Source organism: Moritella sp. PE36 (assembly GCF_000170855.1).
Classification (GTDB): domain Bacteria; phylum Pseudomonadota; class Gammaproteobacteria; order Enterobacterales; family Moritellaceae; genus Moritella.
Window position 1 is genome coordinate 1 of record NZ_ABCQ01000018.1, and the last position, 82,593, is coordinate 82,593.

Genomic DNA, 82,593 nt, shown 5'->3' on the forward strand with positions numbered 1-82,593 from the left:
CGAAAACAATGTCTCACCAGTGGTTAACAACCGAAAGGTGTATTTGGTGTTGCGGTTGGTGTATCAACATCATTTGTATTCTTATTTGTACTATTCGGTTCGCTATTAGATAAAGCAGGTGCTGGTAACTACTTCATAAAAGTTGCATTCTCGCTACTTGGTCACATGCGTGGCGGTCCTGCAAAAGCAGCGGTGGTTGCATCAGGTTTAAGTGGCTTAGTGTCTGGCTCATCCATTGCGAACGTGGTGACAACAGGCACATTCACGATCCCACTAATGAAACGCGTTGGCTTCTCCGCAACGAAAGCGGGCGCAATAGAAGTTGCAGCATCAACGAATGGTCAGTTAACACCACCAATTATGGGTGCAGCTGCATTCTTGATGGTTGAATACGTTGGTATCCCATACATCGAAGTAATTAAAGCCGCTATTTTACCTGCGCTTATTTCTTATATTGCCCTGATCTACATCGTGCATTTAGAAGCATGTAAAGCCGGTATGGAAGGTTTACCGCGCCGTCATAAGCCGACGATGGCAGAAAGCTTATTCTCGTTTATGACTGTTGCGATGATAATCCTCGTCTTAAGTCTTGCTGTTTACTACGGCATCGGCTGGACGAAAGATGTATTTGGCAGTAATGCAACTTGGGTGCTTGGAATTATTACCATTGCTATTTATATTGGCTTAGTAAAATACTCCACTAATTTCCCTGAACTGGTAATTGATGATCCAGATAGTCCATTGCTGATATTACCGGAACCGGGTCCAACAGCGAAAGCAGGTTTATACTTCCTCTTACCGATCGTGGTACTCGTATGGTGCTTAACCGTTGAACGTTTCTCACCTGGTCTGTCCGCGTTTTGGGCAACGATGTTTATGATTTTCATTGTGGTAACACAACGTCCATTACAAGCATACTTCAAACAAAATAAATCAGTATCAGGCGCGGTTAAAACAGGTTTTATCGAACTGTTTGACGGTATGATCACCGGTTCACGTAATATGATCGGTATCGGCGTGGCGACAGCGGCTGCAGGTATTGTTGTAGGTACCGTAACCTTAACGGGTATCGGTTTAGTGATGACCGAGTTTGTTGAGTTTATCTCCGGCGGTAATATCATGCTAATGTTAGTATTCACTGCGTTGATCAGCTTGATCTTAGGCATGGGTTTACCGACAACGGCTAACTACATCGTTGTATCAACCTTAATGGCACCTGTTATTGTTGAAATTGGTGCTCAAAATGGCTTGATTGTACCGTTAATTGCAGTGCATTTATTTGTGTTCTACTTTGGTATTCTCGCCGATGATACCCCCCCCGTAGGTCTTGCCGCCTTTGCCGCCGCAGCAATTGCGAAAGCAGATCCAATTAAAACGGGTATCCAAGGTTTTACTTACGATATTCGTACGGCTATCTTACCGTTCATGTTTATCTTTAATACGCAGTTATTATTAATTGGTGTGGACTCTTGGGGTCACTTATTACTGACTATCTTCTCTGCTACCACTGCGATGTTAGTCTTCGCAGCGGCAACCCAAGGATACTGGTTCACTAAATCAAAATGGTATGAAACGATCGGATTATTATTAATCACGTTCACACTGTTCCGTCCTGGTTTCTTTTGGGATATGGTTTATCCGCCAATTGAAGAGCTAGGCCCACAACATATCGAGCAAGTACTTGCTGAATTACCAAACGGTAGTCAAGTGCGTTTACGTGTTGAAGGTGAAACGTTAGACGGTGCATTCCAAACCAAGATTGTACAACTCCCTTTTTCTGAAGATGCGATCACAGGTGCAGATCGATTATTGAGTACTGGTTTAGAATTACGCTTTGAGGATGACAAAACTATCGTTGATATGATTGGTTTTGGTTCCCCAGCCGAAAAATCAGGCATTGATTTTGACTGGAATATCCTAATGGTAGAACGTCCATTAGACCGTCCAGCTAAAGAGTTCCTGTTTATTCCCGCGTTACTGTTACTTGCTGGTATCGCCGTTGGTCAACGCCGTCGTATTGCTCGTAATAAGTAATCATCCTCGGTAACGAAGCATATATGCAGTGTGCTTATCCACACTGCATATACCCAAACCACTTTAAATAAGTAACTCATTATGTATAAAACAATCTTACTACCCGTCGACCTTAACGAAGAAGGCTTTAGCCACGTGGCTGCCGAACACGCTTGCGCACTCGCAAAAATGTCTGGCGCAACAATTCATTTACTTAATGTGCTGCCGACCACGCAAATGCCTATGGTATCAGCACACTTCCCAACGTCGGTCTTACAACAAATTCGAACTTCCACTCAAACAGCCCTGCAACAATTTGCCAAAAAACACATTACAGACGACATACCAGTGCAATTACATCTAATGGAAGGCAAGCCGTCAAAAGAAATTATCAAAGCTGCAGATAAATACAAGGCTGATTTAATTGTAATGCCGAGTCATAAACGCGCTAAGTTGGAACTTGCATTTATTGGTTCAGTAGCAGCAAGAGTTGTGAGTTCAGCATCCATTAGTGTAATGGTTGTCAAACCACAATAAACATGTTTATGGGCAGTGTTATTAACTGCTCATAATTTTAAACGCACTATATTAAACTATCATTATTTTTCATTTAATCCATTCTATTCCTTTTACTTCCTGCCTTTTTTAGTTATTATTGCCAGATAATTCTTTGCTATTTCACTGAAAATGAAAAAGGATATTCATGTCAGTTTCTGTATTAATCTGTGATGATTCAAACCTAGCTCGTAAACAAATGGCTAAAACACTTCCCCCTTACTGGAATGTGGATGTTAGCTTTGCAGCAAACGGTGCCGAGGGTATTGATGTTATCAGAGCAGGTAAAGGTAGCATCGTATTTCTCGATCTAAATATGCCAGTGATGGATGGTTACCAAGTTTTAGAAATAATTCAAAAAGAGCAATTGAATGCACTTGTGATTGTCGTTTCTGGTGATATCCAAGCAGAGGCACTCCAACGAGTGACTGCATTAGGCGCTCTTGCATTTATCAAAAAACCGGTAACAAGTCAGCAAATCGAAACCATCCTGATTAATTACGGTATTATCGAAAAAGACGAATTAGCGCAAGCAGAAGCGCGATTAATTTCCCAACAAGCAGCAGAAAAAAGAAAGACAGATTTAATTCAATCCATTCCAGAAACATTGCCTACGTTAGGTAACGAGCTTGAATTATCGCCTGAATTTCGTGATGCATTGCAAGAAGTTGCTAATGTCGCAATGGGTCAAGCCGCTGACTTATTAGCCCGCCTATTAGACGTGTTTGTATTGTTACCTGTACCAAATGTAAACGTCTTTGAAGCCAGTGAATTAACAATGGCACTGTCCGCAGCATCAGAACAAGCAACAATTTCAACCGTATGCCAAGGCTTTATTTGCTCGGGTATTGCTGGTGAAGCCCTATTGTTATTCCATGATTCAAGTTTTGATGATATGGCAAAGCTAATGGGGATTTCAGAACAAGACTCCAACTTCCAAGAAAAAGAAATTCTCATGGATACAGCCAATATCCTCATTGGTGCGTTTTTACAAGGCTTTAGCCAACAACTGAATGTGAGCTTTAGTCAAGGCCACCCTTCTGTTCTTGGCCAGCACAGTACAGTACAAGAAATGATTAACGCGAATAACTTCCGTAAACAAAAAACGATTGCCATTGAAATTAACTATCAAATTGAACACCATGATGTGCAATGCGATCTGTTATTACTTTTTACTGAGAAGTCGCTGCCAAGTTTACTGAATAGTCTTTCTTACCTCATCGATTAACTGGTTGTCATTTGATGATTTACGTCACTATAAACAAATCAGATAACAACACAGTTACAAGGAATTGTTAACATGGATAATCAACAGTCATTGAATGAGTTTCATTGGATCATGGATATGGTGCAAACCATTGATGCGGGTCTTGTGGTTTTAGATAAAGATTTCAATGTCCAGCTTTGGAATGGCTTTATGAGTAACCACAGTGGATTGAGCTCAAGGACTGTCCAAAGCGCACCGCTGTTTTCTCATTTTCCTGAGTTACCTGAAGCATGGCTGCGCAGTAAAATTGAATCAGTGTTTTTACTAAAAAACAACGCCTTTACCAGTTGGGAACAACGTCCTTATATTTTCCGTTTTAATAACTACCGTCCAGTCACCGGCATTTCTGAATTTATGTATCAGAATATGACGATCATACCGTTAGCCTCTCTCACAGGCGAAGTAACGCACGTTAGTTTGATTATTTATGATGTAACCGATATTGCGATTAACCGTTTGCAACTTGATAAAGCTAATGCAGAATTAGCTCGTTTAAGCCAAACAGATGCGCTTACACAGCTGAATAACCGCCATCGCTGGAATAACCTCATTGATAGCGAATTTAAACGAGTTAAACGCTATGAGCAGATATCGACATTCATGATGCTAGATATCGATCACTTCAAAAATGTGAATGATACGTATGGCCACGTCGCGGGCGACAAGGTAATAGCAGAAGTATCAAGAGTGATCCGTGAGAATGTTCGAGAAACTGATTTTTCGGCACGATACGGTGGTGACGAATTTGCCATTTGTTTAACTAATACAACAGCACATAACGCGATAATCTTAGCAGACCGTCTTCGTCAAGCAATTGAGAATACTGTAATTACAGATGATGATAACAACATAAAAGTAACAATATCGATTGGCATGGCTGAATTCACTGAGAATACCGATACAGTCGATACTTGGACTAAAAATGCTGATTGTGCATTATATAAGGGTAAAGAAAATGGCCGTAACCAATACTCGATATTTAAGCCGCGTAGTTAAGTACAGTTTAAGGTAATCTATATAAACGAAAAAGGTATAGCGACGCTATACCTTTTTTATATTTATCATTTTTTCGTTTAAGCTAACTATTTTCAGCAGTTGGTTCTTCCTGAACACTTTCTGCCTGCTGAATAGTCTCTTCTTGCTGAGGAGCTTCAGTTTCTAACGCCATTTTTTCACGTTCCGCTTTAGAAATGTAACGTGGCTTATTAGAATGTGGGGCTAATTTAGCATTGGCTTTTTTAGCTTTTTTCTTTAATGTCGAAACAACTTTTTTCTTTCTGTTCATTATTTGATCTTACTACTTGTCTTCAGGTCGGTATTTTACTTGCATGCCTGCAAGGAAGTTACGTAATATTTGATCTTTACATTCACGGTAATGTTTGTGATCAGGTTTACGGAAAAATGCACTTAGTTCGTGTTTACCTAAACGGAATTCAGCAAGTTCTAATAATTCAAGAACGTCTTCATTCTTAAGATCTAAAGCAATTTTTAACTTACGTAAAATAATGTTGTTATTGATCGAGTGCTCAGGCTCAGGTTGTGGACCGTCTTTTTTACCGCGTTTCGCATTAATTAGACCATTCAAAAAAGTTGCCATCTGCGTATCACTACAACTCACATAGGCCGGGTCATCATCTTTTTTTAACCAATTGCTGATTTCGCCACGTGTAACATCAGCTTCAGCTTGTTTAAACAAGGCTATCATTTTGTCGTCACTGAAATTAAAAGTGTAGCGAATACGGCGTAAAATATCATTATTGGTCATTAATTAGTCCTAATAAGGCTAGCGTGATGTCGTTATGACTCACGATTTAAGTTATGGCGCACAGTATAGCAGATAACCCAGAGTTGATAACAGGCAATACTTACAATCTCAACACCCAAAGCAAGCAAGACCAGCACCCTAGACTAACGTCTCTGCATTTAGAAAAATTAATTCGTGATCTAGACGTTAATCATCCAGCAACCAGTATCTTATTTTATTATATACATCAGGATGATAAAGTAAGTCCATATGATTCATATCACGACCAATCCACTGATGGTGTTCAGGAAAGGTAAGGTGCAGTAAATCATCATTATGACGACCTAAGGCACTATCTACATTCACTAAACCATCACCAATTAAACCATCACCGACTACTGTTGATTGCTTACCTTTCACTGCAGCAACCGTATAACAATGCACCCCATTAGGTAATGCTAATGATCCACGATCGTCCACCGTATAACTAAAACGATCTTTACCCTGCCAGTCTTCATCGATAATCGACCCATAACGTAAGTCAGTAATACCTGCGCTACGAATTTGACCTAACTTAGCAAAAGGTAAACTATATGGATTGGAACCAAGTAAGACATCAATCAGGTTACCGCCTTTTTCAAGTGCCGAGCCATGATGCGGCGTACCTAAAAATACCATCTTATTAACTTGGTCTAACCAAGTATGCTGCGCCTCTTTACCATAATGAAATGCACTACGAGAGACGAGCCCCCCCATACTGTGAGCAAGAATAGACAATGACAAAGGTTGCGGTGATATCGTCACTAAATACTGTAATAGTGCAGCTAAATCACGGCCATTTTCTGAAATATGTCGACCGGTATTATAGTGTAAGTAAATCGGTTCATAACCAAGATCACGTGCTAATTCGATACCGTGATTATGTTCGTCAACTTGCCACTGTAAATCATTCATACATAACCCGTGCACCATTAGCAATATCTTGCCATCTGATGTTTCGATCAACTTACGTAATGCGACATCCGATAAAGCTTTACCGTCACGGCGTAATTGCATGATCACAGCAAGTGGGTTTTCACGTTCCAGTAAATAGTCACCTAATACACCATTAAGCATCGAAATGGCGACTTCACGTTTAAGAGATGATTCATGTTGGCCAAATGCCGAGCCAAATTGCGATAAAGAAAACTCAATTTTATCACCAACAAATGTAGTAACGTTACGAATATTACGGTATACAAAACCAGTCACACCACGTGTTGTTGTCGGTTGGTCTTTATCATTAAGACCTAAGCTCAAAATGGTATAATGCAGTGCTTCAACAATATCTGTTAAACCAGTCACTGCATCTACCGCAAGCTGGTTAACACCACGGATATCATTTGCACGATCGGAGTGAGAGCGTTTTATTTCTAGGATTTTTGATTTTCTGCGGGTGTTAAACATACAGCACCTTTTGTATTTAGCGTTAGCAACGAGTTAAAATCATGACTCTGTTGTAACGCTAAATACTTGAATGCACAATCTAGGTTTTGTTTACGTTCGCTTGGCGTTGCAATAAAAAGGTTGCGGAGGCTGACAATAAAATGCCAGGGATCACTTGCATATTAATACTTTGCCCGTTCACCAGCAGTGATAACAAGGCAACGACAGCGGGATTCATATAAATATATGCCATCACCCGTGTAGGTCCTAACGCAATAGTGGTTTTCTGATACAAATACACCGTCATCAGTGTGGCACCAATCACTAAATAGGCCATGTAAAATACTGATTCACCTTTGATAAGATGCCACTCTAGCGGTAGTCCTGATAACCAAAGTGCCAGCCCCATCCAAATACAGCCACCGAGTAAGGTACTAAATACCATGACAATCAGTTCGTCACCACGGTATAAGCGCTTCATCGAAATAGAATAACAGCACATAGAGACGCAACCTGCGATAAACAATAAGTCGCCATTGTTGAGTGAAAAATCCATTAGTCGAGACAAATCACCAGCAAAAATAACCCAGCAAGTACCCAGCGCACCAAGTAGATAAATCATTAGCTGCTTGGCTTTAATCTTATCTTTAAATACCAACACGCATAACAAGGCGGTTATAAACGGCACCAAGGTATACAAGGTACCAGTATTTAATGTCGTGGTTATTTTCAATGCTTCGAACTGAAAAATAAAGAACATTGAATAGAATAAACTGATCACCATCGAACGCGGTAAGGTTCGTAACACCTTATTACGCCATTTTTTGGTGAATAAAATAAACGGTAATAATAAACTCACCGCACCAGCGAAGCGCAACAAAGTTAAAGAAAATGGGTTTATTAGACCTGCAAGGTTTGCAGATGCTAAAAATGATCCTGCCACTAAGGTAGTCGCAAGTACCACAAGAAGGTGAAATTTGATGTTAGATTGTGCCAAGCCTAGGCCTTATTTGGGTATAAATGGTATTTTTCGGCAAGGTTAGCACGCAAAGAATTCTTGTAAAGGTTTTCTAGATTAAATAATCTTTTGTTTGATAAAAAATAATTTAACCTACCGCTATGACGACGAAGCTAACCAATTTGATGTGTCCTGCCATACTGATTCAGACATAGACCGCTTGAAAAAGCCAAAATGATCAATCGATCGCATACCGACCTGCTTAGGATCAACCACAATCATATCTGACGGTGCATTTTTAAAATGTTGTTGCAGTACTTTGACACAACTCGGTGGTGCAAATCGGTTGTCATCCGCCATGGCATAAAAGCGCATATTACCAGTATATCGGTGATAACCATCGTGCAATTCGTTGCCTTGCTCATCAGTATAGAAGGGTTTACGCCCAAAACGACTCCAATCCCTGATTACTTGCTTCGGTAAGTATTCTGCACCCAACACCCACTTTGGTAACCCTTTATTAACACTATAAAACAAAGGTAAAACACAATAAAAGAATAGCACTGATAATGGCTGGTCTTTACGCGCCCAATTTTTCCAATGAATTTGCTGTGCGGCAATATTTAGAAACGACTCATAACGATTATTATTTGGAGTAATACCAAGTAACTGACCACCAATAGAATGACCAACACCTGACATTTTCATTTCAGGATAATGACTTTGTGTCCAAGTTAACACCGCGTCCATATCAAGCTGTCCCCAATGTATCATACTGGCTGGTTTCGCGTTCACACTCGCTTGTTTACTATCGCCAATACCACGATAGTCATAGGTGATTATCGTGAAGCCTTGGGCACATAAAAACTCAGCATAAGGTTGATAATACTTACGTAATACCCCTGTCGCCCCATTTATAATAACAACACGGCCATTACTCTTATCCGGTTTGAACTCACTCGCGACAAGCTGGTAGCCATCAAGCGTACTAATTTCAATTGTGTTTATCATATTCTTAATCCATTAAGTAAATAAATTAACAAGTCAGTTATTTAACCATAGCCTCTCATCCTTTACATTCGCCCTAATGACAAACACGTGTTACCCACCATTGCGTTAGATTAATGCAAACTGACTATTACGTCCGCGATTAAATAAGTTACTATTTCAATCTGGTTTCACGTATCTCGGCAGTGTACAATGCCCGGCTTGTGTGATTTTATTGGAATAAATTATGTTTGTCGGTTTTGACTACGGTACTTCTAACTGTGCCGTTGGGTATGTTAACAATGCTAACCCGGAACTTGTTTCTCTTGGCCAGAACAGTTCTTACCTCGCATCAACATTATATGCTTCGCACCGTAATATGATCCCTAACTGGGTCGCGCGTCACTTACCTGATTCAGTAGCAAAACCAAATTATCTGCAATTACGCCGAGGTCCAATTCAAGCCGGCCATAACTTAATTAATGATGGTTATGAAGACCAACTTTTCTTTGGCCAAGAAGCCCTTGATACGTATCTAGAAGATCCCGAAGAAGGTTACTACATCAAGTCACCAAAATCATTCTTAGGGGCCACCAGCTTAAGCCCGATGCAACTAGCTCTGATGGAAGATGTAGTGACGGCAATGATCTGCAATATCAAAAATAAAGCAGAAGCACAATTAGATAAGCAAATAACCCAAGTTGTGATGGGTAAGCCGGTGAATTTCCAAGGCCTGAAAGGCGAAGAAAGTAACCAACAAGCGTTATCACTATTAACCACCGCGGCACAACGTGCTGGCTTTAAAGATATTGAATTTCTGTATGAACCACTGGCGGCAGGTTTTGATTATGAACAAAGCCTCACCACAGAGAAAACCGTACTTGTGGTCGATATCGGTGGTGGTACTACCGACTGTTCATTACTAAAAATGGGACCTGAAAATTACGGTCTTAGCGATCGTTTCCAGCATGTGTTAGGTTACTCTGGTGAACGTATTGGTGGTAATGATTTTGATATTCATTTTGCACAAAAATCATTAATGCCGCTCTTCGGCCTAGGCTCACATTTAACCAGTGGCCTACCGATGCCAGTAAAGCCGTTCTGGGATGCGGTTGCCATTAATGACATCGGTTGTCAGACTGATTTTTATAGCCAGCGCAGTCTTATTGGTCTAAACGATTTATATAAAAACGCAGAACAAAAACAGTTAATTTCTCGTTTACTCAATGTGCAGCAACAAAAGCAAACTTATCAGGTGGTCAACCTTGCCGAGCAGATGAAAAAGGAATTGTCACAAGATACCAGCACAATCGCAGATTTAGGCTTTGTCGAAAATGGCTTAACCTTAGCCTTATCCCGTCAAGCGCTAGAAATCGCCACTGCGCCACAACTAACCAAAATCAAAGCATTAATGGATGAAACAATCACTCAGGCTCAAACAACGCCTGATGTTATTTTTGTGACCGGTGGTACGGCGAAGTCGCCAATCATCTTCCAATATATTCAACAACACTATCCTCACTGTGAAATCATTATTGGTGATCACTTTGGTAGTGTAACGAAAGGTTTAACTCGTTGGGCAGAGAAGCTTTTTTCTTAATCAATGGTGCTTAATAAAGACTTAATAGCGGCATGAAACCAAATGCTAGATAAGTTTTCGATAGACAATAAAAAAGGGCTGTGTAATACAGCCCTTTTTAGTATCTACATTAATAAATTTTAGAAAGTGAAGCTTAAGCTCGCTGATGCGCCAACTTGATTATCACTACCGTAAGAACCCGCAACATCAAGGTTTAACGTGCCAAATGGGCTAATACCAATACCGGCTGTTAACGAGTCTTCCATAGTATCTTGCAGATCATGCTCAAAGCCTGCGCGTAATTGCGCCCAGTGCCATGCGTTCACTTCAACACCAACACGTACAAACTGGGTGTTATCCTCAAGTTCTACATAGCGAGTTTGTTCTGTTAAATCTACATCAACACCGAACGTAAAATATTCTGCTGAATACGCTAAACCTAATGTCGCTTGTGGATTCATTTCATAAGTTTTATTTGTTGTCGATTTTATTTCTTGTGCTAATACGTCTTTTACCGCCAATGCTGTACGGAAATTGTTTTTCATCCATACCGCACCTAAATCAAAGTTAAACGCAGTCACTTCTGTATCAGCATCTTCTAGTTCAAGATCAAAATCTTCGATTTCAGTCATGTCTGAATAAGTCTGTAATATTTGATATTTTGGCGTTACACCAAATGAAAACGACTCGCCGTAAATAGTATACCGTTTTGCTAATGCAATACCGAATTCAGTGTAGCCAAAACCAGTGACTTCAACGGTTGATTTTTCATAACGCTCTGTTGTGTCAACAGAAGTATATACATTAACATTAGAAATAGCCTCCACATAACCACGGCCATATATGCTAACAGATACATTATTACTTGGAATAGCAATTGCGAACGCAACACCTGCAGTAACATTAACTGGGGCATTGCCATTAAGCTCATCTAGATAATTATTAATATCTTGCTCTAAACCAGCTGAATTCGAACCACTATTTTCATAATCTTCAATCGTATCCTGCAAGTCCATGATCGTTTCTAAAGAGCTATCCGCATCCTTGGCATTAACACCAATAGCAGGTAATAAAATACCGATATCATCTGACTTATGAAATACGGCAAGTAATGCTGGGTTATAAAGAGGTGCGGCTAAATAATCTGCGGTTGCAACACCAATATTACCCATTGCATTTGAGCGACCATCAGGTGCATAACTTGCTGCTGTTGAAGCTAAAGAGGTGAATGCCAGCGCGAGGCCAAGTGAAATTCCATTTTTTGACATAGTATCAACCGTAGTCCTTATCATTTTAAGTAACTCGATTGTAGTCCGATAATGAATGTGGTGACACCAGCATTAATGCTTTAGTTCAAATTTTGATGAAAAGATCATAAAATAATTAATACTATAGTACTAGGATCACTCTTTAATACTTTTTAATACTTGTGCTAAGCGATTCACTGCCAGCAATAGATCTGAATGACAGGCATTGGTAAAATTCAACCTAAATGCAGCACCCTTCCCGGCTTCTGATTGGTAGAATACAGAGCTTGGTACGACAGCAACCCCCACTGCAAGCATGTCTTTAGCAAGATTATCTACATTACATTCCGGCAGACGTAGCCAAATAAACATACCGCCTTCTACTGGTTCAAACTGACAATTGTCTGGCAATTTCGCGGTTAATAAATCCGCTAGATATTGATAACGTTGACGATATAACTGTCGAAGTCCATCTAAATGTTTTGGAAAGTCTTCATGTTGTAATAGATCCAGCAACACTGCTTGCATTGGTTGACTTGAATGTAAATCAGCACCTTGTTTTACACGCTCTAATGCCGATATCCAAGCTTTAGGACCACTGACAAGGCCTAAACGAATACCCGGTGTTGCAATCTTAGAATATGAACGCAGTACAATCGCCTGTTCTGGGCAGAAGCTAGATACCAAAGGTAACTCAGTACCCGCAAAACGTAATTCACGGTAAGGGGCATCTTCAATCAATGCCACATTATATTGCTGGCACAGTTGTGCCACTTTTTTACGTACTTCAAGCGACCAACATACACCAGTTGGATTATGGAAATCAGGTACTGCATAAAACATCTTGATTGTCTTATTGGCAAAGCATTGCTCTAATTCTTGTAAATCAGGGCCGTCTTCGCGCTGCTGAATACTTTCAATACTTGCTTGTGCTAATCCAAATACCTGTAAAGCGCCTAGGTAGCTAGGTGCTTCCATCACCACTTTATCACCCGCGTCTAAAAATGCGCGGGCAATCAAATCTAGACCTTGTTGCGACCCAGTACATACCAACGCATCTTGCTGGTCTGTTAATTGGTAACACTCACGGAAATAAGCTAATAAAGGTGCATATCCTGCGGTACTACCGTATTGAAACAGCTCTGATCGCGTAGTCAATTGTTGAATGCTCTGTTCCATTAGCGCTAATGGGAAATGATCACCATCAGGTAACCCCCCCGCTAATGAGATGACATCTGCTGAGTTAGCGACACTCAAAATTTCTCGAATGTAAGACGGTTTAATGGCTTGTAATGATTGCGCTAACTGCATAGTCTATCTCTCTGGTTGTTTAACGTTTATTGGTATTAATCGCTAACAATACATGTAATTTATAGATCTTTAGTCAAATGAACTTTTAAAATCAATAAAAACGTGATTAATAACGATATAACTAACATTCATACTACGGATATAAATTTGACATAGCATGTCCATTTATGCGCTTATAGATGTCCATCTATGCTTTATAAGATCACTATGCCTATAACACCGCTTTTGAGCCAGTCTTCAAATCAGCAGACATCACGCATCAACGATGTACTCAATTTTATTCATCGTGATATCAGTGCTGAATTACCTGCGCGGCAACTAGCAAAGATAGCTGCTTATTCTGAACAACACTTTCACCGCGTGTTCAAGAATGTCGTTGGCGAATCAGTGCATCAATACATTCGCCGCAGCCGTTTAGAGTTTGCCGCTAACCAGTTAATGTTTGATACCCGCAGTTCGGTGGTCACGGTTGCGACTAAATCAGGCTTTGCTTCGGTATCTTCTTTTAGCCGTGCATTTAAAGCCACCTTTGCCATGTCGCCAGGTGAATGGCGCAGTAAAGACTTAGCCACCAGCACGCCACCCTATTTACGCGATCCAGAAATTGCGGCAGCTTATTCACGCATTCAAAGTCATGTATTACCTCGTGTACAGCTTATTGAATTACCAGAAAGGCATGTGGCTTATGTTCGCCATCAAGGTTATGGACGTTCAATTCGCCTTGCTTGGCAAACTCTGCTGGCGTGGGCAAACGTGGAAGGTCGAAGTTATCAGCAACAATTTGGCTTACATCACTCTAACCCTGCATTCGTCGCTTTAGAGCAGTGCCGTTACGTCGCTTGTTTAGCAATAGATAAACCATTATTACGCCGCGGCACAGTAAACAGTATGGTGATCCCTGGCGGTTTGCACGCAGTGTTTAAGCTAACCGGAAAATATGGTGAGTTACTGCCGTATTTAAGTAAGATCATTGAGCAATGGTTGCCGTCATCAGGTTTTAAAATGCAGTCCACACCAGCCTATGTGCATTACCAGAAGAACCATTTTTTAGACGAGGATGAGCAGTTCGAATTACAATTCTGCCTACCTGTATCAACCTTCTTTTAGTGCCGTTATTTTCAAGACAGGTATAGCACGCCAGATAGCAAAAAGCCGGAACTTAAATGAATAAGTTCCGGCTTCTCTAATTAGATGGCGGAGGAGGAGAGATTTGAACTCTCGAGGAGCTATTAACCCCTGCTGGTTTTCAAGACCAGTGCATTCGGCCACTCTGCCACCCCTCCGCAGCAGGTTCGAATATTAGTGTAAACGCCGTTGTTTGTAAACACACGTCACAGAATAAATTATAATTTCATTTCAGTCAGTTAAATAACCAACCAATTGTATAAAAACACAACACAGTATTGAACCTTACGGACTGTATGTAAGCTCTATAACCCTACGACCGATACTCGCTGATTGTAAATTCTGGAATGAACACATTTATGTCGATGTCTGTATATCAACGAAAGGGTGTAATCATCATGACCAAATGCAAAAAGCCGGAACTTAAATGAATAAGTTCCGGCTTCTCTAAATAGATGGCGGAGGAGGAGAGATTTGAACTCTCGAGGAGCTATTAACCCCTGCTGGTTTTCAAGACCAGTGCATTCGGCCACTCTGCCACCCCTCCGCAGCAAAACGCATAATAGAGTAAGTTAGCTGACATGTAAACACTGTTTTGTAAATTACATCATAACCAAATCCAATATGATAAATAACGAACGTTTTGTATGAAAAACATAATCAATTTATCGATAACGCTGTTAAAGGCGTCACTAAAAGTACGTGACGCCTTTTCTCATTTTCGCGTTAAAACCTGTATTGAGCTATCCGTACATCTGCAATAACAGGGTAAACACAAACACACTCACCGCAAATGCAAAACCATAACTCAGTACTTGCTGCCAATCTCGACCGCGTTTAACGCCTAAATCATGTAAAGCATGAAATATACGATGTAAGGTATGCCATAGCGGTAGCGCAACTAACACCAATATAATACCCGCGCCATACCAAGTGGTCGCAAAGCCATGCAGGGTTTGATAATTAAAGTTACCTTGATCTATAATCCCCAACGGAATTAACAGACCAGTAAGCACAATCATCACCGGCGTTAAAAACGCAGTTAACATGCCTCCAGCACCAAACAATCCCCAAAACACTGGCTCATGCGAGCGTACGTAGATTTTCTTATTCATCTCAGACATCACTCGCTCCTTACAGCATAATAACTAATAGACAAAAAACAGTCGCTGCAGCAAAGGCCGCATAATGACCCGAGACAATGACCTTATCATCGAGGCGTTTGCCTTTTATCCATAAATCTACGGCTTTAGGCGCTAATGAAAACCAGGTAACGGTATGATACAGCGCGAATGCTAATGCGATCAGATGAAAAATAACCGCTACAGGATTTTGTAATGACGCTAACCACGCATTAAACGCGACTTCACCTTGGCTAAGCCTTAACAAACCCCAGGCGAGTATCAAACTATAAATCGTAATGAACACACTACTGCCTTCACGTAACATATATTTAGTATAAAAAAGTTGCTTCATCCACCAGTCGGTAGGCAGTTCTCTTGTATAAGGTTTACGTTTACTCATTGCTTTATTCCTTATTATTCCGGTCTAAACATGCCAATTAGGTAGTCTTTACTGCTCTCAACTTTCAACAGCTGAATTGCAGCAGCAGGATCAACCCCTTTCGGACAAACCACGGAACAGTAACCAACAAATGTACAGCCCCAAACACCTTCTTCTTGGTTCACTATTTTCATCCGCTCTGCGGTTCCGGCATCTCGACTGTCTCGGTTATAACGCGCCAGTAATGCAAGTGCTGCAGGACCAATAAATTTAGTATCCAACGCATATTGTGGACACGCGGAGTAGCAAAGCCCGCAATTAATACACATAGAGAATTTTTTATATTTCTCCATCTGCTCAGGCGTTTGCTTATACGTACCTTCTGATAAACATTTCTTATCTTGCGTTCCGGTTTTCTCTGGAATGATATACGGTTTTATCTCTTCGAGTTTTTTAATGAAATCATCCATTACCACCACTAAATCACGCTCAATAGGGAAATTAGCCAATGGTTCTAAACTGATTTTATTCGGGAAGTAATCACGTAAGAATGCTTTACAGCCTAATTTGGGTACACCATCAACCATCAAACCACAACTGCCGCAAATGGCCATGCGACAAGACCAGCGAAAGCTGATTGTGGCATCTAGATTGTCCTTAATATATTGCAGCGCCTCTAAAATCGACATATCGGCTTTATAAGGCACTTCAAATGTTTGGGTAAACGGTTTGTCATCCATCTCTGGGCGATAACGCAGAATGTCTATTTTGATACTTTGCTGAGTCATTATTTTACCCCCTGCGCTAATTTTTCACCCGCAGCGCCATAAGCTCGGACTGCAGGTTGGCTCTTGGTGATCTTCACATCGCTGTAATCAATTTTTGGCGCTTTATCAGCTTGATAGTAAGCCAGTGAATGCTTTAAGAATTTCTTATCATCACGCGCTTCAAAGCCATCAATACGCTGATGTGAACCACGAGACTCCTCACGTAAAATAGCACTGTGGGCCATTGCCTCAGCAGTATCGAGTAAATAACCCAGTTCAATGGTGTATAGGAAGTCAGTATTAAACACGCTGGATTTATCTTCGACTTTGACGTTTTTATAACGCAACTTTAACTCTGCTAATTTATCAATGGTCTTTTGCATTGATTCCTGGGTACGGTAAATACCAACGCCCTCTTCCATACAATCACCCATCTCTTGACGGATAACGGCAGATTTTTCAGTACCGTCGCTGTGCAACAAAGCGTCCATGCGTTTGATCACTGCTTCTGCTTGGGCTTTAAGTGGCGCAATATCTTGATGTTGATGGTTACTGGCATAATTTGCCGCTTCTTGACCAGCAAGCTGCCCAAACACGGCAAGTTCAGTCAATGAGTTAGAGCCTAAACGGTTAGCCCCATGTAAACCGACCGAAGCACATTCACCAACTGCATATAAACCAGCGAGTGAGGTTGCCGTTTTCGCATCTGTCGCAATGCCACCCATGGTGTAATGCACAGTAGGACGTACTGGGATAGGTTCATAAACCGGATCAACACCGACATAGGCTTTGGCCAATTCACGAATAAAAGGCAGGCGCTCATTGATTTTCTCTTCGCCTAAATGACGTAGATCGAGATAAACATAATCGCCACGTTCACCTTCAACAACTTGTCCTTTTTGTTGCTCTTGCCAGAAACATTGACTGAGTTTGTCACGTGGGCCGAGTTCCATGTATTTATTCTTGGTTTGGCCAACGGGCACTTCAGGTCCTAAACCGTAATCTTGCAGATAACGATAGCCATCTTTATTAACTAAAATGCCACCTTCACCACGGCAACCTTCGGTCATTAAAATACCGCTGCCCGGTAAGCCTGTTGGGTGATACTGCACAAATTCCATATCGCGCAGTGCAATACCATGGCGATAAGCCAGTGACATACCATCACCGGTAACAATGCCGCCATTGGTGTTGTAGCTATACACACGCCCTGCACCGCCCGTTGCCATGATCACTGATTTTGCTTGGATCAGTTTTATTTCACCTTCAGCGATATCAAGAATAACCACGCCTTGGATCTTGCCATCTTCAACGATTAAATCTAAACAGAAATGTTCGTCAAATCGGGTAATTTTCGGATGCTGAATAGATGTTTGAAACAGGGTATGCAGAATATGAAAGCCACTTTTATCCGCAGCAAACCAAGTACGTTCTATTTTCATGCCACCAAATGCGCGTACATTAATCGACCCGTCAGCTTTACGGCTCCACGGACAACCCCAATGTTCTAATTGCGTCAGTTGCTTCGCAGCATTTTCAACGAAGTACTCAACCACATCTTGTTCGCATAACCAATCGCCACCCGAAACGGTATCGTTAAAATGATTATCTAAAGAGTCATGATCCTGTGCGACACCCGCGGCACCGCCTTCGGCAGCAACGGTATGACTACGCATTGGATAAACTTTGGAAATAAGGGCGATATCAAGCTCAGGATGATTTTCAGCTATTTCTATCGCAGCGCGTAAACCCGAACCGCCGGCACCAATAATGGCAACATCTGTTTGAATAATTTTAAATTTATGCATGTTCACTCACATCAAAAGTTAGCTTAAAAACAAGTAACCACTAAGAGGTATTTTAATGCGAATGTCGTCGACAGTTTTTGATATGAATCAATAACAATATCTAAATTAATCAGGCGTACAGATTGAATGGTATTTTGTGAGATATATTTAGTTAACGACTTGATTATATAAGTTGTTTATCGACTTTGCGGGAGTAAAGTAACAGGCATATTCGACATTTAAAATACGCTACACAGACTATTAATATAGGGTGTATAGCGCATATTAAAAATAGGACTGATTATTTGTTTTCAGTATCCGTATTAGTGACTTGAACTGATGTCCAAGAATGACCTGATAACACCAAGAGACCAGCAAAAATACCTAAGTTTTTAATGAAGTTTTGCATTTCATGCGCCCCTTCTAAGCCCGTTAAGTTCCAGAAATCATGTAAATTAACATTAATAACCAGTACTAATCCTGCCAGCATTAGCGCAACGATAGCAGTATAACGATTGGCAATAAGCAAGATAGCTGCAACAATCTGGAATACGCCTGCCGCCGCTAGCAGCACAGGTACAAACGGCATGTTATGCTTTTCCATTAAACCGATATGCATGTCCCAAGATACAAACTTCATAATGCCTGGAATTAAGAAGTACAACGCCAACATGATGCGGCCAACGGTTAATAACACCTTATTCATCTTATTCATCTTATGCTTGACCCTTTACGCTAAGTTGCACATCAATATTACCGCGAACTGCGTTTGAATAAGGGCAAACCTGATGTGCTGTCGCCACTAATTTTTCAGCATCAGCTTGGGGTAATGCTAACTCAATAGCAAGGCTGACTGTTAACGCAAAACCACCCGTCGCATTAGGACCAATCCCCACTTCTGCAGATACCGGCGCAGCAGTAATTTTAATTTTCATTTCACGTGCTACATGCAGGATAGCATTCGAAAAACAAGCTGCATAACCCGCAGCGAATAACTGTTCTGGATTTGTCGCAGCGCCCGTGCCGCCCATTTCTTTTGGATAGCTTAGTTCTAACGATAGCATACCGTCATCTGTTGCTACTTGACCGTTACGACCAGCTGATGCGGTTGCAGTTGTGGTATAAAGTGTTGTCATCATAAATTCCTATAAAATATAGCTTGAGTTAGATTGCGCGCAATTCAATTACCCTCACTATATTCTTGATAGAACTAAATTACAACTACATTGCGCGCAACTTATATTTATAATTGAAACTCTAGAGAGTAAAAAGCCCCGCCATGAGGGACATGACGGGGCTTATATAATAAAACAAAACAAAAAATAAAATTTATAGACTTGCGACGTGATCCAGCAGCTGTTGGTTATTTGCAACAGCAACTAAGCGACCTTGATTGTAAAAAGCAACATCATTATTAGCTAAACGTTTGCCAATAATTGACTGTTCACTGCCGTCAACATAAGCAACCGTTAACTTTAAGCTATCATCATCAAGCACTTCCATTGACGTTGATTGAGTCGATACTTTTAAATCCTTTAAAGGTGCGCCTGTTAATACGGGATCGAGATCATCATTTATCTTCATCCAAGCTTCAACAGGCGTATCAGCAACAGCAGGTCCCTTCTTGGTAATCGGATTCGTACCAGTCCAAAACTCAATACTGTTAATCACCATCAGATCAACTAATGCCGTAACGCCATACACAGGTGCAGCCACAACATAGATCCCGGCACGGCCATAACGGTTATCAACGGCTTTCAAATTCACGCCCATTGCTAATTGCGTCAGACCCATCTGGCCAATACAACCCGTTAGCCCAGATACAGATGCTGCGATGATCGTTGCACAAATCATTTTTTTAATTTTCATTTTACTTTCCATTCGTAATTTATAAACATGACTACTTTTAATAAATACGAATTATTTCAATGTCGTATTTATTACTTTTCCTGTGCCGTAAATTGCCCTAAAGCAATACCGACATTACTGTATAAAGTTAATGTATTATCAATCACTTTATAATTATCAGTTTCTGATAATGCGGTTAAAAATTGGATTTCCAAGTTCATTTGTTGAAAACACAATTTCTTTGTTGCTAGCAATTGAGTCAGATTTACGTTACTCGCGAGTACATCATAACGGCCGCTAAAACGATTGCAGCCAGCAAAGCCAACTACCTTATTATCATCTTGGGTAAACGTAAGGTAAGGCTGTTGCTGAGTCACTTCTGCAGTGATCGCTTGCGACCCTAACATCGACAGCTGCCACTGCGTATCAACCAAACTCGCTTGCCCATCATTTTGAACTTCAGCGCGAACCTGTGACACTAAAATTTCACTTGGTTTTAGCCCTTGATTAGCAAATGCATCTACCTGCTGTGTATTGGTAAATAATAACTGACCATCAAGGGTGATCTGCGCGCGCAAAACATAACGATGCAGCGGCTTAATTTGTGCCTCGTTATAACTTAAATTCACTTGATATGGTGGCGCCCCCACAGCTGTAAAGGTTTGCTCGGCAATCACTTCTGCTGGCATATCCATTTTTGAAATGTCTTCTAATATCAAACTCACTTCCGCACCCGGTGGCAGGGCAATGCGCTGTAAATAGAACACATTCGCAGTGATAGTCTGTTGTTGGATAATAGCCGCTTGCTCGACCTTAGTTGCTTGTTGGTCTGTGGTTGCACAGCCAGCTAGACTGATTAATAACCCAGTTATAATTGCAGCAGATAATGCCGTTTTACGATTTAGTAGACGTCTATTTTTTTGCATGTAAATAACTACCTTTAAAGAGTATTTTGCACTTATTACTTGAATCCAATATCACACTCTCGAGATTAGAGCTAAGCGCATAAATTAGCAAATGATAAAACACTTAGAGATATAAAAGTAATTGCGTAAATACGGGTTAAGAACGATAGCGCTATAGGTAAATAATTACATATTAAAATATGACGACGCTCGACTCAGTAACGTTTAATAATCAGAGACGGCATAGTACACAATAAAATAAACCATACAATAGCACTAAGTATTATAGGGTGAAAAAACCGAGACTATTTCAGCATAATACCCGGTTAGATCAAATTAAGCCTCTATAGAAGAAAGGCTTAAAGTTTAGAAAGGTGTTTACTGTGGCGAAGATAACTCTAGTTCAGGTACTTGCTCTAGACTATTATCGACTGTTGTAGGCGGCTGTGGGATGGCCTTAACAATTAACTCAAATAACTGCCCTGACAGCTTATTCAACGCGGGTAAATCTAACGTCGCTGAGTATAAAGGTTTACCATTATTTTCGATTCTAGCCCTCACAACATACTCACCATTGTTATCGAACAATGCCGGATCGTATTGTAACGAGATATTGTAAGGTGGTGGTGTGGTCGCCGCGACGGTTATCTGCCCCAACATTGAACTGCTAATATCCGTTTTAGAGATATCTTCAAGGGTCACGGTGATCGTAGAGGATGCAGGTAAAGCCGTGCGTTCTAGATACATCACCCGTACTTCTAAATGTTGTTTTTTAGGCGCAACGGCAACCGTATTCACTTGATCTTCAAACACTACGCCCCATACCGGGATATCTTTAATCTGCATCGGCGTGACTTTTAATGGATTTTGCTCAAGTAAAGTAAAGTTAGCGGTTTTACCAACGACGATCGATCCAATTTTATCTTCTAACCTTAACGTATGCGCCGCGTTAATGGTAATCGCTTGCATCGCTTGATACGCAGTAATACGCTCTTGCTGTGAAACCTTATTTAGACCCGATGTGACACGGTTCACCGCTGTCCACGCTAACGTTAACGGCTCCATTGGTGCCATTGAAAAATCGGAATGGAATGAAACCGGCACATTGCTCTGCATTAAACTATTAACGCGCACTAAATTTTCGGCACGCTCGCTGCCTAATCCAAAATCCGAATATTTATCCGCTAATGCCCATAAATAATACGGGTTAACCGATGCTTCGATGTCTAATTTTGCTAGCTGAGTCACTTGCTCTTTAGTAAAGTAGCCCATGTGATGTAAGGTAAATCGATGATCTTCACGCGCTAATTTAACCTGATCCGCTTGGTTAAAATCCAGCACTTGTTGGATCCCTAAGTCACCATTAGCATGCACATGGATCTGATAGCCATTTTGCCAATAAAAACTAAGTTGCTGCTGGAATAGATCCAACGGTGTCATCCACTCACCTTCATGACCGTCTAAATAACCATCTTTCATTTGCATTAACTGAGAGTAGATAGCCCCATCAGAGAATAGCTTCACTTGCTTAGGTAAGAACTTAATGTTGTCGGTATTGTATTCAGCTTCTAACGTTTCCATGAACGCTAATGCTTTCTGATTGCTCTGGCCATTGGCATTATATAAATACGTACCACTCGGAATAAGAAAGACATCATAAGGTGGTTTTTGATCCATTTCTGATTTTAATAACTGGTATTCCAAATCAAAATTAGTACTTGGGAAACCCGGTTCTGCGATGGTGGTGATGCCATTTTTAAGCACTAATTTAGACATGATGCTTAACCCTAACTTATAACTTTCAGGATTAATAAAATCAGCCGTAATCTTAGGTAATAATGCTAACCAGCCACCTTCATAAAAATGACCTTTTTCCCAATCAACTTGCGGGTTGTCAGCAAAGTCGTCTTGCTTAATACCAAACTTGTTAATCGCGGCATTATTCAAGAATATTTCATGGAAAGAGCGGTGGATGATCGCAACAGGTTTGTCTGGCGACAGTTCATTTAACATCTCACGGGTTAACTCACCATGCCAAAGTTGATGATAACCCCAAACAAAAAATACCTTATCTTGGGCAGCATTGGCATCAATCGATTGCTTTAAACGTTCAAGATAAGCAAAATGACCAGATACCCCTTTTTTAACCTCATTAGGTAACACCCAATCATATGGGGCAATAATTTCATTTGGCAGCATAATAGCCGCAATGGAAGGATGTACGTGCGGTTCGACAAAACCCGGTAACATGGTTTTCCCGCTAATATTAATGAGTTTAGTATTATCGCCACTGAGCTTCATCGCATCGATTTTAGCGCCAATAAAGATGATTTTTTTATCTTTGGTCGCGACCGATTCAGTATAACTAGGCTCCACACCTGCCATCGTCAAAATATCACCGCCAAAATAAATAGCATCAGCAATAACGGGTAATACTTTGATTGGTGATACTTCGGCACTTTTTAGTGGTAAATCGCTAGAGTCCGGCGTTTGTACACCAGCATTATCAATGCCTTTAGTTGTCTCTACCGTGTTTGCTTTATTTGCTGTTAATGGCGTGGCGGCTGTCTCATCTGAGACCGTATTCGAAACAATGTTAGCTTCGGTGTTAGCCATTTCGTGTGCATGAGCTTGTATACCAAGCAATAGACCGCACAAGAGTGTAATTTGCATAAGCCATTGCACAAAAACAGAAAACGATTGAATAGGGCTAACGAAGCCTTGAGTTGACATTACGCCACTCCCTTATAACTCAGTGAAAGTATGCATAAAATAACATATCAGTCGCTATAAGACCATAAAATCACCGTCACAGATGGGCTGTTAACTAGCCACTTTTTCTAGTTCATATTCACATTGCGCTACAAACTTACCAATTTCAATGTATGCCTCATCCGCCTCTTCTAAATCAAATAGATGCCAAACATGCAACATATTCGACCATGTCTGCAAGCGTACGTTAGAACCTTGTGAGCGGGCTTTATTGGTATAACGGCGAGAATCATCAACCATCATTTCGGTATCACTGGCCTGGATCAAAATGGGAGGTAAACCAGATAAATTGGCGAAAATAGGTGATACTTGTGGATCACGGGGGTTCATACGGAAAAGTATAGCGACCCAAATAAGTAACACAAACTGAGGAAAATGGTGAAACTTACCCAGAAACGGATGCAACAGGAAATCAGTTTTAGCGTTATAACTCAAACTGCCATAACTAAAGGTACTATCAATACAAGGACATATCGCAATTGCAGCGTCAACTTGACGAATTTTTTGCTGCTTGAGCCAACCAATAAGCGCAAGGGTTAAGTTGCCACCAGCAGAATCACCTGCAACATAAATTCGATGACACACTTGCGGATTATTTGGATTATTAGCCAGTAACCATTGATACGCATAGCGGCAATCTTGAATGCCCTTCACTCGTTTACCATCTGGGATCATGGCATAACTCACCGCAAAGACAGCGACACCGAGCTCACGAGCTAAACGCTCTGTCACTACTCGGTGACTCTTAGGACTGCCAACCGCAAAACCACCGCCATGAATATAAAGTAAGCGCTTATTTACATCACTATTTTTATTTATCACCCACTCGCCCATAATGCGATGACCTTGAAAGCTTGTTGCGACGGGGATGATCACACAATCTAATTCAACATCACCTAAACGATCAATATTTTTACGCAATGCATAAAGATACTTACTCGGTTTAATAAAACTAATTGGTTCCTTTATACTTTCAATAAGTTCCAGTGCTTGAGGATATTTATACGAAGGTGTCGGGCGGTAAAAGGTAGCACTTAAATCAGCACTATCATATTGGCGAAGATCTTCACCATATAGATTACGTATCAACAACAAAAAAATAACTAAAACGACAATAGCAGTAATCAAAAACCACATGTTCACAACTCCCAGTCTGTGTTTAAAGAACAACAACCAATACCAAGCAATTAACCGCAACTAAAGCGATAACAGTATTATTCAAAAAAAACAATCCGGCAGCGTCGATAACACCATGAAAACGCTAGCTTGACCGCAAAATATTCATTGCAATGTGAAGCTAGCTCACAACATCGGTCATCCACCAAAACATCAACGACACACAGTGCCTATATACCCAAATTAGTTCAGGGAAACCACTGGTTCACGACATTCGTTAGTTTAAAATGACTAAATCATCTATTTGCACATTGGCCGTTGGTTGCCTATCAGTGGTCTTCAAACTCGCTTGCTGGTCGTAAAGTTTCGTTACTTCAACTTCGCTACTACTATTAGTCTCTTTTTTACGGCTGATACCAAACTGATCAACATAACTGCCTGTATGCTTGATCATAAATTTATCACCTAATTTTAGACCATTATTACGACCTATATTAATTTCCACTTCATTACCATCCACAGCAATAACACGCGCTTCAACCAATTTACATTGCAAACTGGCATCTAAATCGAATAATACATCGTCAATAATTAACTGCAAAGATTGGCCAAACTCAGAGCGCCAAAATTTTAACGTATCCGTATCCACAATGCGGTGCTTCGCAAATTCCCACTTAGTGACTTTGCTGTAGTTACGATCAAATAATAAACTACCATTAAAACCATCAAAAACTTGTATATTCAAGCGGAAATTACGCTCAGGCAAATCATCCGCGAATATTTTCGCGATACCATTAACAGCAGGTTTAAATGTCGATAAGTCTGTAATTGTGCCCAAAATAATATACTGACTATCTGCTGACTTGCTGATTTGCTTAACTTCTTGTCCAGTTAAATTGCCTCGCAGCGGCAAAGAACTGCCGCTAAAACCGATGTTTTGATTAATAAATTCACGAGCATCAAAAGTTTGACTATTTTTACGCAGACTTTGGTACAACAAACGACTAAAAGATTCGTTAATATTGTAGATACCACCATAACTGGCTTGTTCACGGTGCCTGATACCAAAACGTAATAACGACACTGATTTTTGATAACCCGCACTTAAGCATTTATTACGGTCTGCAACGATATCCGTTACAATTTGCACCCTGATTTTATCTAATTTAATCGATTCACTTTTTAATCGGATATCCCTCACCTCACCATCCATACGGATCTGAAAGCTATCAGATAATATCCTACCGCCGTTAAAAGATTGTAAGCTAGAAACCGATGCGCCTGCATATAATAGTGCTTGTTTCAATGCATTGCGTACCGCTAACTCTCGTGCAATATCAACGTCACCGTCAATAATTATCGCCTCACCCTCAACCTCATACCATTCAGCATGTAGAGTGAACGAACAACAAATTAGCAATAGTAGTAGCAGTTTTTTCATTTTTAATCGCATATGAATTTTGAATATGTCTATTTTAAAAGCAACATTTGTACCAGATCAAATTTTTCTGAATATAAAACCGTATCTAGGTTAATTTAATAGATAATAACGCTATCATAATAAAAATTAAGTTGTATCCATTTATTGGCAAGTAATTTGCTAGTGTTTATGTATATCTCTAACGATGTATCCTTATAATCACGCATAGCATAATTTTAGGAACTAATATGAAGCGTTTTTTACTACCGTTATTAGCGGTTGTGTTGACTTCAGCCTGTACTGTGATTGAAGAGCCTAATCACGTTTTATTGACTGGCGCAAATACCACAGTGCAGCCTGTCATTATTAAACAAGTTATTATTCAACCTATTTATCAGCCAAATGGGCATAATGCAAATATGGCACAAAGTATGCTAACTAAAGAACAGTATAATAATATATTTAGAAGTCCTTATACCTACCCTTACCGCCGTGACATTTCAACCAGCGGTAAATAACGGTTTAATGACAATAATTAAAGCATTTAAGGAAGTAACATGAAAAAGGCAGTCATAGCTATCAGCCTAATTACCTTACTCACAGGTTGCGCATTAAAGCAGCCAGCAAGCTCGACGAATGAGCCGAAAGAAACACCGCCTCATTCAACGTGGGACGGTAATTCGTATGAGCCAAAATATCCAAGAAGTCTGTTACCAAACCAACCGATAAACTATACCCAAGAGTTAAGTTTCATCGTGCGTGGTTTAGCGGATCAGCTGATCGTCAATGATTTGTCTATTATTCCTAATAATGAACCGATTGCCGTCACTTCTTTCGTCAATCTTGACGATCTATCGACAACAAATTGGCTCGGTCAGACCTTATCTGAATCTTTTATTCACGAATTAACCATTCGTCGTATTCCGGTTATTGATTATAAAACCACAGGCACGATCAGTGTTACTGGCCAAGGTGACTTTGTATTCACCCGTGATTGGAAAAAATTACGCGGTCAATTACCGGTATCACGTATCCTTACGGGCACGATGTCACGTAACAGTGAAGGCGTGATTGTTAATATGCGTATCATTAATATGGAATCAGGTTTTGTTGAATCTACAGCGCAAGGCATTATTCCTAACCATCTCGTTATTGGCGGCTCAAATAGTATGGGTCCATTAGAGGGGCGTGGTCGTTATATTTACCGTACTGGTTCAGCACCTTCTGTGCGTATAACTAATTAAGGTTTATCAATGAAATATCTGCGTTTACTTATGCTTGCCACTCTGGTTAGTCTAACAGGCTGTTCACTATTAGAAAAAAATACGGTTTATGATATCAAAGAACCGAAAACCTTCCCTGTACTCAAGGCAGTTGGCTATGCTGCTTTAAGTTCTCAGCCGGGCAATAGTGATAGTGAGCGCATGCTTAATGCGATGCGCGCATCTAAATTAGATGCTTATCGAGAGTTAGCAGAGCAAGTCAGTGGCCAAGAAATTTATAGTGATACTAGCTATAGATCGCGAACACTGCAAGGTGAGACAATTGAAGCATCGGTATCCGGTATTATCCGTGGTGCACGTGTAGTACAAACCTACCCTGTTAATGACGATGTCTACGCGACAGAGTTAGAACTCGATTTTAAACGTGTTTTTGAGCTATATGAGAATACCTCAGCAATGCCAACGCGCGTACAAAAAACCCGTTATTAAGCTCCATCATATATAAAGATAAGCTGAAATAAAAATACCGAGTTAGCCTCTTATTTACTGTAAATAACAAACTAACTCGGTATTTATCATTAGATTCACGGTGCTGCACTGTGCCGTAATTATCAGCACTGCCTCGCGTTCAATTCAAGGTCAACGCACCATTAAATCCACTGAATATAATCCGCCCCACAGTAATACCAGCATCGAAGTTTGTGCTAGCTGTGCGTTTAATTGTTTACCATCACGTTGGTATATCACAACACACAAAGCCAACTGAACAGGCAGTAATAACAGCATTAGCAACCCCTGATAGCTATCAATAACAAGCAGTAACGAAGGCAATAACACAGTGAGGCAATAAAGGTGCTTGCTTGCTTTCACGCCTAAGCGCGTCGCTAACGTAAATTTTTGAGCTCGAAAATCAGACGCTACATCGCGAATGTTATTCACCAACATGATAGCCACAACCAAAAAACCGACCTGACTAGCAGGAATAAAGACAGCAAACGTCAGCACTTGGCTTTGTAAATAATAACTGCCGACCACAGCCAACCAACCGAAATAAAGGAATACAGCCAGTTCGCCAAGCCCATGTGACGCTAATGGCCGTGGGCCGCCACTATAAATATACACACCAAGCAGCGATAATATGCCTAATATGACGTAAGGCCAGCCACCGACGTAGATAAGGTAACAGCCACTGACAATAGCAAGTAAACACATTGCTATAATGCCAAGGCGTAAATGTGCGGCGGATATCAAACCTTTTTGTAATGCTCGATCGGGGCCTAATCGATCATCACCATCGACACCACTTTTACCATCAAAATAATCATTAGAAAGATTCACCGCAATTTGTAGAGCCATACAGCAGACCATGCACAATGTGGCGATATAAAAACTGAAATTAACTGGAGAGTCGACCCAAGCCAGTGTTTGTCCAAGTAAAATAACCGCTAATGCCACCAGCAGTGTTTTCGGACGTGTAACAAGAAACCAAGAAGATAATGTAGTCATAACATTTAGACATGCGAAAAATAGATAAAACGAGCATAAAATACCTATTTAGTAATGTCTACTTTTATTGTTTGATTAACAAGGTCATTCCCACAGGCATGACCTAACGCAATATTTACACTAATCGCTCAGAAATTACTTATGACCAGATAATAGATAATAGATAATAGATAATAGATAATAGATAATAGATAATAGATAATAGATAATTCGTTGCACTCCCTCTGCTTAGATCTTTTTCAAAATATTGTCATAGGTTTCAAAGCGACGTTTAATTTCACGGATATAATTAACAGGTTCTTGCCCACGCACATAACCGTAACGGGCTTTAGCGGCATATTTTGATTTAGACAGCAGTAACATGGCTTTTTCGACATGGCCAAACCAGACATCATCGCGCCAGCCTTTTTGTTTCGCTAAACGCATTGCATCGCGAACATGCCCAGCGCCGGCATTATAAGACGCCAACGTAAACCAGATTAACTGATCCGCCTGCACTTCATCCTTACGCATGCGTTCACGAACCCAGTTCATATAAAGCACACCCGCTTTAATTCCCCGCTCTGGCACATATACGTCGACGATCCCCAATTCTTTTGCAGTACGTGGCATTAATTGAAATAACCCTTTCGCACCCGCCATCGATTTGGCATTAGGATTGAAACGGCTTTCTTGATGCATCTGAGAGACGAGTAAGCGCCAATCAAAATCATGCTGACGGGCATATTTCTTCACAATGTCGTCATAAGGCGATAAAACCCCGGAATCATTCTGCAGTACATAATCTTTATAATGGGTATCTAAGCGCTTTTGATTCTTAAAGTATTTATTGTAAATGACATTATAAAACAGACCTTTGTAATGTTTCTTAATAAAAACATTGGATTTGTCTAAGAGCTTATCGTGGCCCGATGCCACCGCCCAACTTTGCGACTTAGGCGCACCTAACGCCATTAAAGATTGGATATCATCACGGAAGGTCATTTCAATATCGACGATATGGCTATCAGCTATGGTCATTTCGTATTCTTTTTCCCCCACTTTATCAATGATCGATTCTGTTTCCTGACTTTCAGGTACGCCAACTAAATTAATACCACTGACTGTTTTCTTTAACTCGACCGCACTTTCCCAATACGAGCTCGATGGACGGATATAAATATTACTGTTCGCCAGTTCTGTTACAGAACTAATTTCGGCTCGGTCCTTATGGGCAACAACCAATTCAGAGGCATAATGATAAGGACGTGAGAAGGCAATGCCTTTATTTCGTCTCTGCGCCGTTGGGGTTAAAAATCCCAGCGCAATATCGGCTTTATCTTCAAGCAGGTAATCAAGCAAGGCCACATTGTTCGGCGCGACGATAATTTCGTAGCGTAATTGATGCTCTTTAGCAAATCGTTTTGCTAACTCATAATGAAAGCCGAGCAGTTCACCACGCCAAATATAATAAGAAGAAAGGTTGTTACGTAACACGAAACGAATGGTTTTGGTTGCTTGGATTTTTTGCCATTGGCTTTTATAGCGATGTGTTGATTTCGGCTTCGCTTTGGCAATTAAATTTTGCGTTTTCAGAAATTGATTTAACTCATTTAACAACTGTTTGTTATTCGGATTAACCCCCCAAGCAAGCTGACGAATGGCACTTGCTTGTAAACTCATTTTAATATCATCACGGTAAGCGCTTGCTGACTGAATTAAATTTTTATCTTGAATGGTAATATCATATTCACCACTCGCCAGTTTATCGTATAAGGTTTCATGGCTGATCCTGCTATCGACTAACCGGATTTTCAGCTTTGGATAGACCTTTTGTAGTCCGAATGCCGTTGATTCATAGCTCTTACCCTTTTGGATCACAATTTCACGACCATTTAAGTCTTTACCCGATTGTAAACTTTTGCTTTGGCTGCCCATCAGCAAGTATTCTTTGGTGAGTAAAAAAGGTTCACTAAAGCTGACCAATTTTTCGCGTTGACGAGTCTTAGTTAAATTAGCGGCAATCACATCGCCCTCACCCGCTAATAGCATTGGAATAAGGTCGGCGAATTTTGTCACGCGGATATTGTCAATTTTCAGCTTCTTTTCATCGGCAAATTGCTGGAGGTAATCTAATTCAATATCTTGGGGGTGGCCTCGACGGGGGAAAATAATTTCGCCACCAGCCCAGGTCAGTACGCGTAATGTCTTTTGAGTTGGTAGCGAAGCAGGCACAACAGCAACGGGAATGGTCGCAATAGCCTGGCCTGAAGGCGCGACATGAGTCACCCGATTTGAACTTGCTACTGCACTTGACTGTAAATATGAGATAAACATATCTAGAATAAATAGAGTAAGCAGCACAAAATACACTTTTCTGGCTGTCTTGGTGATTAAGAATTTATACATTACATTCCTTTATAATGTTTATAGGACCACTCGAGTATTTTACGGCTATCAGATTATGTTATTATCGATATCCTTAATCCACTCTCTCTATAAGGCTCTGTTTATGCTTATTTCTTTCTTTGTTGGCGTTACCTTAGTTGTTTACATTAAACAAAAAGCACTGAAACCGAATTCAAAAGATACGATAATAATGTTAATTGCTGATGGTTATAAAGCACTGATCGATGACGTCAAAAAGGTAATGAAATAATTGTACAGTAATAACAGAATCGTCAACAGTATCTCACTTTAGTTAAACAAAGTTCATTTAATCGACAGAATAACCGATTAAAAAACATGTCACAGTCAATATAACTAAGGATTTATCAATATAAAGCACGAATGGCTTTACATTTAACATTGGACCGATAAACTGACCTCTCTTAGCGTGGCTAACGGATGCTAAATTAGCACCCAGTTATGCTACACAATACGACACAGAGAACAGAGGACGTCAATTTTGAGTAATACTGAATCAGTAGACACCCCCACTTTAGGCCAAAAATTATGGTTTAATTTACCGCTTTGGCAAAAAATTGTTATCGGTATGATCCTTGGTATTACCGTTGGTCTCATTTTTGGTGAAGATGCAGCCGTCCTAAAACCAATCGGTTCATTCTTTGTTAACACCATTAAGATGTTAATTGTACCGCTGGTTTTCTGTTCCATTATTGTTGGTATTACGTCAATGCAAGACACCAATAAAATGGGCCGCATTGGTTTTAAAGCCGTTATGTTTTATCTTATTTCAACCGCAGTGGCGATCACCATCGGCTTAGTATTAGGTCATGTGCTACAGCCTGGCGCGGGTTTAGGACTTGTTGCTCAACAAGTTGAAGTCGTAAAAGAAACATCGTCACTCGTAGATACACTCGTTGCGTTAGTACCAACTAACCCAGTAAGTGCGCTTGCTCAGGGTCATATCCTCCAAATTATTGTCTTTGCTGTTGCCCTTGGCGTATCACTCACACTGATTGGTGAAAAAGGAAAACCTGCTGTAGCACTTTTCGAAAGTCTTGCAGAAGCAATGTACAAGCTAACGGATCTGGTGATGAAACTCGCACCATACGGCGTATTTGCGTTAATGGCGTGGGTGGCAGGTAAATTTGGTTTGGCACTGCTATTACCTCTCGTTAAAGTAATTGGTGCGGTTTACCTTGGTAGCATCTTGCATGTGTTAGGTGTTTATAGTGCACTGATTTTATTTATTGCAAAACTAAGTCCAGTACAATATTTCCGCGGTATTGTTGATGCGCAAGTTGTTGCTTTCACCACCACATCAAGTGCAGGTACGTTACCCGTTTCAATGAAATGTGCACGTGAGAACCTCGGTGTATCAAAAGGCGTATCAAGCTTTGTATTGCCACTAGGCACAACCATTAACATGGACGGCACAGCGCTTTACCAGGGTGTAACGACATTATTCGTCGCGCAAGCATTTGGGATTGATTTAGGCATGCCTGAATACATCACGATCATCTTAACAGCGACATTGGCATCCATTGGTACTGCAGGTGTTCCGGGTGCGGGTCTGATTATGCTAACGTTAGTGCTTACTACGGTTGGCCTACCTGTTGAAGGTGTGGCTCTGATTGCTGGTATCGACCGTATTCTTGATATGGCACGTACCACAGTGAATATCTCTGGTGACATCGCCGCATCAGTGATCATTGCAAAATCAGAAAACGAATTAGATACCACAATTTATAACGCAAAATAGTGATAACGTGATATCGCAGTACGGTTTTATCTAAACCGTACTAACAACAAAGCCACTGATAAGTATCCTATTATTGGATACAGCATCAGTGGCTTTTTTATTGGCTTAACCTGTGTCTACATAAATGCTAATTTAGCTACAAACACCGCCGTTAATACCCAAATACTAATCGATACTTCTTTGTATTTACCTGAGCCCACTTTTAGGAAAGTATAAGCGATAAAACCAAGCGCGATGCCATTGGCGATAGAGAACGTAAACGCCATCATGATTGCCGTAATACAGGCTGGTACATAATCGGTAAACTCATCCCAATTCACTTTACTCAGACCACTCATCATCAAGAAAGAAACGAAGATAAGTGCACCAGCAGTCGCATAACTTGGAATAATTAACGCTACATCAGTAAAGAAAGTCGCCGCTAAGAATAACGCACCTACAGTTACCGCAGTTAAACCCGTTCGGCCACCAGCAGCAACACCTGACGCACTCTCAACATATGATGTTACTGGCGGGCAACCCACACACGCACCTAACACACTTGATACCGAGTCGGCTTTTAATGATTTTTTCAGGTTTTGGATCTCGCCTTTTTCATTCACAAGATTGGCTTTGTCCGCTACGCCCATTAAGGTACCTGCCGTATCAAACATGTTAACGAATAAAAACGAGATGATGACACTGACCATACCAACATTAAACAAACCTTCAGCATTGTAAAACAGATGCTCAAAATCCATTGCCATGAATAATGGCGCAATGCTTGGAGGCATAGAAATAATTGACGCAGGTGCAGACACCAGACCCAGCGGAATACCAGCAAGCGTAGTCACTAACATACCAATTAATACCGCACCAAATAGATTACGACGGAATAATGAGCCAATAATCAGGAAGGTTAATGCGGCAAGCAATACACTCGGCTCTGTAAAATTCCCCATGGTCACTAAGGTTGGTTGAGAAGCAACGATGATACCGGCACTTTTAAAACCAATGATGCCTAAGAACAGACCCACACCTGCAGTCATCGCATAACGTAAACTCTGCGGAATACTGTCTAATATCCACTCTCGGATCTTATAAAAACTCATTAATGCAAAGAGCACACCCGATACAAATACCGCTGCCATCGCGACCTGCCAGGTGTAACCCATGTCAAATACGACAGTATAAGTGAAGAAAGCATTAAGCCCCATACCCGGCGCAAGTCCCACTGGCCAGTTCGCATATAGACCCATCAACATACAGCCAATTGCAGCACCGATACAGGTAGCCACAACCAGCGCATCTTTATCCATACCTGTTTTGGCCATAATATCGGGGTTTACAAAAATAATGTAAGCCATAGTAACGAAGGTTGTTAAACCTGCCATAAGCTCAGTTTTCACCGTCGTGCCATGCTCAGAGAGTTTAAATAACCGCTCTAATAAGCCACCTTTAGCTGATCCCTGTAACTCAGATCCTTGTTGTGTTTTATCCATCATACTTTCCTTGTTGTATTCGGGTTTACCGATTTTACGTTTTTATAATAGTAATTTTATTATTTGTTTCAACTAACTACCACGATAAGTGGAATAACTAAACGGGGATACTAGCAGCGGCACATGGTAATGCGCTTGGGTATCGCTAATACCAAAGCGGATCACAATGTCATCTAAAAAAGCAGTCTCTGGCACAACCGCTCCACGTGCACGGAAGTAATCAGCCGTATCAAATTGCAGCTGATACTTACCAACACGCAATTCATCACTGGTTAATAATAAAGAATCCGTTCGCCCATCACTGTTAGTGACAGCTGAAGCGACTAATTCTAATTGATCTGCTTCTACCTTATATAATTTAATACTGATACCGGCACCTGGTACGCCATTTGCTGTATCAAGTACATGTGTACTGAGTCCACTCATAATCAAAATACCTTACTGTCACGATTGAATATTACGATTTTAATATCGTTAAAATAGAAAATGCATACATAATACGATACAAATGTTAACATTATGTTTCACATGATTGCAGAAAAACAGTCAAAAGTTAAATCATTAATCCGATTTAATCTTAAAAACACAAAGAAGTAGTACCAACATCTCAGAATTATTACTATTAAACAGTAATAATTCATCATTCAATAATTAACACTCTCCATTTAGGTATAAACATAATCATTACAACTTTGTTACAAAAACATGTGGATTTTGTATACAATAATTGCAATAATTGTTTAACAACCTAATTGCTTATCTATAATGTAAATAGTGATTATCAAAACATACTAGTAACAAGGAGTCATGATGACTGTTGCCTATCCCAGAGATCTTATTGGTTATGGCCAAAATGTGCCAAATGCCAACTGGCCTAACAAAGCACGCTTAGCGATCTCATTTGTTCTTAACTATGAAGAAGGTGGCGAACGTTGCGTATTACATGGCGATAGTGAATCAGAAGCTTTTCTGTCGGAAATGCCAGGCGCAGTACCATTACAAGGCGTGCGTAATCTCAGTATGGAGTCTTGTTATGAATACGGCAGTCGGGTCGGTGTTTGGCGCTTATTAAACTTATTCTCAGAATATCAAATACCCTTAACTGTATTTGCTGTCGCAATGGCGCTAGAAAGACACCCTGATGTAGCAAAAGCGTTTGTTGCGGCCAATCACGAGATCTGCAGCCACGGTTATCGCTGGATTGATTATCAATATACTGATGAAGCTGAAGAACGTGAACACTTACATAAAGCTATCGACATTATCAAAGAACTAACCGGCAAACGTCCAACAGGCTGGTATACCGGCCGATTAGGACCAAATACACGCCGTTTAGTGGCTGAAGAAGGCGGATTTTTGTATGACTCAGATGCCTATGATGACGACCTTCCGTATTGGGTTAAAGCCAACAATCAACCTCATTTAGTTATCCCTTACACCTTAGATGTCAATGATATGCGCTTTGCAACACCACAAGGTTTTAATAGTGGCGAACAATTCTTTCAATATCTAAAAGACAGCTTTGACACCCTCTATGCAGAAGGTGCGACTACACCCAAGATGATGTCGGTCGGCTTACATTGCCGCTTAGTTGGTCGTCCGGGACGTATTGCATCACTAAAACGTTTCTTAGATTACCTAAAGCAGCATGACGATGTGTGGTTATGTACTCGAGAGCAAATAGCAAACCATTGGATTGAGAACCATCCATATCAGGAAACTTAACATGACACATTTTAGTACCTGTACTCCAAGTCAGCTATCGCAGCCCGATTTTGTCGCCATGTTTGCTGATATCTATGAGCACAGCCCTTGGGTTGCAGAGGCAGCATATCAACTGCACGAGCATCAGGGTATCGATGGTGATATTAATGAAACAGCCATACTACAACAATGTATGGCCAATATTTTGCTCGCTGCTAGCGATGAAAAAAAACTGGCATTAATCAATGCCCATCCAGATTTAGCTGGTCGTGCTGCCATCAATGGTGAATTAACCGATGCCTCGACTTCAGAGCAATCAGGCGCAGGGATTAATCAATGTACAGCCGAAGAATTCAGCCATTTCACGCAACTTAACGATGCCTACAAAGCGAAGTTCCACTTTCCTTTTATTAAGGCCGTGCGTGGCGCAAACCGCTTTTTAATCTTAGCTGACTTTAAACGTCGTATTCAAAATGATATCGACACCGAGTTCAAGCAAGCATTATTAGAAATAAACAAAATAGCCGCATTTCGCTTAAACGATCTATAACAAGGATGAAAACAATGACTAAATAACACAATCGAAATAATGCTAAACCTAACTAAATAATTACTACAACATTGTCAATATAAAGGATTTGCTGATGACTAACATTATTACCCTTGAACCATTAACAGCTGAAGCATTTAAACCTTATGGCGATGTGATCGCAACGGCTGACCGTGAATATTTCATGATCAACAATGGCTCAACCCGTCGCTATCATCAACTTGCTAATGTCGATACTGAAACAGATGGTGGTAGCACTATAATCAGTATCTTCCAAGCGACACCATTAGCTTATCCGCTATCGGTCACTATGATGGAACGCCATCCGCTTGGTTCGCAAGCCTTCATTCCTTTGTTTGGCAATGCTTATTTAATTTTAGTCGCTGCGCCAACCGGTGATCTAGAACAAGACCGATTAGATAGTCAGGCTATACGTGGCTTTATTAGTGATGGGTCGCATGGCGTCAACTATCACAAGGGTGTTTGGCACCACCCTATCCTCGCGTTAACCGACCAAGATAAATTCTTGATCGTCGATCGTGCAGGTCCGGGAAATAACTGTGAAGAAGTTCATTTCACTGATGCTGAAAAACGACTATTTGAAAAACCAGCGCATCCAGTTTAAGAATCAATAGTATTGTAATTCACATTATCATATTAAATAAAAGCGTACTCAGTACGTACTAAATTAACAGGGAGTATTTATGGATCCGCATATTACGGAATGGCTGAATCTTGCGATTCGATGGATGCATATGATTTTTGGTATCGCTTGGATCGGTGCCTCATTCTATTTTGTATGGCTAGAGAATCACCTTAACCGCATCAACCCAAAAACAGGGCTTGCTGGCGATCTTTGGGCTATTCATGGTGGTGGTATTTATCACTTAGAAAAATACAAACTTGCACCAACAAAAATGCCAGAAACATTACATTGGTTTAAATGGGAAGCGTACACCACTTTCCTTAGCGGTATCTCACTGTTAACGGTTGTGTATTACTTCAACGCTCAATCTATGTTGATCGCACCAGAGTCTGGCTTAGTCGAATGGCAAGGTATTGCGATTGGTATCGCGACGATTGTGGTGGGCTGGATTGTTTATCATATATTATGTGAATCACCATTAGCACAGAAACCCGCCTTAATGGGCGCAGTATTAATGCTTATGATCATTGCCGTTGCATATGGACTATCACTGGTATTCACAGGCCGTGCTGCTTATATCCATGTTGGCGCTATGATCGGCTCTATCATGGTCGGTAACGTATTCTTTGTGATCATGCCGGGCCAGCGTAAAATGGTGGCTGCGGTATCGAAAGGTGAACAACCTGATCCTAGAGATCCTGCTAAAGCACTATTACGCTCGCGTCATAATAACTACCTGACATTACCAGTGTTATTTATCATGATCAGTAATCACTTCCCAAGCACCTATGGCAGTGAGTACAACTGGTTAATATTAGCTGCGGTATCAATTATCAGTGTATTAGTGCGTCATTACTTTAATACACGCCATCTGCATCAAAAATACGCTTGGACATTACCGTTTGCTGCTTTCGCCATGATCACATTAGCGTTTGTCACTAAACCAACGGTAGACAACAGCGCACCACAAGTGGCGTTTAGTGAAGTACAAACTATTGTCGTCGAACGTTGCGCTATGTGTCATGCGACTTCCGGTGTAGCGCCAATGGCAGGTGTTCATCTTGATACACCAGAGAATATCAAACTGAACTCAGACCGGGTTTTATCAGCCGTGCGCAACCGTGTTATGCCACAAGGTAATATCACCAAAATGACCGATGATGAACGAACACTCGTCGTCAATTGGATCAACCAAGGCGCTAAAATTTAAACGCTTAACGGTCCGTATAAAACAATAAACGCTACCCTCAACATTGTGTGGTAGCGTTTTAACAATATCAATGGAACAAAAACCCTCCAAACTTGTCCTAACGCTATATAAAATCATAATAAGATGCGTTAATGGAACAATTAAACAACCACCTCTTTGCTGCCATCAATCAATTTGCTGGGCTAAATCCATTCTTTGACTACATGTTCATGTTTTTTGCAGAAGCAATGCCTTACCTGTTTATTGCATTGGTTATCGCCGCATGGTTTCGCAGTAAGGAACAAACAAAACGTTACCTGATTGGCGCGACATTAACATCCCTTGTTGGTATCACAATCAATTCGCTGATTGCACAAGTTTATTTTCACCCGCGCCCATTTATGAACGATTTAGGCACGACGCTTGTCGCTCATACGCCAAGTACATCATTTCCCTCTGATCACACCACATTTATGTTTTGTATCGCCTTTAGTTTACTGTGCCATCAAACAACAAGAACAGTCGCATTAGGATTGGCGCTATTAGCCGTTATCGGGGGATTATCTCGGGTATATATTGGCGTGCATTTTCCTTTCGACATAGCAGCAGCAGCGGTTGTCAGTGGCTTTGCAGCAATGCTAGTACACTCAGCGCGTTATAAACTGCAGGCATGCTACAACATGATTATTGCAACAGGGGAAGTTTTAACAAAGCGGATGTTATAAAGATCGTTATACATTAGATGATAAAATGAGGGGTAACCAGCAGTACTTGAGTATTTGCTGGTTATTACGCTTTACTAATCGTTACGCTTCACTGACTAAGAAACGCATGATCTCTGCCATGTCTAAGTTAAAATCATCCGCTCTTACCGACTCAGCAATGCCATCATCGACAATCGACAGATCAATCTGATTCGAATTCTCGAAATCTAGCTTGTCTAAACTATAAAACGAGTTCACTTTAGGACGAATAGGATCGGTTTTATTATAACCTTCAACAATCGCTAAACGATTAGAGTTTAATTTAACCAGTGAACCAACCGGATACACGCCCATGCATTTAATAAAGGCATGGACTAAGTTCAAATCTAATTGTCCGTCTTGAGCAAGACTACGCAGAATAGAGAAGGATTTTAACTGGGTCAAACCGTCCTTATAACAGCGGTTGGCCGTTAGTGCATCATAGATATCACAGATAGACAGCATTCTGCCATAGCGAGATATTTTCTGCCCAGCTAAACCGAACGGATAACCTTCACCATTTAATTTTTCATGATGGAGGCCTGCTACATCTAAGCTGGTTTTCGAAATACCCGGAATTGATTTAATAATATCGATAGAGTGATTGACATGTAATTTCATAATATCAAACTCATCAGCGGTCAATTTCCCCGGCTTATGCAGGATATGGTCCGGTGTGCGTATCTTGCCGATATCATGCAAAAAAGCACCAATAGCAAGCTCTTCGATATCCGTTTTGTTAATCCCTAAATAACGACAAAATAACGCCATTAACATAGAGACCGCAAATGAATGCTCTAACAAATATTCATCTTTATTACGGATATTAACCGCGCACATTAACGCGTCAGAATTGCTAAATATGGTCTCAATTAATTCACTAGTGAGCGTTTTAACTGACAGAAGGTCGATTTCCATTCCTTCTTCAATATGCTGAAACATTCTCTTCTGTATTTCTTTAGACGTTGAGATAAGCGCCTTAGCTTGCGTCATCTTCACACTGAAATCACGTTTACGTTCAAGTGTATCAGCGCTTAAAGCATCCGCCGCCATTTTCGCATCAAATTTTTCGGTATCAACTAATACCCGTTTAATACCAAACTCAATCAGCTTATTAAGTACAATCTGATTTTTCACCCATTCTGCTTGTGTAAGCCTGAAACTGCCTGTTTGAGCAGTTATTTTTTCAATGTAAGTACCAACAACAATATCGGTAATATCTTGCTCTATAAGCATTATAACTAACTCAAGAAAGATGATCGTTTCAATAATAGCTACTTTATCACTATATAACCTGCAAATAAACCAAATAACCGACCCGTTCTTTATGCTAATACTACAATCTGCATTTTATGTTCAAGGTACATAGCTTGTAACTTAACCACTAAAAATTTTAAGTAGCATACGCTCACCCAAGTAACGACAGCCGTTGCGCCCCATAATTCAAACAAAGCCACCACATGTAGCTGAGCAATATAATGTTCAGCAATACCGATACTAGCAAACCAATCACAGGTGCTATACAAGGCTTTCGCACTGATCACTAAAGGGAAAGTAAAAGCAGCAAAACCAGGGTTAAAATCTAAACGGGACAAGTGTAACAACGCCATGTAAATAACGGCTGTCATCAGCAGTGCAATACCTAATAATACCGCAACAATTACCGGTGATGGCAGTGGCATAAAAGCCAAGTAACCAGTTAAACATAAGCTAGCTGGAGCAGCTAATATCGCAATTGATGGTTTCGCACTCGCCGGAATTTTGTCACCAAAAATAAGACGATTGAGCATCACAGGTAATAACACCGCATAATTAATAATACCGAAGACTAAAATGGCATAACAAATCGGCTGGAACAGTTCTGGTTGTGGACAAGTAAATACCGCCACAATCAAACCAATGGGTGGCACGAACCAACTCGGCACCATATGCTCTAATTGCATATCTTGAAAACGATGGTAAAGAAACAACACTAAAAACACTATATGCAGGACAATCGCGGCTAACCATAGCAAAGAAGCTGTGGCAGGATAAGTTGCAGTTAACGAACTTGATACGACCATGGTCGCCATCGCAAATGTCGGAACTACACTACCAATAACATGATGAGAAAGGTCATTCCAGAGTGTTTTTGGGTGAATAATAAAGCGTAATAACAAAATGCATAAGATCACTGCTGCGATCGTTGATGTCGCATTCTGTATATAGCCATTAAAACCAGTTACCGACTCCCATAGCGCCCCCAGTGATGAAATACCCAAGGCAAGACCTGCTACAGGCGTTGGTAATAATTTAAAGTTAATTCTGATTTGATTTAACATAATGCACCTCACTTGTTGATGCCGCTATTATATGCCTGGCTTTTAGTTAATAAAATCTGTATATTTTTAACATAAAGTTAAGGGAAGTTGAACAAGTATGAATCTATCGTTAAAGCAATTACGTGTTTTTGTTGCCGTCAGCCAGCAACAAAGTATTACCCACGCAGCAAAAACATTATGTCTAACCAAAGCAGCGGTAAGCATGGCGCTAAGCGAACTTGAGAATCAGTTGGGGCAACAATTATTTGATCGTACCAATAACCGCTTGCATCTAAACCCTTACGGTCAACGTTTATTACCTATCGCTGATGAATTACTGCAACGCGCAGCCAGCATTGACACTTTATTCCAACAATCAGGTCAACTCATTGGTGAGCTTGCCATTGGTGCCAGTGAAACCATAGGTAACCAGTTGTGTCCTTGGCTGCTTGCCCAATTCATTCAATTGACAGCACACACCCAACAAACGTTGCATATCAGCAACAGCGCAAATATTGCTGAAATGATATTAAGTTACCAATTGGATATCGGGCTTATCGAAGGTGATGTTAAGCACAGTGACATTGAAACAATCCCTTGGCTAAAAGATGAAATGTGCATTATTGTCGCCGCAAATCACCCATTGCTTAAAAATACCAGCTTAACGCTGCCAGATTTAAGCGACAATACCTGGGTATTACGCGAGCCTGGTTCAGGAAGTCGGGCTTTCTTTGAAAGCCACATTGCCCCCTCGGTTGCACAATGGCAGGTGGCCTACGAGCTAAACTCGATTGAAGCACAACTTAACTTTGTAGCAGCTGGATTAGGTCTGGCCTGCGTCTCTAAATTCAGTGCGACACATGCCTTGGCCAATGATCGTGTGCGGATATTGCCGCTAAATAACAAATTAGAACGACAATACAAAATAATCATGCACAAACAGAAATACAAAAGTGAATTAATATCCGCGTTTATCGACTTTAGCCAACAGTGGGATGCGACAGCCTTAATCACCACATAAAGCATTATAAAATCAGTGATTGCCACCAGCGACGAGCGAAACATACGCTAGTATTAATATCATATAGGCTGATAATTTAAGGCAATTAAATGTTGAATGGACGCATGTTATCTACCCCGTTTCAGTTCAGACTATGGCTCAAATTAGCGCTGTGGCTTAAGTTAGGAATAGGAATAGGGATAGTCGTTAGCCAAGCGAATGCCCATGACTCGCCTGTACACGCGATGCCAGAAATGCCCTCACAAGCTATTATTGTCAATCAGCTAACCGTTGGGGTTAGTAGCCAATTACGACATGGTCCAGTACGCTCAGGAGAAACCTTGTCTTCGATAGCCAAACAACACGCACCGACAAATATGCCTCGTGAACAATACATAAACATGATTTTTCAGCTCAACCCACAGGCATTTATTAACCAAAATAAAAATAAACTGAAAGTTAACAGCCTACTGGTATTACCGGGTTATCAACCAAACAAGAATAGCATGCGTGAGGCCAGTATCGCCAAACAACGCACCCAGTTTAACCGCCATAAAATTCAACTGACTGAGTACAATGCATTATTACAAATTAAATCGAGTTCACAATCTGCACTGTATTTACCGCAAGTGCCTATTCACATCATCGCACCTAACACATTAACTCAACAACAAAAACAGGCTAAGTTACAAGCCCAAATACAGCAAACTCAACAAGCGGTAATGCAAACACAAATGTCCCTGTTGCAACAAATTAGCGTACTAGAACAACAGCTAAACGTCAGTCAGGCAACTGTGGTCCAACTCAATCACGATCAACAGCAACTCAGCTTAAAAAATCATAATTTACTACTACAAATTCAAGATTTACATGTAAAATACGATCACATCATTAACAATTATACTTTTAATCCTAAATTTTAGGTAAAAAAAAGGAGTAGCAAACGCTACTCCTGTCGTAATAGTTAATAAATTATTACGCCTGAATACATCACCAACCTAGCTGGAAATTTCAGGATAAAGTATACTTACTTCTTTGATATAAAATATTCAAATAGCTGTTGCTAGGCAAGCGGTTGAAAGGAATAAAAGTACCCTTGCCAAATAAGTACACATAAAACTCAAACTCGTGCGAAGCTTGAGTATCCGTGCTAAGACCATTAAACAAAAAACTGACTCCCGGGTCAAGTTTTAATGTGATATTTGTTAGTTTTTTGTAAAATTCATATACAATCATATGTCATTATATAATGCATACGGTTTTATATAGCTTTCAATACTGTCTATAACTTTATATAAGTAACTGCGAAGGGATGAATATAAGTATGTCTACCATACGGAAGAAAAACGAAGCAAAGATTTTAAAGGCTGCCAGTCAAGTGTTTGCCAGTGAAGGTTACGCAGCAACAAAAACCATTGATATCGCGAAACTTGCCGGTGTACCTAAGGCCAATGTCTATTATTATTTTGGTAATAAAGAGACGCTATACTCAGCTGTATTGGAAACGATTATTGAACCATTACTCAGCGCAACCCATCCGATTGAAACCATCGACAACCCCGCTATCGCCTTAACCGAATACATCAAGACCAAGCTAATCATCTCTCGAGATTATCCTTATGCATCGAAAGTATTTGCCAATGAGATCATGCGTGGTTCGCCATTATTATCACCTGAAATACGCCAGCGTTTAATGAATCAAAGTACCTTTTTACTCGATAAATTTACGCAATGGATTGACGCGGGTCAGATGGATGACGTATCACCACACCATCTGTTATTCATGATCTGGTCTTCGACCCAAACTTATGCCGACTTTAGCTGGCAGATTAATGCAGTGATGGGGAAATCATCACTGGCAGCCAGCGATTATGATGATGCGGCGCGTCTCATCAGCCAACTGGTTCTAAAAGGCTGTAATGTACGCTCTGGTAACGATACCGCGATATCGACTCCCGGTTAGGCACTCGGGCTTAAAATTAATTTTTTTATATCGCCTAAGCCATTTTTAATACGTCGAATTTGAGGGTTAAGTAAAAAAGCATAACCCTCATAACGCAGCGCACGCATAAATTTTTTCTGCGTACGATAATAGTCGGCATACCCTTCTTTTAATTTAGCATCAGCCAACGCAAACGTATGCTTGCTTAATCCAACCCCACGCTGCTTATAATCGCTAATTATCTGTTCAATACATTCTAGATGTTGTAAACGCTTACTATCAGTCTGGGTGATAGAATCGTTACGCATAAGATAACCTGTATAGCTTTTCGTTAAGACTGCCACTTCAAAGTGCTCACAAATTTTCAGCCACAACTGCCAATCTTCACAATAACTCATATCCACATCAAACAAGCCAACGGTCTCAAAAACAGATGCTTTGACCATCACGGTTGATGTACCGACCACATTATGAGCCAATATCTGAGCTAAGGGCTGTTTGATATAATGGCTAGACGTCGTCACATCGGTAAATTGATTCCAATAACCGAAACAATCAACTATGTACTGGTACTGCTCGTTCATATGGTCATAATTAGTAAATGACATCGCCACTGTCGGATTCGCCTCATGCAATGCTAACTGCGCCGAGAGTTTGCCGGGATACCAATAATCATCAGCATCTAAAAATGCAATATACGCACCCTCTGCTTGCTCTATCGCGGTATTACGCGCACCTGAAGCACCCAGCCCCGAAGTGGTAATAACCTTAACGCAAGCCGCCTGCTGACTTAAAGATTCAAGGTATTGAGCGGTCTCATCACTGCTATTATCATTGACAATAATGATTTCGACATCGCTTCGGTCTTGCTCAAAAATACTATTTATCGCTTTAGGCAAATATGCCAAACAGTTATAACTCGGAATAATCACAGACACTGTATACCGCATAACACCACCCTTATGTTATCTGCCGACACCGACGTTTAACGCCCTGAACAACAATGCCATTTATATACTATTATTTATCAAAGGCGCATTTATTTATCAAAGACTTAATTTTTATAAATTCATGTTGATAAGCCTAGTTAATAAATTTATTTTTGGATGTAAAATGAAGACGATTATGGACAATCGAATACAGAAAGAAGGACCTGAGATGAAAAAAGTGGCATTTTTAGCCCCCTCATACCCAGTACTGAGTGAGACATTTATTCGCACAGAAGTGGACTCAATAAAATCCTGCGGTCACCAAGTTTGTGTCATGACATTTATCAAATATAATGATTGTAGCGAATTTAGCTATGATACGCATGTGATTGGTGCCAACCTTTATCTGTCTTTGCTAACAACCCTCAGTCCCGTTGGCATGCTTAAAGCGCTGTCTTTTATTGCCAAGCAGCATTCTATGCCTAAATTATCTTTATTTCGATATAGCCTCAATCTGGCGCTACAAATGCGTAAAGAGGGAATTAACCATGTCCATGCGCATTTTGCCCAGCATACCTGCGCACATGCCATCACCGCCGCTAAAATGATGGGGATAACGAGCTCCTTTGTCGCTCATGGCCATGATCTTTATGAAGCACCTTACGATGTTCACTTGAAGGTTAACAATAGCGATTTTGTGGTTGCCGTGTGCAAAGATATGGAACACAATTTAAAGAAAATTAATCACGATAAAATAAAGTTACTACATTGTGGTGTTAACATTAATGAATTTCCTCCCCCGCAGTTATCATCCACCCAGCGCCAGGGCATAACCCCGATTAGACTGGTCTTTTTAGGTCGCTTAGTCGAACAAAAAGGGCTAAATTACCTGCTTCAAAGTCTGCATGAGTTAGCGCCGCAGCACTTGGTTACGCTCGATATTATTGGTGATGGGGCACTACGCTCAAGCTTACAGCAGCAAGTGCATACACTGGGTTTATCAAAAATCGTGCGCTTCCTTGGGGCTAAATCACCACGTTGGGTTAGCCATAATCTCGTCAACTTTGATTGCCTCGTCGCACCATTTTGTGTGTCACAATCAGGCTGCGTTGACACCGGTCCGCTCGTGCTAAAAGAAGCCATGGCTTCCGGTGTTCCCGTGATAACCACAGACCTAATGGGTTGCAAAGAGATTGTCGCGCCAGGTACGGGATTGATTGTAAAACAAAAAGATAGCCAATCGCTGAGCCACGCTATCACTGAATTTATCCATTACCCGTACGATAAACGGCAAGAAATGAGACGTTTAGCACGCTTAAATATAGAAAATAACTTTGATGCTTTGCATCAGGCAAAAAGCCTATCTCATTGGATTGAGAATTGCGCCAGTTAAGCCGCGAACACAAATAGATAGATAAATAGTTGAATAGGTGAATAGGTAAATAAATAGAGGGAAGGTTAAGATAGGAAATGAACAAAGCAATAGGATACAACAGCAAACAGACATGTTTACTGCTGTATCATTAGGTTAAACAGTCCTATTCCGCACAGATAGTTACAGAACAGTTACAGACTGAATATTACAGACTGCTATAACGGTTTTCACCAAACACATACGTTTCGCATACAACACGATCATCACCCATGAGCATTAATGCAAACAAGGTTTCTTCTAACGACGTTGAGTTTTCCATACGGAACTTAAGTAACGGTGTAGCCGCCAAATCTAATACCACGAAATCAGCTTCTTTACCTACGGCCAAGTTACCAATTTTGTCTTCTAAGCGTAATGCTTTCGCGCCGCCTAATGTCGCTAAAAATAATGATTTGAACGGGCTTAACGCCTTGCCCTGCAGCTGCAATACTTTATACGCTTCATTCATTGTTGATAATAATGAGAAACACGTACCCGCACCAACATCTGTGCCCATACCCACATTAATACCAAACTTTTCTAGACGTGGCAGATCTAATAAACCTGAACCTAAGAACAAGTTTGACGTAGGGCAGAAAGCAACAGCGGAACCGGTATCAGCCAAACGCTGGCATTCGCTATCGCACAGGTGAATACTGTGAGCAAATACCGAACGTTCGCTTAATAAACCATGATGATCGTATACATCGAGGTAGTTAGCACGTTCTGGGAATAACTCTTTAACCCACTCAATCTCTTTTAAGTTTTCTGATAAATGCGTGTGCATATACAGATCAGGATATTCACTTAACAAACGCGCCGCAACATCAAGCTGCTCAGGGGTGCTTGTCGGGGCAAAACGAGGCGTAACCGCATAGTGTAAACGGCCTTTATGATGCCAGCGTTCGATTAGCTCTTTACTGTCTTCATAACAACTTTCAAGGGTATCTGTTAAGAAATCAGGCGCATTACGATCCATCATCACTTTACCGCAGATGATACGCATATTACGTAATTGCGCTTGAGTGAAGAAGCTATCAACCGATTGCTTATGCACAGTACCAAATACTAACGCGGTCGTGGTGCCGTTACTCATCAACTCTTGCAAGAAGATCTCAGCCACTTTAGTTGCGTGCTCAGGATCATCAAACTTACTTTCCGCCGGGAAAGTATAGTTATTTAACCAATCGAGTAATTGCTCACCATACGACGCGATCATACCCGTCTGTGGGTAATGCACATGGGTATCAATAAAGCCCGATGTGATGATCTTATTTTCAAATACTTTAACATCGATATCGCTGCTTTCATTAGCAAGAATGTCTTGGGCATTACCTAGCGCTTGAACAATACCATTTTCAATAATCATGGCACCGTCAGCAAAATATTCGTACGAATTTTCCATACCGACTTTATCGGGATCACCAATGCTGTGTAATATTGCTGATCGGTATGCGGTTCGAATTGTACTCATTTAAAACTTCCTTCATTATGCTGCTGCATCGTATCTCGCGCTATCCTAATACTCTGGTGATAGCGTGTCTACAAAACACTGCCTATATTAGGCTAACTTAGCGATATCACTATTTACTTGTACGAGATTAGGTTTTTGTTTGTTTTCTAAGGCTCGGCCTTGGTAGGTTGCAATTAATTCACCGGCAACCGAAATCGCGATCTCAGCGGGATGCTTTCCCACCACTGCACTAAGGCCAATCGGGCAGATCATCTGATTAATCTGAGTATCGGTAAAATCACGCGCCCGTAATCGATATTGAAAACGTTTTTTCTTGGTTTGCGAGCCAATCATGCCAAAATACTTCGCATCACCACGTTTTAAAATTGCTCTGGCTAAATCAAAATCAAGTTGATGATTATGCGTCATCACCAGATAGTAGCTGTCTTTGGGCATATCCAGCACATCCCCAGCCGGATCATCACTGACTAATTTAGTGACATTGTCAGGTAACTGCGTCGGGAACTGTTCTTCACGCTCATCAATCCAAGTAACGCGAAATGGCAAGGTCGCAACAACATGCAATAACGCTTTCGCCACATGTCCGGCACCAAACACCACCAAATGATGTAGTGACTGACCAATAGGTTCAAACATCAAAGTCGCACTGCCACCGCAGCATTGGCCTAAGCGAGCGCCTAAATCAAAGCGCTCCACGACCAATGACTCTTTGCCTTCAGTTAACATTTCACGCGCCATTTTAGTGGCCAGGTGCTCTAAATGCCCCCCGCCAATGGTGGCATATAGTTGATCATGTGTGACCAGCATTTTGGTACCTGAGTCACGGGGTGTTGAGCCGTGATGTTCAAGTACCGTGACCATAATACACACTTCACCACGTTGTTTTAACGCCGCAAGCGGGTCAATCCAATTGTCTTCAAACATCACACTACTCCTCACAAATAGCCTCGCAAAACCACGCTACGATACTGTTACACTTTCGACATCAGCTTCACTAACCGCAACCGTTTTTACCTGATTACTTAGGCACTTTTTGGTACGCAGATAATCTTCTGCATCCTGCACTGCCCATAACACGCGCTCTGGCGTTGCTGGTGTATCTAAATGCGGCATGTACTGATGTTCCGCAACACTGGCCGTTGCATCACGTAATGCGCTCCACACCGACATGCTTAGCATGAATGGCGGTTCACCCACGGCTTTTGAGTTGAAAACGGTTTGTTCTGGGTTACTACGGTTTTCAACTAACTGCGTTCGAAAATCAATTGGCGTATCGGCAATGGCAGGGATCTTGTACCCCATAGGGCCATTAGTTGCTAATTTACCTTTGTCATTCCAGACTAACTCTTCGGTGGTTAACCAACCCATACCTTGAATAAAGCCGCCTTCAATTTGGCCTATATCAATGTCTGGATTAAGTGACGCGCCGACATCATGCAAAATATCCACACGCAGGATTTTGTACTCACCCGTTAAGGTATCAATGAGCACTTCAGAACAAGAGGCGCCATACGCATAGTAATAGAATGGACGCCCTTTTGCCGTCGCGTGATCATAATAGATCTTAGGTGTTTTATAGAAGCCAGTGCTCGACAACGAGATCTGGTTAAAGTAAGCGAGTTGGATCAGATCTGCAAACGTCATGATCTTCTCACGAATGGTGACGGTATTATTACTAAAAATAACTTCTTCGTCAGTCACCCCAAAGTGCGCTACACAAAAATCAATCAAACGCTGCTTAATAGTACGCGCTGCATTTTGTGCCGCTTTACCATTTAAGTCAGTACCTGACGATGCCGCCGTCGGTGACGTATTCGGTACTTTACTGGTATTCGCCGAGGTTATTTGAATATGCTCGATATCTACTTGGAATTCTTGCGCGACAATCTGCGCCACCTTGGTATTAAGCCCTTGGCCCATTTCGGTACCACCGTGGCTTAACTGCATACTGCCGTCGGTATAAACGTGCAGTAATGCCCCCGCTTGGTTTAAGAAGGTCGCGGTAAACGAAATACCAAATTTAACCGGTGTTAACGAGATACCTTTTTTCAAAATAGGACTGGTTTTATTGTATTCATCAATCGCTTTACGGCGCTGTGCATACTCACTTGTCGCCTCAAGGTCGGCAACTAAGTCATGAATAAAGTTATCTTCTACTTTTTGATAATAGTGCGTCACATTGCGATCGTCGATACCGTAAAAATTCACTTTACGTACATCTAATGGATCTTTACCTAACTTACCGGCAATTTCATCCATAATATGTTCAATCGTAATCATGCCTTGAGGGCCACCAAAACCACGGAATGCGGTGTTTGATGCGGTATTGGTTTTGCAACGATGACCTATTATTGTCGCGTCACCTAAATAGTAAGCATTATCCGAATGGAACATGGCGCGGTCAGTGATCGAGCTTGATAGATCCGGTGAATAACCACAGTTACTCGCCACAATAATTTCAATACCGTTTATTTGGCCATCATCATTAAAACCAACTTTGTATTGATTGAAGAACGGATGACGTTTACCTGTCATCATCATGTCTTCAACCCGTGGTAAGCGGATCTTAGTTGGTCGCCCTGTTAGCTTAGCAAACACCGCACATAAACACGCAGGCCCTGCCGCTTGGGTTTCTTTACCACCAAAACCACCGCCCATACGACGCATATCAATAACCACTTTGTGCATAGGTACGCCAATCACTTCGGCGACCAGTTTTTGCACTTCGGTTGGATTCTGCGTTGATGCATACACGATCATGCCGCCATCTTCCGTTGGCATAACAGACGCGGCTTGCGTTTCTAAATAAAAATGCTCTTGGCCACCAATATGAATACTGCCTTCTAAAATATGCTTCGCCGCTGACAATGCCGCCGCCGAGTTACCGCGTTTCTGTTGATGCGATTCAGTCACAAAGCTTTTCTTCGCTAAGGCTTCTTCTACACATAAAATTGCCGGTAATTCTTCATATTCAATGATTGCGGCTTGTGCTGCTTGACGGGCAATCTCCATTGAGCTTGCCGCGACCGCAATCACCGCCTGACCAAGAAATTCAACTTTGCCATCCGCTAATAATGGGTCGCCAGGTAAGATAGCACCGATATCTAACTCGCCCGGTACATCTTTGGCTTCAATGGCTAATTCCACCCCGTCAAATTCATAACAAGGCGTTAAATCTATCTTGATAATATTGGCATGCGCCACATCGCTCATGCGTACATAAACATGCAACTGGTTTGGATATTCAAGGCGGTCATCCACATACACAGCTTCACCCGTTACCTGAATACCGGCGCTATCATGTTTTACATTTTTACCCACACCAGTTGTGATTGAGCGATTCGCTTGTTCTAACAATTGCTGCTGTGATAATTGTACTTTATTGTGATTAGACATAAGAAGTTACCCGCGTTTCAATTGTTGTATTTTGCTGCTCTAAATAAAATTTCTTCAGCAGATTTTTAGCTGTTAATGAACGGTATTCTTTACTGGCACGGAAATCAGACATCGGTGAAAAGTCTTTCGACAATGCCTCCATCGCCGCATAAACACTGGCGTATTCCCACGTTGCACCCAGCAATATTTTCTCAGCATGTTGCGCGCGCATCGGCGTCGCAGCCATACCACCAAATGCTAAACGAACATCGGTGATAACATTGTTTTTCAAGGTAATATTAAACGCGCCTAACACAGCTGAAATGTCATCATCTAGACGTTTTGATAATTTATACGCACTGAATATTTGGTCTGATGTTGGCAAAGGAATGATAATTTTAGTAATAAATTCAGCCGCTTTTTGCGCTGTGATCTTATAACCAATAAAGTAATCTTCTAAATCCATGATGCGCACATCATCACCACAACGTAATTCAACTTTGGCGTCGAGTGCAATTAATGCCGGCGGTGTATCACCAATTGGCGATGCGTTAGCTATGTTGCCACCAATCGTGCCTTGGTTACGCACTTGTAGCGACGCAAAGCGATGTAATAACTCACCAAAATCAGGAAAATATTTCGCTAACGAGCTGTAGCTATCCGTTAAACTTCTGGCCGCGCCAATTTCAATACTGGTGTCTGTGACTTTAATGTCTTTCATCTCAGCAATATTACCGACCGAGATAAGTGTGTTGATAGGACGGTGGAACTGCGTTACTTCCAAAGCGAGATCTGTGCCACCTGCAACAATACGGGCATCAGGGTGTTTCACTAACAACGTCGCTAAGTCTGCCACATTATCCGGCGAGTAAGATGATTGACCGTTACCCATTAATTCTTGTGTGCCGCTGCGCTCAATAGTATTGAGCTTCGCAACCGTTTCTGTTTCCAAACGTTCAAACGCATCAACAATATGCGGTTGTTCTGCCAACGACATAGCTGAATCAATAATTGAACGATAACCAGTACAACGACATAGGTTGCCCGCTAATGCTTCAAAAATGGCCTGTTTATCCGCAGATGGCGTATTCTTGCTTAATGCAAACATCGACATTACAAATCCAGGAGTACAATAACCACATTGTGTACCGTTATAATCAACAAGTGCCTGTTGCACCTGGTGTAAGGTACCATCTTTGGATTTTAAATCTTCGACCGTAATAAGTTGTTTACCGTGTAAAGCGGATATAAACGTAATGCACGCATTTACCGATGTATAACGAATACGACCATCGACAACATCACCGAGCACAACAGTGCAAGCACCGCAGTCTCCTGATGCACAACCTTCTTTTGTACCTTTCTTCGCTTCTTCTTGGCGTAAGTAATTAAGTACTGTGGTGTTGGGTGAAAGGTCTGATACCTCACACATCTTTTGGTTAAGTAGAAACTTAATCAAGTCGAACCTCCTGCGTTGTTCCATAACATTGACTTTGACTCAAACATTGATTCAAACGTCTTTCCAAAAAAACCTGACCCTCGAGTCAAGTAATTGTTACACACAAGTAACAAATATGACACAGCTAATGTCACATTTTAACATTACGCCCACAAATAAGGCTTTAATGCTATTGTGGTGTTATTCGCTATTTATATAGTTAATTTTAGATTAGTATCTAGCTATAGCGCCAGAATTACGGTGGTAATATTAAGTCGGTTAACAATGCGGTGTCCTCAATTAACCGACGTTGCCGCACTCATATTCGCTTATTAGCTGCTGTAGTTGCTTTCAGGTAACACCAATATGGCTCTAAAATCATTGACGTTAGTTAAGGTAGGACCGGTGACCAGCAAACTATGAAGCGGGTTAAAAAAGTTGTAACTGTCATTATTATCTAAGTAATCTTGCGCCTTCAAAGCCAATTTTTGGCTTAACTTAAAGTGTTTCGGCAATATAAACGCCCCAGCATTATCCTCAATACCATCAATACCATCCGTATCTGCCGCTAATGCATAGATCTGACTATGACCTTGCAACTCTTGAAATAAGCTCAGTAAAAATTCACTGTTACGCCCGCCTCTGCCATTGCCCTTCACGGTCACTGTGGTTTCACCACCAGATATGATCACACAAGGCGGGCTAAAAGGCTGTGATTTATCGGCTATTTGCTTGGCTAATGCCGCATGCACTTTTGCCACTTCCCGCGACTCGCCTTCAATGCAATCACTTAATATATGACAAGGAATACCGATATTAACCGCTTCCCGAGCCACAGCTTCCAGCGCGGACTGCGGCGTCGCGATAATATGAAACTCACTATTCGTCAGGCAGCTGTCTCCGGCTTTCACCGTCTCTGACTCTTCACTGTGTAACCAGCTTAATACGTTATTCGGCACCGCTATGTCATAACGTTCTAAAATAGCACAAGCGTCATGACGGGTAGTTGGATCTGCAACCGTCGGTCCGGAAGCGATGACAGTATCCAGATCGCCCGGTACATCCGAGATAGCTAAGGTAATTAATTTCGCAGGCGCCGTAGCTTTGGCTAAGCGACCACCTTTGATAGCCGACAAATGTTTGCGCACACAATTGATCTCGTCAATTGCCGCACCAGATTTAAGCAATGCTTTATTTATGGTTTGTTTATCATCTAAGCTAATTCCAGCAGCCGGTAAGCTTAATAACGCCGAACCGCCACCTGATAATAAACAAATGACGACATCATCAGCGGTTAAACCCGTCACCAGATTAAAGATACGCGTTGCTACCTCACGCCCAGCACTATCAGGGACGGGATGGGCAGCTTCTATTACTTCGATTCGTTGACAAGTCGCGGTATGACCATAGCGGGTCACGACTAAACCCGTTAATTCCCCCTGCCATACTTTTTCTAATTCTTGGGCCATAGATGCAGCGGCTTTACCAGCACCAATCACTATCGCTTTGCCAGTTTTATTTGCGGGTAGGTATTGGGCTAATTTACCCGCTGGAAGTGCCGCGTCAACCGCGTGTTCGAAAAGTGAGGTAAGAAACTGCTCGGGATCAATATACATAAAAACTCCTTGCCGGTGTGGCTCTAAAGAGATTGTAATATTGTCTGCTCACGATCATTAATAGAACCCCCATTCTAGATATGACTGTGAACAGAACAATAATCTACTGGCGGATCTCGTGGTTTGACTGAGATTCAATAGCACGGATCATCGCCGAATGGTCCCAGTTCTCACCGCCCATCTCTGAACACTGCTCAAATAGTTCCAACGCTTTTGCTGTATTAGGTAAACTAACACCTAACGCCGCAGCGCCAGATAATGCCAAGTTTAAATCTTTCTTATGCAGCGCAATTTTAAAACCAGGCTCAAAAGTGCCCTTGATCATGCGATCGCCATGCACTTCCAGAATTTTAGAATTAGCAAATCCACCCATTAATGCTTCACGAACTCGCGCAGGATCTGCACCGGCTTTCGAGGCAAATACCAAGGCTTCAGATACGGCTTCAATATTAAGCGCGACAATAATTTGATTCGATACTTTACAAATTTGTCCCGCGCCATTGTCACCGACTAAAGTAATGTTCTTACCCATGCTGGTTAATAATGGTTGCGCACGTGAAAATGCTGACTCACTACCACCCACCATGATGGTTAGCGCAGCATTGATTGCACCGACTTCACCGCCAGATACTGGCGCATCTAGGTATTCAGCACCGGTAAGTTTTACTTTTTCGGCAAACTTTTGGGTTTCAATCGGGCAAATAGAGCTCATATCGATGACCATTTTATCTGCTGTTAAGGCACTAACTACCCCATCATCGGCAAATAAGACTGCAGCAACTTGTGGTGTATTCGGCACCATTAAAATGATCACCTCAGCCGCTTCAGTCGCCGCTTTCACCGTTGGATAAGCAATACCACCGTTAGCCATTAGCTCAATAGGGGCTGGTGAGTGGGCTTCCGAAAATACTAATTGATGACCCGCTTTTTGTAGATTAGCCGCCATCGGTTTACCCATGATGCCAGTGCCTATAAATGCAATTGTTGTCATTATTCTGTCCTTAGAGTAGGTTAGATTAAATTAGGTTAAAATCATGTAACCAATGCAGTCCTGCCGCAGTCGTCGTCGCTGGTTTGTATTCACAGCCGACCCAACCTTGGTAACCAATATCATCCAGGTGCTTAAACAAAAATTGATAATTGAGTTCACCAGTACCGGGTTCATGGCGGCCGGGGTTATCGGCTAATTGTACGTGCTGGATCTGCACTAAATTATTGCTTAATGTGGTCGCTATATCCCCTTCCATCACCTGCATATGATAGATATCATATTGCACGCGGATATTCGTACTTTCGGTTGCTTTAATTACCGCTAACGCTTGCGCCGTTGTGGTTAAAAAGAAGCCAGGGATATCACGGGTATTAATCGCTTCAATCACTAAACTGATCCCGGCTTTCGCCAATTCTGCCGCCGCAAATTGTAGGTTGGCAACAAAAGTCTCGTGAGCTTGTTGCGCGCTCACCGTGACCGGAGTAATACCCGCCAAACAGTTCAATTGGGTACAATTCAAGGTGCGCGCATACTCAATCGCTAAATACACCCCAGCTTGAAACTCACCGACTCGGTTCGGATCCGTTGCAATGCCACGATCCCCGGCATCCCAGTCACCCGCAGGTAAGTTAAACAATACCTGTTCGAGGTTATACTGCTCTAACCGCTGCTTGATTTCGGCTGCATCAAACGCATAAGGAAACAAATATTCTACGCCATGAAATCCCGCATCACTGGCTTCTGCAAAGCGATCCAGAAATTCATTTTCGGTAAATAACATGGATAAATTAGCCGCTAATTTAGGCATCAAAAACTCCTTTTTATAAATGAATGCTTAGTGAGTCGTTTTCACTATTGATTAAACGTGATTGCAGTTGGCGCGTCATCCTGACCTTCCGCTAATGCTTCAAATTCATTAACGCCGTCAATTTCTACACCCATAGCAATATTGGTTACACGCTCAAGAATGATTTCAACGACGACTGGGACTTTATGTTTCGCCATTAACGCTTGTGCCTGACGTAACGCTCCGGCAATCTCTTCTGGTTGGCGAACACGGATCGCTTTACAACCTAAACCTTCAACAACGGCAACGTGATCAACACCATAACCTTCTAACTCTGGTGCATTTTGATTATCAAACGCCAGCTGTACACAGTAATCAATATCAAATTGACGTTGTGCTTGGCGGATCAAACCAAGGTAAGAATTGTTCACCACAACGTGGATATAAGGCAGGTTAAACTGTGCACCCACCGCTAATTCTTCGATCATAAATTGGAAATCATAATCGCCAGAAATTGCCACAATTGGCCGTTTAGGATCGGCAACACGAACACCTAATGCAGCTGAAATAGTCCAACCTAATGGCCCAGCTTGACCGCAGTTGATCCAATGACGCGGTTTATACACGTGCAAGAATTGCGTAGCGGCAATCTGTGACAGGCCAATAGTACTGACATAACAAGTGTCTTGACCGAATACTTTATTCATCTCTTCATACACGCGCATCGGTTTTACTGGCACGTCATTAAAGTGAGTTTTACGTAATAACGTTGCTTTGCGCTCTTGGCATTCCGCGATCCACGCCGAACGGTCCGGTAACTGACCCGCGTCACGCATTTCAGTCGCGACTTCTACCAATAGCTCCAGTGCTGCTTTGGCATCCGATACGATGCCAAGATCAGGACAGAAGATACGGCCAATCTGGGTAGGTTCAATATCGATATGCACAAATTTTCGGTCTTTGGTGTAAACATCCACAGAACCGGTATGACGATTCGCCCAACGGTTACCAATACCAAACACAAAGTCCGACGCTAACATGCTGGCATTACCATAGCGGTGCGACGTTTGCAGACCAACCATACCCGCCATTAACTCATGATCATCAGGTACTGAACCCCAGCCCATCAGCGTTGGGATCACCGGAATACCGGTAATTTCAGCAAAGGTTTGCAACAATGTCGCTGCGCCAGCATTAATAACACCGCCACCACTGACCAATAACGGTTTTTCTGCCGCGTTTAACATGGTTAATGCTTTGGTGATTTGTGCGCGACTTGCTTTCGGCTTGTAAGGTTCAAGCGGTTCATAGCTGTCGATATCAAATTCAATTTCAGCCAGTTGCACATCAATCGGTAAATCAAGCAACACAGGTCCAGGGCGGCCTGAACGCATTAAGTGAAATGCCTTTTGGAACGCACGTGGTACTTGCGCTGGTTCTAATACTGTCGTTGCCCATTTGGTTACTGGACCGGCAATGCTCGCAATATCCACGGCCTGAAAATCTTCTTTGTGTAACCGTGCTCGTGGCGCTTGACCAGTAATACATAAGATTGGGATAGAGTCTGCCGATGCTGAATATAATCCCGTGATCATATCGGTACCAGCCGGCCCAGACGTACCAATACAAACACCGATATTACCGGTATGAGTACGGGTATAACCTTCTGCCATATGTGAGGCGCCTTCCACATGACGTGCTAACACATGGTCAATACCGCCTACTTTTTTCATTGCGGCATACATAGGATTAATCGCGGCACCCGGTACACCGAACACGACATCAACCCCTTCCAGTTTCATTACTTCTATTGCTGCTTCTATTGCTTTCATCTTAGTCATTTCAAATCTCCATATACGATTGCATACAATCTAGCGAGTAATTGTATTCTAGACCTCAACAATGTTAACAATCAAGTCTCCATTTACAAAAACACAACAGAGTGTCAACATTAAAAACCACAAACAAGACACCGTGTTTCGAATAAACAATTAATATCAACAAGATAGAGTTAAACGGATGTTTTAAATACGTTAAAATAAAAAATCATTAAGTTTATAAATAGTTAAATTTGTTTACATTCATGTGATTTTATCGCTATATGTAAGTCAATAATTAAAATAAATGTACACAATCACTAAAACAATCTATATTTTCACACTGATTCTTGATTCAATAAATATCGACTGGATCATGCAATACAGGCTGTAGTGCGAAGGTTTAGGATTGAAGATGTCTATCTTGATTGATTAGCAAATAACACAGCATTAATTTGGAGAAATACATGAATTTAACACTACAAGAAGCCTTAACTATCACCCAAGGTGCATTCAATGCAGCGGTAAAAGAAAATAGTAAACCGTTAACGGTGGCGGTTTTAGATAGCGGCGGTAAATTGATTTCATTACAGCGTCAAGACGGCGCGAGCATGATGCGCCCAGAGATCGCATCAGCAAAAGCTTGGGGGGCACTCGCAATGGGCTGCTCGTCACGTAAATTAGCCACAGATGCAGAACAACGTCCCGCGTTCATGACCGCCGTTACCGCGCTAGCAGACGGTAATGTATTACCTGTCGCAGGTGGTATTTTAATTAGAAACAGCGAGCAAGAATTACTCGGTGCAATCGGCATCAGTGGCGATTTATCTGAACTTGATGAGCTGTGTGCCATACGCGGGGTTCAGTCGGCAAATTTGCTCACAGATGAATGATAACAACGCCAAATACTGCCCTCGTGAATAGGTCTGGTTGAATGGCTATCACAAACACAAAAGGATAAGCCTGATATCAGGACTTATCCTTTTTTATACCTAATACCAATTACATTAGCGCAAATTTGGCCACAAAGATTGCCGTTAACACCCAAATGCTCGATGATACTTCTTCCGATTTACCTGAGCCTACCTTTAAGAACGTATACGCAATAAAGCCTAACGCAATACCGTTCGCAATCGAGAAGGTAAACGCCATCATCATCGCAGTAATACAAGCAGGTACATAATCAGTAAACTCATCCCAATTGATTTTACTTAAGCCACTCATCATTAAGAAGGCAACAAAGATCAGCGCACCAGAGGTTGCATAACTCGGAATGATCAAGGCTATATCAGCAAAGAAAGTCGCTAATAAAAATAACACACCAACTGTGACCGCAGTTAGACCTGTACGTCCACCTGCCGCTACACCCGCTGCACTTTCAACATAAGATGTTACTGGCGGACAACCTACACAAGCACCAAGCACACTTGATACTGAATCGGCTTTAAGGGATTTCTTTAAGTTTTTGATATTACCTTTGTCATCGATAAGGTTAGCTTTATCAGCCACCCCCATTAATGTACCTGCAGTATCAAACATGTTCACAAACAAGAACGAGATGATCACACTGATCATACCAACATTAAACAGGCCTTCAGCATTATAAAATAAATGCTCAAAATCCATGCTCATGAATAATGGACCAAGACTCGGCGGTGTCGATATAATCGAACTTGGCGCCGTCACTAAACCTAATGGTATACCGACTAATGTCGTTACTAACATACCAATTAAAACCGCGCCAAATAAATTACGACGAAATAAAGTACCGATAATCAAAAAGGTAATACCAGCCAGTAGTACACTCGGATCTTTAAAGTTACCAACCGTCATTAGCGTCGGTTCAAAAGCAACGATAATGCCCGCATTTTTAAGACCGATAACACCTAAAAACAGACCGACACCCGCCGTCATCGCATAGCGTAAGCTAACGGGTATACTGTCTAATATCCATTCTCTGATCTTATAAAAACTCATCAGCGCGAATAACACCCCTGATACAAATACGGCAGCCATCGCGACTTGCCAGGTATGACCCATATCAAATACTACGGTATAAGTGAAAAAAGCGTTCAAGCCCATACCTGGTGCTAAACCAACAGGCCAGTTGGCATAAAGACCCATTAACATACAGCCGATTGCAGCACCGACACAGGTAGCCACGAATAAAGCATCCTTGTCCATACCGGTTTTAGCCATTAATTCCGGGTTAATAAAAATGATATACGCCATGGTGACAAAGGTGGTTAAACCAGCCATCATTTCAGTTTTCACCGTGGTGCCATGCTCTGATAGTTTAAATAATTTTTCTAGTAACCCACCTTTAGATGGTGTACTTAGTGTTTCTACAGGTTGTGCATTACTCATCATATTTCCTTGTTATGTTTCGGCATTACCGATTATCCATTTATGATTTAATACTTTTGCTATATTTCCTTACTGACAACTCATTCAAATTAGTTTCGTTCATTAACTAAAAAGCGACTATTCATGCAGTTCGTCAATTTTCAATATTAATGGTCCACATAATAAAACCAACATCAGTACAATCATTAATACAATTTAGTTAAATAATGTTTCATAAATTTACAGGAATGTAACAAAAAGTTAACCTGTCAATGTGATAACTTTGATCTGGGTACAGAAGTGGGTCGATAAAGGGGTCGGTTATTATGATGCAGTGAGCACTAACAGAGGATTTAAAATACAAAGATAAATTATGTACCCAGTTAAAACAATGACTTATGCTGAACGCTGGTCGTAAGCAATAAAATCAACTACAGATGAGGTGGAGAGGTCGGAGTTGTTTAAAGGGAATATAATTCTATGGGTACTTAAAAGATAAAAACGACACGAAAAATAAAACAAAAAAGCCAGACTGATTAGCCTGGCTTAGAGTCGCAGAGTAAAGAACCGCGATTATTTTTTATTTAATACATTCGAGAAGACCACATGCAGGTCGCTTGATACCGTCTCGCCATCAAGGTTAAGTTTTGATTCAATGTGTTCTAAATGTTCCTGCATTAATTGACAGGCTGTTACCACATCTTTTGCTTCAATCGCATCTAATAAACGGCTGTGCTCGTCTAAAACACAAGGTGTGCTATTACCGACTTCATATTGAGCAATAATCAATGAGGTTAATGATACTAAGCTGCGTTGAAAATTAAGTAACGGGACATTGGCTGACATCTCAGCTAACTGTAAATGGAACTCACCAGACAAACGGATCGCTTTGCCCAGATCACCTTGGTTAGTCGCTGCATTTTCAAGTACGATCAGTTTACGTAATGAACTAATTTGTTTCGCCGTCGCATTCATCACCGCTAATTCAGTAATTGCCGCTTCTAATGCTTGTCTGGCAATAAATACTTGCTTTGCTTCTTCAACCGACGGGGCCGCAACAATCGCACCACGATTAGGTCGGATAACGACAACTTGCTCGTGAGATAAACGTAATAATGAACGGCGTATAATAGTACGACTGACACCAAAAATGTCACCTAACGCTTCTTCATTTAATTTTGTTCCTGGCGGGAGACGACGTTCAAGAATAGCATCAAAGATATGCGCATAGACGATATCGTCTTGAGCCATTGAGCCTGACTTGCCTTCTGTTTCCACAGAACTACTGAGCTCAGACATTATATTCACCATTATAAGTTAGTGTTGTGAGGGCCATTAATTAAGTATAACCCGCGCCACAACAACTCTGATAGATTGTATAACATCATGATATGTTAACACCGTGTAACAATCCAGTCCTATCTTGTGTACTATCTAAAAAATATTTTAAACAATTTTTAACGATACTCGGTAATTTTTAGCGGTTTATCTGCATTATAACTATTTAACACATCTAATAAGCTTGCCGTACTTGGTTGATTTTCAAGTGGGTCTGGATCTTGAGAGGAGGTAAGGGATTGTGCGAACTCATTCGCTGTGGGTTTAATTAACGAATCGAGGGCTAATTTTTGCTGTAATAAATGAGAACTATTTTGTACAACAGATTCGGGCACATAGTTAATATCACCAACAGCCACACCAATTTCCGGAGAAAAACAGATCTCCAAGCGCATTGCCGCCATATTGTTTTTAGCGGCATATTCATTCAGTCGTAACATACGGGCAGCATCATACGCTGACGTATCAACGGCAGGTTGCTTAATTTCGATTTGTTTCTGATCAGAAATGTCAGATGACAACATACTTAATAGCAAAGCAAATTTAGCTCTATCACCATTTAAAGCACATTTATTTAATTGTTGGCCAAGTTGTAGCTCATCAATTAAGGCATGTTGTCGTATCGATTGAACGTAAATAAGGTACCTCTTAACAAGATTGCGCGCAGAATAACCAGATTTTGCCGCGAAATAATCAACTAGTAAGTTATCGGCCTGATTTTCAAAATATTTAGCTGTTTATTCGAAGTTTTTATTCACATATATACATTTTCTGATACTATCCGTTCCGTACTTGTGGAGGGGTTCCCGAGTGGCCAAAGGGATCAGACTGTAAATCTGACGGCTCAGCCTTCGAAGGTTCGAATCCTTCTCCCTCCACCACAATATTTACGTTATGTTGATTGCATAAACTCATTTTAAAATGTTATAAATGGTCGACATGATAACAACATCTACCAATGCGAGTAGATGAAAAAAAGCATTATTTGTGGAGAGGTTCCCGAGTGGCCAAAGGGATCAGACTGTAAATCTGACGGCTCAGCCTTCGAAGGTTCGAATCCTTCTCTCTCCACCATCATTTAGCTTTGCTGATTATGTATATATAAGAATTACATTGTGGCCAATGTACTATGCCTTAAATAGGTCTTAACGTAATCGATAGAGTGAATACAACATCTGCCAATGCGAGTAGATGAAAAAAAGCATTATTTGTGGAGAGGTTCCCGAGTGGCCAAAGGGATCAGACTGTAAATCTGACGGCTCAGCCTTCGAAGGTTCGAATCCTTCTCTCTCCACCATCATTTAGCTTTGCTGATTATGTATATGTAAGAATTACATTGTGGCCAATGTACTATGCCTTAAATAGGTCTTAACGTAATCGACAGAGTGAAGACAACATCTACCAATGCGAGTAGATGAAAAAAGTATTATTTGTGGAGAGGTTCCCGAGTGGCCAAAGGGATCAGACTGTAAATCTGACGGCTCAGCCTTCGAAGGTTCGAATCCTTCTCTCTCCACCATCATTCTACTTTGTTGACTTACATTTTCAGCCATAAAATAGGCCAATGTAATCGCAGTCATCAGGGTAAAATACCATCTAGCAATAGATGACAAAATAGAGAAAATGTGGAGGGGTTCCCGAGTGGCCAAAGGGATCAGACTGTAAATCTGACGGCTCAGCCTTCGAAGGTTCGAATCCTTCTCCCTCCACCACTCTCTCTATACACTTCCAGTACTTTCTGCTTACACCTGCGCACAAAAAACACTCAACTATAGGTTCTAATTAACAAAACAGTGTTCCTCTCAAGACACTATTATGCATACCTGCTATTGTGGTTAATGCTAATCATTAGCGTCTAAATTTATCTATTACCCTTGAGCATCCAATAAACATGAATAAGAATTTTGACTATCGAAATAAACGCGTGCTCATTGTTGATGACCAACGTGCTTTTCAGATCATGCTCAAAACCATGTTGATTAATTTTGGCGCTAAGGATGTAATTAATGTAGGCAGTGCCGAAGATGCGTTAAAACAATGTCGTCATAATACCTTTGACTTATTACTCGTGGACTATAACCTTGGCTCAGGCATTAATGGTCGACAGTTATTTGAAGCACTCAAAGTCCATAATCTACTGCCTATCCACACCGTATTTTTCTTAGTCACCGGTGATAACTCTAAAGCCATTGTATTAAGTGCAATTCAAATGACACCTGATGATTATTTGATGAAGCCATTCTCACAAAACGAGTTGAATTTACGTATCCAAAGAGCCTTCAATAAGAAAGAAGCCTTGCTACCTATCTATCAAGCGATTAAAGATAATGATTTCCCTCAAGCAATGGAAGAGTGTGACAACGCAATTATCTACTCTGCTCGCTATCGTAATTTCTGTCGTTTGTTTAAAGCTGAGCTGTTAATTGAAAAACAAAAGTACGCAGAAGCACGTATTATCTTAGAAGAATTTATAGAAGACCACCCGCATACCCATGCGCAATTGCTGTTAGGCCGGGTGTACTGCTTAGAGAAAAAATACCAACTAGCAATTCCGTTACTATCCGATATAATAAAATTTAACCCTATGATATTAGATGGTTACGATTGGTTAGCACAATGTTTCAAAGATGGTGGCGACAGCGAAAAAGCGCTGGGTATCGTGCAACGCGCAATCAAACATTCACACTTATCATTAAACCGTCAAAGGCTCCTAGCCGAGTTAGCGCTTGATACCAATATGAACGCAATAGCGAAAGAAGCCTTTTTCGCGATTTTAATGCAGACCAAAAATACGATTCATCAAGATCCTCAGCATTTAATTAATTATGTACAAGCCATCATTCTCGTGGCTAAAAACGAAGAAGATAAATTTAAGCAAGGTCGGTTACTACAAGAGATCAGTGGGTTGTTTCAGCGAGGTTCTCAGCAACACCCTTATGTGGAAGAAGACGCATTGTTAGCGCTTGAAGGTTACAGTTTAGCATCGATTCATAATGTAAAAGGTAATCAGGTTAAAGCCAAACATACCTTGCTAAAAAGTAATGAAGCTTATCTGACTGAGCCCGAAGGCACACCAGAATGGTTAGGGCCGCAACTGGTTAATTTGCTCGTCGAATTAGAAGAGTTTGAGTTTGCAGAAAAGTTAAAACCTTTCATCCAACATTCTAGCGCCCACAGTGAAAAATTACTTGCCAGCATCCGTGGTGAAGAAGACAGTAAAGAAGTTCAATTTCAGCACCACAACAAGCTGGGTATTGAAGCATTTACTGACGGCAATCTTGAAGTCGCACTGCAACACTTTGAAACCGCACTGTCTATCGCGCCACTCAATACCGGTGCAGCACTGAATAAGGTACAAGTGTGCATAGCGCTACTCGTCAAAGTCGAACGCCCGTGGCCAGAAGTCACCAAGAAGATCTCCGATACTTTTATCGAGCTAAAAAACTTCCCGTTATCAGATCAACAATCTGAACGTAAAGCTGAACTTAGAAAAGAGTTCAATATTCAGCGTATGCATGAGAAGAAAAGAGCGAATCTCTAACCTATTTTATAAAGATTCCCCAATATTATGAACACATAAACGTATACCGTGCTAACGCTAAGTTGAGCTGTATTAGAATCAATGATCCAACAAGGACTATTTCAGTAATGAAAATTATCTCATTTAATATTAACGGCCTTCGAGCTCGATTACATCAATTACAAGCGATCATCGACAAACATTCGCCTGACGTAATTGGCCTACAAGAAATCAAAGTACACAACGAGATGTTCCCAATAGCCGCCGTTGAGGACATGGGTTATCACGTATTCTTCCACGGTCAGAAAGCCCATTACGGTGTTGCTATGATGGTGAAAAAGAGCACGATTGCAGACGTAGAAGCAATTAAAGTGCAATATGGTTTCCCAACCGATGACGAAGAAGCGCAAAAACGTATGATCATGGTGACGTTTGAGCAAACATCTGGCAAACCAATCACAGTGCTAAACGGTTATTTCCCACAAGGCGAAAACATCAGCCACGAAACCAAATACCCGTACAAGCGCAAGTTCTATCAAGATCTAAACATCTACCTTAACGACAATCACACTGCAGAAGATGACCTGATCGTGATGGGTGATATCAATATTTCACCAGCAGATAAAGATATCGGTATCGGTGAACCCAATGCCAAGCGTTGGTTAAAAACCGGTAAATGTAGCTTTCAACCAGAAGAACGCGAATGGTTAGCCAAACTACAAGGTTTTGGTCTACACGATACATTCCGTACTATCAAACCTGAAGTAAGCGATCGCTATAGCTGGTTTGATTACCGCTCAAAAGGTTTCCCAGACAACCGTGGACTGCGTATTGATGTGATCTTAGCGACAGCTACGTTGAACGCTAAAGTGGTGGAAAGCGATGTCGATTACGAACTACGTGCCATCGAAAAACCATCGGATCACGCGCCAATCTGGACAACGTTTGGTTAACAATCCTTATAATTTTAGTTAACTAAACGTACAAACTTTTAGATCGCTAAACTTATAAACAGTACAATAGCTTAGGTTAATATGCCTGAGCTATTTCATATCTCAAAAACGCATTTCAGAAATATGTGTCTAACATTAATGTTACCTAAACACTCATATATCAGATGCGATGATGGCCATACAATGGAGCAAGATATGCACTACAGCAACAAACAGCTTACTTCTCTGTGTTATTGTCAGCATATCTCCAAGTCATGGACAGTATTCCGCGAACAACGATTCAGTGATCACCGCTGCGATTAGATCCTCTCGGATCTCGCTGCTAACACAGAGCGCAGACGATACAATCAGTAATGCCCTCGTGCCACATGTTACTACGCCAAAAGCGATGGTTTTAAATCCAAAGGGAATTGTTTTAAAATCTACCGATAACAACGCGACGTCAACAACCCCTCGTGTTCAGCCTTCAATTACACACCGCTCGGTCGCCCAGCAGCAGCTTAGTATTCATAGCCAACCGAGCTTTGAAGATCTTCCCCAGCTATTAAAAAAACGCACTATCAAAGTACTGGTCGTTAATCATCCCGCGTATTATTTTATTTACCAAAGTCGTCCGCGTGGTCTTGCTTATGACATGATGCGGGAATACGAAAAACACCTTAATCAGAAGCACTTCAAAGACACCAAGTTAAAACTTAACATCCTGTTTATTCCGGTGCCGAGTAGTCAGATAATCAGCTTACTCGCCCAGGGTTATGGTGATATAGCCATTGGTCCTTTAATGACGCCACAACGCCAACAGAACCAAGTTACCCATACCGAGCCCATCTATACCGACCATCAATTATTACTCGTCAGCCATAAATCGACAAAAGAATACCAGGATATAAAACAGCTCTCAGGCAAGGAAATATGGATACGCCGCAATAGTATTTACCACCAGCAGTTACAACACATCAACAAGCAGTTATTCCATCTCAACGAACCACCCATTTACATCAATATTGTCAGCGACGAACTTGAAGACTTCGAAATTTTAGATATGGTCGACAACAAGCAATTATTCATGACGATGACCTCTAACCACAGCTTACGCTTGTGGAAAAGGTTATATAAAAATATAAAAATTCACCCCAAATTGGCGGTTGGCAGTCGTATTCCCAGTACTTGGGCGGTACGAAACCACACGCCACACTTAACCCGCAGCTTAAATCAGTTTATTGCCAAACATAAAAAAGGCACCAAGATCGGCAACATCCTGCACCGCCGCTATCTGGTGAGACACCCGTGGTTAAAAAAAGTTATTCACCAACAGTTTGAAAACCGTTATTTAGAAACCGAACAGATCATTAAAAAGTACGCCAAGCAGTACAAGTTCGACTGGCAGCTTATTCTTGCGCAAGCCTATCAAGAGTCTCGGCTCAACCAAAAAGCCATTAGCCATCGCGGCGCTGTCGGGGTGATGCAAGTATTGCCCTCAACCGCCAACGAACCTTATATCAATATTAAAAACATCAACCAGGTGGATGAGAATATCCATGCGGGCGTGAAGTATTTACACTTTATGCAGCAGCGTTATTTTAGTCACGACAAGATCACTAAACTCGACTCACTATTACTCAGTTTTGCCGCTTATAACGCCGGTCCAGCTAAGTTAATTCGCTTAAGAAAACGGGCGTTGAAGGAAGGCTTAAACCCGAACATTTGGTTTAACCATGTCGAGAAGATTGCCGCTAAAGTCATCGGCAGAGAAACAGTGGATTATGTGAACAATATTTATAAGTTTTATATCACCTACTTGCTCGCGTCACGTTACAAGATCAACGACGCACAATTAGTACAGCAGCGGGTGGCGAAAACACACTAGGTTCAGAGTTGAAATATACTACTGAAGGGATGCTGTTGAAGGCTTTTGGATAAAAGTATGTCGACACGAAATACAAGGCCGTTGTGATCACCCACAACGGCCTACTATTTATTTTAAAGATTAAGTATTACGATCTACTCGTCATTACAGTCTACTCTTCATGACGGTCTAAAAGTCATTAAGCAAGGTGTTTAAACGCGCGCTTTTCTAACCTTTTGAATACTGCAAAGATAGCAAAACATAAACACAGATAGATAGCACCCGCAAAAATAAATGCTTCAAACGGGGCATAAAAACGTGAATACACATTATAACCCGCACCCGTTATGTCAACCAAGGTCACCACACTGGCGATTGACGTTGCATGCAGCATAAATATCACTTCATTACTATAAGCAGGCAACGCACGACGGAAGGCCGACGGTAAAATAATACGACGCAGGACCTGAAAATCGCTCATGCCATAGGCTTGTGCCGCTTCAATTTCACCTTTATCGGTTGTCAGCAATGAGCCACGAATGATCTCGGTACTGTATGCGGCAGTATTTAATACAAACGCTAACAAACACGGGTAGAATGCATCTTCGAGTAAAAACCATATTGCGCTGTCTTGAATACCATCAATCATGGTCACACCATAATAAATCAGATACAGCTGGATCAATAACGGCGTACCACGGAACACATAAGTAAATAGCCAAATACCACGTGATAACCACACATACTGACTCGCACGCATGATCGCTAACGGCACCGCCAGAAAGAAACCAATGACAACAGATAAAAACGCCAGTTGTACCGTCAATACCGTACCATCCCAATACTCATTTAAGGTACTTGGGGTAAACATTTCATTTTGCTCAAGCAAAGTAACCAGTTGATCTAACATATTAATGACCTTCTACACCTTTGCTAAAGTGACGTTCTAAATATTTCAGTACAATTTCACTCACCGTGGTAATCGCTAAATACACAAACGCAACGGGAATGAAAAACAGAAACGGTTCAAAGGTTGTCATCGCCGCTTCTTTCGCCAACTTAACCATATCAGATAAGCCGATAATCGATACCAGGGCGGTGGTTTTAACCAACACTAACCAGTTGTTACCAATACCCGGCAGGGCAAAACGCATCATCTGTGGAAACATCACACGATGGAATACCTGCCAGTCAGACATACCATAAGCGGTTGCGGCTTCTAATTGGCCTTTATCTACAGACAATAAAGCACCACGGAATGTCTCGCCCATATAGGCACCAAAAATGAAACCAATCGTCAGCACACCGGCACTAAATTCATCGATATTAAAATACATACCATCTTCATAAAACGCAGATAATGTTAACCAGCCGTGTTCGATATAAAACGCATTGATGGCATAGGTTTCATGTAATTCGTATAACCATTCCGAAAAATTATTTAGTCCGACTTGCAAGCCAAAATAAATCAGCATCATTAACACCAGATCCGGCACACCACGGACTAAACTGGTATAAGACACAGCTAACACAGAAGAAATTTTACCACCTGAATAACGGGCAACGGCGGTAATCAGTCCAAGCAACACAGCAATGACTAATGAAAAGATGGCGAGTTTAACGGTCAATATAGCGCCATTAAAAATACCTGGCCCATAACCTTGGAGATCTAACATAATATTCCCAGAAAAGCAGTGGACGCTTGGCGGTCACTAATAGCCTTAACTAATAGTTTTCACTAAACGTCCATTGTTATTATCGTCATGCACGCTTGCGCAACGATAAAGAGACTACATTTTAATACTGTAGCTGAAGTATTTAGCTTGGATAGTCTCGTATGTACCATCTGTTTTGATTTCTGCTAATACTTTATTGAATGTAGCGGCAAGTGATTTATCACGTTTACGCATTGCTACACCCATGCCTTCACCCAGTTGGAATGTATCGCCAACGGCTGCATAAGCGCCTTTTTTCTCAGGGATAAGTAACGTAGTATCCCCTACTGGGAAATCCAGTAATACCATGTCTAAACGACCGCCTTCAAGATCAAGCAATAAGTCACCACTGGTGTTATAACGCTTAATTTTGTTATTGCTAGCATAATTCTCAGTGACATGTGTATCTTGTACTGTACCGCGCTGTACACCAATACGTAATTTTTTGAATGCGGCTTTATCTGCTACATCAAGTTTAAAGTCTGCAGCTGCAAACCAAGCGCTTGGTGTATTGTAATAAGGTTCAGAGAAAAGTACCTTCTTCTTACGCGCGTCAGTAATCGACATAGAAGAGAAAATAGCATCGTATTTACGTGATAATAAACCAGGAATAATACCGTCCCAAGATTGTACAACCCAAGTACAGTTCCAATTAGCGCGTTTACAAACTTCATTACCTAAGTCGATTTCAAAACCGGTCAGCTCGCCATCTGGCGTTTTATATTCAAATGGCTTGTAAGGTGAATCAACACCTAAACGAACATCCGTCCATTCTTTTGCTACTACAGCTGAAGAAAGCAATAAGCTTGTTGCAATGACGCAGGCTAATTTTTTCATAAGTATTTCCCTATTATTATAATGAGATCAATCAATGATCATGTGTTTGTAGTCGTTTTATTATAGTTATATTTTTCTAATATTTTGGTGTTAGCGTTTAATTTTTTGGTGCTAACGCTTAGTATTTTGGAGCCAGCTCTTAATATTTTGGGGCTAAGAACTGTTTAACACGTTCTGATCTCGGGTTATCAAATAATTCTTTCGGATCGCCCTGCTCTTCAATTTTACCTTGGTGTAAAAAGATAACCTTAGTGGATACATCACGTGCAAATGCCATTTCATGGGTAACGACTAGCATAGTTCTGCCTTCTTCAGCCAGGCTTCGCATTACCCGTAATACTTCACCAACTAATTCAGGATCCAATGCGGAAGTTGGTTCATCAAATAACAACACTTCCGGTTCAACCGCCAGTGCACGGGCAATCGCCACTCGTTGTTTTTGACCACCAGAGAGCTGACTTGGGTAAAAGTCTTTTTTTTCCCATAAATCAACTTTCTTCAAATATTGTTCTGCACTTGCCAAGGCGTCGCTGCGCGAGAGACCCAAAACCTGAATTGGTGCTTCGATCACATTTTCAATGACCGTCATGTGCGACCATAAATTAAAGCCTTGAAATACCATGGCTAAACGTGAACGAATACGTTGAACTTGTTTTTTATTCGCGATAGTTCTATTACCGTCGCGTCCATCAATCATTTCGATTAATTCACCATTCACCGAAATATCACCTGCGGTTGGCATTTCTAATAAATTAATACAACGTAAAAAAGTACTTTTACCAGAGCCTGATGATCCGATAATCGAGATCACATCACCTTTGTTTGCAGTCAAATCGATTCCTTTCAGGACTTCATTGTCACCAAACGACTTATGCAAATTCTTGATGTCTAATGTGGGACTGCTACTCATTCTATTCATCCTAAATACGATTTATAACAATATAAAACATGTGCAAAACTTAAATTCAAACTAACATTAAAGACTGCAACATAAAAACAACATTTAACATAGCAAATTAGTCATTCAGATAACATGAACACAGGCTAATTTAGACTTTAACACTACCTAGACCTTAATTAGCAGCCTGATTGACCATGTATACGCGATATCCAGCGTGATCATTTTCGACATTTTATTGTAAGATAACGAGGATATTAGTGGTTGCGTTGGTAAATACCCATTAAGGTAGTGTTTTAAACTTTATTTTCACAGTTAAAATAAAGTTTAGCCAAAAGTGCCGTTTACGTAACTTAATTACAGTATTTGGACGCCAGTAAAAGTGTTAAATGCCGTTTTTCGTAATAAAAAAACATAAAATAGCCAAATGTTGATCTAGATCACTTTCGATATACTCCAAGATAGGTAATAATACACCTGAGTTATTTATTGAGACTAAACAATGAAAACAGTAAGCCCATTTGATGCGATCCTACCACCAGAACTGCTAAAAAAAGCAGAATCTATCGGCGTAGCAAAAGCAACTAAAGCACCTAAACAAGCCTTTATGCTTGCTATCACTGCTGGTGTATTCATCTCTATCGCATTCGCCTTCTATACGACGGTAACAACAGGCACCGCTGATGTTGCTTATGGTTTAAAAAAATTCATGGGTGGTTTTGCCTTTAGTCTCGGTCTATTACTTGTTGTGGTTTGTGGTGGCGAACTGTTTACCAGTTCCATCTTAACAATAATTGCCCGTGCCAATAACAAGATAACAACCCTGCAACTGGCAAAGAACTGGGCCGTGGTATATGCAGGTAACTTCATTGGCTGCCTCTTCTTTGTGATGTTAATGGTATTAGCCAAGCAGCACCTCGTCGCAGATGGCGCCTGGGGTATCAATGCCATGAAGATAGCTCAACACAAATTGCACCATACTTTTATTCAAGCTGTCACCCTCGGTATCCTGGCAAACCTACTTGTGTGCCTTGGTATATGGATGAGTTTTGCCGCGCGCTCAATTACCGATAAATTTGTGGCTATCGCATTACCGGTAACCATGTTCGTGGCATCGGGTTACGAACACAGTATCGCTAACATGTTTATGATCCCACTCGGGTATGTTATTGCGAACTTTTCCGGTCCTGAATTTTGGTTGCTCACCGGCGCTAACCCAGCTGACTTTACCGATTTAACATTATCTAACTTTGTATTTAATAATCTTATTCCTGTCACCATCGGCAACATCATTGGCGGGGGCGTATTGGTTGGCCTGACATACTGGGCTATCTACTGCAATAAAGAATCTTAATATCTGTTGTAAACACAACAGATAGCAAACTTTGAAATTACATTTTTTAGAATATTAATAGATTAGGTGTACTTATGACTGAACAAACAATTTTTGATCAAGCGTGGCAAGGTTTCACTACGGGTGAATGGACAAACGAAGTTAACTTACGTGATTTCATCCAGAAAAACTACACAGAATTTACCGGTGATGAATCTTTCCTAGCGGATGCAACCCCAGCAACAGATACGCTTTGGAATAATGTCATGGAAGGCATCAAAATCGAAAACAGCACCCATGCGCCACTTGATTTTGATACTTCTGTGCCATCAACAATTACCTCACATGCCGCTGGTTACATTGACCAAAGTCTAGAAACAATTGTTGGTCTACAAACTGAAAAACCATTAAAACGTGCCATCATCGCTAATGGCGGTATTCGTATGGTTGAAGGTTCTTGTAAAGCATATGGTAAAGAACTGGATCCAGTAACCAAGAAAATCTTCTCTGAATACCGTAAAACACACAACCAAGGTGTATTTGACGTTTATACAAGCGACATCATGAAATGTCGTAAGTCAGGTATCCTCACTGGTTTACCAGATGCATACGGTCGTGGTCGTATCATTGGTGATTACCGTCGTGTGGCTGTATACGGCATCGACTTCCTAATGAAAGATAAATTTGCCCAACAACAATCATTAGAAGCGAAGTTCTACTCAGGTGAAGACCTAGAAGCAACAATGCGTTTACGCGAAGAGATCTCTGAGCAGTACCGTGCCCTAGCACAAATCAAAGAAATGGCGGCAACGTACGGTTTCGATATTGCTGGTCCTGCAACAAACGCAAAAGAAGCGATCCAGTGGACTTACTTCGGCTACCTTGCGGCAGTTAAATCACAAAATGGCGCAGCAATGAGCTTTGGTCGTGTAACGACCTTCTTAGATGTATACATCGAACGTGATTTACAAGCGGGTATCATTACCGAATCTGACGCACAGGAAATGATCGACCACCTGGTCATGAAACTGCGTATGGTGCGTTTCTTACGTACGCCAGAATACGATGAGTTATTCTCTGGTGACCCAATCTGGGCAACAGAAACTATCGCTGGTATGGGCACAGATGGCCGTTCATTGGTAACCAAATCATCATTCCGTGTACTACACACACAATACACTATGGGTCCGTCACCAGAGCCAAACATCACGGTATTGTGGGCTGAGCATTTACCACTAGCCTTCAAACGCTACTGTGCAAAAGTATCGATTGATACATCATCAATCCAGTACGAAAATGATGATTTAATGCGTACCGACTTCGACAATGATGACTATGCTATTGCATGTTGTGTATCACCAATGATCGTGGGTAAACAAATGCAGTTCTTCGGCGCTCGTAGTAACCTTGCTAAAGCATTGTTATATACAATCAATGGCGGCGTAGATGAAAAACTAAAAATCCAAATTGGTCCTAAAGCAGACAAGATCACCGATGATGTACTTGATTACGCAGATATTAGAGCGCGTTATGACAAAGTGATGGATTGGTTAGCAACAACGTATGTTACTGCGCTAAACTCAATCCACTATTCACACGACAAATACTCGTATGAAGCATCATTAATGGCATTACATGACCGTGACGTAGAACGTACAATGGCATGTGGTATCGCTGGTCTATCAGTTACTGCTGATTCACTTTCTGCAATTAAATACGCAAAAGTTAAACCAATTCGTGATGAAAATGGTATTGCAGTCGATTTTGAAATCGAAGGTGATTATCCTAAATTTGGTAACAACGATTCACGTGTTGATGATATCGCTTGTGAACTAGTTGAAACTTTCATGAAGAAAGTGTCTAGCCACAAAATGTACCGTGATGCGAAACCAACACAGTCAGTACTAACAATTACATCAAACGTGGTATACGGTAAGAAAACCGGTACAACACCCGATGGTCGTCGTGCCGGCGCACCATTCGCACCGGGCGCAAACCCGATGCATGGTCGTGATGAAAAAGGCGCAATCGCAGCCCTAACATCCGTTGCCAAACTACCGTTTGAATACGCCAAAGATGGTATCTCTTATACTTTCTCTATCGTACCAAACGCACTCGGTAAAACTGACGATATCCGTCGTACTAACCTTGCCGGTTTAATGGATGGTTACTTCAAGCACAGCAGTGCGATTGAAGGTGGTCAGCACTTAAACGTTAACGTGATGGATCGCTCAATGTTACTAGACGCGATTAAGCACCCAGATAAATACCCACAACTGACTATTCGAGTGTCTGGTTACGCGGTACGTTTCAACTCGCTAACATCGGAACAGCAACAAGACGTGATCACACGTACATTCCAGCAATCATTCTAAGACTGTCGGAATAACATTATAAAATATAACCAGCGGTTGTTTTTATAGTGACAACAAACAAAAGCCTTACACCTGTAAGGCTTTTGTATTTATAATAACTATATAGACCTTTTATAATAACTGTATAGCCCTATCTTTTGGAGATATTATGCCGCTTAATAAACCGATTGATTCTACCGAGTTATGTAGCACAGTCGGACGCATTCATTCTACTGAATCTTTTGGCTCCGTAGATGGACCAGGTATTCGTTATATCGTGTTCATGCAAGGCTGCTTAATGCGTTGCCTGTATTGTCACAACCGTGATTCATGGGATCTGCATTCAGGTAAAGACACAACCGTTGATGAATTAATTCGTGAACTTATTTCATACAAGGCATTTATGCTAGCAACAGGTGGGGGTGTAACAGCATCAGGCGGCGAAGCAATGCTACAGCCTGAATTTGTCCGTGACTTTTTTACTGCCGCGCAAGCCGAAGGTGTTAATACCTGCTTAGACACTAACGGCTATATTCGTAAATACACCGACGTGATTGACGAAGTGCTCGATGTTACTGACTTAGTGATGTTGGATTTAAAGCAAGTGAACGACGACATTCACCAAGAATTAGCGGGGGTGAGTAACAAGCGCACGTTAGAATTTGCCGAGTATTTAGAAAAACGGAATCAGAAAACCTGGATACGTTATGTGGTGGTACCCGGTTATACCGATGATGATGCATCTGCGCATCAGTTGGGTAAATTTATTCAACACATGAGTAATATTGAGAAAGTGGAATTGCTGCCTTACCACGAACTCGGTCTGCATAAATGGAAAACCATGGGTTATGATTACCCGCTTGATGGTGTGCCGCCACCCAGTAAAGACACTATGGACCGCATTCAAAACATCTTATTAGAATACAAAGATAATGTAATTTATTAATCGTTCAAAGCGCATTCTATTACAAACCGATCCGAGCTCTATGCTATGATCGGTTTTTTTGTTTTAGCCTTTTTGCTAATCGCCATCAGAATAATGAGATCACATGAACTACCTCTGCCCTATCTGCGCTCGCCCTTTATCTGCACAAGACAAAAGTCTAGTTTGCGAGCAACGCCACCAATTTGATTTAGCAAAAGAAGGTTACGTAAATCTGTTGCCTGTACAAAACAAAAAATCAAAAAATCCGGGTGACAACAAAGAGATGATGCAAGCGCGGCGTGAATTTCTGGACCAAGGCTTTTATCAATCACTATCAGACAAGGTTAATAGCATAGCTCAGCAAGCGTTAATCGCTGTCAACGCCCCCACCATTCTTGACTTAGGCTGTGGCGAAGGTTATTACACCCACCGCTTAGCGCAGGCTGTGGCGACGCTTAATGATGCTAATACAACGCCACAAATCGCAGGACTCGATATTTCTAAATCAGCGATCCGTTATGCAGCAAAACGTTATAAGACGATCAGTTTTTGTGTGGCCAGCGCTTACAACACCCCATTCGCCGATGCCAGCCAAGATTTAGTGACCCGTATTTATGCACCATCACAAGATGCTGAATTAGCACGTATAATTAAAGTCGGCGGTTACTTGCTTACCGTCACGCCTGCTGCCGAGCATTTATTTGAATTGAAACAGAAAATTTATCAAACTCCTGAAAAACATGACATGACGATTGAAGAAATTGCCGGTTTTGAAGTGGTTGAGCAACAGCGGTTGACAGAAGAGATCACACTGACACAAGCCAAAGACAGTAAAAACTTATTGGAAATGACGCCACTGGCTTGGAAGATGAATGACGAGCAAAAAGCGCAATTATATGCCACCGATTTAACCTTAACGCTGGACTTTAACATCACCCTTTATAAGCGTACGACATAACGCTTTCGCAGAAAATACACAGTCCGACACAGCGCTGGCTCATTTAAAAGACAAAAAAATACCGATATTAGCCATAATATCGGTATTTTTTGTGCCTATGTAAGCAAACTTCTAAGTAATAAATCGTCGATTACTTAACCGTGAATGCCTTGTCCATACGCTTAAATGCACTTCCTAAAATATCAGCCAATTCACTGTAATGCGGATTTTTTTTGGCTGGTTCAAGTTCACAACCTTGTGTAACTAACCCTTGATAAAGCTCATGATACCAACTTGCTAATGACACAGGTAATAACTCGCCAGAACGTTTACCTAACCAGAACAAACCTTGCATTGGTAGTGTAATAAATAATAATGCAATCGCAATACTGGCGGGTAATTGCTGCATGTCACCATATAAATACTGCATCATCACGGTTAAAATGGCTAATGGCGGCATCGTCTTAAAGCCAAGCTTAGTAGCAGCAATAACTCTATTTTCAGGAAAACGAGCAGCCAGTTCTTTTTTCATCGGCCAGCGCTGCATATAATGTTGACCTTTATATAAGGTATTTTTAAATACACTCATCAGCATCCTCCTGTCAAAAGACAAATTTACTATAGTTCAAACCATACACTATGTCATGGTGCAGGTAAAATAGTATATCAATGTTACGTTAATGGTTTAGATCAACTTTATTACAAATATACTTTGAGATATCGCCCCATAGCAAGTAAACTATGAACCAGTTAACACTTTTAGGTAAAATGTGAGTGACATGACTCACAGTTTTAGAAAGTTGTCATTTCTTTAAGATGGATACTTAGTAACGAACATTCGTCGTATCAACTACGACATCGTACGTAAAAATGACAGTGTCAGCCAATTTACTAAGCACAGACAATATCTCTGCTTTAATAAAGATACGATACCTAAGCCAATATCGCTAGGATTGTTATCAGTTATTTTATTGATTATTTCATAATAGGTTTTTACGCATGAATAAACTCGTTCTAGTTCTAAACTGTGGTAGTTCTTCTCTTAAATTCGCAGTTCTTGATTCAGTATCTGGTGATGAAAAATTATCAGGTCTTGCAGAATGCTTTAATTTAGAAAACGCACGCATCAAGTGGAAACTTGACGGCAATAAAGGCACAGCCGATCTAGGCGCATTCGCTTCTCACAAAGAAGCTGTAGCATACATCGTAAATAACATTCTAAAAGAACAGCAAGCAATGAGCGACGCTATTGTTGCGATCGGTCATCGTGTTGTACACGGCGGTGAAAAATTCACGTCATCAGTAATCATCACAGATGAAGTGATCAAAGGCATCGAAGATTGTGCAGCACTAGCGCCACTTCATAACCCAGCTCACCTTATCGGTATCCGTGCGGCACAAGCAGCATTCCCAGCACTTCCACAAGTAGCTGTTTTCGATACTGCGTTCCACCAGACTATGCCTGAAAAAGCATACCTATACGCACTTCCGTACAAACTATACCGTGAAAATGGTATCCGTCGTTACGGCATGCACGGCACTAGCCACCTATTTATTGGCCGTGAAGCAGCTGCGCTTCTAGGTCAAAAAGTTGAAGAAACTAACATCATCAACTGTCATTTAGGTAACGGCGCATCAGTTTGTGCAATTAAAGATGGTAAATCAGTAGACACAAGCATGGGTATGACTCCACTTGAAGGTCTAGTAATGGGTACACGTAGTGGTGACCTTGACCCAAGCATCATCAACCACTTAGTTACACAGTGTAACTACACGCTTGCAGAAGTTAACAGCATGCTTAACAACGAAAGTGGTTTATTAGGTATTTCTGAAATTTCTAGCGATTGCCGTGCTATCGAAGATGGCCATGCAGAAGGTCAAGTTGGCGCAGTTCGCGCAATGGAACTTTCTTGCTACCGTCTAGCTAAATACATCGCTTCATACGCAGCCGCTTTAGGCCGTATCGACGCTATCGTATTTACTGGTGGTATCGGTGAAAACTCTGATGTTATCCGTTCAATCGTATTAAACCAACTGTCTATCTTCGGTATCGAAGTTGACGAAGCAGCGAATACGGCAGCACGTTTTGGTTCTGAAGGTACAATCACTACAGCAAATAGTAAAATTAAAGCTATGGTTATTTCTACTAATGAAGAACTTGTTATTGCACAAGATGCAGTAAGCCTAATCTAGTTCGGCGATTAGCTAAATCAGTTTAATTTTAAAATAAGGAAGGTGTAAACGCACCTTTCTTTCTTCTCAATCCCAATATAAGGTGACGCTAGTGGCTCGCACTATAATGCTTATCCCAGTTGGCGCAGGCGTAGGCGTAACTTCTGTTAGTCTAGGTATGGTTCGTGCGTTTGAACGCAACGGCCTAAACGTTAACTTTTTCAAACCTATTGCTCAACCTCGCCAAGGCGAAAAAGGTCCTGAGTTATCAACTGAAATTATCCGTCAAGGAACGAATGCATCACCTGCAACACCGTTCACTTTATCACACGCTGAAAAATTAATCGGCGCGGGTAAAACTGACGTACTGCTTGAAGATATCGTTGAGCGTTTTGAATCGCACATGGTTGATGCTGAAATCGTTGTTGTTGAAGGTCTAGTACCAACAGCAAAACAACCTTTTGCTAACCACGTAAACTACAACATCGCAAAAGCACTTGATGCTGAAATGATCTTTGTGACTAACCCAGGCACAGATTCATCAGAACAGCTAAAAGATCGTTTAGAGATCGCTTGCTCAAACTTCGGTGGCAGCAAAAACAAACGCATCATTGGCTGTGTGATCAACAAAGTTGGCGCACCACTTGATGAAGCGGGTCGTAACCGTCCAGATCTGGCTGAAATGTTTGAAGCAAACGCAGGTAATGCTAGCCATAACCTAGAAGTGCTACAAGTATTTGGCAAAAGCCCAATGCCGATCCTTGGTTGTATTCCTTGGAATGCAGAACTGATTGCACCTCGTGCAAAAGATCTGGCTAAGCACTTAAATGCTGAAATCCTAAACGAAGGCGACATCGAAGAACGTCGTCTAGTGGGTATCACGTTCTGCGCACGTTCTATTCCAAACATGCTTGAGCATTTCCGTCCAGGTGGCTTATTAGTTACTTCTGGCGATCGTGCTGACGTTATCGTTGCGGCATGTCTTTCGGCAATGAACGGCGTTAAAATTGGCGCATTGCTACTAACAGGTGATGTACGTCCAGACGCAAGTGTATTAAAACTTTGTAGTCAAGCAATGGCTACAGGTCTACCAATCATGCTAACGCCAACGAATACTTGGCAGACTGCATTAACGCTTCAAAACTTCAATCTTGATATCCCTGCAGATGACAAACCACGCATCGAAGCAGTTCAAGAATACATTGCAAGTCACATCGACAAGCAATGGATTGAAACGTTAACGGTTGGCACTAAACGTACTCGTCGTCTATCGCCACCTGCATTCCGTTACCAGTTAACTGAATTAGCGCGTAAAGCGAAGAAACGTGTTGTACTACCTGAAGGTGAAGAGCCACGTACAATTGAAGCGGCTAACATCTGTGCTGAACGCGGTATCGCGACACCAGTACTGCTTGGTAACCCAGCTGAGATTAAACGTGTTGCAGAAAGCCAAGGTATCACCTTGTCTGCCGGCGTTGAAATCGTAGATCCAATAACATGTCGTGAAAAATATGTTGCTCCTATGGTTGAACTGCGTAAAGCCAAAGGCCTTACTGAAGTAGTAGCACGTGAACAACTAGAAGATAACGTTGTGCTTGCGACTATGATGTTAGAACAGTCTGAAGTTGATGGTCTTGTATCTGGTGCCGTGCACACGACAGCAAACACAATTCGTCCAGCACTGCAGTTGATCAAAACAGCACCGGGTTCAAACCTAGTGTCTTCAATCTTCTTCATGTTGCTACCTGATCAAGTGTTAGTGTACGGTGATTGTGCAATTAACCCAGATCCAAATGCGTCTCAACTTGCTGACATCGCGATTCAATCTGCTGATTCAGCGAAAGCATTCGGTATCGATCCTCGCGTTGCTATGATCTCTTACTCAACTGGTTCATCTGGCCAAGGTAGTGATGTAGAGAAAGTACGTGAAGCAACTAAGATCGCACAAGAACGTCGCCCTGATTTAATCATCGACGGTCCATTACAGTACGACGCTGCTATCATGGAAAATGTTGCGAAAAGCAAAGCGCCAAACAGCCCTGTAGCTGGTAAAGCGACTGTATTTGTATTCCCAGATCTTAATACTGGTAACACAACTTACAAAAGCGGTACAGCGCTCTGCAAACCTAATCTCTATTGGTCCAATGCTGCAAGGCATGCGTAAACCTAGTAAATGATTTATCACGTGGCGCATTGGTAGACGATATCGTTTACACAATCGCACTTACAGCGATTCAAGCTAAGCGAATTAAGCTTCTTTCTTAGTCTCAAATCTCTGATAAACGTGTTTAAGGCTTTCCCTAGGGAAGCTCTTTTTTGATCACCTATCTAATACTTAATATCAGGCTATGCCTATTTTGACAATTTTGGCATTTTGCCATTTACTAATGACTTAGAAGTTTTAAAAATAGAAAAACCTTCCACCACATACAGTTGACCACTACATATATCTAACTACTATGAAGTCGATTTTCGTCAGTACGGTAAACGCGACAGAAAGTGAATTGAGTTGTGTCTCTCGACGCGGCTAATATCCATAATAAGATTAAGACATCAAATACATCAAATACATCAAATACATCAAATACATCAAATTTTCTCCTAGTAATAATCCATAACAGCTATGTAATAGCCCTGTAATGTTTTTTTGATAATGAATGTTTTAGTATTCATCTACTAGTTTAAAAAATATCTAATATCTAGTAAATTTCCTAGGAATAATAAAAATGAAATGTTGTAAAGACTCAATGCTACAGCGAGTCAATAGAAAATGGTTTGATAAATTATTGTATAGCGGTATCTATAAATGTAATCGCTG

General features: G+C 41.2%; 69 protein-coding genes, 7 tRNA genes and 2 pseudogenes. 35 read left to right on the top strand and 43 right to left on the bottom strand.

Annotated features, from left to right (window positions below; genetic code table 11):
- Positions 1-93: 93 nt before the first annotated feature.
- From PE36_RS11805 to PE36_RS11820, 4 genes and pseudogenes are all read left to right on the top strand, one after another.
- Positions 94-2,034 (top strand): annotated as a pseudogene (locus PE36_RS11805) (TRAP transporter permease); the annotation flags it as partial.
- Between the two features lie 81 nt (positions 2,035-2,115).
- Positions 2,116-2,550 (top strand): universal stress protein, encoded by a 435-nt coding sequence (locus PE36_RS11810; RefSeq protein ID WP_006032270.1) that lies wholly within the window; start codon positions 2,116-2,118, stop codon positions 2,548-2,550.
- 166 nt (positions 2,551-2,716) lie between these two features.
- A complete protein-coding gene (locus PE36_RS11815; RefSeq protein ID WP_006032271.1) occupies positions 2,717-3,796 on the top strand; it encodes a response regulator in 1,080 nt (359 codons plus the stop codon).
- Between the two features lie 72 nt (positions 3,797-3,868).
- Complete coding sequence (locus tag PE36_RS11820; RefSeq protein WP_006032272.1) at positions 3,869-4,831, top strand: GGDEF domain-containing protein; 963 nt, start codon at positions 3,869-3,871, stop codon at positions 4,829-4,831.
- Positions 4,832-4,913: 82 nt separating this feature from the next.
- Here the strand turns inward: PE36_RS11820 and PE36_RS11825 are convergent, their stop codons facing one another.
- The 5 genes from PE36_RS11825 to PE36_RS11845 all read right to left on the bottom strand — a co-directional run bounded on the left by PE36_RS11825 (position 4,914) and on the right by PE36_RS11845 (position 8,973).
- The gene (locus PE36_RS11825) at positions 4,914-5,120 is read right to left on the bottom strand and encodes a DUF2986 domain-containing protein (protein ID WP_006032273.1); all 207 of its coding nucleotides are present in this window, start codon (positions 5,118-5,120) and stop codon (positions 4,914-4,916) included.
- Positions 5,121-5,132: 12 nt separating this feature from the next.
- The gene (locus tag PE36_RS11830) at positions 5,133-5,600 is read right to left on the bottom strand and encodes a DUF1456 family protein (RefSeq protein WP_006032274.1); all 468 of its coding nucleotides are present in this window, start codon (positions 5,598-5,600) and stop codon (positions 5,133-5,135) included.
- 186 nt (positions 5,601-5,786) lie between these two features.
- Positions 5,787-7,025, bottom strand: coding sequence for a triacylglycerol lipase (locus PE36_RS11835; protein WP_006032275.1), 1,239 nt, complete (start codon positions 7,023-7,025; stop codon positions 5,787-5,789).
- Between the two features lie 79 nt (positions 7,026-7,104).
- Positions 7,105-8,001 (bottom strand): DMT family transporter, encoded by an 897-nt coding sequence (locus tag PE36_RS11840; protein ID WP_043994469.1) that lies wholly within the window; start codon positions 7,999-8,001, stop codon positions 7,105-7,107.
- A gap of 120 nt (positions 8,002-8,121) precedes the next feature.
- Positions 8,122-8,973, bottom strand: a complete 852-nt coding sequence (locus PE36_RS11845; RefSeq protein ID WP_006032277.1) for an alpha/beta fold hydrolase — start codon at positions 8,971-8,973, stop codon at positions 8,122-8,124.
- A 223-nt stretch (positions 8,974-9,196) separates the two neighbouring features.
- Here PE36_RS11845 and yegD point away from each other — a divergent pair, with 223 nt between their 5' ends.
- Positions 9,197-10,549 carry a molecular chaperone gene (gene yegD, locus PE36_RS11850; protein WP_006032278.1) on the top strand — a complete coding sequence of 451 codons (1,353 nt, stop codon included), beginning with the start codon at positions 9,197-9,199 and terminating at the stop codon, positions 10,547-10,549.
- Positions 10,550-10,668: 119 nt separating this feature from the next.
- Here the strand turns inward: yegD and traF are convergent, their stop codons facing one another.
- Both traF and PE36_RS11860 read right to left on the bottom strand, forming a co-directional pair.
- On the bottom strand, positions 10,669-11,796 hold the full coding sequence (traF, locus tag PE36_RS11855; RefSeq protein ID WP_006032279.1) for a conjugal transfer protein TraF: 1,128 nt from the start codon (positions 11,794-11,796) through the stop codon (positions 10,669-10,671).
- Positions 11,797-11,931: 135 nt separating this feature from the next.
- Positions 11,932-13,086, bottom strand: a complete 1,155-nt coding sequence (locus PE36_RS11860; protein ID WP_006032280.1) for a PLP-dependent aminotransferase family protein — start codon at positions 13,084-13,086, stop codon at positions 11,932-11,934.
- Positions 13,087-13,293: 207 nt separating this feature from the next.
- Between PE36_RS11860 and PE36_RS11865 the strand changes: the two genes are divergently transcribed.
- A complete protein-coding gene (locus PE36_RS11865; RefSeq protein ID WP_043994477.1) occupies positions 13,294-14,193 on the top strand; it encodes a GyrI-like domain-containing protein in 900 nt (299 codons plus the stop codon).
- Positions 14,194-14,278: 85 nt separating this feature from the next.
- On the opposite strand, the gene PE36_RS11870 is transcribed toward PE36_RS11865, so the two are convergent.
- The 13 genes from PE36_RS11870 to PE36_RS11930 form a co-directional block, all read right to left on the bottom strand.
- Positions 14,279-14,369 (bottom strand) — tRNA-Ser (locus PE36_RS11870).
- Between the two features lie 298 nt (positions 14,370-14,667).
- Positions 14,668-14,758, bottom strand: a tRNA-Ser gene (locus PE36_RS11875).
- A 196-nt stretch (positions 14,759-14,954) separates the two neighbouring features.
- Complete coding sequence (gene frdD, locus PE36_RS11880) at positions 14,955-15,335, bottom strand: fumarate reductase subunit FrdD (protein ID WP_006032283.1); 381 nt, start codon at positions 15,333-15,335, stop codon at positions 14,955-14,957.
- Positions 15,336-15,345: 10 nt separating this feature from the next.
- Positions 15,346-15,735, bottom strand: coding sequence for a hypothetical protein (locus tag PE36_RS11885; protein ID WP_006032284.1), 390 nt, complete (start codon positions 15,733-15,735; stop codon positions 15,346-15,348).
- A gap of 14 nt (positions 15,736-15,749) precedes the next feature.
- Entirely contained in the window at positions 15,750-16,502 is a 753-nt protein-coding gene (locus tag PE36_RS11890) for a succinate dehydrogenase/fumarate reductase iron-sulfur subunit (RefSeq protein WP_006032285.1), read from the bottom strand.
- A complete protein-coding gene (gene frdA, locus PE36_RS11895; RefSeq protein WP_006032286.1) occupies positions 16,502-18,289 on the bottom strand; it encodes a fumarate reductase (quinol) flavoprotein subunit in 1,788 nt (595 codons plus the stop codon). The genes PE36_RS11890 and frdA overlap by 1 nt, the downstream gene beginning before the upstream one ends.
- A 280-nt stretch (positions 18,290-18,569) precedes the next feature.
- Complete coding sequence (locus PE36_RS11900) at positions 18,570-18,974, bottom strand: DoxX family protein (RefSeq protein WP_043994478.1); 405 nt, start codon at positions 18,972-18,974, stop codon at positions 18,570-18,572.
- A gap of 10 nt (positions 18,975-18,984) precedes the next feature.
- The gene (locus PE36_RS11905; protein ID WP_043994470.1) at positions 18,985-19,404 is read right to left on the bottom strand and encodes an organic hydroperoxide resistance protein; all 420 of its coding nucleotides are present in this window, start codon (positions 19,402-19,404) and stop codon (positions 18,985-18,987) included.
- A gap of 193 nt (positions 19,405-19,597) precedes the next feature.
- Positions 19,598-20,137: a DUF3332 family protein gene (locus PE36_RS11910; protein ID WP_043994471.1), complete on the bottom strand. Its 540-nt coding sequence runs from the start codon at positions 20,135-20,137 to the stop codon at positions 19,598-19,600.
- Positions 20,138-20,208: 71 nt separating this feature from the next.
- A complete protein-coding gene (locus PE36_RS11915) occupies positions 20,209-21,042 on the bottom strand; it encodes a YbaY family lipoprotein (protein WP_006032290.1) in 834 nt (277 codons plus the stop codon).
- A 357-nt stretch (positions 21,043-21,399) separates the two neighbouring features.
- Entirely contained in the window at positions 21,400-23,754 is a 2,355-nt protein-coding gene (locus PE36_RS11920; RefSeq protein WP_006032291.1) for an amidohydrolase family protein, read from the bottom strand.
- 90 nt (positions 23,755-23,844) lie between these two features.
- Positions 23,845-24,930, bottom strand: coding sequence for an alpha/beta hydrolase (locus PE36_RS11925; protein ID WP_006032292.1), 1,086 nt, complete (start codon positions 24,928-24,930; stop codon positions 23,845-23,847).
- A gap of 256 nt (positions 24,931-25,186) precedes the next feature.
- Positions 25,187-26,350 carry a flagella assembly protein FlgT gene (locus tag PE36_RS11930; RefSeq protein ID WP_043994472.1) on the bottom strand — a complete coding sequence of 388 codons (1,164 nt, stop codon included), beginning with the start codon at positions 26,348-26,350 and terminating at the stop codon, positions 25,187-25,189.
- A gap of 227 nt (positions 26,351-26,577) precedes the next feature.
- On the opposite strand from PE36_RS11930, the gene PE36_RS11935 reads away from it, so the two are divergent.
- The 3 genes from PE36_RS11935 to PE36_RS11945 are packed head-to-tail and all read left to right on the top strand — an operon-like array spanning position 26,578 to position 28,041.
- Positions 26,578-26,847, top strand: a complete 270-nt coding sequence (locus PE36_RS11935) for a hypothetical protein (RefSeq protein WP_006032294.1) — start codon at positions 26,578-26,580, stop codon at positions 26,845-26,847.
- Positions 26,848-26,886: 39 nt separating this feature from the next.
- On the top strand, positions 26,887-27,573 hold the full coding sequence (locus tag PE36_RS11940) for a FlgO family outer membrane protein (protein WP_006032295.1): 687 nt from the start codon (positions 26,887-26,889) through the stop codon (positions 27,571-27,573).
- A 9-nt stretch (positions 27,574-27,582) separates the two neighbouring features.
- Positions 27,583-28,041 carry an LPP20 family lipoprotein gene (locus PE36_RS11945; RefSeq protein ID WP_006032296.1) on the top strand — a complete coding sequence of 153 codons (459 nt, stop codon included), beginning with the start codon at positions 27,583-27,585 and terminating at the stop codon, positions 28,039-28,041.
- A gap of 150 nt (positions 28,042-28,191) precedes the next feature.
- Here the strand turns inward: PE36_RS11945 and menA are convergent, their stop codons facing one another.
- Both menA and PE36_RS11955 read right to left on the bottom strand, forming a co-directional pair.
- Positions 28,192-29,058, bottom strand: a complete 867-nt coding sequence (gene menA / locus PE36_RS11950; protein ID WP_006032297.1) for a 1,4-dihydroxy-2-naphthoate octaprenyltransferase — start codon at positions 29,056-29,058, stop codon at positions 28,192-28,194.
- Between the two features lie 228 nt (positions 29,059-29,286).
- A complete protein-coding gene (locus tag PE36_RS11955) occupies positions 29,287-31,446 on the bottom strand; it encodes a transporter substrate-binding domain-containing protein (RefSeq protein WP_006032298.1) in 2,160 nt (719 codons plus the stop codon).
- 103 nt (positions 31,447-31,549) lie between these two features.
- Between PE36_RS11955 and PE36_RS24580 the strand changes: the two genes are divergently transcribed.
- Entirely contained in the window at positions 31,550-31,696 is a 147-nt protein-coding gene (locus tag PE36_RS24580) for a hypothetical protein (protein WP_006032299.1), read from the top strand.
- A 249-nt stretch (positions 31,697-31,945) separates the two neighbouring features.
- Positions 31,946-33,205, top strand: a complete 1,260-nt coding sequence (locus tag PE36_RS11960) for a dicarboxylate/amino acid:cation symporter (RefSeq protein WP_006032300.1) — start codon at positions 31,946-31,948, stop codon at positions 33,203-33,205.
- Positions 33,206-33,321: 116 nt separating this feature from the next.
- Here the strand turns inward: PE36_RS11960 and PE36_RS11965 are convergent, their stop codons facing one another.
- Together PE36_RS11965 and uraH are read right to left on the bottom strand one after the other, a co-directional pair.
- Positions 33,322-34,686, bottom strand: coding sequence for an NCS2 family permease (locus PE36_RS11965; protein ID WP_006032301.1), 1,365 nt, complete (start codon positions 34,684-34,686; stop codon positions 33,322-33,324).
- A 72-nt stretch (positions 34,687-34,758) separates the two neighbouring features.
- Positions 34,759-35,112, bottom strand: coding sequence for a hydroxyisourate hydrolase (gene uraH / locus PE36_RS11970; RefSeq protein WP_006032302.1), 354 nt, complete (start codon positions 35,110-35,112; stop codon positions 34,759-34,761).
- A gap of 384 nt (positions 35,113-35,496) precedes the next feature.
- On the opposite strand from uraH, the gene puuE reads away from it, so the two are divergent.
- The 5 genes from puuE (at position 35,497) to PE36_RS11995 (ending at position 39,500) form a co-directional block, all read left to right on the top strand.
- The gene (gene puuE, locus PE36_RS11975; protein WP_043994473.1) at positions 35,497-36,411 is read left to right on the top strand and encodes an allantoinase PuuE; all 915 of its coding nucleotides are present in this window, start codon (positions 35,497-35,499) and stop codon (positions 36,409-36,411) included.
- 1 nt (position 36,412) lies between these two features.
- Entirely contained in the window at positions 36,413-36,940 is a 528-nt protein-coding gene (gene uraD, locus PE36_RS11980; RefSeq protein WP_006032304.1) for a 2-oxo-4-hydroxy-4-carboxy-5-ureidoimidazoline decarboxylase, read from the top strand.
- 94 nt (positions 36,941-37,034) lie between these two features.
- Complete coding sequence (locus PE36_RS11985) at positions 37,035-37,565, top strand: ureidoglycolate lyase (RefSeq protein WP_006032305.1); 531 nt, start codon at positions 37,035-37,037, stop codon at positions 37,563-37,565.
- Positions 37,566-37,644: 79 nt separating this feature from the next.
- Positions 37,645-38,796, top strand: coding sequence for a urate hydroxylase PuuD (locus PE36_RS11990; protein WP_006032306.1), 1,152 nt, complete (start codon positions 37,645-37,647; stop codon positions 38,794-38,796).
- Positions 38,797-38,927: 131 nt separating this feature from the next.
- Positions 38,928-39,500 carry an undecaprenyl-diphosphatase gene (locus PE36_RS11995; RefSeq protein ID WP_006032307.1) on the top strand — a complete coding sequence of 191 codons (573 nt, stop codon included), beginning with the start codon at positions 38,928-38,930 and terminating at the stop codon, positions 39,498-39,500.
- Positions 39,501-39,581: 81 nt separating this feature from the next.
- Here PE36_RS11995 and PE36_RS12000 read toward each other — a convergent pair whose 3' ends face one another.
- Positions 39,582-40,754: an HD-GYP domain-containing protein gene (locus PE36_RS12000; RefSeq protein ID WP_006032308.1), complete on the bottom strand. Its 1,173-nt coding sequence runs from the start codon at positions 40,752-40,754 to the stop codon at positions 39,582-39,584.
- 89 nt (positions 40,755-40,843) lie between these two features.
- Complete coding sequence (locus PE36_RS12005; RefSeq protein ID WP_006032309.1) at positions 40,844-41,839, bottom strand: TDT family transporter; 996 nt, start codon at positions 41,837-41,839, stop codon at positions 40,844-40,846.
- A gap of 97 nt (positions 41,840-41,936) precedes the next feature.
- Here PE36_RS12005 and PE36_RS12010 point away from each other — a divergent pair, with 97 nt between their 5' ends.
- The 3 genes from PE36_RS12010 (at position 41,937) to PE36_RS12020 (ending at position 44,781) form a co-directional block, all read left to right on the top strand.
- Positions 41,937-42,839 carry a LysR substrate-binding domain-containing protein gene (locus PE36_RS12010; RefSeq protein WP_006032310.1) on the top strand — a complete coding sequence of 301 codons (903 nt, stop codon included), beginning with the start codon at positions 41,937-41,939 and terminating at the stop codon, positions 42,837-42,839.
- Between the two features lie 89 nt (positions 42,840-42,928).
- The gene (locus PE36_RS12015) at positions 42,929-43,741 is read left to right on the top strand and encodes a FimV family protein (protein ID WP_232286577.1); all 813 of its coding nucleotides are present in this window, start codon (positions 42,929-42,931) and stop codon (positions 43,739-43,741) included.
- A gap of 401 nt (positions 43,742-44,142) precedes the next feature.
- Positions 44,143-44,781, top strand: a complete 639-nt coding sequence (locus PE36_RS12020; protein ID WP_006032312.1) for a TetR/AcrR family transcriptional regulator — start codon at positions 44,143-44,145, stop codon at positions 44,779-44,781.
- Here PE36_RS12020 and PE36_RS12025 read toward each other — a convergent pair.
- Positions 44,778-45,710, bottom strand: coding sequence for a glycosyltransferase family 2 protein (locus PE36_RS12025; RefSeq protein ID WP_006032313.1), 933 nt, complete (start codon positions 45,708-45,710; stop codon positions 44,778-44,780). The two genes, PE36_RS12020 and PE36_RS12025, sit on opposite strands and share 4 nt — an antisense overlap.
- Before the next feature lie 163 nt (positions 45,711-45,873).
- Between PE36_RS12025 and PE36_RS12030 the strand changes: the two genes are divergently transcribed.
- Positions 45,874-47,082 (top strand): glycosyltransferase family 4 protein, encoded by a 1,209-nt coding sequence (locus tag PE36_RS12030; RefSeq protein WP_006032314.1) that lies wholly within the window; start codon positions 45,874-45,876, stop codon positions 47,080-47,082.
- A 187-nt stretch (positions 47,083-47,269) separates the two neighbouring features.
- Here PE36_RS12030 and guaD read toward each other — a convergent pair whose 3' ends face one another.
- The 8 genes from guaD to gcl form a co-directional block, all read right to left on the bottom strand.
- Complete coding sequence (gene guaD / locus PE36_RS12035) at positions 47,270-48,577, bottom strand: guanine deaminase (RefSeq protein ID WP_006032315.1); 1,308 nt, start codon at positions 48,575-48,577, stop codon at positions 47,270-47,272.
- 87 nt (positions 48,578-48,664) lie between these two features.
- Positions 48,665-49,501 (bottom strand): xanthine dehydrogenase accessory protein XdhC, encoded by an 837-nt coding sequence (gene xdhC / locus PE36_RS12040; RefSeq protein WP_006032316.1) that lies wholly within the window; start codon positions 49,499-49,501, stop codon positions 48,665-48,667.
- Between the two features lie 36 nt (positions 49,502-49,537).
- The gene (gene xdhB / locus PE36_RS12045) at positions 49,538-51,973 is read right to left on the bottom strand and encodes a xanthine dehydrogenase molybdopterin binding subunit (protein WP_006032317.1); all 2,436 of its coding nucleotides are present in this window, start codon (positions 51,971-51,973) and stop codon (positions 49,538-49,540) included.
- Positions 51,966-53,411: a xanthine dehydrogenase small subunit gene (gene xdhA / locus PE36_RS12050; protein WP_232286578.1), complete on the bottom strand. Its 1,446-nt coding sequence runs from the start codon at positions 53,409-53,411 to the stop codon at positions 51,966-51,968. The genes xdhB and xdhA overlap by 8 nt, the downstream gene beginning before the upstream one ends.
- A gap of 311 nt (positions 53,412-53,722) precedes the next feature.
- Positions 53,723-55,006, bottom strand: a complete 1,284-nt coding sequence (locus PE36_RS12055; RefSeq protein ID WP_006032319.1) for a glycerate kinase — start codon at positions 55,004-55,006, stop codon at positions 53,723-53,725.
- A 103-nt stretch (positions 55,007-55,109) separates the two neighbouring features.
- Complete coding sequence (locus tag PE36_RS12060) at positions 55,110-55,997, bottom strand: 2-hydroxy-3-oxopropionate reductase (protein WP_006032320.1); 888 nt, start codon at positions 55,995-55,997, stop codon at positions 55,110-55,112.
- Between the two features lie 25 nt (positions 55,998-56,022).
- A complete protein-coding gene (gene hyi / locus PE36_RS12065; RefSeq protein WP_006032321.1) occupies positions 56,023-56,805 on the bottom strand; it encodes a hydroxypyruvate isomerase in 783 nt (260 codons plus the stop codon).
- Between the two features lie 44 nt (positions 56,806-56,849).
- The gene (gene gcl, locus PE36_RS12070) at positions 56,850-58,625 is read right to left on the bottom strand and encodes a glyoxylate carboligase (protein WP_006032322.1); all 1,776 of its coding nucleotides are present in this window, start codon (positions 58,623-58,625) and stop codon (positions 56,850-56,852) included.
- Between the two features lie 443 nt (positions 58,626-59,068).
- On the opposite strand from gcl, the gene PE36_RS12075 reads away from it, so the two are divergent.
- Positions 59,069-59,494 (top strand): heme-binding protein, encoded by a 426-nt coding sequence (locus tag PE36_RS12075; RefSeq protein WP_006032323.1) that lies wholly within the window; start codon positions 59,069-59,071, stop codon positions 59,492-59,494.
- 109 nt (positions 59,495-59,603) lie between these two features.
- Here the strand turns inward: PE36_RS12075 and PE36_RS12080 are convergent, their stop codons facing one another.
- The 3 genes from PE36_RS12080 to PE36_RS12090 form a co-directional block, all read right to left on the bottom strand.
- Positions 59,604-60,971, bottom strand: a complete 1,368-nt coding sequence (locus tag PE36_RS12080; RefSeq protein WP_006032324.1) for an NCS2 family permease — start codon at positions 60,969-60,971, stop codon at positions 59,604-59,606.
- 549 nt (positions 60,972-61,520) lie between these two features.
- Positions 61,521-62,246: a GntR family transcriptional regulator gene (locus PE36_RS12085; protein ID WP_006032325.1), complete on the bottom strand. Its 726-nt coding sequence runs from the start codon at positions 62,244-62,246 to the stop codon at positions 61,521-61,523.
- 158 nt (positions 62,247-62,404) lie between these two features.
- On the bottom strand, positions 62,405-62,923 hold the full coding sequence (locus PE36_RS12090) for a VC2046/SO_2500 family protein (protein WP_369751264.1): 519 nt from the start codon (positions 62,921-62,923) through the stop codon (positions 62,405-62,407).
- A 158-nt stretch (positions 62,924-63,081) separates the two neighbouring features.
- On the opposite strand from PE36_RS12090, the gene PE36_RS12095 reads away from it, so the two are divergent.
- From PE36_RS12095 to PE36_RS12130, 8 genes are all read left to right on the top strand, one after another.
- Positions 63,082-63,166: transfer RNA gene (locus tag PE36_RS12095), tRNA-Tyr, on the top strand.
- A gap of 108 nt (positions 63,167-63,274) precedes the next feature.
- Positions 63,275-63,359 (top strand) — tRNA-Tyr (locus tag PE36_RS12100).
- A 138-nt stretch (positions 63,360-63,497) separates the two neighbouring features.
- Positions 63,498-63,582: transfer RNA gene (locus PE36_RS12105), tRNA-Tyr, on the top strand.
- Between the two features lie 137 nt (positions 63,583-63,719).
- Positions 63,720-63,804, top strand: a tRNA-Tyr gene (locus PE36_RS12110).
- 108 nt (positions 63,805-63,912) lie between these two features.
- Positions 63,913-63,997, top strand: a tRNA-Tyr gene (locus tag PE36_RS12115).
- A gap of 179 nt (positions 63,998-64,176) precedes the next feature.
- Entirely contained in the window at positions 64,177-65,826 is a 1,650-nt protein-coding gene (locus tag PE36_RS12120; protein ID WP_006032328.1) for a response regulator, read from the top strand.
- Between the two features lie 107 nt (positions 65,827-65,933).
- Complete coding sequence (xthA, locus tag PE36_RS12125) at positions 65,934-66,758, top strand: exodeoxyribonuclease III (RefSeq protein ID WP_006032329.1); 825 nt, start codon at positions 65,934-65,936, stop codon at positions 66,756-66,758.
- A gap of 169 nt (positions 66,759-66,927) precedes the next feature.
- On the top strand, positions 66,928-68,625 hold the full coding sequence (locus PE36_RS12130; protein WP_232286579.1) for a lytic transglycosylase F: 1,698 nt from the start codon (positions 66,928-66,930) through the stop codon (positions 68,623-68,625).
- Positions 68,626-68,803: 178 nt separating this feature from the next.
- On the opposite strand, the gene PE36_RS12135 is transcribed toward PE36_RS12130, so the two are convergent.
- From PE36_RS12135 to PE36_RS12150, 4 genes are all read right to left on the bottom strand, one after another.
- On the bottom strand, positions 68,804-69,514 hold the full coding sequence (locus PE36_RS12135; RefSeq protein ID WP_006032331.1) for an ABC transporter permease: 711 nt from the start codon (positions 69,512-69,514) through the stop codon (positions 68,804-68,806).
- Position 69,515: 1 nt separating this feature from the next.
- Entirely contained in the window at positions 69,516-70,280 is a 765-nt protein-coding gene (locus PE36_RS12140) for an ABC transporter permease (protein ID WP_006032332.1), read from the bottom strand.
- Between the two features lie 114 nt (positions 70,281-70,394).
- Positions 70,395-71,156 (bottom strand): transporter substrate-binding domain-containing protein, encoded by a 762-nt coding sequence (locus PE36_RS12145; RefSeq protein ID WP_006032333.1) that lies wholly within the window; start codon positions 71,154-71,156, stop codon positions 70,395-70,397.
- A gap of 139 nt (positions 71,157-71,295) precedes the next feature.
- Complete coding sequence (locus tag PE36_RS12150) at positions 71,296-72,066, bottom strand: ABC transporter ATP-binding protein (RefSeq protein ID WP_006032334.1); 771 nt, start codon at positions 72,064-72,066, stop codon at positions 71,296-71,298.
- A 490-nt stretch (positions 72,067-72,556) separates the two neighbouring features.
- Between PE36_RS12150 and focA the strand changes: the two genes are divergently transcribed.
- The 4 genes from focA to rlmA all read left to right on the top strand — a co-directional run bounded on the left by focA (position 72,557) and on the right by rlmA (position 77,624).
- The gene (gene focA, locus PE36_RS12155; protein ID WP_006032335.1) at positions 72,557-73,408 is read left to right on the top strand and encodes a formate transporter FocA; all 852 of its coding nucleotides are present in this window, start codon (positions 72,557-72,559) and stop codon (positions 73,406-73,408) included.
- Positions 73,409-73,482: 74 nt separating this feature from the next.
- Entirely contained in the window at positions 73,483-75,762 is a 2,280-nt protein-coding gene (pflB, locus tag PE36_RS12160) for a formate C-acetyltransferase (RefSeq protein ID WP_006032336.1), read from the top strand.
- A 148-nt stretch (positions 75,763-75,910) separates the two neighbouring features.
- On the top strand, positions 75,911-76,687 hold the full coding sequence (gene pflA / locus PE36_RS12165) for a pyruvate formate lyase 1-activating protein (RefSeq protein ID WP_006032337.1): 777 nt from the start codon (positions 75,911-75,913) through the stop codon (positions 76,685-76,687).
- A gap of 103 nt (positions 76,688-76,790) precedes the next feature.
- Positions 76,791-77,624, top strand: a complete 834-nt coding sequence (gene rlmA, locus PE36_RS12170; protein WP_006032338.1) for a 23S rRNA (guanine(745)-N(1))-methyltransferase — start codon at positions 76,791-76,793, stop codon at positions 77,622-77,624.
- A gap of 130 nt (positions 77,625-77,754) precedes the next feature.
- Here the strand turns inward: rlmA and yfbV are convergent, their stop codons facing one another.
- On the bottom strand, positions 77,755-78,192 hold the full coding sequence (gene yfbV, locus PE36_RS12175) for a terminus macrodomain insulation protein YfbV (RefSeq protein ID WP_043994476.1): 438 nt from the start codon (positions 78,190-78,192) through the stop codon (positions 77,755-77,757).
- A gap of 410 nt (positions 78,193-78,602) precedes the next feature.
- On the opposite strand from yfbV, the gene PE36_RS12180 reads away from it, so the two are divergent.
- The gene (locus PE36_RS12180) at positions 78,603-79,796 is read left to right on the top strand and encodes an acetate kinase (RefSeq protein ID WP_006032340.1); all 1,194 of its coding nucleotides are present in this window, start codon (positions 78,603-78,605) and stop codon (positions 79,794-79,796) included.
- Between the two features lie 91 nt (positions 79,797-79,887).
- Positions 79,888-82,040, top strand: a pseudogene (gene pta / locus PE36_RS12185) (phosphate acetyltransferase).
- The last annotated feature ends 553 nt before the right edge of the window (positions 82,041-82,593 follow it).

What these genes read in the sequence shown, in the direction of transcription:
- PE36_RS11810 (WP_006032270.1), top strand. Translation starts at nt 2,116, where the DNA reads ATGTATAAAACAATCTTACTACCCGTCGACCTTAACGAAGAAGGCTTT.
- PE36_RS11815 (WP_006032271.1), top strand. Translation starts at nt 2,717, where the DNA reads ATGTCAGTTTCTGTATTAATCTGTGATGATTCAAACCTAGCTCGTAAA.
- PE36_RS11820 (WP_006032272.1), top strand. Translation starts at nt 3,869, where the DNA reads ATGGATAATCAACAGTCATTGAATGAGTTTCATTGGATCATGGATATG.
- PE36_RS11825 (WP_006032273.1), bottom strand. Translation starts at nt 5,120, where the DNA reads ATGAACAGAAAGAAAAAAGTTGTTTCGACATTAAAGAAAAAAGCTAAA.
- PE36_RS11830 (WP_006032274.1), bottom strand. Translation starts at nt 5,600, where the DNA reads ATGACCAATAATGATATTTTACGCCGTATTCGCTACACTTTTAATTTC.
- PE36_RS11835 (WP_006032275.1), bottom strand. Translation starts at nt 7,025, where the DNA reads ATGTTTAACACCCGCAGAAAATCAAAAATCCTAGAAATAAAACGCTCT.
- PE36_RS11845 (WP_006032277.1), bottom strand. Translation starts at nt 8,973, where the DNA reads ATGATAAACACAATTGAAATTAGTACGCTTGATGGCTACCAGCTTGTC.
- yegD (WP_006032278.1), top strand. Translation starts at nt 9,197, where the DNA reads ATGTTTGTCGGTTTTGACTACGGTACTTCTAACTGTGCCGTTGGGTAT.
- traF (WP_006032279.1), bottom strand. Translation starts at nt 11,796, where the DNA reads ATGTCAAAAAATGGAATTTCACTTGGCCTCGCGCTGGCATTCACCTCT.
- PE36_RS11860 (WP_006032280.1), bottom strand. Translation starts at nt 13,086, where the DNA reads ATGCAGTTAGCGCAATCATTACAAGCCATTAAACCGTCTTACATTCGA.
- PE36_RS11865 (WP_043994477.1), top strand. Translation starts at nt 13,294, where the DNA reads ATGCCTATAACACCGCTTTTGAGCCAGTCTTCAAATCAGCAGACATCA.
- frdD (WP_006032283.1), bottom strand. Translation starts at nt 15,335, where the DNA reads ATGTCTGAGATGAATAAGAAAATCTACGTACGCTCGCATGAGCCAGTG.
- PE36_RS11885 (WP_006032284.1), bottom strand. Translation starts at nt 15,735, where the DNA reads ATGAGTAAACGTAAACCTTATACAAGAGAACTGCCTACCGACTGGTGG.
- PE36_RS11890 (WP_006032285.1), bottom strand. Translation starts at nt 16,502, where the DNA reads ATGACTCAGCAAAGTATCAAAATAGACATTCTGCGTTATCGCCCAGAG.
- frdA (WP_006032286.1), bottom strand. Translation starts at nt 18,289, where the DNA reads ATGCATAAATTTAAAATTATTCAAACAGATGTTGCCATTATTGGTGCC.
- PE36_RS11900 (WP_043994478.1), bottom strand. Translation starts at nt 18,974, where the DNA reads ATGAATAAGGTGTTATTAACCGTTGGCCGCATCATGTTGGCGTTGTAC.
- PE36_RS11905 (WP_043994470.1), bottom strand. Translation starts at nt 19,404, where the DNA reads ATGACAACACTTTATACCACAACTGCAACCGCATCAGCTGGTCGTAAC.
- PE36_RS11910 (WP_043994471.1), bottom strand. Translation starts at nt 20,137, where the DNA reads ATGAAAATTAAAAAAATGATTTGTGCAACGATCATCGCAGCATCTGTA.
- PE36_RS11915 (WP_006032290.1), bottom strand. Translation starts at nt 21,042, where the DNA reads ATGCAAAAAAATAGACGTCTACTAAATCGTAAAACGGCATTATCTGCT.
- PE36_RS11920 (WP_006032291.1), bottom strand. Translation starts at nt 23,754, where the DNA reads ATGTCAACTCAAGGCTTCGTTAGCCCTATTCAATCGTTTTCTGTTTTT.
- PE36_RS11925 (WP_006032292.1), bottom strand. Translation starts at nt 24,930, where the DNA reads ATGTGGTTTTTGATTACTGCTATTGTCGTTTTAGTTATTTTTTTGTTG.
- PE36_RS11930 (WP_043994472.1), bottom strand. Translation starts at nt 26,350, where the DNA reads ATGAAAAAACTGCTACTACTATTGCTAATTTGTTGTTCGTTCACTCTA.
- PE36_RS11935 (WP_006032294.1), top strand. Translation starts at nt 26,578, where the DNA reads ATGAAGCGTTTTTTACTACCGTTATTAGCGGTTGTGTTGACTTCAGCC.
- PE36_RS11940 (WP_006032295.1), top strand. Translation starts at nt 26,887, where the DNA reads ATGAAAAAGGCAGTCATAGCTATCAGCCTAATTACCTTACTCACAGGT.
- PE36_RS11945 (WP_006032296.1), top strand. Translation starts at nt 27,583, where the DNA reads ATGAAATATCTGCGTTTACTTATGCTTGCCACTCTGGTTAGTCTAACA.
- menA (WP_006032297.1), bottom strand. Translation starts at nt 29,058, where the DNA reads ATGACTACATTATCTTCTTGGTTTCTTGTTACACGTCCGAAAACACTG.
- PE36_RS11955 (WP_006032298.1), bottom strand. Translation starts at nt 31,446, where the DNA reads ATGTATAAATTCTTAATCACCAAGACAGCCAGAAAAGTGTATTTTGTG.
- PE36_RS24580 (WP_006032299.1), top strand. Translation starts at nt 31,550, where the DNA reads ATGCTTATTTCTTTCTTTGTTGGCGTTACCTTAGTTGTTTACATTAAA.
- PE36_RS11965 (WP_006032301.1), bottom strand. Translation starts at nt 34,686, where the DNA reads ATGGATAAAACACAACAAGGATCTGAGTTACAGGGATCAGCTAAAGGT.
- uraH (WP_006032302.1), bottom strand. Translation starts at nt 35,112, where the DNA reads ATGAGTGGACTCAGTACACATGTACTTGATACAGCAAATGGCGTACCA.
- puuE (WP_043994473.1), top strand. Translation starts at nt 35,497, where the DNA reads ATGACTGTTGCCTATCCCAGAGATCTTATTGGTTATGGCCAAAATGTG.
- uraD (WP_006032304.1), top strand. Translation starts at nt 36,413, where the DNA reads ATGACACATTTTAGTACCTGTACTCCAAGTCAGCTATCGCAGCCCGAT.
- PE36_RS11985 (WP_006032305.1), top strand. Translation starts at nt 37,035, where the DNA reads ATGACTAACATTATTACCCTTGAACCATTAACAGCTGAAGCATTTAAA.
- PE36_RS11990 (WP_006032306.1), top strand. Translation starts at nt 37,645, where the DNA reads ATGGATCCGCATATTACGGAATGGCTGAATCTTGCGATTCGATGGATG.
- PE36_RS11995 (WP_006032307.1), top strand. Translation starts at nt 38,928, where the DNA reads ATGGAACAATTAAACAACCACCTCTTTGCTGCCATCAATCAATTTGCT.
- PE36_RS12000 (WP_006032308.1), bottom strand. Translation starts at nt 40,754, where the DNA reads ATGCTTATAGAGCAAGATATTACCGATATTGTTGTTGGTACTTACATT.
- PE36_RS12005 (WP_006032309.1), bottom strand. Translation starts at nt 41,839, where the DNA reads ATGTTAAATCAAATCAGAATTAACTTTAAATTATTACCAACGCCTGTA.
- PE36_RS12010 (WP_006032310.1), top strand. Translation starts at nt 41,937, where the DNA reads ATGAATCTATCGTTAAAGCAATTACGTGTTTTTGTTGCCGTCAGCCAG.
- PE36_RS12015 (WP_232286577.1), top strand. Translation starts at nt 42,929, where the DNA reads ATGTTGAATGGACGCATGTTATCTACCCCGTTTCAGTTCAGACTATGG.
- PE36_RS12020 (WP_006032312.1), top strand. Translation starts at nt 44,143, where the DNA reads ATGTCTACCATACGGAAGAAAAACGAAGCAAAGATTTTAAAGGCTGCC.
- PE36_RS12025 (WP_006032313.1), bottom strand. Translation starts at nt 45,710, where the DNA reads ATGCGGTATACAGTGTCTGTGATTATTCCGAGTTATAACTGTTTGGCA.
- PE36_RS12030 (WP_006032314.1), top strand. Translation starts at nt 45,874, where the DNA reads ATGAAGACGATTATGGACAATCGAATACAGAAAGAAGGACCTGAGATG.
- guaD (WP_006032315.1), bottom strand. Translation starts at nt 48,577, where the DNA reads ATGAGTACAATTCGAACCGCATACCGATCAGCAATATTACACAGCATT.
- xdhC (WP_006032316.1), bottom strand. Translation starts at nt 49,501, where the DNA reads ATGTTTGAAGACAATTGGATTGACCCGCTTGCGGCGTTAAAACAACGT.
- xdhB (WP_006032317.1), bottom strand. Translation starts at nt 51,973, where the DNA reads ATGTCTAATCACAATAAAGTACAATTATCACAGCAGCAATTGTTAGAA.
- PE36_RS12055 (WP_006032319.1), bottom strand. Translation starts at nt 55,006, where the DNA reads ATGTATATTGATCCCGAGCAGTTTCTTACCTCACTTTTCGAACACGCG.
- PE36_RS12060 (WP_006032320.1), bottom strand. Translation starts at nt 55,997, where the DNA reads ATGACAACAATTGCATTTATAGGCACTGGCATCATGGGTAAACCGATG.
- hyi (WP_006032321.1), bottom strand. Translation starts at nt 56,805, where the DNA reads ATGCCTAAATTAGCGGCTAATTTATCCATGTTATTTACCGAAAATGAA.
- gcl (WP_006032322.1), bottom strand. Translation starts at nt 58,625, where the DNA reads ATGACTAAGATGAAAGCAATAGAAGCAGCAATAGAAGTAATGAAACTG.
- PE36_RS12075 (WP_006032323.1), top strand. Translation starts at nt 59,069, where the DNA reads ATGAATTTAACACTACAAGAAGCCTTAACTATCACCCAAGGTGCATTC.
- PE36_RS12080 (WP_006032324.1), bottom strand. Translation starts at nt 60,971, where the DNA reads ATGATGAGTAATGCACAACCTGTAGAAACACTAAGTACACCATCTAAA.
- PE36_RS12085 (WP_006032325.1), bottom strand. Translation starts at nt 62,246, where the DNA reads ATGTCTGAGCTCAGTAGTTCTGTGGAAACAGAAGGCAAGTCAGGCTCA.
- PE36_RS12120 (WP_006032328.1), top strand. Translation starts at nt 64,177, where the DNA reads ATGAATAAGAATTTTGACTATCGAAATAAACGCGTGCTCATTGTTGAT.
- xthA (WP_006032329.1), top strand. Translation starts at nt 65,934, where the DNA reads ATGAAAATTATCTCATTTAATATTAACGGCCTTCGAGCTCGATTACAT.
- PE36_RS12130 (WP_232286579.1), top strand. Translation starts at nt 66,928, where the DNA reads ATGATGGCCATACAATGGAGCAAGATATGCACTACAGCAACAAACAGC.
- PE36_RS12135 (WP_006032331.1), bottom strand. Translation starts at nt 69,514, where the DNA reads ATGTTAGATCAACTGGTTACTTTGCTTGAGCAAAATGAAATGTTTACC.
- PE36_RS12140 (WP_006032332.1), bottom strand. Translation starts at nt 70,280, where the DNA reads ATGTTAGATCTCCAAGGTTATGGGCCAGGTATTTTTAATGGCGCTATA.
- PE36_RS12145 (WP_006032333.1), bottom strand. Translation starts at nt 71,156, where the DNA reads ATGAAAAAATTAGCCTGCGTCATTGCAACAAGCTTATTGCTTTCTTCA.
- PE36_RS12150 (WP_006032334.1), bottom strand. Translation starts at nt 72,066, where the DNA reads ATGAGTAGCAGTCCCACATTAGACATCAAGAATTTGCATAAGTCGTTT.
- focA (WP_006032335.1), top strand. Translation starts at nt 72,557, where the DNA reads ATGAAAACAGTAAGCCCATTTGATGCGATCCTACCACCAGAACTGCTA.
- pflB (WP_006032336.1), top strand. Translation starts at nt 73,483, where the DNA reads ATGACTGAACAAACAATTTTTGATCAAGCGTGGCAAGGTTTCACTACG.
- pflA (WP_006032337.1), top strand. Translation starts at nt 75,911, where the DNA reads ATGCCGCTTAATAAACCGATTGATTCTACCGAGTTATGTAGCACAGTC.
- rlmA (WP_006032338.1), top strand. Translation starts at nt 76,791, where the DNA reads ATGAACTACCTCTGCCCTATCTGCGCTCGCCCTTTATCTGCACAAGAC.
- yfbV (WP_043994476.1), bottom strand. Translation starts at nt 78,192, where the DNA reads ATGAGTGTATTTAAAAATACCTTATATAAAGGTCAACATTATATGCAG.
- PE36_RS12180 (WP_006032340.1), top strand. Translation starts at nt 78,603, where the DNA reads ATGAATAAACTCGTTCTAGTTCTAAACTGTGGTAGTTCTTCTCTTAAA.